At 45.5% G+C, this 115,343-nt stretch carries 107 protein-coding genes and 1 riboswitch (2 of these 108 running past the window's edge); of the genes, 52 read left to right on the top strand and 55 right to left on the bottom strand.

The features are described from left to right. The 4 genes from dinB to F8C67_RS01465 form a co-directional block, all read right to left on the bottom strand. Positions 1 to 1,023: the 5' portion of a DNA polymerase IV gene (gene dinB / locus F8C67_RS01480; RefSeq protein WP_151666013.1), read on the bottom strand. It extends 252 nt beyond the left edge of the window; the window shows 1,023 of its 1,275 coding nt (coding positions 1-1,023); its start codon is at positions 1,021 to 1,023; the stop codon falls past the left edge of the window. Further along, positions 1,023 to 1,820, bottom strand: a complete 798-nt coding sequence (locus F8C67_RS01475; RefSeq protein ID WP_151666012.1) for an XRE family transcriptional regulator — start codon at positions 1,818 to 1,820, stop codon at positions 1,023 to 1,025. The genes dinB and F8C67_RS01475 overlap by 1 nt, the downstream gene beginning before the upstream one ends. Before the next feature lie 116 nt (positions 1,821 to 1,936). Further along, a complete protein-coding gene (locus F8C67_RS01470; protein ID WP_151666011.1) occupies positions 1,937 to 3,169 on the bottom strand; it encodes a BaiN/RdsA family NAD(P)/FAD-dependent oxidoreductase in 1,233 nt (410 codons plus the stop codon). A 28-nt stretch (positions 3,170 to 3,197) separates the two neighbouring features. Further along, entirely contained in the window at positions 3,198 to 3,830 is a 633-nt protein-coding gene (locus F8C67_RS01465) for an NADPH-dependent F420 reductase (RefSeq protein ID WP_151666010.1), read from the bottom strand. A gap of 102 nt (positions 3,831 to 3,932) precedes the next feature. On the opposite strand from F8C67_RS01465, the gene F8C67_RS01460 reads away from it, so the two are divergent. Next, the gene (locus F8C67_RS01460) at positions 3,933 to 4,592 is read left to right on the top strand and encodes an aspartate kinase (RefSeq protein ID WP_151666009.1); all 660 of its coding nucleotides are present in this window, start codon (positions 3,933 to 3,935) and stop codon (positions 4,590 to 4,592) included. Here F8C67_RS01460 and F8C67_RS01455 read toward each other — a convergent pair. Further along, positions 4,589 to 4,942 (bottom strand): hypothetical protein, encoded by a 354-nt coding sequence (locus F8C67_RS01455; protein WP_151666008.1) that lies wholly within the window; start codon positions 4,940 to 4,942, stop codon positions 4,589 to 4,591. The genes F8C67_RS01460 and F8C67_RS01455 overlap by 4 nt on opposite strands. Positions 4,943 to 5,135: 193 nt before the next feature. Between F8C67_RS01455 and F8C67_RS01450 the strand changes: the two genes are divergently transcribed. Then, a complete protein-coding gene (locus F8C67_RS01450) occupies positions 5,136 to 5,489 on the top strand; it encodes a single-stranded DNA-binding protein (protein ID WP_151666007.1) in 354 nt (117 codons plus the stop codon). Here the strand turns inward: F8C67_RS01450 and F8C67_RS01445 are convergent. Beyond that, a complete protein-coding gene (locus tag F8C67_RS01445) occupies positions 5,486 to 6,574 on the bottom strand; it encodes a M14 family zinc carboxypeptidase (protein ID WP_151666006.1) in 1,089 nt (362 codons plus the stop codon). The two genes, F8C67_RS01450 and F8C67_RS01445, sit on opposite strands and share 4 nt — an antisense overlap. 165 nt (positions 6,575 to 6,739) lie before the next feature. Between F8C67_RS01445 and F8C67_RS01440 the strand changes: the two genes are divergently transcribed. Both F8C67_RS01440 and F8C67_RS01435 read left to right on the top strand, forming a co-directional pair. After that, on the top strand, positions 6,740 to 8,065 hold the full coding sequence (locus tag F8C67_RS01440; protein ID WP_151666005.1) for an alkaline phosphatase D family protein: 1,326 nt from the start codon (positions 6,740 to 6,742) through the stop codon (positions 8,063 to 8,065). 23 nt (positions 8,066 to 8,088) lie between these two features. Then, positions 8,089 to 8,457: a helix-turn-helix domain-containing protein gene (locus tag F8C67_RS01435; RefSeq protein ID WP_151666004.1), complete on the top strand. Its 369-nt coding sequence runs from the start codon at positions 8,089 to 8,091 to the stop codon at positions 8,455 to 8,457. Here F8C67_RS01435 and F8C67_RS01430 read toward each other — a convergent pair. Continuing rightward, positions 8,454 to 10,181, bottom strand: coding sequence for a M14 family zinc carboxypeptidase (locus F8C67_RS01430; protein WP_151666003.1), 1,728 nt, complete (start codon positions 10,179 to 10,181; stop codon positions 8,454 to 8,456). The two genes, F8C67_RS01435 and F8C67_RS01430, sit on opposite strands and share 4 nt — an antisense overlap. Positions 10,182 to 10,214: 33 nt before the next feature. Between F8C67_RS01430 and F8C67_RS01425 the strand changes: the two genes are divergently transcribed. The 7 genes from F8C67_RS01425 to F8C67_RS01395 are packed head-to-tail and all read left to right on the top strand — an operon-like array spanning position 10,215 to position 14,936. Next, positions 10,215 to 10,685, top strand: coding sequence for an SRPBCC family protein (locus F8C67_RS01425; RefSeq protein ID WP_151666002.1), 471 nt, complete (start codon positions 10,215 to 10,217; stop codon positions 10,683 to 10,685). A gap of 2 nt (positions 10,686 to 10,687) precedes the next feature. Then, positions 10,688 to 11,284 (top strand): DUF429 domain-containing protein, encoded by a 597-nt coding sequence (locus F8C67_RS01420; RefSeq protein WP_151666001.1) that lies wholly within the window; start codon positions 10,688 to 10,690, stop codon positions 11,282 to 11,284. Continuing rightward, the gene (locus tag F8C67_RS01415; RefSeq protein ID WP_151666000.1) at positions 11,281 to 11,721 is read left to right on the top strand and encodes a DUF2452 domain-containing protein; all 441 of its coding nucleotides are present in this window, start codon (positions 11,281 to 11,283) and stop codon (positions 11,719 to 11,721) included. The genes F8C67_RS01420 and F8C67_RS01415 overlap by 4 nt, the downstream gene beginning before the upstream one ends. Before the next feature lie 56 nt (positions 11,722 to 11,777). Next, on the top strand, positions 11,778 to 12,437 hold the full coding sequence (locus tag F8C67_RS01410) for a TetR family transcriptional regulator C-terminal domain-containing protein (RefSeq protein ID WP_151665999.1): 660 nt from the start codon (positions 11,778 to 11,780) through the stop codon (positions 12,435 to 12,437). Then, positions 12,434 to 13,732 carry an ABC1 kinase family protein gene (locus F8C67_RS01405; RefSeq protein WP_151665998.1) on the top strand — a complete coding sequence of 433 codons (1,299 nt, stop codon included), beginning with the start codon at positions 12,434 to 12,436 and terminating at the stop codon, positions 13,730 to 13,732. The genes F8C67_RS01410 and F8C67_RS01405 overlap by 4 nt, the downstream gene beginning before the upstream one ends. Then, complete coding sequence (locus F8C67_RS01400; RefSeq protein WP_151665997.1) at positions 13,729 to 14,262, top strand: NUDIX hydrolase; 534 nt, start codon at positions 13,729 to 13,731, stop codon at positions 14,260 to 14,262. The genes F8C67_RS01405 and F8C67_RS01400 overlap by 4 nt, the downstream gene beginning before the upstream one ends. Beyond that, the gene (locus tag F8C67_RS01395; RefSeq protein WP_151665996.1) at positions 14,259 to 14,936 is read left to right on the top strand and encodes an alpha/beta hydrolase; all 678 of its coding nucleotides are present in this window, start codon (positions 14,259 to 14,261) and stop codon (positions 14,934 to 14,936) included. Before F8C67_RS01400 ends, F8C67_RS01395 begins: the two co-directional genes overlap by 4 nt. Here the strand turns inward: F8C67_RS01395 and pnuC are convergent. After that, entirely contained in the window at positions 14,904 to 15,512 is a 609-nt protein-coding gene (gene pnuC / locus F8C67_RS01390) for a nicotinamide riboside transporter PnuC (protein ID WP_151665995.1), read from the bottom strand. The two genes, F8C67_RS01395 and pnuC, sit on opposite strands and share 33 nt — an antisense overlap. 265 nt (positions 15,513 to 15,777) lie before the next feature. Beyond that, positions 15,778 to 16,968 (bottom strand): ADP-forming succinate--CoA ligase subunit beta, encoded by a 1,191-nt coding sequence (gene sucC, locus F8C67_RS01385; RefSeq protein ID WP_151665994.1) that lies wholly within the window; start codon positions 16,966 to 16,968, stop codon positions 15,778 to 15,780. Between the two features lie 128 nt (positions 16,969 to 17,096). Here sucC and F8C67_RS01380 point away from each other — a divergent pair, with 128 nt between their 5' ends. Genes F8C67_RS01380 through F8C67_RS01365 form a run of 4 tightly spaced genes read left to right on the top strand, consistent with a single transcriptional unit; the run spans position 17,097 to position 21,530 of the window. Continuing rightward, positions 17,097 to 19,484, top strand: a complete 2,388-nt coding sequence (locus F8C67_RS01380; protein WP_151665993.1) for a DUF5916 domain-containing protein — start codon at positions 17,097 to 17,099, stop codon at positions 19,482 to 19,484. Between the two features lie 8 nt (positions 19,485 to 19,492). Continuing rightward, positions 19,493 to 20,143, top strand: coding sequence for an ABC transporter ATP-binding protein (locus tag F8C67_RS01375; protein WP_151666480.1), 651 nt, complete (start codon positions 19,493 to 19,495; stop codon positions 20,141 to 20,143). Continuing rightward, positions 20,143 to 20,913 (top strand): TIGR02757 family protein, encoded by a 771-nt coding sequence (locus F8C67_RS01370; protein WP_151665992.1) that lies wholly within the window; start codon positions 20,143 to 20,145, stop codon positions 20,911 to 20,913. Before F8C67_RS01375 ends, F8C67_RS01370 begins: the two co-directional genes overlap by 1 nt. Positions 20,914 to 20,930: 17 nt before the next feature. Beyond that, a complete protein-coding gene (locus tag F8C67_RS01365; RefSeq protein WP_151665991.1) occupies positions 20,931 to 21,530 on the top strand; it encodes a hypothetical protein in 600 nt (199 codons plus the stop codon). Here the strand turns inward: F8C67_RS01365 and F8C67_RS01360 are convergent. From F8C67_RS01360 to F8C67_RS01350, 3 genes are read right to left on the bottom strand one after another with little or no spacing between them, the layout of a single operon-like run. Then, positions 21,527 to 22,156 (bottom strand): NAD(P)H-binding protein, encoded by a 630-nt coding sequence (locus F8C67_RS01360; RefSeq protein WP_170266311.1) that lies wholly within the window; start codon positions 22,154 to 22,156, stop codon positions 21,527 to 21,529. The two genes, F8C67_RS01365 and F8C67_RS01360, sit on opposite strands and share 4 nt — an antisense overlap. Continuing rightward, positions 22,146 to 22,559, bottom strand: a complete 414-nt coding sequence (locus F8C67_RS01355; RefSeq protein ID WP_151665989.1) for a hypothetical protein — start codon at positions 22,557 to 22,559, stop codon at positions 22,146 to 22,148. The genes F8C67_RS01360 and F8C67_RS01355 overlap by 11 nt, the downstream gene beginning before the upstream one ends. Beyond that, entirely contained in the window at positions 22,534 to 23,310 is a 777-nt protein-coding gene (locus F8C67_RS01350) for a rhomboid family intramembrane serine protease (protein WP_170266310.1), read from the bottom strand. The genes F8C67_RS01355 and F8C67_RS01350 overlap by 26 nt, the downstream gene beginning before the upstream one ends. A gap of 121 nt (positions 23,311 to 23,431) precedes the next feature. On the opposite strand from F8C67_RS01350, the gene F8C67_RS01345 reads away from it, so the two are divergent. Beyond that, the gene (locus tag F8C67_RS01345; RefSeq protein WP_151665987.1) at positions 23,432 to 24,712 is read left to right on the top strand and encodes a replication-associated recombination protein A; all 1,281 of its coding nucleotides are present in this window, start codon (positions 23,432 to 23,434) and stop codon (positions 24,710 to 24,712) included. Between the two features lie 66 nt (positions 24,713 to 24,778). Here F8C67_RS01345 and F8C67_RS01340 read toward each other — a convergent pair whose 3' ends face one another. The 4 genes from F8C67_RS01340 to F8C67_RS01325 are packed head-to-tail and all read right to left on the bottom strand — an operon-like array spanning position 24,779 to position 30,527. After that, positions 24,779 to 25,627 (bottom strand): hypothetical protein, encoded by an 849-nt coding sequence (locus F8C67_RS01340; RefSeq protein ID WP_151665986.1) that lies wholly within the window; start codon positions 25,625 to 25,627, stop codon positions 24,779 to 24,781. Positions 25,628 to 25,655: 28 nt separating this feature from the next. Then, positions 25,656 to 27,068: a DUF5723 family protein gene (locus tag F8C67_RS01335; protein ID WP_151665985.1), complete on the bottom strand. Its 1,413-nt coding sequence runs from the start codon at positions 27,066 to 27,068 to the stop codon at positions 25,656 to 25,658. Further along, a complete protein-coding gene (locus F8C67_RS01330; protein WP_151665984.1) occupies positions 27,068 to 28,588 on the bottom strand; it encodes a hypothetical protein in 1,521 nt (506 codons plus the stop codon). The genes F8C67_RS01335 and F8C67_RS01330 overlap by 1 nt, the downstream gene beginning before the upstream one ends. Before the next feature lie 52 nt (positions 28,589 to 28,640). Beyond that, positions 28,641 to 30,527: an OmpA family protein gene (locus tag F8C67_RS01325; protein WP_151665983.1), complete on the bottom strand. Its 1,887-nt coding sequence runs from the start codon at positions 30,525 to 30,527 to the stop codon at positions 28,641 to 28,643. A 134-nt stretch (positions 30,528 to 30,661) separates the two neighbouring features. Here F8C67_RS01325 and F8C67_RS01320 point away from each other — a divergent pair, with 134 nt between their 5' ends. From F8C67_RS01320 to F8C67_RS01305, 4 genes are read left to right on the top strand one after another with little or no spacing between them, the layout of a single operon-like run. Beyond that, entirely contained in the window at positions 30,662 to 31,132 is a 471-nt protein-coding gene (locus F8C67_RS01320; RefSeq protein WP_151665982.1) for a Fur family transcriptional regulator, read from the top strand. Between the two features lie 12 nt (positions 31,133 to 31,144). Continuing rightward, on the top strand, positions 31,145 to 32,410 hold the full coding sequence (locus tag F8C67_RS01315; protein WP_151665981.1) for an adenylosuccinate synthase: 1,266 nt from the start codon (positions 31,145 to 31,147) through the stop codon (positions 32,408 to 32,410). Beyond that, positions 32,376 to 33,905, top strand: coding sequence for an OstA-like protein (locus F8C67_RS01310; RefSeq protein ID WP_170266309.1), 1,530 nt, complete (start codon positions 32,376 to 32,378; stop codon positions 33,903 to 33,905). Before F8C67_RS01315 ends, F8C67_RS01310 begins: the two co-directional genes overlap by 35 nt. Continuing rightward, positions 33,902 to 35,101 (top strand): hypothetical protein, encoded by a 1,200-nt coding sequence (locus F8C67_RS01305; RefSeq protein ID WP_151665979.1) that lies wholly within the window; start codon positions 33,902 to 33,904, stop codon positions 35,099 to 35,101. The genes F8C67_RS01310 and F8C67_RS01305 overlap by 4 nt, the downstream gene beginning before the upstream one ends. Here F8C67_RS01305 and F8C67_RS01300 read toward each other — a convergent pair. Further along, positions 35,098 to 35,490 carry a pyrophosphohydrolase domain-containing protein gene (locus tag F8C67_RS01300; protein WP_151665978.1) on the bottom strand — a complete coding sequence of 131 codons (393 nt, stop codon included), beginning with the start codon at positions 35,488 to 35,490 and terminating at the stop codon, positions 35,098 to 35,100. The genes F8C67_RS01305 and F8C67_RS01300 overlap by 4 nt on opposite strands. A gap of 269 nt (positions 35,491 to 35,759) precedes the next feature. Between F8C67_RS01300 and F8C67_RS01290 the strand changes: the two genes are divergently transcribed. Genes F8C67_RS01290 through F8C67_RS01280 form a run of 3 tightly spaced genes read left to right on the top strand, consistent with a single transcriptional unit; the run spans position 35,760 to position 38,774 of the window. Next, positions 35,760 to 37,031 carry an acetyl-CoA hydrolase/transferase family protein gene (locus F8C67_RS01290; RefSeq protein ID WP_151665976.1) on the top strand — a complete coding sequence of 424 codons (1,272 nt, stop codon included), beginning with the start codon at positions 35,760 to 35,762 and terminating at the stop codon, positions 37,029 to 37,031. Between the two features lie 51 nt (positions 37,032 to 37,082). Further along, positions 37,083 to 37,649, top strand: coding sequence for a DUF6580 family putative transport protein (locus F8C67_RS01285; RefSeq protein ID WP_151665975.1), 567 nt, complete (start codon positions 37,083 to 37,085; stop codon positions 37,647 to 37,649). Continuing rightward, positions 37,650 to 38,774, top strand: coding sequence for an NAD(P)/FAD-dependent oxidoreductase (locus F8C67_RS01280; protein WP_151665974.1), 1,125 nt, complete (start codon positions 37,650 to 37,652; stop codon positions 38,772 to 38,774). Here the strand turns inward: F8C67_RS01280 and F8C67_RS01275 are convergent. The 6 genes from F8C67_RS01275 to F8C67_RS01250 form a co-directional block, all read right to left on the bottom strand. After that, the gene (locus F8C67_RS01275) at positions 38,767 to 39,834 is read right to left on the bottom strand and encodes a DUF5074 domain-containing protein (RefSeq protein ID WP_151665973.1); all 1,068 of its coding nucleotides are present in this window, start codon (positions 39,832 to 39,834) and stop codon (positions 38,767 to 38,769) included. The two genes, F8C67_RS01280 and F8C67_RS01275, sit on opposite strands and share 8 nt — an antisense overlap. Beyond that, a complete protein-coding gene (locus tag F8C67_RS01270) occupies positions 39,824 to 41,692 on the bottom strand; it encodes a TonB-dependent receptor (RefSeq protein ID WP_151665972.1) in 1,869 nt (622 codons plus the stop codon). The genes F8C67_RS01275 and F8C67_RS01270 overlap by 11 nt, the downstream gene beginning before the upstream one ends. 28 nt (positions 41,693 to 41,720) lie before the next feature. Then, a riboswitch (cobalamin riboswitch) is annotated at positions 41,721 to 41,903 on the bottom strand. A gap of 16 nt (positions 41,904 to 41,919) precedes the next feature. Further along, positions 41,920 to 42,789 (bottom strand): hydroxymethylglutaryl-CoA lyase, encoded by an 870-nt coding sequence (locus F8C67_RS01265; RefSeq protein WP_151665971.1) that lies wholly within the window; start codon positions 42,787 to 42,789, stop codon positions 41,920 to 41,922. Positions 42,790 to 42,852: 63 nt separating this feature from the next. After that, positions 42,853 to 43,881, bottom strand: a complete 1,029-nt coding sequence (locus tag F8C67_RS01260) for a quinone-dependent dihydroorotate dehydrogenase (RefSeq protein ID WP_151665970.1) — start codon at positions 43,879 to 43,881, stop codon at positions 42,853 to 42,855. Positions 43,882 to 43,931: 50 nt separating this feature from the next. Then, on the bottom strand, positions 43,932 to 44,384 hold the full coding sequence (gene smpB, locus F8C67_RS01255) for an SsrA-binding protein SmpB (RefSeq protein ID WP_151665969.1): 453 nt from the start codon (positions 44,382 to 44,384) through the stop codon (positions 43,932 to 43,934). 23 nt (positions 44,385 to 44,407) lie between these two features. Then, positions 44,408 to 45,055, bottom strand: a complete 648-nt coding sequence (locus F8C67_RS01250) for a protein-L-isoaspartate(D-aspartate) O-methyltransferase (RefSeq protein ID WP_151665968.1) — start codon at positions 45,053 to 45,055, stop codon at positions 44,408 to 44,410. A 109-nt stretch (positions 45,056 to 45,164) separates the two neighbouring features. On the opposite strand from F8C67_RS01250, the gene F8C67_RS01245 reads away from it, so the two are divergent. From F8C67_RS01245 to F8C67_RS01225, 5 genes are all read left to right on the top strand, one after another. Continuing rightward, positions 45,165 to 46,154, top strand: coding sequence for a Gfo/Idh/MocA family protein (locus F8C67_RS01245; RefSeq protein ID WP_151665967.1), 990 nt, complete (start codon positions 45,165 to 45,167; stop codon positions 46,152 to 46,154). Between the two features lie 2 nt (positions 46,155 to 46,156). Then, complete coding sequence (locus tag F8C67_RS01240; RefSeq protein WP_151665966.1) at positions 46,157 to 47,053, top strand: hypothetical protein; 897 nt, start codon at positions 46,157 to 46,159, stop codon at positions 47,051 to 47,053. Continuing rightward, on the top strand, positions 47,053 to 48,468 hold the full coding sequence (locus F8C67_RS01235; protein WP_151665965.1) for a sugar transferase: 1,416 nt from the start codon (positions 47,053 to 47,055) through the stop codon (positions 48,466 to 48,468). The genes F8C67_RS01240 and F8C67_RS01235 overlap by 1 nt, the downstream gene beginning before the upstream one ends. Before the next feature lie 25 nt (positions 48,469 to 48,493). After that, complete coding sequence (locus F8C67_RS01230) at positions 48,494 to 49,381, top strand: 3-hydroxyacyl-CoA dehydrogenase family protein (protein WP_151665964.1); 888 nt, start codon at positions 48,494 to 48,496, stop codon at positions 49,379 to 49,381. Positions 49,382 to 49,517: 136 nt separating this feature from the next. After that, on the top strand, positions 49,518 to 50,696 hold the full coding sequence (locus F8C67_RS01225; protein ID WP_151665963.1) for a C1 family peptidase: 1,179 nt from the start codon (positions 49,518 to 49,520) through the stop codon (positions 50,694 to 50,696). Positions 50,697 to 50,753: 57 nt separating this feature from the next. Here F8C67_RS01225 and F8C67_RS01220 read toward each other — a convergent pair whose 3' ends face one another. Further along, positions 50,754 to 51,233, bottom strand: coding sequence for an Mpo1 family 2-hydroxy fatty acid dioxygenase (locus F8C67_RS01220; protein ID WP_151665962.1), 480 nt, complete (start codon positions 51,231 to 51,233; stop codon positions 50,754 to 50,756). Between the two features lie 66 nt (positions 51,234 to 51,299). Between F8C67_RS01220 and F8C67_RS01215 the strand changes: the two genes are divergently transcribed. Beyond that, on the top strand, positions 51,300 to 51,584 hold the full coding sequence (locus F8C67_RS01215; protein ID WP_151665961.1) for a DUF493 family protein: 285 nt from the start codon (positions 51,300 to 51,302) through the stop codon (positions 51,582 to 51,584). A gap of 9 nt (positions 51,585 to 51,593) precedes the next feature. Here the strand turns inward: F8C67_RS01215 and F8C67_RS01210 are convergent, their stop codons facing one another. After that, a complete protein-coding gene (locus F8C67_RS01210; RefSeq protein WP_151665960.1) occupies positions 51,594 to 52,331 on the bottom strand; it encodes an RDD family protein in 738 nt (245 codons plus the stop codon). A gap of 75 nt (positions 52,332 to 52,406) precedes the next feature. Between F8C67_RS01210 and F8C67_RS01205 the strand changes: the two genes are divergently transcribed. From F8C67_RS01205 to F8C67_RS01165, 9 genes are all read left to right on the top strand, one after another. Then, positions 52,407 to 54,302, top strand: coding sequence for a stage II sporulation protein M (locus F8C67_RS01205; protein WP_151665959.1), 1,896 nt, complete (start codon positions 52,407 to 52,409; stop codon positions 54,300 to 54,302). Then, positions 54,289 to 54,945 (top strand): DUF4129 domain-containing protein, encoded by a 657-nt coding sequence (locus F8C67_RS01200; RefSeq protein WP_170266308.1) that lies wholly within the window; start codon positions 54,289 to 54,291, stop codon positions 54,943 to 54,945. The genes F8C67_RS01205 and F8C67_RS01200 overlap by 14 nt, the downstream gene beginning before the upstream one ends. Continuing rightward, positions 54,935 to 56,254, top strand: a complete 1,320-nt coding sequence (locus tag F8C67_RS01195) for a hypothetical protein (RefSeq protein ID WP_151665957.1) — start codon at positions 54,935 to 54,937, stop codon at positions 56,252 to 56,254. The genes F8C67_RS01200 and F8C67_RS01195 overlap by 11 nt, the downstream gene beginning before the upstream one ends. Then, positions 56,247 to 57,365 (top strand): AAA family ATPase, encoded by a 1,119-nt coding sequence (locus F8C67_RS01190; protein WP_223277495.1) that lies wholly within the window; start codon positions 56,247 to 56,249, stop codon positions 57,363 to 57,365. Before F8C67_RS01195 ends, F8C67_RS01190 begins: the two co-directional genes overlap by 8 nt. A gap of 50 nt (positions 57,366 to 57,415) precedes the next feature. Next, positions 57,416 to 58,696: a DUF58 domain-containing protein gene (locus tag F8C67_RS01185; RefSeq protein ID WP_170266307.1), complete on the top strand. Its 1,281-nt coding sequence runs from the start codon at positions 57,416 to 57,418 to the stop codon at positions 58,694 to 58,696. Positions 58,697 to 58,709: 13 nt separating this feature from the next. Then, positions 58,710 to 59,240: an AAA family ATPase gene (locus F8C67_RS01180; RefSeq protein ID WP_151665955.1), complete on the top strand. Its 531-nt coding sequence runs from the start codon at positions 58,710 to 58,712 to the stop codon at positions 59,238 to 59,240. Next, a complete protein-coding gene (locus F8C67_RS01175; protein ID WP_151665954.1) occupies positions 59,233 to 61,137 on the top strand; it encodes a RecQ family ATP-dependent DNA helicase in 1,905 nt (634 codons plus the stop codon). The genes F8C67_RS01180 and F8C67_RS01175 overlap by 8 nt, the downstream gene beginning before the upstream one ends. Positions 61,138 to 61,146: 9 nt before the next feature. Continuing rightward, positions 61,147 to 62,097 carry a methionyl-tRNA formyltransferase gene (gene fmt, locus F8C67_RS01170; RefSeq protein ID WP_223277494.1) on the top strand — a complete coding sequence of 317 codons (951 nt, stop codon included), beginning with the start codon at positions 61,147 to 61,149 and terminating at the stop codon, positions 62,095 to 62,097. A 170-nt stretch (positions 62,098 to 62,267) separates the two neighbouring features. After that, a complete protein-coding gene (locus F8C67_RS01165; protein ID WP_151665953.1) occupies positions 62,268 to 62,540 on the top strand; it encodes an HU family DNA-binding protein in 273 nt (90 codons plus the stop codon). Between the two features lie 242 nt (positions 62,541 to 62,782). Here the strand turns inward: F8C67_RS01165 and F8C67_RS01160 are convergent, their stop codons facing one another. Genes F8C67_RS01160 through pdxH form a run of 6 tightly spaced genes read right to left on the bottom strand, consistent with a single transcriptional unit; the run spans position 62,783 to position 69,122 of the window. Beyond that, entirely contained in the window at positions 62,783 to 64,024 is a 1,242-nt protein-coding gene (locus F8C67_RS01160; protein ID WP_151665952.1) for a sulfate adenylyltransferase subunit 1, read from the bottom strand. A gap of 48 nt (positions 64,025 to 64,072) precedes the next feature. Continuing rightward, positions 64,073 to 64,978 carry a sulfate adenylyltransferase subunit CysD gene (cysD, locus tag F8C67_RS01155; RefSeq protein ID WP_151665951.1) on the bottom strand — a complete coding sequence of 302 codons (906 nt, stop codon included), beginning with the start codon at positions 64,976 to 64,978 and terminating at the stop codon, positions 64,073 to 64,075. A gap of 58 nt (positions 64,979 to 65,036) precedes the next feature. Further along, on the bottom strand, positions 65,037 to 65,627 hold the full coding sequence (gene cysC, locus F8C67_RS01150) for an adenylyl-sulfate kinase (protein ID WP_151665950.1): 591 nt from the start codon (positions 65,625 to 65,627) through the stop codon (positions 65,037 to 65,039). Positions 65,628 to 65,629: 2 nt separating this feature from the next. Beyond that, positions 65,630 to 67,405: an SLC13 family permease gene (locus F8C67_RS01145; RefSeq protein WP_151665949.1), complete on the bottom strand. Its 1,776-nt coding sequence runs from the start codon at positions 67,403 to 67,405 to the stop codon at positions 65,630 to 65,632. 8 nt (positions 67,406 to 67,413) lie between these two features. After that, a complete protein-coding gene (locus F8C67_RS01140) occupies positions 67,414 to 68,421 on the bottom strand; it encodes a Gfo/Idh/MocA family protein (protein WP_151665948.1) in 1,008 nt (335 codons plus the stop codon). Between the two features lie 56 nt (positions 68,422 to 68,477). Continuing rightward, complete coding sequence (pdxH, locus tag F8C67_RS01135; RefSeq protein ID WP_151665947.1) at positions 68,478 to 69,122, bottom strand: pyridoxamine 5'-phosphate oxidase; 645 nt, start codon at positions 69,120 to 69,122, stop codon at positions 68,478 to 68,480. A gap of 59 nt (positions 69,123 to 69,181) precedes the next feature. Between pdxH and F8C67_RS01130 the strand changes: the two genes are divergently transcribed. Then, positions 69,182 to 69,733, top strand: a complete 552-nt coding sequence (locus tag F8C67_RS01130; protein ID WP_223277493.1) for a YqgE/AlgH family protein — start codon at positions 69,182 to 69,184, stop codon at positions 69,731 to 69,733. Here the strand turns inward: F8C67_RS01130 and F8C67_RS01125 are convergent. The 4 genes from F8C67_RS01125 to F8C67_RS01110 all read right to left on the bottom strand — a co-directional run bounded on the left by F8C67_RS01125 (position 69,725) and on the right by F8C67_RS01110 (position 76,582). Next, complete coding sequence (locus F8C67_RS01125) at positions 69,725 to 70,561, bottom strand: aminotransferase class IV (RefSeq protein WP_170266306.1); 837 nt, start codon at positions 70,559 to 70,561, stop codon at positions 69,725 to 69,727. The two genes, F8C67_RS01130 and F8C67_RS01125, sit on opposite strands and share 9 nt — an antisense overlap. 79 nt (positions 70,562 to 70,640) lie before the next feature. Beyond that, positions 70,641 to 72,224 carry a T9SS type A sorting domain-containing protein gene (locus F8C67_RS01120; RefSeq protein ID WP_151665944.1) on the bottom strand — a complete coding sequence of 528 codons (1,584 nt, stop codon included), beginning with the start codon at positions 72,222 to 72,224 and terminating at the stop codon, positions 70,641 to 70,643. 48 nt (positions 72,225 to 72,272) lie between these two features. Further along, positions 72,273 to 75,026 carry a TonB-dependent receptor gene (locus F8C67_RS01115; RefSeq protein ID WP_151665943.1) on the bottom strand — a complete coding sequence of 918 codons (2,754 nt, stop codon included), beginning with the start codon at positions 75,024 to 75,026 and terminating at the stop codon, positions 72,273 to 72,275. 107 nt (positions 75,027 to 75,133) lie between these two features. Beyond that, on the bottom strand, positions 75,134 to 76,582 hold the full coding sequence (locus tag F8C67_RS01110) for a cation:proton antiporter (protein WP_151665942.1): 1,449 nt from the start codon (positions 76,580 to 76,582) through the stop codon (positions 75,134 to 75,136). A 154-nt stretch (positions 76,583 to 76,736) separates the two neighbouring features. On the opposite strand from F8C67_RS01110, the gene F8C67_RS01105 reads away from it, so the two are divergent. The 5 genes from F8C67_RS01105 to murQ all read left to right on the top strand — a co-directional run bounded on the left by F8C67_RS01105 (position 76,737) and on the right by murQ (position 84,679). Then, positions 76,737 to 77,252 (top strand): DUF2892 domain-containing protein, encoded by a 516-nt coding sequence (locus F8C67_RS01105; RefSeq protein WP_151665941.1) that lies wholly within the window; start codon positions 76,737 to 76,739, stop codon positions 77,250 to 77,252. Between the two features lie 24 nt (positions 77,253 to 77,276). After that, the gene (locus F8C67_RS01100) at positions 77,277 to 79,970 is read left to right on the top strand and encodes a gluzincin family metallopeptidase (protein WP_151665940.1); all 2,694 of its coding nucleotides are present in this window, start codon (positions 77,277 to 77,279) and stop codon (positions 79,968 to 79,970) included. A 77-nt stretch (positions 79,971 to 80,047) separates the two neighbouring features. Then, a complete protein-coding gene (locus F8C67_RS01095; protein ID WP_151665939.1) occupies positions 80,048 to 82,447 on the top strand; it encodes an alpha-ketoacid dehydrogenase subunit alpha/beta in 2,400 nt (799 codons plus the stop codon). Positions 82,448 to 82,652: 205 nt separating this feature from the next. Next, a complete protein-coding gene (locus F8C67_RS01090) occupies positions 82,653 to 83,855 on the top strand; it encodes an RsmB/NOP family class I SAM-dependent RNA methyltransferase (RefSeq protein WP_151665938.1) in 1,203 nt (400 codons plus the stop codon). 17 nt (positions 83,856 to 83,872) lie between these two features. Next, complete coding sequence (gene murQ / locus F8C67_RS01085; protein ID WP_151665937.1) at positions 83,873 to 84,679, top strand: N-acetylmuramic acid 6-phosphate etherase; 807 nt, start codon at positions 83,873 to 83,875, stop codon at positions 84,677 to 84,679. Here murQ and F8C67_RS01080 read toward each other — a convergent pair. After that, entirely contained in the window at positions 84,660 to 86,429 is a 1,770-nt protein-coding gene (locus F8C67_RS01080) for a PAS domain-containing sensor histidine kinase (protein WP_151665936.1), read from the bottom strand. The two genes, murQ and F8C67_RS01080, sit on opposite strands and share 20 nt — an antisense overlap. 101 nt (positions 86,430 to 86,530) lie before the next feature. On the opposite strand from F8C67_RS01080, the gene F8C67_RS01075 reads away from it, so the two are divergent. Beyond that, a complete protein-coding gene (locus F8C67_RS01075) occupies positions 86,531 to 87,580 on the top strand; it encodes a WD40/YVTN/BNR-like repeat-containing protein (RefSeq protein ID WP_151665935.1) in 1,050 nt (349 codons plus the stop codon). Between the two features lie 73 nt (positions 87,581 to 87,653). Here F8C67_RS01075 and F8C67_RS01070 read toward each other — a convergent pair whose 3' ends face one another. Next, a complete protein-coding gene (locus F8C67_RS01070; RefSeq protein WP_151665934.1) occupies positions 87,654 to 88,178 on the bottom strand; it encodes a hypothetical protein in 525 nt (174 codons plus the stop codon). A gap of 200 nt (positions 88,179 to 88,378) precedes the next feature. On the opposite strand from F8C67_RS01070, the gene F8C67_RS01065 reads away from it, so the two are divergent. Both F8C67_RS01065 and F8C67_RS01060 read left to right on the top strand, forming a co-directional pair. Next, complete coding sequence (locus F8C67_RS01065) at positions 88,379 to 89,581, top strand: NAD(P)/FAD-dependent oxidoreductase (protein ID WP_151665933.1); 1,203 nt, start codon at positions 88,379 to 88,381, stop codon at positions 89,579 to 89,581. Between the two features lie 131 nt (positions 89,582 to 89,712). Next, positions 89,713 to 90,909 (top strand): retropepsin-like aspartic protease, encoded by a 1,197-nt coding sequence (locus tag F8C67_RS01060; RefSeq protein ID WP_151665932.1) that lies wholly within the window; start codon positions 89,713 to 89,715, stop codon positions 90,907 to 90,909. A gap of 1 nt (position 90,910) precedes the next feature. Here the strand turns inward: F8C67_RS01060 and F8C67_RS01055 are convergent, their stop codons facing one another. Next, positions 90,911 to 91,465 (bottom strand): DUF2911 domain-containing protein, encoded by a 555-nt coding sequence (locus F8C67_RS01055; protein WP_151665931.1) that lies wholly within the window; start codon positions 91,463 to 91,465, stop codon positions 90,911 to 90,913. Between the two features lie 105 nt (positions 91,466 to 91,570). Here F8C67_RS01055 and F8C67_RS01050 point away from each other — a divergent pair, with 105 nt between their 5' ends. Both F8C67_RS01050 and F8C67_RS01045 read left to right on the top strand, forming a co-directional pair. Then, positions 91,571 to 93,778: a sensor histidine kinase gene (locus tag F8C67_RS01050; RefSeq protein WP_151665930.1), complete on the top strand. Its 2,208-nt coding sequence runs from the start codon at positions 91,571 to 91,573 to the stop codon at positions 93,776 to 93,778. Positions 93,779 to 93,788: 10 nt separating this feature from the next. Then, on the top strand, positions 93,789 to 94,190 hold the full coding sequence (locus F8C67_RS01045; RefSeq protein ID WP_151665929.1) for a response regulator: 402 nt from the start codon (positions 93,789 to 93,791) through the stop codon (positions 94,188 to 94,190). A gap of 18 nt (positions 94,191 to 94,208) precedes the next feature. Here the strand turns inward: F8C67_RS01045 and F8C67_RS01040 are convergent, their stop codons facing one another. From F8C67_RS01040 to F8C67_RS01020, 5 genes are all read right to left on the bottom strand, one after another. Beyond that, the gene (locus F8C67_RS01040) at positions 94,209 to 95,237 is read right to left on the bottom strand and encodes an MraY family glycosyltransferase (RefSeq protein WP_151665928.1); all 1,029 of its coding nucleotides are present in this window, start codon (positions 95,235 to 95,237) and stop codon (positions 94,209 to 94,211) included. Further along, complete coding sequence (locus F8C67_RS01035) at positions 95,234 to 96,373, bottom strand: glycosyltransferase family 4 protein (protein ID WP_151665927.1); 1,140 nt, start codon at positions 96,371 to 96,373, stop codon at positions 95,234 to 95,236. Before F8C67_RS01035 ends, F8C67_RS01040 begins: the two co-directional genes overlap by 4 nt. A 1-nt stretch (position 96,374) precedes the next feature. Beyond that, positions 96,375 to 96,905, bottom strand: a complete 531-nt coding sequence (locus F8C67_RS01030) for an acyltransferase (RefSeq protein ID WP_151665926.1) — start codon at positions 96,903 to 96,905, stop codon at positions 96,375 to 96,377. A gap of 96 nt (positions 96,906 to 97,001) precedes the next feature. After that, positions 97,002 to 98,099, bottom strand: a complete 1,098-nt coding sequence (locus tag F8C67_RS01025; protein ID WP_151665925.1) for a glycosyltransferase — start codon at positions 98,097 to 98,099, stop codon at positions 97,002 to 97,004. Beyond that, the gene (locus F8C67_RS01020) at positions 98,096 to 99,280 is read right to left on the bottom strand and encodes a glycosyltransferase family 4 protein (protein WP_151665924.1); all 1,185 of its coding nucleotides are present in this window, start codon (positions 99,278 to 99,280) and stop codon (positions 98,096 to 98,098) included. Before F8C67_RS01020 ends, F8C67_RS01025 begins: the two co-directional genes overlap by 4 nt. 74 nt (positions 99,281 to 99,354) lie before the next feature. On the opposite strand from F8C67_RS01020, the gene F8C67_RS01015 reads away from it, so the two are divergent. Further along, complete coding sequence (locus F8C67_RS01015; RefSeq protein ID WP_151665923.1) at positions 99,355 to 100,326, top strand: NAD-dependent epimerase/dehydratase family protein; 972 nt, start codon at positions 99,355 to 99,357, stop codon at positions 100,324 to 100,326. Here the strand turns inward: F8C67_RS01015 and F8C67_RS01010 are convergent. The 3 genes from F8C67_RS01010 to F8C67_RS01000 form a co-directional block, all read right to left on the bottom strand. Next, a complete protein-coding gene (locus F8C67_RS01010) occupies positions 100,323 to 101,552 on the bottom strand; it encodes a lipopolysaccharide biosynthesis protein (RefSeq protein ID WP_151665922.1) in 1,230 nt (409 codons plus the stop codon). The two genes, F8C67_RS01015 and F8C67_RS01010, sit on opposite strands and share 4 nt — an antisense overlap. 5 nt (positions 101,553 to 101,557) lie before the next feature. Beyond that, positions 101,558 to 103,489, bottom strand: coding sequence for a polysaccharide biosynthesis protein (locus tag F8C67_RS01005; RefSeq protein WP_151665921.1), 1,932 nt, complete (start codon positions 103,487 to 103,489; stop codon positions 101,558 to 101,560). Positions 103,490 to 103,592: 103 nt separating this feature from the next. Next, positions 103,593 to 104,528: an NYN domain-containing protein gene (locus tag F8C67_RS01000; protein ID WP_151665920.1), complete on the bottom strand. Its 936-nt coding sequence runs from the start codon at positions 104,526 to 104,528 to the stop codon at positions 103,593 to 103,595. Positions 104,529 to 104,603: 75 nt separating this feature from the next. Here F8C67_RS01000 and lhgO point away from each other — a divergent pair, with 75 nt between their 5' ends. Both lhgO and F8C67_RS00990 read left to right on the top strand, forming a co-directional pair. Continuing rightward, complete coding sequence (lhgO, locus tag F8C67_RS00995; RefSeq protein WP_223277492.1) at positions 104,604 to 105,851, top strand: L-2-hydroxyglutarate oxidase; 1,248 nt, start codon at positions 104,604 to 104,606, stop codon at positions 105,849 to 105,851. A 10-nt stretch (positions 105,852 to 105,861) separates the two neighbouring features. Beyond that, positions 105,862 to 107,313, top strand: coding sequence for a hypothetical protein (locus tag F8C67_RS00990; protein ID WP_151665919.1), 1,452 nt, complete (start codon positions 105,862 to 105,864; stop codon positions 107,311 to 107,313). Between the two features lie 42 nt (positions 107,314 to 107,355). Here F8C67_RS00990 and F8C67_RS00985 read toward each other — a convergent pair whose 3' ends face one another. The 9 genes from F8C67_RS00985 to F8C67_RS00945 form a co-directional block, all read right to left on the bottom strand. Further along, on the bottom strand, positions 107,356 to 108,375 hold the full coding sequence (locus F8C67_RS00985; RefSeq protein WP_151665918.1) for an SDR family oxidoreductase: 1,020 nt from the start codon (positions 108,373 to 108,375) through the stop codon (positions 107,356 to 107,358). Between the two features lie 86 nt (positions 108,376 to 108,461). Then, a complete protein-coding gene (locus tag F8C67_RS00980) occupies positions 108,462 to 109,616 on the bottom strand; it encodes a DegT/DnrJ/EryC1/StrS family aminotransferase (RefSeq protein ID WP_151665917.1) in 1,155 nt (384 codons plus the stop codon). Further along, positions 109,603 to 110,256, bottom strand: coding sequence for an acetyltransferase (locus tag F8C67_RS00975; protein ID WP_151665916.1), 654 nt, complete (start codon positions 110,254 to 110,256; stop codon positions 109,603 to 109,605). The genes F8C67_RS00980 and F8C67_RS00975 overlap by 14 nt, the downstream gene beginning before the upstream one ends. 6 nt (positions 110,257 to 110,262) lie before the next feature. Then, the gene (locus tag F8C67_RS00970; protein WP_151665915.1) at positions 110,263 to 110,871 is read right to left on the bottom strand and encodes a sugar transferase; all 609 of its coding nucleotides are present in this window, start codon (positions 110,869 to 110,871) and stop codon (positions 110,263 to 110,265) included. Next, a complete protein-coding gene (locus tag F8C67_RS00965; RefSeq protein ID WP_151666476.1) occupies positions 110,849 to 112,018 on the bottom strand; it encodes a glycosyltransferase family 4 protein in 1,170 nt (389 codons plus the stop codon). The genes F8C67_RS00970 and F8C67_RS00965 overlap by 23 nt, the downstream gene beginning before the upstream one ends. Before the next feature lie 139 nt (positions 112,019 to 112,157). After that, a complete protein-coding gene (locus tag F8C67_RS00960; protein ID WP_151665914.1) occupies positions 112,158 to 113,243 on the bottom strand; it encodes a glycosyltransferase in 1,086 nt (361 codons plus the stop codon). Then, complete coding sequence (locus F8C67_RS00955) at positions 113,236 to 114,357, bottom strand: hypothetical protein (protein WP_151665913.1); 1,122 nt, start codon at positions 114,355 to 114,357, stop codon at positions 113,236 to 113,238. The genes F8C67_RS00960 and F8C67_RS00955 overlap by 8 nt, the downstream gene beginning before the upstream one ends. Next, positions 114,354 to 115,232, bottom strand: a complete 879-nt coding sequence (locus F8C67_RS00950) for a hypothetical protein (RefSeq protein WP_151665912.1) — start codon at positions 115,230 to 115,232, stop codon at positions 114,354 to 114,356. The genes F8C67_RS00955 and F8C67_RS00950 overlap by 4 nt, the downstream gene beginning before the upstream one ends. Further along, positions 115,232 to 115,343: the final stretch of a hypothetical protein gene (locus tag F8C67_RS00945; RefSeq protein ID WP_151665911.1), read on the bottom strand. It continues 1,016 nt past the right edge of the window; 112 of the gene's 1,128 nt are visible here — the last part of the coding sequence; its start codon lies off the right edge, out of view — the gene reads right to left on this strand; the stop codon is at positions 115,232 to 115,234. The genes F8C67_RS00950 and F8C67_RS00945 overlap by 1 nt, the downstream gene beginning before the upstream one ends.

The raw sequence follows: 115,343 nt of genomic DNA, 5'->3' as shown, positions 1-115,343 counted from the left end.
CAGTCGTTTAAACAACTCCTTTGCTTTTGGGATGAGCACGTGATCTGCCGCAGTGTACGGGATTCGCGCTTGAAGCGTATGCGTGTTGAAGTCAGAATACCGCACTTTCACTGTAATACAGGCCGTTAGCTTCACTCCTCTACGCAACTGAAACGCTAGATTCTCTACCATAGCCATGAGGATGCTCTCAAGCTTAACCACATCGATAGTATCCTTGTCGAAGGTTCGTTCAGTAGAGATTGACTTCCTCTCTGAATACTGGATAATAGGCGTTGTATCCACTCCCCTAGCCTTCTCCCAAATGGACCTGCCGTGTTTTCCAAGCACTCTCTCCATCATTTCTACAGGCATGTCTTGCACAGTGTGAATGCGCTTAACGCCCAGATGACGCAGGGTTTGGTAAGTTTTCTCTCCCACCATTGGGATTTTGCGAACAGACAATGGAGCTAGAAACGGACGTTCACTTCCAAAGTCGATTTTCATTTGATTGTTAGGCTTCGCTTCTCCTGTAGCAACCTTTGAAACGGTTTTGTTTCCCGACAATCCGAATGAAATTGGCAGTCCCGTCTCCGTCATGATCTGCCGTCGGAGCTCCGAAGCAAACTGATAGCACCCAAAGAAACGGTCCATCCCAGTTAGATCAAGGTAAAACTCATCGATTGATGACTTCTCGTATGCCGGCACATTCTCCTTGATAACATCTGTAACAAGGTTCGAGTATTTTGTATAGTTCGCTGAATTACCGCGTATTACAACAGCTTCAGGACACATTTCTAACGCCATTTTCATAGGCATGGCAGAATGAACGCCAAACTTTCGAGCCTCATAGCTACATGAAGCTACAACCCCTCTGTCACTTGTGCCACCTATCAGAATGGGACGGTTGTTCAATCGACTATCCATTAAGCGCTCAACCGACACAAAGAACGTGTCGAGGTCCATGTGCGCAATCGATCGCTCTCCGGATGATCGGAGAGAAAATCGCTTGCGCGGTAATTGAGCTCTATGTGGAATCTCCTCCATTAATTCATCTTCCTTTTAATGTCTGTAACATCAGACTGAATGCGCTTTAACGACTCTGCTAACACCGAGAGGTCTGCATTGACCAGCCCTCCTTCCGGAATTTCGAACGACGTAAACCCTACGGCCTTCCAAACTTCAACCACGTCGTAAACAGGCACCTCATAAGTGTCGTACTCAGGGTTGTCCGACTTCAACTTGAACACGCCCTTGCTCAACTCGTTGATTATACGCTTATACACGACGCCTTCGCTCCTAGTCACCAGCACATAACATTCGTCGTTCCGCACATCGCTCCAGTCTTGGACATACGTACAGATGATGTATGAACCTGGAGGAACTGGAAGCATGCTATCTCCTTTAATTTGGAAAACGCGGTAGCTTCTGTCATTCGACAATTCGGGGAATGGAAGATCGAAGCGCGGCAATTGCTCGATGTAATCCACATCGCCGTATCCGTTTAAATATCCAGCTGAGGCCTTAACCGGCACGAGTGTGCTCATTTCTCGATCCGTTTCACGATCGATAGCAATAGGTAGAATGCGAAGTGAAGACCCCGTAGAGTCAGGCTTACCCGACTTTGCACCTCCTTCAGTCGAGATGTCTACCCGTACTAGAGTATCCACATCAACCTCAAAGAATTGAGAGAAGTGAAGAATGGTAGCGAGTTTAGGCTCACTCCTGCCTTCTTCGTATGCGCCAATCAACGAGCGCTTTAGTCCGACTTTCTCCGCAAGCTGAGCCTGTGTAAGCGACTTCAACTTGCGGAGGTGTTTTAGGTTTGATGCGAGGTAATGCATATATCTATCTTTATCACTTTGCTAAAATAATAAGAATGACAATATTTTTAGCAAAAGTCAAAAGAAGAAAACAAACCTTTCTTTTAATCCTCAGTAAATCAGTAAGATAAATTTTATCAGACCGGCTGATCTGCCATTGCGTGTCCGGCTATCCAACCACCTGTCCAGGCCGCTTGAAAGTTAAACCCACCCGTAATAGCGTCGATATCGAGTACCTCTCCAGCCAGGAATAGATTGTCGTGCAGCTTGCTTGAGAACGTTTTGAAATCAATCTGAGAGAGGTCTACCCCTCCTGCAGTGACGAACTCATCCTTAAAAGTGCTTTTGCCAGAAACCACGAATTCAGCTTGACTCAAATGCGTGACGAACTTCCGAAGAAGCGGTTTTGAAACGTCTGACCAAGTAGCGCGCTCTGGGATCTTTGCTGCGACACAAATGTTCTTCCAAAGTCGCAACGGCAGGCTGAATAAGGCATTGCTATGGATTCGCTTGCGTTGTTGATCTGGGTCTTTGCGGAAATCATTCATCACGTCTAGCAATGTTTCCTCATCTAACTGAGGCACGAAGTTTACGCGCAGAATGAATCGGTACGAGGTGTCGTGAAGCTCTCGAGCTCCCCAAGCGCTCAAACGCAGAATAGCTGGTCCGCTAAGTCCCCAATGCGTGACCAAAAGCGGCCCTTCAGCGGTCATGTCAAAAGCCGGAAGAGAAAGCTCCACATTCGGAACGCTTACTCCAGCTAGGCCGTTTATTCTAGGGTCTTTAATGTTGAATGTAAACAGCGAAGGAACGGGCTCCACGATCTTGTGTCCGAGTTTCTTAAGGCTGTCCCACATCTTCTTACTTCCTCCGGTGGCAATCAGCACTTTATCTGCTTTAACCACGTCCTTAGACTCCAATTTCACGAGCCATGAATCGCCTTCGCGTTCGATAGATTCAACCCCTGACTTGGTGCGAACAGATACGCCTGCGCGTTCTGCAAACTCGGTTAGGCAATCGATAATCGTTTGAGAATCATCTGTTACCGGAAAAACGCGGTTGTCATCTTCTACTTTGAGTTCAACGCCGTGGTCGCTAAACCACTCCATTGTATCGCCGGTAGAAAAACGGTTGAATGGTCCAAGGAGCTCTACTCTACCGCGAGGGTAGAATTCTACGAGGTCATCGGGGCTAAAGCAAGCGTGTGTGACGTTACAGCGACCTCCGCCAGAAATCTTCACCTTGCCCAAGACATTTGGTGTTTTCTCGAGGATGATCACTTTGCTAAACGGATCAGCCTCTGCGCACGCTATGGCCGCAAAGAATCCGGCAGCACCGCCACCAACTACAATGGATGTTTTTTCACGCATTCCGCAAAGGTAATGCAGAGAGAACGTACTATCTGCGTAGAAGTTTGAATCCGAAGTCTCTTCCGAGCTCCGATCTTGAAAGTCGAATCCAAACCATAGCGAGTTGCTCCATTAAAACGTACACTTCGCTCCCGCCGAGGTCGTAGCAATCGGTAAAGCCAATGTCCTTAGCAAGCTGACGTGCAACCTCTTTCGAGTACGAATCATTCCCCGCCATAAACATGTCGAGCGATTGGCGACCATAAGTTGGTCTCGCCATGTTATTCGCACCGGTAGTGTTAAAACATTTCACCACATTTTTGCAATTGGTCAGTTCTTCCAATGCATGAGTGGTTGTTTCAAACGGAGTTCGCTTATTCATGATGGAGTTCATGGCGTCTATGAGGACCTTGTTTTCGAGGTCACCCATGTGTTTCACCATTTCATTCAAACCTTCGGGCTTAAAGCAAGCGATTACAACATCTGAATCGTCAACCGCGTCGGCAACGCGCTCCACGGAAATTTGAGGATGATCTGCAATCCACTCTTTAGCAGAGTAATTCTCGAGATCTCGCACTCCAAAAGTGACTTTGTATCCAAAAGATGAGAATGCTGCGGCTAATGCTTTGCCCACATTTCCAGTACCTAGAATCGCAATACTGTTAGGTTTTTTCACTCGCATGGGTCGAAGGTACGTTTTGTAACAATAAATTCGAATAGAACACTTATTTTTGACGCCGAGTTTAAATTTGAACTGCCCAACCAACCACTTATATCTCTCCAAATGACTACGTTAAGAGACTACTTGCTCAAGTATTTCGATGAGCATCCATTCCTAGAAGAAGCCCTTCACGAGAATTTGTTGAATGTTTCTGCCCTTGCGCGTCAGCTTATGCCTGATTTAGAGGAGCACCTTGGAAAGGCTCTTAAAGAGGGAGCGGTAATCATGGCTATTCGTCGATTGGACCCTCCCGGATCGTATCGAGCGAAGCACAAATTAACGCAGTACATTAAGAGCTTAGGCGACATCGTAGTGCGCTCAGGTCTTGTGGACTACACATTTATAAACTCTCCTTCACTCGTTGAAGCTCAGGCGGTCTTTCTGCAAGAGCTCACTCAAATGGGTGATGTGTTCCACACCTTCTCTCGTGGTGTAGAAGAAACTACGGTGGTTGTTTCAGCGAAATTGGACTCCGTTGTGAAGAATTCCTTCAAGAAGGAGCGCATGGTTCAAAGCCGCTCACCGCTATCTTCTATTACGGTGAAGCTGCCGCAAACAAACACAGATGTACTTGGCTTGTATTACTACCTCTTCAAGCAGTTGGCGCAAAATGGCATCAACGTGATTGAGGTTATTTCTACCACAAACGAGTTCACTGTGATTGTGACCGAGAACGACTTGAACCGCGCCTTCCAGGTGATTCACGGTTTGAAGAGAGATTAGTACCCTTCGTATCCTGCATCGATGTGAATACAGCCTTCGTTATCAATTTCGAAGGTATACTCGTAGCACCTATACTTTACGGTTGATTCGTTGACAATAACTCCGGTGACGTATTCTGGAATGAATCCTTCACTGTGAAGTAATCCATAGGACACTTCGGTTGCTCCGTTGTTGTAGTAATGTGATAGAATCTTCCAATTTCGGCGCAATAGACGATGCGTAGACCTCATGGTCCTTGTCACGTCTCCATACTTATTGTTGTGATACGAACTTCTGCACGAATCGTCGCAGTACTTCTTATCCACTCTCCCGCGTATGACGGTTCCACAATTCTTGCAAATGCTGCTCATGTCGATTGATTTGGTTGTTTGGTTACATCAATAGTACTGCGCAAATCGCAGGCGGAGAAGCGATTTTGGTCGTAAAATGCGACCGCCTTGGTCGTACAATCGTACTTAAACGTTTACAAACGTTTGTATCCGTTTATCAACGGCTTGATGGTTTTGGATTGAGGATGTTTGCCTAAACCAAAATCAATAACAAATGAATTCATTGACAAACAGAGTAAGTCTCATTGGAGCAACCGGTAAGGATCCGGAAGTCAAAATCTTCGACAATGGCCAAAAGAAGGTCAGCATCAGGCTTGCAACTCACGAATACTACAAAAACAAGGATGGTGAACGCGTTGAGAAAACCGAATGGCACCAAGTGTCATTCCGGGGAGCGCAAGCAGAATTTGCAGAGAATTACATCAAGACCGGGCAGAAAATAGCCATAGAAGGAAAGCTTACATCAAGGTCCTATACGGATAAGGACGGAGTAGTGCGCTATTTCACTGAAGTTGTGGCGCATGAGGTAGTTCTGCTTTCACATAAGAAAGAAATGTCTGAAGACTAAAGCCTCACTCCATTTTCAAACTCGATTTCCTTCACTCCTCTGGTGAGCGTGAAAGTGGCCACCTCGTCGAGGCGCGGTGGTCGCTCACCTTGCTCAAACCAGGCTCCTTGTGCATCAATAGATTCTAATGCGCAATGATTCGACAAGTCGCCGATGTCTCCAATAACTCCACTAAACGTGAGTTTGCCGGTGCTTACATCGGGGAAGTAGTTGTACTTGATGCCGATATCAACTTTGGTTTGGGCGTCTGAGCCAATCTTTACGTCTTTGACGAGTACATCCCACTGCTTGTCGTCGTTGAGCGGAATTGACGTGTAATCAGACTTTGCGTATTGGTCAATCTCAAGGCCATCATAGGCAAGTGCGAGCAATGCTTGAAGAAGCAAGTAGAAGTTTAGCTTTCGCGCTTTGTTCCTGTTTGGATCGTTAGGGAACGCGCCAGATTCTATAAGGATAGTAGGTATTCCGAGTTTCTGAACGTTCTCACCGAATGCAGTTGGATAGAATTCATCAGTGTATCTACCTGCTCCAGGTGCATGAACCTCTTTTAGGGATTTCTGTAGGTGTGCTATCCAGTTCATCGCTTTGCGACGGGTTGGATTGATGGACCTTTCGTAATCTGCGGAGGGCGCTAGAAAGCTTATCACGGCTGAATCGGAAGTCTTTTCGAGGTGGAAGATATTGCGCTGATCATGCAGATTGAACGCCACCTCGGCGCCAGAACGCTTGATGCGGTCCATTAAGATTTGTGTCTCGACAGCTTGCAATGCTACAGCATCTCGATTAGGGTCTATGTTTAGAGCGGTTCGTCTCGACCATCTCTCAGCTCCGTCAGGGTTAACCATGGGTATCATCCGAAAATGTATGCGAGATTCGAGTTCCTTGACCCATGCTTCTTCTGTATACATTTGTAAATACAAAAGCAAATCGTGAATTGCAAATGTTGCAGTGGCTTCGTTGCCGTGCATCTGTGACCAAGCTATGAGACCCCTGCTGCCTTTGCCCCAGGTATACTCCTCTATACTGCGACCTTCGAGTGACGCACCTATGTCTTTACAATTGTAATTCACATTTGTAAATAACATTTGTTTACTCTTATGGGTAAGCCATCTGTCATCGTTAAATGACTGATTTTCCCACCAATTAAAGGCATGTTGTAGTACTTCTTTAGAAGACACGAGAGAAATAGTTTGATTATTCACTTTAGGTTTACACTATCCGATTACTTTCGAAAGCAAATACCTCTACAGATGACCAAGATACGCCAACTATTAGTACTCTGCCTCTTCCCTATCCTAGGAATGGCTCAATCAAATGACTACATCTTTACGATTGGCGAGGCGACGCACAGATCTATACATTATTCAATTACGCCTGTGAATCGCAATATTGAAACGATAGAGGCTCTTGTGGTTGAAGCGGCTACCAACGATACCCTGTACTTTGAATACGCTGAACCAGGCAATTCGCCGTATGATCGTGACGTGTTCAACTATGTATTTAGTGGATTGAAGGTGAATACAGAGTACGTGATCGTTGTAACCGCATTTGATTTGAACGGTGAGCAGAGGATTAGCAAATACCCGGTAACAACATTACAGGACTGGGTTCATGATGGTGCGTATCCGCAGATTTCATTTGTAACTGGTAGTTGCGCTTATATCAACGACCCAGAAACGGATCGTCCGGGTAACGGCTATGGAGGAGGTTATGAGATATATGATGCCATGCTCAATGAGGATGTGGATTTCAATCTCTGGTTAGGCGACAATCTCTATTATCGCCCCTCAGATGTAAGCGATGATTCTGGCCTATCCTATCGCTACAAAACATCGTTTTCACATGGCGGAAAGGCTAAACTTTTGGCCGATAGGCCAAATCTTGCGATTTGGGACGATCATGATGTTGGTCCCAATAACAGCACCTCGGCTTACATAGACCTTTCATCAACCATCGGAATCTTCCAATCGTTTTGGGCGCGAAGAAGATATGGAGCGCACTTTGACCATTCCCATAGTGTTGACAACCGCTGGGTTTCTCAATATGGAGATGTTGTGGTAATCGGACTAGACAATCGTACGTATCGTACTAGCGAGCATTCAAATGAGCCCCAAATCCTCGGTAAAGATCAAATCGACTGGTTCTTGAATACAATCGAGATGTACAAGCGCTCAAGCTTCATTATTGTAGCATTTGGTGGTCAAGTGCTCAACAGCGCTCAAGTATATGAGAATTACGCTCAATACCCTGAGGAGTTGAGCTATCTAATGGAAGGCATACAGAGAACGGGGTATTCAAACCTCGTATTCTTCACAGGTGACCGCCACCATTCGGAACTAAGTCGTGTTGACCTTGACAGTGTTCGAATACTCGATTTTACGGTATCACCACTCACTTCAGGAATATCAACCGTAGCGGAGGGCGAGCAGAATGACAACAGAGTTGGAGAAGCAATTATTCAACGAAACTATGCTGTGGTGGAAATCACAGGCGGACGTGGGGAGCGTACTTTAAAGGTGACTTACAAGGATGTCAACGGTGATGAGATTTCTTCACACGAATTTAAATCCATGTAACAATTGTTATTTACATTTGTGTCATGGAAGAAATTACAAAACGAATCAGTGAGATTATCGAAGAGCGTGGAATGACAAATGCAGCATTCGCAGATGCTATAGACATAAAGCGCCCCATCATCTCGCACATTCTATCTGGCCGAAATAAGCCCTCTCTTCACGTCGTTTTGCAGATTTTGAAATCCTTCGAAGACATCGATCCTTCCTGGCTATTGCTCGGAAAGCAGGCTCAGCCTCAGGTTGTGCCTAGAAAAGAGGCTGTTCAACCAACTGAGAATCGCGTAGAAGACATCATATCAATTCCCAGCCTGAAATCGGAGAAGGATCACATGCCTTCTACTCTACTCCTAATCGAAGGAGATGAGTTTCGAGTCATTCAGAAAAAGTCTTAATCCCAAGAGAGGTAATACGGCAAGTGCATGTGCTCAGGTTCATAGTACTCACTGTTCGTGTAAATGAAGTACAGCTGAGCATGTGGATTATTTGCAAAAGCTTGATCTGATTCGAGTTTCTCTTCGAATGCTTCCTTGAGATCTTCGTTTTCTTCTAGCAGTTTTTTGGCTGTGTCTTCAAAGACATACTCGCTATAGTGTTCTTTTTGTTGCAGATAGGCACTGAACATATTCCAATGCGCGAAACTCGATGGCGCCAGTGGATGTAACACTTCCTGTAAGTATCTCCCTTGCTCCTGCTTTGTTGAAATGCGCATGTACTTACCTGCAGGAAGCACTCTTCTTGTCAGGCTTACATCCAAGTTCTCTAATCTGACATGCCCTTCATACGGTCTCTCTGCCAGCGTGTAGCTGTCAACATGAAATTGCTTAACCGGTAAATTTGGATCTGCAACTGATGTAAACTCTTCCATTTCGATTCCAACCGCAGCAAACCTTTCTAGCATTTCCCACTGCCCTACCGGTATGTAGTAGTATTCAGGAACCACGATAGTTAATGCCGGCTTGAGTCGGTTGAAATATGGCACGCGAACTTCCTCAATCTCATTTTCGTACTTCAGACGGTCAAATCCGGTGACATCACTTACTTCAAAACCAGCTTCAAACACCATAAAGTCGAGCGTATCGGCTTGTTCTTCATCAATTTCCCAATCGATTACTTGACGATCTTTCCACTCCGCTCTGGCTTGCGCTCTTGTATCAGCAATTTCAAATTGAAACTGACCTCCCAATTCTAATGTAGCTTCTAGGAAATCGCGTGTTGTCCTCACTCGTACATCATAAGGTTTCAACATGTGGGCCTCTGTTACAAAGGCTACCGACCCATGTAAAGCGGCATAGCCTGTGGTGTACATCGCGCCTTCAACAAACATTGGGAAACCTTCATTAGGAGTCCTTCCAAATACATTTATATATGGAGAAATCAACGTACCGCGATCCGTAACATTCGTATACAGTGAATCTTCAAAACGCTGTACTACACTCTGCATTGGCTTGGGATACTTTTGCCACGGACTAGCGATTAGGGTCATCTCGTAGGGATAATCGGCTCCATTAGTGGAATGGGTGTCTACAAAAACCTCTGGGTCGAAACGCTTGAATAGTTCATAGAGGGCTAGTGTGTTTCTTGTATCCGCCTTCAGTAAATCCCTGTTCAGGTCATAATTCCTGGCGTTTCCTCGAAAACCTTGGGAGTTCGGGCCATCTTGATTGGCTCTCGTATGCGGACGTCTATTTAACGATCCTCCAATGTTATACATCGGCACAATCACAATCATTTCGTTGGAGAGATCATCAAAGGGCTTGGACAAATAGTCATTGATGAAATGCAGAGAAGCATCAACCCCGCAACTCTCGCCTGGATGTATACCGTTGTTAATCGCCAAAACCCATCGGGTTGCTCTAAGTTGATCAATATTCTCTTCCGAAACAGCTGCATTTGTTGCAATTAACGCATGAATTGGGAATCCGGCATCGGAAATTCCTAGTTCAATGAGCACACATCTTTCACTGGAGTCGGCCAAATTTTGATAGTGCCCAATAAGCTCTTCATATGTGAAAGTTTCATTTTCTAAGTGTTTTTGCGGGATGTTAAGAATCTGAGATTCAGCACAAATAGACATCAACACAAGTGCGCTAGAAACAAATACTTTGAACTTTGTCATGGTCCGTGGTGTTTTTAGAAGAAAACTAGTCGAATGTACACATTGAAGCGGACACAGCGTTTGCCTATTTCGATTGACGAGGCATGGAAATTCTTCTCCTCTCCATCGAATCTCCAAGAGATAACTCCAGAGGACATGGGGTTTGACATCATAAGTGAGGTTCCAAAGGAGATGTATGAAGGCCTCTTTATCCACTATAAAGTTTCACCCTTGTTGGGAATTAAGCTCAATTGGACAACAGAAATTACGCATATTCGCGACCGTCAATTTTTTGTAGACGAACAGCGCGTGGGGCCGTATAAAATTTGGCACCATGAGCATCATTTTAAGGAAATTGATGGTGGCGTTGAGATGACGGACATCGTTAGCTATCAGCTACCTATGGGTGTTTTAGGAAGAATGATGCACCCACTAATTGTGAAGAATCGACTGAATCAGATATTTGATTACCGATTCGAGATTATTGAAAAGAAGTTCGGAACTGTAAAGCCTGAAGCTAAGTAGGCATGGGTAAAATTCTCTTTGGGATAGACTTTGGAAGCAAGCTTGCTGGGACCACTGTGGTTTCCATTTTCAAGCAGAATAAGATCTACTTCATGGAAGTGGAAGAAGGTGTCGATGCCGATAGTTTCATCATGAATGCTGCGCGACACTTCAAGCCTGATATTGTTTTCATTGATGCCCCACTCTCACTACCTGGGCGTTACAATTCTGTTCCAGGGTGCGACGATTACATGTTTAGAAAAGCCGATATCGAAGTGAAGGCCATGAGCCCGATGTTTCTGGGTGGTTTGACAGCTCGCGCGATTCGACTCAAGGACGAGTTAGAAGCGGAAGAAATTGAAGTACGCGAGACGTATCCTAAGATTCTTGCCCATAAATACGATCTCAACAATTTGGGATACAAGGGAAAGACACATCATATTAACGTTTGTCGATCTAAGCTCCAAGAGGCTTTGAATCCCAGAATTTTTATGGATTGCCAGGATATTAAAACCTGGCATCACCTCGATTCATTGCTCGCACTTATGTCAGCTATGAATTATGACATGGGTTCTTCCGTAACTTACGGGGATGAAAACGAAGGAAGCATAGTGGTATGAGCGAGAAAGATATCAATCCAATCGACCCAGATAAAATCACCGAGAATCCATCTACTCTCCCCTACGCACACACGGTTGGCGGTGCCAAAATAACCGTACCCGACTTAAACCGAAATCGTAGTCGCGCGCTCGAAGCGATGGATCACCAAACAGATCAACAGCTCGACCAGATTCGTGAACAGATTGAACTTCTTGCCGAACAGGCAAAGAAAATCCAACAGCGCAAGGAGTTGAGTGAAATTATCTACGCTGCGCAAATGGGCTTCAAGCCTGAAATCAATCACATCTACCATCTCTATCTAAAAGAGGATCAATCCTACGTACTCTCGATGATTGGCCCCGATGAATGGCCGGGTGGAATGAAGTATGAATCCTTTGTATACACACTAAGGCTTTTGGCCGATCACACCTGGGATATCGTCGAAACGTCAAATTAGTGTGAAGGTGCAACAATGCACCCTAGTCAGCGGTTATCTCTTCAAACTCAATAACCATGGCTACGTCAGCACAATCCAAAAAGAAAAAAGTAACGCAAGAGTCTCTTCGTGATGCATACGTTCGTCACTACTGCCTAGAAGGGGCCAGACCAAACTCCGTATTCGCATTCTGCGATAATCAGGGCATTACAGAGAAAGACTTTTACGACCATTTCACCTCCTTTCAACAAATTGAATCTTCCATTTGGAAAGATGCATTTGACAGAGCTTTCGAGCAGGTTTCAGATGATGAATCGCTCAAAGAGCTAAGTGTAAGAGACCGTTTCTTGACTTTTAGTTTTGCTTGGGTTGAAGTTCTAAAGGAGAACCGCTCATTCTTTCAGTTAAACTTTAAAGATCAATGGTCACCATTACCAGGTGAAACCCTCCGCAACCTGCGTTCGCATGTCAAGCACAGCCTAAAAACATGGGTTATTGAAGGCACTTCAAACGGCGAAATTGAACGTCGATTCAAAATGAGTGACCATTACGATGAAGCCCTTTGGATACTCACACTCTTCATAACAGGATTCTGGCTCAAGGATGAAAGTGCTGGGTTTGAAAAGACCGATGCAGCCATCGAGAAGAGTGTCAATCTCGCTTTTGATTTATTGAGTAAAGGAAGTCTTGATTCTGCACTCGATCTTGGCAAGTTCCTATTTCAAAATTTCCGATGAAAGAACAAGAAAAGATACCTACCAGTAGAGGAGCACGCACAGGTAGATTTATTAAAACCGGTGCTCAAATAGGTGGGAACTACCTGAAGCATTATGCCAAAAGGCTTGTAAATTCTAACACGAGCAAAGAAGAACTACACGAGGCGAATGCGGAAGACATCTATGACACACTGAGTGAGCTTAAGGGGTCTGCATTGAAAGTTGCCCAAATGATGAGCATGGATAAGGGAATACTGCCCGATGCCTATGCGAATCGCTTTTCTCTTGCCCAGTATAGCGCTCCACCTCTTTCCTACCCTTTAGTTCTGCAAAGTTTCAGAAAGGCAGTTGGAAAATCTCCAACAGATGTGTTCGACACATTCACAAACAAGGCGGTTAGTGCGGCTAGTATGGGACAGGTTCACAAGGCAACCATTGGTGAGCACGTTTACGCTGTCAAAATTCAATATCCAGGTGTTAAGGACAGTTTAGATAGCGACTTGAAGATGGTAAAGCCGATGGCTGCAACGCTATTTCAATTAAACTCAGGTGATATCGAGCATTATGTGAACGAGGTTGCGACAAGAATGAAGGAAGAATGCGACTACGAGCTCGAATTGCAGCGAGGTTCTGATATCGCAAAAGCATGTGCACATCTGGAGAATATTGAATTTCCCAAGTACTATGCGGATTGGTCGAACGACCGTGTACTTACCATGGATTGGATGAGAGGAAAACACCTCAAAGAGTTTTTGGAGACCAATCCTTCAAAAGAGACGAAGCAAAAAATTGGACAGGCCATCTGGGACTTCTACAACTTTCAGATTCATGAGTTGAAGGAGCTTCACGCGGATCCACATCCAGGCAATTTCTTGTTACGAGAAGATGGAACTGTTGGAGTGATTGACTTTGGGTGCGTGAAAGTGCTTCCAGAGGACTTTTACAACAGTTTCTTTAAGCTGACTACTGATGAGGTGCTACAGAATCCGGATCAACTAAAAGCCGTCTTGGTTGAGTTGGAATTCTTCAGTGAGAATGACCCGGAAGATATCGTGGAGTTCATTACTTCTACGATGACCGAGTTTCTTACGTTGTTGGCGAGACCGTTCAGGGAAGATACATTCGACTTTGGAGATGATTCTTATATCCGTGAGGTATTCGAAATGGGGAATCGCTATGGAAAGGACAGCAAGATTCGTAAACTTGGTGCTGGACGTGGTCCGGCGGATGCGATCTATTTGAATCGAACTTACTTTGGGCTTTACACCCTTCTCAATAAATTAGGTGTTGAAGTACGAACGAACACCACAGCATGAATTACTGCCCAAATTGCGGCTCAGATCGATTAAAGCGGCTCATCCCTGAAGGCGACCATAGACTTCGAGAGGTGTGTGAGAATTGTGGGACTATCCACTACTCCAATCCCCTGATGGTAGTAGGTTGCCTTGTAACTCTTGACGGCAAGGTCCTGTTGGCAAAGAGAGGCATAGAGCCGCGTAAGGGATATTGGAACCTGCCTTGTGGTTTTATGGAGAACAAGGAAACTGCTGAGGTAGGCGCTTTGCGGGAGGTTGAAGAGGAAACGGGATTATTCGTCACTATTGAGCGTCTCCATTCAGTTTTTAGCGTAGTTCATGCGAATCAGGTTTACTTAATTTTCAAGGCAGAAGCTGCGGGTGATGATTTCACCCTGACGCCAGAAAGTACTGAAATTGAATTCTTTGAGCCAGACGAGATTCCATGGGGAGAGATTGCATTTTCGAGTAATGAACACGCATTGAGAAGTTACCTTGACTCGCCCACTTCATCCACCGTACATTTGGGGTCTTACATCCGAAATATATGAGCGATTCGCTTCCACTCCATTACGTAGACCTCAAGCCCAAGAACCTTCCAGAGTCCGGCAAAGCGCCTGTTATATTAATGCTGCACGGGTATGGAAGTCATGAAAATGATTTGTTCGCCTTTGCCCAGGATTTAAACGATAGACATCATGTAATTTCTCTTCGCGCTCCGCTTCGGTTGGGCTTTGGCGGATTTGCTTGGTATGAAATCAATTGGAATGCGAGTGGTGATAAGTGGACGGACGTAGATGCTGGTTTGAAGAGCATTGAAACCTTAACCTCGTTCATCGATAGTTTGGAAGAGAACTTCGATGTTGACGCCAGCGACATAACACTAATGGGGTTCTCTCAAGGGGCAATTATGAGTTACGCTTATTCGTTTCGGCACCCTGAAAAACTCAAGGCTGTAGTGGCAATGAGTGGTTACATTGTGAGCGAATTAATGCCTGCAAAAGCTCCGTTGGGAATGGTGCAAAAGCTACCCTACTTCATCACGCATGGTACTCAAGACGGGGTGATACCGGTGAGTTGGGCTCAACAAGGTGCAGATTACCTTGAGAAGCTACAGATACCACACACCTTCAGAACATACGCTATGGCCCATGGAATCAATCCACAGGCCTACGCGGATGTCAAAGCTTGGTTAGTCGAGAATGTTGGGATCGGCGCTGAGTGATTTCCCCTTCTGATAGATTTTCTGCCATTGGTAGTAGCCGACAAAGCTCATTACCGTGTATACGACTGAAAGGAGTCCATATAGCTCGAGCCCTCGGTCGTAGTACAACCACACGCTGAATCCATTCAGGATAATCCAATAAATCCATCCGGAGAGAACTTGTTGTGCTTCCAGGAAGGATGCTACAAAGGCGAAACCCGTAGAGAACGCATCGAGCATTGGGCGCTCAGCGTCTGTGTACGTTTGAAAAAAATGTCCAAGTCCAAAGGTTGCAGCAATGCCAATAGCAATGGCAACGAGGTGCTTCTGTAGGGGCCAAAGGATAGGTTGAACTAAATCATTCTCATCGGCATTCCTACTCCATTTTATCCAGCCATAGACACCAATGAGGACGTAGAATCCGTAAAGTATGGCTTCGGAATACAGTTTACTTTCAATAAAGAGATAAATGCTTAGGCCGGAACCTAGGATTCCAAACGGCCAGCACCAAATTGACCTGCGGATGAGTAGAACCAGGTACAGTACGTTTAGCACTACTCCGGCCCATTCCCAAATGCTTATTCCCAACCATTCCATGCGGCAAAGAAAGCAGTAATAATGGGCTTTTACATGGATAGGGGTAAAAAAAATGAGGCTCCTATCGAGAGATAGAAGCCTCACCAACCAAACTAACCTAACCAATCAACCTATGAAAACTACCCTAGATTGATATCCTTTCGGATACCTAACTAACGCAATTGAGGGGCAATTGGTTTTCTTCTACAGGTGAAAAATGTGTTAAAACACCTACCTGTTATTTATGATAACGGAAATCCTCTGACTTCCTTACAGTTCTAAAGGATTACCCTACAAGCTCTTGCACCAATGCTGCAGCCTCTTTGAGCTGGATCGCCGAGTGAACTTTAAGTCCGCTTTCGTCGATCAACTTCTTCGCTTCTTCAGCATTTGTTCCTTGAAGACGAACGATGATAGGCACAGGAATATCGCCGATGTTCTTGTAAGCATCTACAATACCTTGAGCTACACGGTCACAACGAACGATACCACCAAAGATGTTTACCAAGATAGCTTTCACACCTTGGTCACGAAGAATGATACGGAATGCTTTCTCAACACGAGCAGCATCGGCAGTACCACCTACGTCCAAGAAGTTAGCCGGGTTACCCCCTGCCATCTTAATGATGTCCATGGTTGCCATAGCAAGACCTGCACCGTTAACCATACAACCTACGTTACCGTCGAGCTTTACGAAGTTCAAACCAACTTCACCCGCTTCAACTTCAGTAGGGTCTTCTTCGCGAAGGTCACGCATCTCTGCGATGTCCTTGTGACGGAAAAGTGAGTTATCGTCGATAGTCACCTTTGAGTCAACTGCCAAGATCTTATCGTCAGACGTCTTAAGAACAGGGTTGATTTCGAAAAGTGAAGCGTCGATTCCTTCGTAGGCCGTGTAAAGAGACTTTACGAACTTCACCATTTCCTTGAAGGCCATGCCGCTTGTACCTAGGTTGAAGGCGATACGACGTGCTTGGAAATCTTGAAGACCTACAGATGGATCAACTTCTTCGGTAAAGATCAAGTGAGGTGTCTTTTCAGCAACTTCCTCGATGTCCATACCACCCTCGGTAGAATACATAATCATGTTGCGACCTTTTTGACGGTCGAGCAAAACAGACATGTAATACTCTTCAGGTTCGCTATCGCCAGGATAATAAACGTCCTCTGCGATTAGCACTTGGTGAACCTTCTTACCCTCTGCAGAAGTCTGCGGAGTAACGAGGTTCATTCCAATAATATCATTAGCTCTGTCACGAACTTCATCCAATGACTTGGCAAGCTTTACACCACCGCCTTTACCGCGGCCACCTGCGTGTACCTGAGCTTTAACAACCCACCAAGATGTTCCGGTATCTTCAGATAGCTTCTGTGCTTGAGCAACAGCCTCTTCTGACGTTGTAGCTACCAATCCACGCTGAACGCGTACACCGTAACCAGCTAGAATTTCTTTCCCTTGATATTCGTGAAGATTCATATTGAGATTTCGCTTTAGGTTGGCGCAAAAATAGGCCACACCCACTCAATATCCTAACCGAATTGACCTTAATCAATGTAGTGTTAAATAATCCGACAGAATAGCCGTACGTCCTATATTTGCAGGCAATGACAACAAGAGCTATCCTTTTGGGGATTGGTTTGATAGGCACTCACCTTCTTGCTGGTCAAACGGACCCCAAAGTATATACCATACAAAAGACTTCTACCCCTCCTATTATCGATGGACTCGGTGATGACGCGGTATGGAATGATGCCGAAATCGGAACGGATTTCCGAATGCTTGAGCCCGAAAATGGACCTCTAGAACCGCTCGACAGAAAAACCGAAGTAAAGCTGGCGTATGACGATGAGGCGATTTACGTATTCGCCCGGATGCATGACCCGCAGCCGGATTCCATTCTCAGGCAACTTTCTGCACGGGACAATTACAACGTGAATACCGATTGGTTCGCGCTGTTCATCAACCCCTTTAATGATGGTTTGAACGATTTCAGTTTCCACATCACTGCCGCAGGCGTCCAAACCGATGGACGAAATACGGATGACGGAAATGACCGGAGCTGGAATACAGTTTGGGAGTCTGAGGTAAATATTGACGAATACGGATGGACGGTAGAGCTTCGCATCCCCTATCAGTGTTTGAGGTTTCCTGAGAAGCAAGGGAATGACTGGGGTCTAAATGTAGTTCGATACGTCCGCAGAACCCGCCAAATGTATACCTGGAACTTTATCGACAGGTCTACTTCTACCTATGAATTGCAAGCGGGGTTGTTAAGAGGGATGGTGGATATCGACCCTCCAGTAAGGCTCAGCTTCATGCCGTATTTATCTGGTTATCAGAATATGTACCCAGATGGACAGAGTCAGTCGGCCAACGTTGGAATGGACCTAAAGTATGGCATTAGTGAGAGTTTTACTTTGGACGCTACGCTCATCCCCGACTTTGGACAAGTGGCTTTCGATCAGCAATTTCTAAACATCGGTCCATTTGAGAATCAGTTTCAAGAAAACCGACAATTCTTTGTTGAGGGAACCGAGTTGTTTTCCAAGGGTGACATGTTTTATTCTCGCAGAATTGGTGGAAACCCAAAGAACTTAACCAATGCGGATGCTTCATCGCTCGACAATCTAACACAGGATTATACGCGATTGCTCAACGCCACCAAGGTCAGCGGCAGAACAAGTGGAAACCTTGGCATTGGTGTATTGAATGCCATCACCGACAATAACTATTTGGAAGGACAGGATTCACTCGGAAATGAAGTTCGAATTCTCACTGAACCTCTTACGAATTACAACGTGTTCGTGCTCGACCAACGAATCAATCGAAATAGATCGATTAGCGTGGTGAATACGAATGTGCTTCGAGAAGGAAACGCACGAGATGCCAACGTTACGGCTCTCATCGCAAACTTGAACAACGACGCCAACTCCTACAATTTTTACGCTCAGGGAAACATGAGCGCCATTTTTCAAGGCGATTCAAACATTACCGACTTTTCTACAGCTATTCAAATTTCAAAGATTGATGGCAATTGGCGTTGGGGACTAAGTCAAGAGTATGTAGGTGACGAGTTTGACAAGAACGACTTGGGTTTTCAAGCGAGAAATAATCTAGTTCAGCACTATTTAGAGGGTAGCTATCAGGTGTTCCAACCGGTGGGCCACTTCAATAGATATCGTATTACGTTGGGAATGGGACACCGTATGTTAGCGTCGAACGGGGCCTTTGAAAATTTCGTCTTTGAAAGTGATTTCTTCGCCGTTACACGGAACTTCTTTGCGTTTGGAGGTGGTTTTTCAATCAGACCTGTGGAGTCGCAAGACTACTTTGAACCAAGGAGAGAGGGCTATCGTTTCACCTCCCCTAGGAGCGCATTCTTTACGGGATGGATTTCTTCAGATTACAGAAAGCCCTTCGCTATTGACTCGAGAATCAGCTATGAGGCTTGGGATGAATATGGCTATAGGTTCTATTTGATTGGAATAAAGCCAATTGTTCGAGCTAGTGATCGATGGACGTTTTTCTACGACTTCGTTCCTCGCGTTGGATTTAACAACGTAGGCTGGGCCACGAGTACAACGGATTCTGTAATCTTTGGTCGACGTGACATAACCACTGTAGAGCAAACCTTTGGATCTACATTTACCTTCACTCCTACCATGTCGCTGTCGTTAAACTTCCGCCATTACTGGAGAGCTCTGGAATACAAGGAGTATTACAATTTGAACCCTGACGGAACGCTGGATCCGCTTACAGATGATTATGGCAGAGACTTGAACTTCAACACTTTGAATGTTGACCTCAAGTTTTCATGGTGGTTTGCCCCAGGAAGTGAGGTCGTTTTACTTTATCGCAACAGCTTGATTTCTAACGAAGAAATAGATGGAAGGTATTTGGAGAACTTCCGAGAGTCACTCGAAACTCCTAGCACGCATATCTTTTCAATTAGGTTGACCTATTTCTTGGACTACGCTACCTTAGCCAGATGAGTAAAGCCATCGTTTCTGCCACCAACATCCACAAGAGCTTTGGAGATGTTGAAGTCCTCAAGGGCGTTGACCTAGAAGTTCATGCCGGTGAAATCGTGAGTATTCGTGGTACTTCGGGAGCGGGCAAGACTACCCTTCTTCAGGTTTTGGGCACGTTAGACCGCATGGACAAAGGCGAATTGCGCTATGGAGAAACGCGTTTGGACGCCATGAAGGACAAAGAGCTCAGTCAGTTTAGAAACCTTCACATCGGCTTTGTATTCCAGTTTCATCATCTCTTACCAGAGTTCACGGCGCTCGAGAATGTGTGTATGCCCGGTTTCATTGCCGGTAGACCAGATGCCGAGGTTCGAAAAAGAGCGGCTGAACTTCTAGAAATCCTAAATATTCAACATCGTGCGGACCATAAACCCAGCCAGATGTCGGGTGGTGAGCAGCAGCGGGTGGCCGTTGCCCGAGCTTTGATCAACAATCCCGATTTGGTTTTTGCCGATGAACCAACCGGAAACCTGGATAGTGTTCACGCCGCGGAAATGCATCAACTCTTCTTAAGACTTAGAGATGAGTTCAATCAGAGCTTTGTTATCGTAACGCATAATCTTGAACTCGCACAGCTTGCAGACAGGAAGCTTGAGATGAAGGATGGAAAGATGTTGTAGTGACTCGGGCTGAACTCAAAGATTATCTCGACGATTGCGTTGATCGGTACAACAGACCTGAATTCATTCAGGATGATCCGATTCAGATTCCTCATTTATTCACAAACCCGAGAGATATTGAAGTAGCGGGGTATCTAGTGGCTACTATTGCTTGGGGGCAGCGGAAAACAATTCTCAACAATGGACATCGATTGATGGATATAATGGGACATGAACCCTACAGTTTTGTGATGAATGCCACTGCGGCTGAGCTTGAGGAACTGTCTTTTATCCATCGAACATTCAACTCAGAAGACCTTCGCTTTCTAATTGAAGGATTAAGGGGAATCTACTTGAATGACAAGACTTTAGAAACGTCTTTTTTGCCGAAGAGCAACGAGTATAACCTCTTCCCTGCGATAAGTCGATTTAGAAGTGAATTAATTGGCAAGCGTGAGGTAGGAAGAAGCGGCAAACACATTGCAAACCCTGAAAAGGGCGCAGCCTCTAAGCGAATTCACATGTTTTTGAGATGGATGGTCAGAAATGATCAACGCGGGGTTGATTTTGGCATTTGGACAAATTTGTCTCCTTCTCTACTCTCTTGTCCGCTAGATGTTCACACCGGAAATACTGCTCGTTCATTGAAATTGCTTCGACGTAAGCAGAATGACAGGCGCGCAGTTGAGGAATTGGATGCTCAACTCAGAAAATTCGATGCTGCAGATCCCGTGAAATATGATTTTGCACTTTTTGGGGTTGGTGTAGATCCTTTGGTTAAATTTGAGTAGAATCAAACAACTTACCCATGTTCAAGCAATTTGCACGCTATTGGTGGCTCTTGACCGTATTCGGAGCGCTACTTATTGGATTAGGAGGAATGATGCTCGTAAACGATGAATTCGGCTTGGCTGAACTTCTTCGTTATTTGGCATTTGTCTTAGTTGGCATGGGAGTCTTCACCGCCTTGGTGAATGTGGCTTTGGCGAAAACAAACTCTTCTGACTGGAGGTGGTATGCAGTAGCTGCGGCTGAATTGATTATGGGTATTGTTATCCTTATGAATGGTGAATGGGCCGAGGCAAAATTCATCATGATGATTGCCATTTGGTCACTGATCATGGGGCTTTACCTACTTTACGTTGGATTGAAAGAAAGCTCGAGATCCGTTGTGGTATTACTCTCTGGCGTGGTATCCGTAATATTTGCAGGCCTTATTCTTTTTGACTCAGTGGATGACAGCCAACTGCACTTGTTAGTAGGTCTTTACGCCATTCTGTTGGGTGTATACCTAGGTAACGGAAGCTTGAAAATCCGCGGATATAATCAAAAAGTGCAAGCTGAAGCACCATCAAAGCCCGCTGAACAAAGCGATAATGCACAAGTAAGCACTGAGAAAGACGCTTAGAACTTGTTCAGCATATCATCATTCTCCCAAATCTTCTTGTTGGGAACCTGACGGCAATTGTCAATGATAGTACGTGCGATTTTCCTTGGGTAAATTCCGCGGTATTTACGTGGTAATATGGTGTTTATCAAGCTGAAGAATCCTTTTGCGATCGACTCCCCTATTCGCATCTCATCCCTGTCGCCCATAATTAAGGATGGACGATAGAAATAGGCCTCTGGAAATACTTCTTTGACGTCTCTTTCCATCTTGCCTTTGGTGGCATTGTAAAAGATTCTACTCTCGGGATCAGCTCCCATGGCTGAAATCACATGTACCGTTCTCGCGCCTGAGTCCTTTGCTTGAGCAGCGATGTGCACTGGCATATCATGATCAATCTGATAGTACTTTTCTTTGTCAGGTGTTTTTGCCTTCGTTGTTCCCAGTGCAATAAGCACATTGGCATCCTCAAGTTCCGTCGACAATGGAGAGATGTCCAATAAATCCGTGTGAACGATCTCCCGAACGCCGTCAATTGCAGAACCTTTTCTGCGAACCACGGCCAAGGTGTTCGCCTCTCGTAAGAGCTCCTGCAGTTCGGTCCCTATTACTCCTGTGGCTCCAAAAATGATGTACTTACTCTCCAAGTCTTTGAAAATCTATCGTTTCCCACTCCCATCCATCTTTGGAGTAGTGTGTTTCTCTGCTAAAGTAGTCCCAGATATAACTGGTAGCAAAGAGACCAACAGCCCACCAGATGTTATGTTCTTCTAAATCGGGACGATATCCGCTCAGTAGGTTATTGGTGACATTCAAGCCAATTACCCCAGCGGCAGCAATTCTCTGAGCTACGCCAAAGGTTCTGAAGAACGGCTTGTAGATGCGGATTGCCTCAATTTCACTGAGGTAGATGAGATTACCGTCGACATAAATAGAAGAATCGCCTACGCTAGTCAGGTAACCGCGATATACTTCATCTTCGCCATAAATGAGGACTCCTATTTCGCGCTGGGTCTGAATCTTGTCAACTTCTCCCTTTTGGTTGCTCATCATCAGGTATTGCTGGGCCTGAATCGTCATTGGGAGAAGTGCCAGAAGGGCTATCAGTGTTGCTTTCTGTATCATCCTTATAAATGTAGCGAACATCTACTTGATAATTGGTTTTCCACAAATCACCAATTCTATCTACGATTTCGTCCTCTTCCATCTCAAATTCCGGTGTCGGCTCTTGAACCTCCGGATTTATAGGTGCATAGATGAAAATTAGTGCTGAAACGAAACCTGTAATTGCCCCAGCGAAGTGACCTTCATAGGAGATACGCTCTTCGATTGGAAACACCCCCCACCATAGACCTCCATAGAGAAAGGCAATCAATAAACTCAAGCCGAGCAAGTAGCGGTTTAATCTCAAGATTCCGCTGATGAATAAGAAAACAGCGAGCGCATAAACTGCACCACTCGCCCCAATATGTGTTGATCCAGCTCTACCAATAAAGAAAGTGAGAATAGCCGGGACAATGATGCTGATAAGCATCACCTTTATGAAGTGCGTTGGGAAGAAATATCGGAGAAGCGAAAGAAGCACGAACAGGGCAACGGCGTTATTGAAAAAGTGCTCAAATGAGCCATGCAGAAAGAAAAAAGTAAAAATGCCGTACCAGTATTTCGGTTCTTGAGGATGAAGCCCAAAACGTGACCATTCTAATTCAAACCCCTCGTTGATAGCGAAAATCAGAAAGAGTATTAGGACAACGAAAGCAGGGATTATGGTATATGTCCAAAGAGGTTTTCTAGGGCTCATGGTGTTCATTGTGGAAAGCTAATAATTCGACGTGAAGTGCGTGTGATTCCTGACACACAATTGCGATTTTCTTCCACTCTCCTGCATCATTTCTGCTACTTTTGATTCAAATTTCGAAGGTATGTCAACCCACACCCCACTAGCGGAACGCATGCGACCTAAAACGATTGAATCGTACATAGGTCAGAAACACTTAGTTGGAAACGGAGGAGCATTAGTTCCTGCTTTGGAACGAAAGGTTCTTCCTAGTATGATTCTGTGGGGACCTCCAGGGGTTGGCAAGACTACACTGGCCTTTCTGCTTGCAAGTGCGGCAGATGTAGGCTTTCACACGCTTAGCGCTGTGAGTTCGGGCGTAAAGGAAGTACGCGAAGTGATTGCCAAAGCTGAGAGTGGCGGTATGTTCCGCACAACACCACCTGTTCTGTTTATCGATGAAATCCATCGCTTCAGCAAATCGCAACAAGATGCGCTTCTGGGAGCTGTCGAAAGGGGAATCATCACGCTGATTGGCGCGACTACCGAAAACCCAAGTTTTGAGGTGATACCCGCGCTTCTCTCTCGAACACAGCTATACGTACTCAACTCATTGTCAGAAGAAGAGCTAGTAGAGATTATTCAGCAAGCGTTAGACGTTGACCCGGAATTGAAGAAGTACAACGTTCACTTGGATAGCACAAAGGCGCTTCTAAGGTACTCTGGAGGTGATGCTCGTAAACTTCTGAATCAATTGGAATGGCTTGTTCAGCGCTCTTCCGAGACTGAATTGCACATCACTGATGAGTATGTTGAGCAAACACTTCAGCAACGCGGCGCGCGCTACGACAAGGCCGGTGAACAGCACTATGACATCATTTCAGCTTTTATAAAGTCAATTAGAGGTAGTGACCCTAATGGCGCTGTGTACTGGTTGGCCAGAATGATAGAAGGCGGCGAGGATCCTAAGTTTATTGCCAGAAGGCTACTTATAAGCGCTTCGGAAGATATTGGTTTAGCTAACCCTACAGCTTTGGTGATTGCCACAAACACCTTCATGGCAGTAGAGCGTATCGGCATGCCGGAGGGACGCATACCGCTCTCACAATGCGCGATATACTTGGCGACTAGTCCGAAAAGCAACGCTTCTTACATGGCGATAAACAAAGCCATGAGCGAGGTGCGCAAGTCTGGTGACCTCCCTGTTCCACTTCATCTCAGAAACGCGCCGACAAAGATGATGAAAGACATGGGGTACGGTGCCAATTATCAGTACTCTCACGATTATGCGAACAACTTTGTAGACCAGGCCTATTTGCCTGATGACTTGGATGGTACCGCATTCTTTCAGCCAGGAAATAGTGAGCGTGAGAAATCGTTGAAATCATTCTTGGAGAACCGCTGGAAGAAGCGGTACGACTATTGAAAATGAGAAACCCTCCAAGCTTTTGAGGCTTGAAGGGTTTCTTCGATTTGTGTATATGTGTGTCGGTTAGAATCCGTCGAAGTTCTGCGGGAAACTAATGTTTGTTCCGTCACAGCTAGCGTTGAGCATCAACACGTTGTTGCAGCCATCGCTATCGAGGAAGTCTACGTTTACTGAAGCTACTTCAGCCTCACCAGATGTAAGGCTTACATCTACACTACCTTCGGTTACCAAATAAGTACAAGAACGGTCAAATACCATTGGTGATGGGAAAGATGTTGCAAAGCTGATGAGCTGGATATTGTCATCTCCGTTCGCCGTTCCGAAAATTTTGAAACGGTCATCGGCAGTGCTGTCGATTGTTTCGTAGCCCGCCTCCCACTGCATAGTGAGGTTTGCGCTGTAATCGTACTGGTTGCCGATAGAGAAGTTTGTACTGGATAGATTGATGTCCCAAGGATCTTGGCCACCGTTGTTACCATTGTTTACAAGTGAAATACTACCTGCAATCAATGAGTCGTTCACGTGATAGTTTTCCAAAGAGAGGTTGATAGAACCGTTAGCTTGGAAGTAATCACCTGAGATATATCCGCGGATAACACCACGACGAGTTTTGCCGTCGTTCGTTACCACGTTGTTTGATCCGAAATCGATTGTGATTGAATCGTTAGTGCGCGTTACAGTTGCGCCGTCAATTGTAGTAGAACCGTTTACTTGAAGGTTCTCATTACGCATTGCTTCGTCAGTACGTCCAACGACGTTCATGAAGTAAGAGGTGGTTTCTACGAACGCATCACCCATACTTAGGTCTTCTTCAGTGAGTCCACAGAGGGATAGGTCCTCACAAGCTGTAAATGATCCTAGTGCAGCTACGGCTACCATTGATCGGATTAGGAAACTTTTCGTGTAATTCATAGTCACGTTTTTAATGGTCTTTGGTCGGTTAATCGTTGTTTTCTTGGCTTTCTGAATTGTCGGAATTTTCTTGCACCGGTGGCGAAGCTACTTCAACTTCTTCAATTTCAAGGTCATATCCGCGTAAATCTTTACGATACAGTGCGATATTCATTCCAAAACGGAAGTTCGCATGGTTCAAATTCTCGCCAGTTGCGAGATAGATATCGTCCGTCATAATGTACAATTGGATAGGTCCAAGGTTTGCCGAGAACCCTACTCCAATGTTCGTATTATCCCCTTCAATTAGCGCATAGCTAGCATAGAAGCTAAACCACTTGCTCCAGTTACCTATGTAGGAAACACCGAAGTTTTGATACGTTCTTCCTCTCCATTGGTTCATTTGGTAGGTGCCCGCGAAACCGTGCTTACGGGTAATATCATATCGAACCCCAATGGTGTAGTTGCTAGGCAATGAAGTGGTAAACGTTTCGCCTGTAGTTTCTTGAAATTCCAGAGCTTCAATGATATCATTCAGCAATGAATCGCCATTGATACCGCCACCTTCTGAGCCGTAGTTATAATCGGCACCGTCCCAGGTAAACTCGCCTTTACTGCGATATGTAGTGGTGTTCGACTTCCAAGTAATCGAGCCGATATCGGTTGCTGCAGCACTAATTTCCAGGCGAGGTAGGATTTCATAACTCACCCCTAGGTCGAATGCCCAGCCTCTATTATCGCCAAAGAGTACCCCCATTGGATCTAAGCCAGCACCCGTGTTCTGGTAGTCAATGGCCGCACCTATATTCGCTTCAATATCAGTATTGAAAGTCCACTCGTCAGAGTTTAACGTCGCATCAAGATCAGATTTAGCCAAGGATGCATGCCCAACCCCCTGCAGCCACTTAAAACGACCACCTACGCGAAGCCTCCCATCCATCAATTCGTGCTGATAGCCGAGATGGTAATTGATATAAGAATTTACCTCTGTGAAGTTGTCTTTCATATTCAGGGTGCCTCCTACTTGATCTGAAGCAGATCCGTAAACGGCTAATTCGATGAAATCAATGGGGTACTCAAAATTCACATAGGTCTTTGATTGTACGCCGAGTGACCAGAATCCGTTGCCGGTTCTGAATCCCACATACATCAAATCAATACTTTGACCAATAAGGAGTCTGTCACCTTGTTGTATGTTGTCTAGGATGTAATCCACCGATTCTTGACCGTCAAGGTCTGGCCCTAGAGCAACATTTAAATCGAAAGATGGATTGTGTACGGTTGTAGCAAGAGCGGATATTCCTGGAACTCCAACTACTGCTCTGTACGGTTGGTATGCTGCTGGGTTTGCGAGCATGAAGTTTCCAACACGATCAAAGTTGTACTGTGTGATATTCGATTGAGCCACAGCTCCTGCTGCAACGATAATCGACAATGCGGAGGTGTATACTAACTTCTTCATTACAGATCGTAATTGAGTTTAGCATCTACTCCTAACTGAACCAGGATGTCGTAGTCCTCGTATAGTTTTACTGTTGTATTGCCATTGTTGGTGGTATTCAACGTAATGGTCATCACCAAGCGATCTGCTTGGAGAAGTCTATTGATCTTATCGCCAGAGAGCACTTCGTCCTCATCTGTAATCTGATATCCTGTGCTTCTTCCGTTTCCATCAACTGGGGCGGCATCGAATAAATCGAGAAGCACGCTGTCAGTAAGTACATCGTTCTGGTAGAACTGCAGTTTCATATCTGCATCGAAAGGAAACTCGTTTTCAACGTGGAACTTCAAGGTCAATTCCTCAACTGCATCCGTTTGCTCGGTAAGACCGCCGAAGTCTAGGTTCCCAATCTCTTGTTGGAAAATGAGGTTTTGCGTTCTCAAGGCAAGAGGAAGGTCGATTCGAAGACCAACCTGCATTTCACCGTCGGCAGTGATAAAGTTGTCCGTTCCGGTTTCACCTTGCGGATTCATAATTCCTGCACCACTATATAGAATGGTATTGGGAACGTTTGCAATAAAATCAACAATGTTACTCGTGGTACGGTCGATCAGAATATTGGTTGTGTCGTAATTACCAATGACAGATGGCCCTGTAATATTGATGGCTGCGAGACCAAGAGATTCAAGTTGGCCTGCGGTACTTACGCCATCCAAATCTAAATCGAGTTGAAGAGGAAGTCCAACATTTGAAGAAACAACCAGCTCAATGGTCGGATCTGCCAGGTAGAGTCCATTCAGGAAGTTTTCGAAGGCCTCAACTCCAAGTTGGAAGTTGCCAGAAGGAACGGCTACTGTACGTTGACCAAAATATCCAACTGCTCTACCTACAAGTAACTCTTCGTACGTGAGTGCTAGGTCAACAGTTTGACCCGCCGTAGCGCCACCGTTGCTGAGAATATCAATCTCAAATGAGAGGTAATTCTCGGTTAACCCATTGTTGGAAAGGTCGATATCCAACCCAGCTACGTCAACGGTTTGCGAGGAAATACCTGGCGTTGCAGTCAGGTTTATGGAAAACGTTTGTCCCGAAATATCCGCGTTGTTGATCGTTACAGATAGATCAACTGAATTGGCTGTTGGGTTATCAACCTCAAGCTTTAGGGATCCTTCTCGAATTCTCAACTGCTTGAACTTCGCACCGCCAATGGTGCCTAGTGAAGTGCTGACATTAAGAGAAGGAACGTCTAGAGGAACGGTTGTTTCTAATGGGTCCTGACCAGGAATGGCGGCGAAATCGTCAATCGCGAACCCGAAAACACTGTCGCTTTCATAAATGAGTCGCAACCCGCCATCAGGGTCGATTGTGAATAAGGTGTCTTCTGCTAAGACATCCTGAAGGCTAACGCGAGAGTTAACCAGCGGAATCCCCCATTCCCCACGGTAGGTGTAATTTGTAAACTTATCGGTATCAATTTCAGGCATACACGATAAGAGCACCGCCGCGGAAAGTAAGGTAGTTAGGTAGGTCGTTACTTTCATGAGACATGGTTAGTGGTGTCCACGAAAATAAGTAAAAACTGAAAGAAAATACTTACAAATTCAAGATTGTCAGTTCCGTTCTGCGGTTTTTAGCACGCCCCTCCTCGGTAGAGTTGTCGGCAATTGGACGCGAATCGCCGTATCCACGGGACTCCAAACGCCCCTCGTCTATACCATTAGCTATCAGGTAGTCAACTATAGATTGTGCGCGTTGCTTGCTCAATTCTTTATTATATGCTGCTCCTCCGATGTTATCGGTGTGTCCGTCAATCGACAATTTAACACTTGGATTCTCATTCAAGAACTGAACGAGTTTCTCTAGTTCTGTGGTGGAATTATCCGTGAGCTCGTATGAGTCGTATTCGTAGAAGATATTGCTCAACACCGCAGCGTCGCCCACCTTCAACTTTCTCAATTGAACCAATAATGACTCGGCTGTTGCTTCGGTTTGATCTTCGAGAGAGAAGTTTTCAGAATAAAACATGTATCCCTTTCCATTCACATTCAAGGCATAAGAAGAATGGCTTGGAAGACTTACTTGAAACTGTCCTCGTCGGTTCGAAACATCGGAAAGTATGACTTCGCCGGTCGATAAATCCACGAATTCAAGCTTAGCTTGCACGGGGCGATTCGTTTCATCGTCTACCACTACTCCACTAATCCAAGCTACCGGGGTGGCTCTAACCTCCTCTGGAAGTTCGAACATATAGAGGTGTTGTCGATCTTCCATTCTCCCTCTATCGGACGAATAGAACGCCGTTTTACCGTCTGGCGCAACAACTAATGCTATCTCTCCTTTGTATGTATTGATGGGATATCCGAGATTCTTCACATCTCCCCAGGTTCCATCTGGTTGGAGGGTTGCCATGAACAAATCGCTTTGTCCCATGCCTAGGTGCCCCTCGCTCGCAAAGTACATGGTTCTCCCATCGAAGTGAATGAAAGGAGACTCTTCCTTCGCTGGAGTATTGACCTCGCCTTCAACCTTCTTAGCCTCTGTCCAGCCCTCTTCCGTGAAATTTGAATAGTAAATATCCATCGTCCCTCCACGGCTATTGCTACCGCGGACGAAGAAGAGCGTTTTTCCGTCAGGTGAAAGTGCCGGTTGCGATTCCCAGTACCTGGTATTAATAGCTTCGCCGAGGTTTCTTCCTTCGCTATATGTACCGTCTTCTTCTCTAAAACTTATGTAGATATCGCATGATCCAAAGCCACCTTCGCGGTCACAGCCCGTGTAGAAGATGTATTCTCCATCCGCTGACAAGCACATGGCGCCTTCGTTTCCGCGTGTGTTTAGTCTTCCTGGAAGCGGTTGGGCTTCCGACCAATTTCCCAAACTATCCCTCTGAGTGAAGTAAAAGTCTTCGTCAGACGGCATTTCATTGAGGTTCCGTGCCGTAAACATGAGCGTATTTCCATCTGCTGTAATCGCAGGGAAATACTGCATATGCAGCTTATTCACATGTTCACCCATGTATTGCGGGTCGAACTCAACCGGATTTCTCACCCTTTCTGCTGCCCATGCAGCTCTATCGCGTAGACCATTAGCTTGTGAAACGTAGCGGGGGTTTGCTTGAGGTGAATTGATATATGCGGTTAGAACGCTGTCGGCCACAGCATACTGACCGTATTCTAGGGTTGCACTACCCCATCTAAATAGAACAGCAGCATTGCCACTGTTGGCGTAGGCCTTTTTATAGGATTGAATCGCTTTATCGCCCTCCCGAAGCATCATATGTAAATCAGCCTTTAATAACCAAGCTTCGGCATATTCGGGAGAAGATCTGAGGGCACTTTCTAGATCATCCATCGCTTCTTGGTAATCTCTGTTTCTGATACTCTGCTGAGCATCCGTAAAATAGTTTCTTGCACGTCGCGACTGCGCCTGAACCGTGCACTGGCAAAGAATAAGAAGGGATAGAGATAAGAGTATGCGCATCTGAAAATTGCTGATTCAAATTAAAGCGGACACCGAAGATAGGCTCATTATTTCTGATTGTTGATAATGAACGCTTGTAAAACGGTTTCCTTCGATATGAATTGCTATTTTTGTGCCTTTGTTCTCATAAGTATATGGACGATACAGCTTTCGAGCAGGTAAAACAGGTTTTCACCGACTATCTAGAGGCGAACGGTCAACGTAAAACGCCTGAGCGTTACGCCATATTAAAGGAGATCTACGCGAGCGATGATCACTTTGATATTGAATCGCTGTACATTTCAATGAAGAACAAGAATTACCGTGTGAGTAGAGCTACGCTTTACAATACTATTGAACTCCTTCTTCAGTGTGGTTTGGTGCGTAAGCATCAGTTTGGGCAAAACCAGGCACACTACGAGAAGTCGTATTTCAACCGTCAGCATGATCACGTTATCTGCACCGACACAGGAGAAGTAATCGAGTTCTGCGATCCACGCATTCAACAAATCAAGGCAACTATTGAAGAGGTTTTCGGAGTTGAGGTAGATGGGCATTCCCTCTATTTCTTTGCGCGCAAAAACGCGTCGAAACCCGAAGATGTCAATTCAAACCCCACCGAATAAGTTCCACGCTTTATGGCAGTAGATATCCTCTTAGGTCTCCAATGGGGAGATGAGGGAAAAGGAAAAATTGTTGACGTTCTCACTCGTCAGTACGACATCATCGCTCGTTTCCAAGGCGGCCCAAATGCTGGCCACACACTTGAGTTCGACGGTATCAAACACGTTCTTCACACCATCCCTTCCGGGATTTTCCACCCAGAAGCGATGAATATCGTAGGTAACGGCGTTGTTATCGACCCTGTGATTTTCAAGAGAGAAATGGACGATCTCAAGAAGTTCGAAGGCGACTTCACTCAGAAGCTGCTCATTTCAAGAAAAGCACACCTTATCCTTCCCTCTCATCGCATGCTCGATGCTGCCTCTGAAGCTGCAAAGGGCAAGAAGAAAATCGGAAGTACACTCAAGGGTATCGGGCCGACGTACATGGATAAAACAGGTAGAAACGGTTTGCGCGTAGGCGATATCGAGCTGCCAGACTTCAAAGAGCGCTATGACAACCTAGTTGCGAAGCACAAGGACTTAATCGCACTCTATGATTACGAGTGTGATCTTGATAGCATGGAAGCTGAGTGGTTTGAAGCGGTTGATTTCCTCCGTTCACTCAAGCTTGTAGACAGCGAGCCATACGTGCACGATGCCATGCGTGCCAACAAGAAGATCTTGGCCGAAGGAGCGCAAGGAACGTTACTAGACATCGACTTTGGAACGTATCCGTTTGTAACCTCTTCAAATACAACTGCCGCAGGTGCATGTACCGGTCTTGGTGTTGCACCTAACCAAATTGGCGAAGTATTCGGGATTTTCAAGGCATACTGCACACGTGTTGGTAGCGGCCCATTCCCTACCGAACTTGAAGATGCCACTGGCGAAGAGCTTCGTGCAAAGGGCCACGAGTTTGGCGCTACCACTGGTCGTCCACGTCGTTGTGGATGGCTCGACCTCCCAGCATTGAAGTACGCGATTGACATCAACGGTGTCACTCAACTCTTTATGATGAAGGCTGACGTGCTCAGCGGATTCGAGACCATCAAAGTATGTACGAAGTACAAATACCGCGGCGAAGAGGTTGAGCATTTGCCTTACAAAATCGAAGATCATCTTGTTGAAGCGATTTACGAAGAACTTCCTGGCTGGAGTGAAGATTTGACTTCTGTACGCACAGAAGACGAAATGCCGGAGAACTTGCGTTCATACATCCGTTACATCGAGGAAAAAACAGGAGTTCCTGTTAAAGTTGTTTCGGTTGGACCAGATAGAACGCAGACTATTCATCGATAAATCTTTCGTGAAACTCACGTACACATTCTTCTTTCTGTTTTTGTCGACCTTCATTTTTGGGCAGGCAAAACAGATTGAGATTCTCAATACCCGAACTTTAAAGAAGTCACGTGGCCAAACCAAAGAGTTTGTCCGTTTGATTGGTGATGTTCGAATGTCGCATGAAGGGGCGTTGATGTTCTGCGATTCCGCGCATTTCTTCCCGAAGTCGAATTCCATCATAGCGTATCAGAACGTACACATCAACCAGGGTGACACACTTCATTTGTATGGAGATAAGCTGAATTACAACGGCAACACGAAGCAAATCGACATTCGAGGAAATGTACGCCTCAGAGACCCAGATTTAGAACTGACAGCTCCTTCGCTGCAATTTGACAGAAACACGAATCTGGGCTATTACACAAATGGGGCGAACATTATTGGTCCGTCTCAAAAGCTCTGGAGCCAGCGTGGCCTTTATAATAGTAACAACGACATGCTTCAATTCAAGGATAGTGTCGTTTTAGTAACCGACAACTACACGGTTCGCTCGGATACTATGTTGTATCATTCTGAATCTGAACAAACCTGGTTTTACGGTCGAACTGTAATCTCAGGAAAGAACGGCGACATCTACTGTAAGAAAGGCTATTTCAATGCCCTGAGAGAAACGAGTTGGTTTGTGGATAGCGTTTTCATCTACAACGAATCGCAACTCATTCGAGGGGATTCCATTTTCTATGATCAAAAGAGAGAATTTGGAAAAGTATACGACAACGTACTTCTCAGGGATACTGCGGAAGGTTACGAAGTTACCGGCGCCTTCGCGCATTACAAGGAATCTAGTAGCTATGCATTCGTTACTGGAAATCCTATCTACAGTCTGAATGTTGATGGCGATACGTTGCACTTGAACGGTGACACCCTTCTCACCTATCGGAACAATGACACAGCGGAACGGTTTTTGAAAGTTTACTACAACGTGAAAATTTTCAAATCAGACTTCCAAGGCCGATGTGACTCTCTATTCTATTCAGAGATAGACTCGACATTCCATTTGTATGAGTCCCCTATTCTATGGACTGGCACCAACCAGATGACCTCAGACAATATGGATCTGAAGTTGCGCAATGGCAACATGGATAGCTTATTCATGACCGGAAACGCTTTCTTGATGTCTGAAACCGAAGAAGTTCTATACGATCAGATCAAGGGAAAGAACATGTATGGGAAGTTCGTTGAGAATGAGCTACAGCGCATATTTGTTTCCGGAAATGGTCAGACCGTGTACAATGCCTACGACGAAAATGAAGTACTGCTAGGAATCAACCGAGCAGATTGCAGTGATTTGGAAATTCGCGTTCAAGATAACAAGATTGACCGCATCATTTTCCTTGTAAAGCCTGATGCTACGCTCTATCCGGTGGAAGATATTCCTGAAGGAGAAAAGCGACTTAAAGGTTTTAGACCAAGGTATGATGAGCGACCAACTCGAAGCGACATCTTCCAATGAAAAAACTACTCCTAACTCTCGCCATCCTCTTTTCATTTGCTGGCACGGCTAAGCCAGACTTCATCTATGTTACCTCTCTAACACAGTGGGAAGAAGTTTTAGCACTCGCCGAGGCTAACCGCAAGATGATTTATGTCTATTACACTAGTTCCGACGACTGTGAGCCTTGCGACTTTATGGAGAGTTCAACCTTGGGGAGAGACGTAGTTGAAGACTACTTGAATGAGAATTACTTGAGCATTTACATCCGAGAGGGAACTTCATTTGCCAGGAGCTTTGCGGCTGGCTTTGATATTGGGAGTGTGCCTTCTTCCCTTTGGATGACGGGATCTGAATTCGTTTGGAAAATGGAAGCTGGCGTCATGGAGCATGAGAAATTTATGCGTGCATGTGACAAAGTTGGGTTTCTTACGCAGAACTACGGATCTATCATGCCGTATGCCATGCGCGGTGGTGACACCCTTTCCGTGGAAGAATGGTTCGATCTCTTTTATATCGCTGGTGCGAACCAACCTCAATATGAAACGAGATTAGTGAGTGCATTTCGCAACTCTTTGAACCTTGATTCCTTGAAATCGGATCGATACTGGCCGTACATCATGACGTACGTGAGCGACCTCACCTCTCCCCTCTATCAATACATCAAAATTGATTGGGAACAAACGCTTGGCGAAGAGTTCCCATGGCAAGCGTACTATGATAGACTTTACAATTTCAATTTAGAGATCGCCGTAAGCACGATGGATAGTAGCATGGTTGAAAACATGGAGCTACAACTTCTGCCAACCGTTGTTCGCGATTCTGCTGATCCGGAGAACTTGCTCGCCTACAATAAACTCTTGCTTTGGCAAGACTATTACCTGGGCCTCAACGATTTTGAGAACTACATTCGGGTCACCGATGAGCAGATCATCAAATTGGAGCCAACGGACGAGCAAATGGTTGAAATCATCCGAACGCACACTTCACTTTCCAGATCTGATTACTCCTTAGACAAGGCAACGGAGTGGTTAAATGCGTGCATCAAGATGAAGCCGAGCGTTCAGTTGTACATCATGAAAGCCGATGTGCTCATCGTTCGAAATAAAAGGACTGAGGCACTGCAAACCCTAGGTGATGCACAGGAGATGAGTCCGACGGAAGAAGAGCAAGAACTCATCGACTTGCTCTTGTATGTGATTCATTCGACCTACTAAACGTGCTTGTCTAGTATCTCTTTGAGATTAGGCTTGAAATAGTTTGGCCCCTTCATCACCTTACCATCCTCGCGGTAGATCGGCTGTCCATCTTCACCAAGCTTGGACATATTGCTTCTTTGGATTTCGTCGAAAACTTCTTCGATTACGTTTTGCATACCATGACTGAGAATGGTACCACACAGGATGTAGAGCATGTCGCCTAAAGCATCTGCGATTTCCACGATATCGTTGTTCTGAGCGGCTTCTAAGTATTCTTCATTCTCTTCTCTCATCAATTTATAGCGCAGCAAATACTGATCAGTAGGGATTTCACCCACAGGCGCTTCGTTTTGAGGAATCTTGTAGGTTTCGTGAAAATGGTGGACTGCAGAAAGCTGTTTTTTCATAAAAGTTTGAAATAGGCTGATCTTTATCAGCAATTGGATGTTCTTGGCAATGTACCTTTGAACCCAAGGTAATAAGAGATGGAAAATATCACTACAGGACATTGGATTTTTGCAGCCATTTTCGCGGTTGCTTTTGTTTTCTTTTTGATTTGGTCGTACCGCAAGGACTCGAAAACGCACGACAAGTTCGGGATCGGGGGAAGTCGCGTACTTCTAGGAATCCTCATGGTGCTCATCCTAATCTTCATATTTAAAAGGGTCTTCTTCTAATGGCACTCTTTGTTTCTGCAACCGATGCGTTGCAACACGTTAAGCCAGAACAAAACATATACATCCACACTGCAGCCGCTGCCCCTCAGGCTCTGGTTCATGCATTAGCCGAACGGGGTAGTCAGCTTTACGGTAATAAGATCTATCACCTTCACACGGATGGCGACGCTCCTTATGCCGAACCGGAGTTTGCAGGTATTTTCGATGTGTATTGCCTCTTTATCGGCGCCAATGTTCGCAAGGCCATTTGGAATGGCCGAGCACAGTTCGTTCCGTCCTTTTTGAGTGAGGTTCCGGGAATGTTCAGGAAGGGAATCATACCATTGGATGTAGCCTTGATTCAGGTGTCGCCTCCAGATGCGCACGGATTCTGTTCATTGGGAGTGTCAATTGATGCCACCAACGCGGCTTGGAGAATGTCGAAGCTTGTCATTGCCCAGATTAATCCCAAAATGCCCAGATCTCACGGAGATGGCCTCATTCACCTGAATGACATTGACTATGCGGTAGAACACGAGCAAGACCTTCCAGAGCATGCTCCAGGCGTAATATCAGCAGAAGAAGCGCTCATAGGCGAGAACATCGCTGGAATGATTGAGAATGGCTCTACGCTGCAAATGGGCATTGGGTCAATCCCCAACGCCGTTTTAGCCAAATTGGGCAACCATAAAGATTTGGGAATCCATACCGAGATGTTCAGCGATGGTATAATACCACTTGTTGAGTCTGGCGTTATCAACAACAGCCAAAAGCGCATTCATCCGGGCAAAATTGTGAGTGGTTTCGCTTTCGGAACTCGGAAATTATACGACTTCATTCACGATAACCCGATGGTGAATATGTTGGACATCGCATACGTCAACGATGTATCCGTGATTCGTAAGAATCCAAGAGTAGTTGCAATTAACAGTGCCATTGAAGTGGATGTAACGGGTCAAGTTTGCGCCGACAGTATTGGCACTCGATTCTACTCTGGCGTGGGCGGACAAATGGATTTCATACGAGGCGCATCACTTTCCGAAGGTGGTAAGCCGATCATCGCCCTGGGAAGTCAAACCAATAAAGGCTTGTCGAAGATTGTGCCTCAACTCAAGCCTGGCGCGGGCGTTGTGACCACACGTGCCCACGTGCATTATGTTGTTACCGAATACGGCGTGGCAGATTTGTATGGTAAATCTATTCGCGAACGAGTGGATGCGATGATTAAAATTGCGCACCCTGAGCATCGCGAGCAACTCGAAAGAGAAGCCTATGAGCTCTATCACGCCTAGATTTTGTGCAAACACACCATCTGCTTACCTTTGCTTTAAATATTGAATTTTATGAGCCGTCGTCAGAACCTTATTCTCGTAGCCGTTCTACTTCTAGCCGCTGCTTTTACTCGCTTGATTCCACACCTAGGCAACTTTACTGCCGTATTCGCTGTAGCACTGCTCGGTGGAGCTTGGCTCAAGCGTGCTGAACTTGCCATTCTAGTTCCACTTGTGGCTGTTTTTGCAAGCGATGTTGTGCTAAACAACACGGTTCACGCTGCATATAACGACGGATTCACACTGTTCTACCCAGGCATGGGATTCACCTATGGATCTTACATCGCAATCGCAATCTTAGGTCGTTATGGGATGAAAAGTGCTAAACTCAACAAAATTGGAAGCTTTATCGGTTACGGTGTAGGTTCAGCTTTTCTCTTCTTCTTGGTTACAAACTTCGGAGCTTGGATGGGTAATCCTGCACTTTATACCCAAGACTTTACTGGCTTGATGACGTCATACGCCGCAGGTATTCCATTCTTGAAGGGCTCAATCTTAGGAACGTTGGCATACGGAACCATTATGATTGCTGCCAAAGAAGCAATTACAGCACGTATTACTTCAGCACAAACAGCGTAAATGCTTAGCTATTGGGAGAAATCAACCGTAGCATCGCATTGCGACATTATGATAATAGGAGGAGGTCTAACAGGCCTCCTTTCTGCTTTTCATGCTTCTCGTAAATTTCCAAAAAGACGAATACGCATCATAGAGCGTGGTCCGTTCCCTTTTGGAGCATCCACAAGAAATGCGGGTTTTGCTTGCTTTGGGTCACCCTCCGAAATCTACGAAGACCTTCAGGTTGATGGCGAAGAACTCACCCTGCAAAGAGTCGAACAACGTTATCGAGGACTGCAATTCTACCTTCAGAATTTCGCTCCAAAAAGCTTTGACTTTAGAATGACTGGCGGATGGGAAATCTTTCAAAGTTCAGAGACAGAAGTCTTTGATAATCTGAATGATAAGCTCGAATACCTCAATCACATTCTCAACCCAATAGTTGGCGACTCTACCTATCAAACGGATTCAAGCACCTCGCGATTTGGAATGGACGTACTCCCCCATTCCTTCTTGAATAAGCACGAAGGGCAACTCCACCCTGCCAAGCTTTGTATTCTGATAGAAAAAGCGCTCAGAGAGCGCGGCGTAGAGTTCATAAATGGTATTGAAATTACAGCTATCGAAACGGTTCCTCATGTTGTGGCAATCGATACATCTGGCGTTAAATGGACTGCAGAAGCATGTATCGTTGCAACGAATGGTCTGACCAAGCAATTATTACCGGAAGAGAACATCTACCCGGCGCGAGGCCAAGTTCTAATGACGAGTGAAATACCCAACTTGAAGCTGGAAGGCACCTTCCATCTCGATCGCGGGTATTGGTATTTCAGAAATGTTGGAAAACGAGTTCTACTCGGGGGTGGCCGTCACCTCGATGTAATGGGAGAACGAACATCAGACCGTGTGACTAGCGAGAAGATTCAGAGTGAACTGGAGCATATACTTCGGTCTACCCTCCTACCAGATTCCTCTTTTGATATAGATTACAGATGGGCCGGAACAATGGCCTTTGGTGCCGAAAATGAGAAAACGCCCCGTATAGAGGCGCTTTCTGATAATCTTATCCTAGCTGCCAGGCTAGGCGGAATGGGCGTCGCCATGGCTCCAATAGTAGCCGAAATGGCGATAGAAAAGCTTAGTTGAACTCGAAGTTACCAGGAATAATCCCCACGTTCAAGGTGTCGAGCATAGCTCCGGAAACAACATCCATTCTATACACCTTACCCTGGCTTGCATAGTCTACTGGATCGGCGATGTAGAGGTCTAGATTACGTGGATCCAACCCAATGGCGTAACCGTTTGCTCCAGTAACCATCGGAGTAGATGGTAATTCAGTGGCCGTGTAGCTCATTCGGTATGGATTTCCACCATAGCCATTGTCCAAGAAGTACATCTCCTGCTGAACAGGACCTGTGCATAGTCCGGTTGGACGTGGAGCATCGCCAAATTGGAAGGTGTCTTGCACTGCGCCAGTAGTTGCATTCAAGCGGTACAGTGAACCAGGAAGGTTGTTAGATGGGTCACCCCAATCTGTATATCCTCCGCAGAGTACCCAAAGCGCTCCGTTGGCGTCGATAATCATAGAATTCGGATTGTAACCCACATAGAAGGTGTCTACCGCCGCATTTGAGGTGATGTCTATCAGCACTACAGTGGAATCAAGGCCGAAACCGCCACTGTTGGCAACGTATAGTGTATTGCCATTGAGCAACATTCTTTCGGGTCCGTTTCCAGTGCTAATGCTCGCAACGCCTGAGGAGTTCGAAGCATTAATAATCTCCACCGTATTAGTTCCCCAATCTGTAATTGCTACAATGTCCTCTGAAATGCCTTGCGCATAACGAGGGTTGGTCAAGCCAGTGATGGTCATTTCATGTTCCATCTCATCAGCTTCTACCACTTCTACTACACCACTGTTATTTACAACGATGTACAAGTATTCATCGAATACGTGAACGCTGTGTACAACGTTTCCAAGAGGTCTACCTACTTCACTTAGAAACAAATCGTTTGTTACACTCTTGTCTGACAAATCATACCAACTCAAGGTGCCATTTCCTCCTTGGAATGGGCCTTCATTACTGATGAACACCCCGTTGTTGTACTTATCGTCTGAACCAGAATCATCGTCGTCATCGTCGTCATTTGAACAAGACAACAACATTGGACTTAGCCCGATAAGGAGCCATAGTTTAATTCTCATTTGATTGAAATTGAATGGTTAAAGAAAATGTGCCTTGGATTCCAGGCATGGGATAAAATCTTTGAAAGTATACTTCACTATTGGTCACATTGCGGCAACCAACACGAGCTATAGCTGAGAATTTCTTGTATTCGAATCGTTTGCCGATTCCTGCATCTACATTGACAAAAGGATCTATGGCCAATACTTCTTGATTATCCGAAGTGGTGTGAACCTCTCCGTAGTATTGCGCGTCTGCATAGAAACTCCACGACGCGAAATTCAGCTTTAGTCCTGACGTAGCCTTGTGCTGAGGGGTGTAGATCAGCTGGTTTCCTATTGCCGGGTCACCGGTCCGTTCACTTTCTAACACGGTGGCTCGTGTAAAACTGTAATTACTAGTGAAGCTCATCGTAACCGCTTGTATGGGTAGGGACAATTCAAATCCCGCAGAAGCTCCATTGCTAGCCACTCGACGAACATTTTGGGGTTCAAAAAATCCTCCTGTAGGCACCCATTGAATGTAATTATCGATCTGTGCGGTGAAGGCAGAAGCCTTTAATTCAAGTTGGGTACGATTGTAGTTTAATCGTTTTGCCAGCAATAACTCCGTTGTTCGACCGAACTCTGGCTTCAAATTCGGATTGCCTCCCGGCGTCCAGAATAGATCATTCAATGTTGGGAACCTGAAGTGGCTCCTGTAGTCTACTTGCGCAGACCAGCCGTATTTGCTCCATTTAGCCTCAACTGTTGGAATAAAAGGCGTGGTCGTATTTTGATGATCGACACGTCCGCCTCCACTGAATGTCCAGTCTTTGTGCGGGTTGTAAACGAGTATTGCTGCACCTCCAATTCTGTTAATATTACTAGGATTCTTGCTTGTACCTTTCACATATTGATAGGCGTAATCCAGGCTAGAAATCAACTTTAACTCGTCAGAAAAGTACCAAGTGAAATCCGTTTGTGCATAGGAAGCCACGGCGATATTGGTATCAGAGATTACGGTTGACGTGTACCGTTGGTCTTCGTAGTACCCGCTAAGTCTAACTTTCAGGTCCCAACGATCTCCACGCTGGTTCCATTTGATAAAGGCACGGGCATTCTCATCTGTTTGCCGAGCCCCTTCCGTGTATGACTCGCTTATGCTTCTAGGAATACCTCGATCCATATCAGAAACCCAAACACCCCATGAAACAAGGCCCCCGCTGTAAGTATACTGACCATAATACTCGGCATGTAGAAGAGATTGATCTGCTCCCAGTCGACTTCTTTCCACTCCGTATAAGTCGGTATACAAATAGTCCTGCGGGCCCCTAGTATTGGATATCACGGCTCGGTGTCGAAACTTCTCACCTTTATGACTTGCGGTGAAACGTTGATTATACAAGCCTGAGGTTCTGTAATCGAAGTGTTCTTCTATCCTCCAACCCATGGGAACGCTAGGGTTCTCGAGATGTATGCCACCTCCCATGTATCCAGAGCCGAATAGTGTTCCTCCTGCTCCACCGTCTAGAAGAACAGCGGAAGAAGAAGGTATGGTCGATAAATCCGTGAGCCCGAGGGCTGGTGAATTTAAGGGCACTCCGTACCAATATACCATGGATTGTGAGGGACTAAATCCATGTCGACTTACCGTTGAAGCCAGGCCTGGCCCATAAGAACGTACGTAAATAGACGACTCGGAACGAATAGACTCACTGAGGTTGACGTCGGCATATGGACGAATTTCCAATGAATCGACGCGCATATCCTCGTTAAAGAGGGCGTGTTGTAGCCTAGAAGAAATAATGGTAACTGTCTCTAGCTCATTTTGAGCTAACAGCGATGTTGTGCAGAGCAATGCACACGAGATGATATGTAACTTGCGATTACCTTTCATACCACTACTCTTTCTTCCCGAAGAGACATGTGTCCTATGGTTCTCGGCAGGTCTTCTGACTCATCCTTTTGAAAACGCCTTCCCGGAATATCCAGTGGCTAGAGCTGTTTTCAAGAATTTACGGATTTACAGCTGCGGGTACAGTTTCGGATTCTCACCGAATTCCCTTTTCATCCCGAATAGTCGGGACACCGTGAACGCTGCGAAGGTATAACTAAATTCCCGGTTCAGGGAAATGTTTTTAAGGCTTCGTTGTAGGCGGTTTCGAATGCTAGGCCGTTTACGCCGGTTTCAATCTTATTCTGCGCGGCGTAATTCAGAAGCTTTTCGGTAGGCATGTTGCCCACGAGGTCATCGGCGGCCATTGGGCATCCTCCAAAACCTTTGATTGCTCCATCAAACCTTCTACAACCAGCCTTCCACGCGGTGTCTACTTTTTCATGCCATGTGTCGGGTGTGGTATGTAAATGTGCGCCAAAGGTCACTTTAGGAAAACGCGGAATCAAGGCACTGAACAAATACTCAATGCTATCTGGATTTGAGGTTCCAATCGTGTCACTCAAAGAAAGGACTTCTACTCCTTCTGAAACCATCTTCTCAGCCCATTCCTCAACGATATCCACATTCCATGGCTCGTTGTAAGGATTTCCAAACCCCATGCTGAGATAGACAACCAGGCGCTTGTCATGCTTTCTAGTCAGTTCACCGATTTCTTTCACAATGTCGAATGCTTCCGACATCGATCGGTTTGTGTTGCGTTGCTGAAACGTTTCAGAAAGTGAAAAAGGAAAGCCCAAATCGTCGATTTGCTCATTTGCACAGGCCAACTCTGCTCCTCTCACGTTCGCAACGATGCTGAGAAGTCTAGTGTCTACGCCATCTAAATCGAGCTTGTCGAGCACCTCTTGTGTATCTCTGAGTTGAGGAATCGCTTTTGGAGAAACGAAAGAACCGAAGTCTAAGGTGTTAAATCCAACCTTGAGCAGACTATTGATGTAGTCAACCTTGCGCTGAGTGGGGATAAACGGATGTATGCCTTGCATGGCATCACGCGGACATTCAACGATGTCCATGTGCGAATCGTGCGATTTTTTCATGGGTAAGCCTTGAGCCTTTGGCCGCACGAAGATACCAAATCGCCAATCGAATTAAAAGCGTTGTTACTTCACCAAGCCTTTGAGAATTCGCTTTACCATGGCCGGACCTTCGTAGATGAATCCTGTATATACTTGTACCAAACTAGCACCGGCTTCGAGCTTTTCCTTCGCGTCTTCCGCAGTGTAAACTCCGCCTACCGCGATAATAGGAAATGCGCCTTTTGACAATTCACTGAGTCGACGAATTACAGCTGTACTCTTCTCTCTCACGGGCTTGCCGCTCAGTCCTCCTGCTCCGATCGACTCTACAATTTCAGAAGACGTTGTAAGGCCCGAACGATCTATGGTCGTATTGGTTGCAATTACGCCGTCGATGCCAGAGTCTTTCACAATTTCCACGATGTCTACCAATTGGCCATCAGTGACATCGGGTGCGATTTTTAATAGAATTGGCTTGCGTGCAGCCTTCTTGGCATTTCGCTGTTCTAGCGTGTTTAGCAGTTGAGTGAGTGGCTCTTTGTCTTGAAGTTCGCGGAGGTTAGGTGTGTTGGGAGAACTTACGTTTACCACAAAGTAATCTACGTAGTCAAAAAGTGCCTCAAAGCACTTCACGTAATCGTCGGTTGCATTTTCGTTTGGCGTGACCTTATTCTTACCGATGTTTCCGCCAATGACCAATCCGGGTTGTCTCTTCTTAAGTCGGGCCACGGCCGCCTCTACTCCTTCGTTGTTAAAGCCCATACGGTTGATGAGGCCTCCGTCCTGTGGTAATCGGAACATTCTCGGCTTGGGATTTCCGGGCTGTCCAACCGGCGTGAGTGTTCCTATCTCAATAAAGCCGAAACCGTACTTTGAAAGCGGCCCAAACAACTTGGCATCCTTGTCAAACCCAGCGGCTAGTCCGACAGGATTAGGAAATTTTATACCGAAAACCTCCGTCTCCAACTTCGGATTAGAATACTTGAAGCTAGATCCAACAATTGCGTTTACCCCAGGAATTGCGTGCAAAAACTTCAACGAATTAAAGGTGAAGTGGTGCGCACTTTCAGGATTGAGAGAAAATAAAAGGGGACGAATGATGGACTTGTACATGTCGGCTAATTTGAGCGCAAAAATACATCACTCAACACCGGCGAGCAAGGTTATTTATAGGCCTTTGCTCTATCAATATCGCGCTTCATTTGCTTCTCCTTGAGCGTATCGCGCTTATCGTGTGTTTTCTTACCCTTAGCCAAGGCGATATCGAGTTTTGCCCAACCTCTATCGCTTAAATACATGCGCAAGGTGACTATTGTAAGTCCCTGATCTTTCAGCTTTTTGGAGAGTTTGTCTAACTCTCTTCTTGAAAGAAGAAGCTTGCGGTCGCGCAGTGGGTCATGATTGAAAATGTTCCCGTGGTCGTACTCCGCGATGTGCATGCCTTTTACGTAAAGCTCACCCTCACTGAAATAGCAATAGCTATCCACCAGATTGGCTTTACCCTGTCGGATCGATTTGATTTCGGTTCCGACGAGTTTTAAACCAGCTGTGTAGGTTTCAAGAAGCTCGTAATCGTGTCGAGCCTTTCTATTCTTAATGAGGACATCATTTTTCATGCGGACGCAAAGGTAGTCAATGGTTATTCCTTATCCGAGAGCATAGGAACAAACCTGAAATCACCGTGTACGGCACGTGAGAATGACTTCTCGTCCTTGCGCGTAATGCAATACATCCTTTGCACCTCTCCTACTTCACCTACTGGAATTACCAGTCTGCCACCTACTTTCAATTGAGCGAGTAACGCATTGGGCACATTTGGAGCTGCGGCGGTGACAACAATTGCATCAAAAGGTGCGTAAGTTGGCATTCCTTTATACCCATCGCCAAACTTAAGTGTAGGCCGGTAGCCCAACTGTTGAAGCAGCTCTCGAGTATGATCGAAGAGCTCTTTCTGCCTTTCAATACTGTAAACTTTCACTCCCATTTCGCAAAGTACGGCGGCCTGATACCCTGAGCCTGTGCCGATTTCAAGAACCTTATCACCTTCGCCAACACCTAACAAATCCGACTGGAAGGCAACGGTATACGGTTGAGAGATGGTTTGATTGGCACGAATTGGAAATGCTTGATCCTTGTACGCAAACTGCTCAAATGAACTGTCTACATACAAATGACGTGGCACTTTGCCGACTGCCTCCAGCACTGCTTCATTCTCAATCCCTTTCTCTTTCAGGATTGAAACCAGTTGGTTGCGGAGACCTTGATGTTTGGGAGTATCTTTTCTCATGGTAGTTTCGCAGGCACGAAATTAACAAACAGCCGTTCAAATCACATTCAGAATTTCTGCCATTCGCTCTGCCAATTTGCCTTACCTTTGGCAGCAAACACCTCGAATTATGCCCTTGAAGATAGGCGTCCTCGGTGCAGGACATCTTGGAAAGATTCACATCAAATGTATCGGATTATTACCCGAAACCTACGAGATGGTTGGTTTCTATGATCCGAATGACGAGGCAGCTGCCGCTGTGGAAGCTACCGGCCTGAAGCGCTTTCCCACTATCGAGGATCTTGTTGATGCAGTGGATGTAGTTGATATCGTCACTCCCACTCTATCCCATTTCGATTGTGCAGTTAAGGCCATTCGAAAATCTCGACACGTATTCGTTGAGAAACCGATTACCCATACGTTGGAAGAAGCTCGACAGCTTATTAAGCTTTCAGAAGAGGCCGGAATCAAGGCCCAGGTGGGACATGTTGAACGGTATAACCCAGCCTTTGTGGCGGCCAGACCGTTTATACAATCACCAATGTTCATAGAAAATCACCGTTTGGCGGAGTTCAATCCTAGAGGCACTGACGTGTCCGTAGTGATGGATTTGATGATTCACGACATCGATAGCGTGCTATCTGTGGTGAAGTCTAATGTCCGCAGAATTTCAGCGAGCGGTGCTGCAGTGGTAAGTGACACCCCAGATATTGCAAACGCGCGTATTGAATTCGACAATGGCTGCGTAGCCAATTTGACTGCCTCTCGCATCAGCATGAAAACCATGCGCAAAACGAGAATGTTCCAAAAGGACGCCTACATTACGGTAGACTACTTCGAGAAAACGGCTGAGATTGTCCGAATGAAGACCTTCGACGAAAGCGAAGAGAATCCGTACGCCATGGTGCTCGACCTGCCTGATGGCGGCAAGAAGCAGATATACTTCGAGAATCCAAAGATTTCCGAAAGCAATGCGATAAAGGACGAGTTGAAGTCACTTGCTGATTCTATCCTTCAAAAACGACCTACAGAAGTTCCGCTAGAGGACGGCTATAGAGCATTGGAAGTTGCTCATCAGATTTCTGAGCAATTAGAGAATGCACTAAACGTTATCAGCTAAGTATGAAGAATTTCGTGATGTTCGTTGCCCTTGCGGGCCTCCTCGCCTCTTGCGATCGTGAACCAGCCATCGTGCCCTCTTATCTGCACATCGACGAGATGATTGTAGAATCAAATTACCAGGTTCATGGCTCAGCGTCCTCAAAAATCACAACCGTTTGGGTTGAGGTGGATGGCGAATTCATTGGTGTATATGAATTACCCGCCGTTGTGCCAGTCGCAAAATCGGGGGTTCACGACGTTAGATTGCACCCAGGCATTAACTTGAATGGAATTCAAAGTCTGCGCAACATCTACGACTTCTACGACGAATACCAAGAGCAAATCAACTTCGTAACAGATGGCGATGTTTGGCCCAATCAATCTGGAGACAGTATTGCACGCGTTTCGTACAGCAACGCTTCCTTCATAACCTACAAGCCTATCGAAGACTTTGAGGGAACTACCCTGGCATTTGAGCGCGCTCAAAGAGCTGATACAGGTTTGATTCGCACTTCGGACCCTGACCTTATTTTCAACGACCCAAGTCTGAATGAAAACAGCACACAGAGTGGGTATGCGTTTCTTCCTGACGAAGATTTTCTGTTCGAAGTAATCACAACAGAGGAGTATACTGACCTTCCAAAGGGTGGAGCGAACGTATATCTAGAGATGAACTACAGAACAGACGCTGTAATAACCGTTGGGGTTTACCGCCGCATACCTGGTGGTCAGGTAGATCAAGTGCCGGTCGTTAGCCTCTTTCCTTCCGAGGAGTGGAATAAAATCTACATCAACCTAGTGACGGAAGTCAGTGCTGTTCCAAATGCCGAAGGATTCCGCCTATTCATCGGAGGCATCAACGTTGAAGGAAACGGAGAAATGGAAGTTCTCTTCGACAACATCAAGCTCATTTATTAATGAAGAAGAATACGCGTAAGCAGGTTGCACTCTATCTGCTGTTCGATGCGATTTCCGCATTGACCGCTTACGCCGTACTCTACACTTTTCGAAAGGAATATATTGAACCTGAAGTGTTTAGTGTAAATAGTTTAGAGTGGGACAACATGTTCTACATCGGACTATTCACCACTACTCTCTACTGGCTTCTGATTTACATCTTGCTTGGTTTTTACCGCGACATTTGGAGGAGATCACGACTAAAAGAGATCTTCCAGACCTTAGGATCCAACGTGCTCGGTTCAATCGTGATTTTCTTTGCGCTCATTTTAAATGACATCGTAGAGAATTATCAACAGTACTACGAGTCATTCGGTGTTTACCTGAGCGCCCTATTCATCCCCACGGTCACATTTCGTTTCATCTTATCAACCCGCACCAATAGAAGGATACAGGCTAGAAAGATTTGGTTTAACACCCTGCTCGTAGGATCTAACGAAAAGGCGGTAAAGCTGTACAATGAGATCCGCAAACAGCGGAATACAACAGGACACCATTTTGTAGGATTTGTATCCGTACGAGAGCGAATTGAATTTCTGGTTGAAAAAGATCTCCCCCTACTCGGCAACTACAAAGAGCTTACGCGAATCATCGATGAATACGAGGTAGAAGAAGTACTCATCGCCATTGAATCCAAGGAACACGAGAAACTCGAGGCCATTATAAATATACTTGAGGACCACGATGTACGCGTGAAGTCTATTCCCGATACGTACGACATTATTGTGGGTAAGGTTCGACTCGAATCCTATGGGATTCCACTGATTGAAGTGAAGCACGAGATTATGCCTTTGTGGCAACGGATTGCAAAGCGAGCTTTTGACATATTGATTTCCCTTCTACTACTTTCAATCTTCTCGCCCATCATGCTCTTTACGGCGATAATGGTTCGCCAGAGTTCGAAGGGCCCCATCTTTTACCGTCAGCAGCGGATTGGCTTACACGGACACCCTTTCCACATTATCAAGTTTCGAAGCATGTATCAAGATGCTGAGAAACACGGCCCACAACTATCTAGCGATGAGGATGATAGAATTACACCTTGGGGGAAGGTTATGCGCAAGTATCGCTTAGATGAACTTCCGCAGTTCTTGAATGTTCTTATCGGTGAAATGAGTATTGTGGGACCTCGTCCTGAACGTCAGTATTACATCGACAAGATCAAGTCGAAAGCACCACACTACAAGCACGTGCACAAAGTAAAACCCGGCATTACGTCATGGGGAATGGTGAAGTTCGGATATGCTTCAACCGTAGATGAGATGATTGATCGACTAAAGTTCGACCTCATTTACATTGAAAACGTCAGCTTCTTCAATGATTTGAAGATTCTCTTCTACACCATTTTGATAGTTTTGCAAGGCCGCGGAAAATAAGATTGACCTATTTTAAATTAGAGAGATGAAGAATATTACAGTGATTGGAGCAGGAACCATGGGTAATGGTATTGCACACGTTTTCGCTCAACACGGTTACAACGTTCGACTTTTCGATATCAAACAAGACAGCCTAGATCGCGCGCTTGCCACAATTGGCAAGAACATGGACCGTCAAGTATCCAAAGAACTCATTTCAGAAGACGACAAAAATGCCGCTCTGGGAAGACTCACCACTTCTACGGAATTGAAGCCTTCTGTTGAGAACGCTGACTTGGTTGTTGAAGCAGCTACAGAGCGTATCGACATCAAACTCGACTTGTTTCGTCAATTAGATGAGCTAACACCTGCCGCTTGTATCCTCGCTACAAACACTTCTTCCATTTCCATCACTAAGATTGCGGCCGCAACGAAGCGCCCTGACAAGGTTATTGGAATGCACTTCATGAACCCAGTACCAGTCATGAAGCTGATTGAAATTATCCGCGGATACAGCACTTCTGATGAAACCACGGACATCATTGTTGATCTTTCAAAGAAGTTGAACAAGATTCCAGTACCGTGTAATGACTACCCAGGATTCGTTGCAAATAGAATCTTGATGCCAATGATCAACGAAGCAATCATCTCACTCCATGAAGGGGTTGCTGGTGTAAGCGAAATTGATTCTATCATGAAGCTCGGGATGGCTCATCCAATGGGACCTCTACAGTTGGCCGACTTTATCGGACTCGACGTGTGCTTGAGTATCCTGAACGTTCTGCACGAAGGCTTTGGAAATCCGAAGTATGCTCCGTGCCCATTACTCGTAAATATGGTTACCGCTGGTAAACTCGGCGTTAAATCCGGAGAAGGATTTTACGACTACAGCGAAGGTCCGAAGAACGCGAAAGTGTCTTCACAGTTCGCTTAATCGACATAAAACAAAATTTAAAAGCTGCCTTCGGGCGGCTTTTTTTATGGAATTAGACGAATTGGCAACTGTGAACAAGTCGTATTTCGCTTCGATGTTTATCTTGCACGACTTCTAAACGAAAAACTCCGCAAACATGAAGAAAATGCTTATCCCAGTGTTGGGATTCATTAGTTTGACTGCCTTTGGTCAAGACAACTTGGTTAACCAAGCAAACCAAGGAAATGCCGCTGAGGGGCCAGGGTATGAATTCGAAACCATCATCGACCTTGACGCCACTGCCGTAAAGAACCAAGCGAGCTCAGGCACCTGCTGGAGTTACGCTACAAGCTCTTTCGTTGAATCAGAAATGATCCGCATGGGTAAAGACCCAATCGACCTTTCTGAAATGTTCACGGTTCGTCAGGTGTATATCGACAAAGCTGAAAAGTACGTTCGCCTTCACGGTCACCTGAACTTCGCACAAGGCGGCGCATTGCCTGATGTGATGTATGTCCTTGACAAATACGGTGCTGTTCCACAAGACGCATACCGAGGTTTGAACTACGGTACTGAAATGAATGAGCATGGTGAGCTAGAATCAGCGCTAAAAGGCATCCTTGATGCGGTCATCGAAAATCACAACCGTTCAGGTGTTACTCCTGTTTGGAAGGCGGCATTCACTGCCTATCTAGACGCCTATTTGGGAGAATTCCCTGCGGAATTCGAGTACGACGGTAAAAAGTACACTCCGCGTTCATTCGCCGATGAGGTGGTTGGCGTAAACCCGGCTGACTATGTACAGTTGACATCTTGGACCCACTACCCTTTCGAAACGGAAGTACAAATTCAGGTTCCTGACAACTGGACTTGGGGAAGTTCCATTAACGTAGAGCTTGATGAGATGATGTCGAACATCGACAACGCCCTGGAAGAAGGATATACAGTTGCCTGGGCTGCAGATATCGAGCGCGGCTGGTTTAGTCTGCGTTCTGGCCTAGCACTAGCGCCTGACAATTGGGACATGCTCACCGACGAGGAGAAAGCTGCTTGCTTTGAGGCTCCGTGTCCACAGATGGAAGTAACACAGGAAATTCGTCAGGCTGCATACGACAACTACGAAACTACGGATGACCACGCCATGCAAATCACCGGTAAGGTTAAAGACCAGAATGGCGACATCTATTACATTGTAAAGAACAGCTGGGGAATTCGCGATAACGATTATCGTCCTGGATACCTCTATGTTTCAGAGGCGTACGTTCGCTATAAAACTATTTCTGTGATGATGCACAAGGAAGCGGTGACATCTCACGTTGAAGACTTGATGGATTAATATAATACATCAGCCTTGTTATGGGAGGGAGCCGAAAGGTTCCCTCTTTTTTTTTGGTCAATACCGAATTCCTGCGCTCTTAAAGATGAATCCCATCAACCAAGCCGGTCCTATGAGCAGAAACTGGAGATCTTTTAAAAAGCTAGGCTTCTTCCCTTCCACTTGATGGCCATAAAACTGTCCGATCCAAGCCGCAACAAAAATAATTAGCGCTGTCGCCCACATTGGAAATGGCAACACTCGAAGCGCTTCCACACCAATGATGCACAGTATGGAGAATGCGGTCATCGCGATTCCCATTGGAACGGAATGGCGGTAATAGAATATCAATACAAAGATTAGGATGAGTGTGCCCCAATTTGCGAACCATGCCATGGACTCTGGCGCTAGGTTTTGTAAGGTTTGGGCGGGTATAGACGACACTAATGCTAGAATCGAAAAGAATATGCTCGGAACACAAATCCAATGGATGAGTTTATTCAAAGGATTCTGATGACTTTCAGAATATTCGGCGAACCATGAATCGAGTGTTCTCATAACGAAGTTTTTAGGGAAGTTCGAGCATTCTTCAGACATTTGCAATCTCAAAATAAGGAGGAAACAATGAGTGCAGATCGCGAAGCGAAGTACGAAAAGCTGAGACAACAGCTCAGCGACTTGGAAAAATGGCCATCGGTGTACATGTTTAAGTTCATCGTGCCGGCCGATAATCAGAAGGTGGCTCAGGTAGAAGCCCTCTTTAACACTAAGGAGTCGCAAGTTTCTATGCGTACAAGCAAGAATGGAAACTTTGTGGCTATCACTGCCAAGGAGATGATGATGTCACCGGAATCGGTTATCGAGAGATACCGAGATGCAGAGGGCATTGAAGGCCTTATGTCGCTATAATGCAAAGCCTTAGCGAGTAAGGACGATATAATCTTTTAAGAGAGTGCGGAGGAAATCAGTATGTTTTTTCTCCGCCTTTTTTATTTCTAGCACTTCCACTAGCTTGTTAGAAAGCTCAACAATGGCCTTTTGATGTCCTTCATTTGGACGAGATTCGTAGCGTACCAATGTACGTTTTAGGAGAAGAGCTTCGTCTTCCGAAAGCAGGCGCGCTCTTGGATACACAGGTTCATAACTGTCCTTTGTATCGAGCTTCATCACATGCGAGAGTGTTACCGATTGTTGCGCATTTCGCTCGCGAACAACGATAGTTCCTCCTAACACATCCCCAAAACGCTGGCGATAGCGACTTGTAGAAACCATGAGCAAGGCGAGGCTGCCCGCGCTCATTAGGATATCAACGAGTCGCATAAACCAGCGCGACAGAACCTCGTCGACACCAACCGGCTCGCCATCCATCCGCATTACGCGAATTCCCAAGAGCTTCTTTCCTATCGTTTGTCCATTCCAAATCAACTCCATAATCATCGAATAAAAGATGATGAATGGCAAGAAGATGAAGTAGATGAAAATCTCGTAGGTAGTTGAATTATAACTGAATAACTCACCTATGGTGTAGGTGATGAGAAACAGTAGGACCAGAAAAAACACTTGATCGAGAGCGAAGGCCGCAATTCGTATTCCTGCTGGGGCCAACTGCAATTCCAGCTTTACGTTTTGCGGGGTGAGAACATCAATAGTTTTCATAAGGGGTGAAAATAGAAAACCTCTTTCATTTAATGTTGACTCAACGAAACGAATTTCTATTTTAGCCTGACCTCTATGAAAGAAAGTCAATTCGTAAAAGAAAACTCCGCCCGCTGGGCTCCTCTCGAAAAGTCTGTTGAAGCTCTCAAAAAATCTCGCAGAAAAAAAGGACTAAACTCCTCACTCGGTGAAGATTACATCCAACTAACGGATGATTTAGGGCATGCGCAGACATTCTACAGAAGGAGGTCTATTCGCTTATATCTCAATAATTTAACATCTGACATCTACCGACTCATTCACAAAAATCGTGAATCGAAGAAGAATCCGATAAGTCAGTTTTGGTTGAGAGAGATTCCAAGCATCATGTACCATGGTAGAAAGCAGTTTTTACTCGCCTTTGCCATCTTCGCGATAGCCATCGTTATCGGTGCATTTTCACTGGAGCAAGATTCCGCCTTTGCTAACGAAATCTTGAGCGAAGGCTATGTGCAGATGACAGAAGAGAACATCGCGAATGATGATCCTATGGCGGTGTACAAGAAGGCGGACAGTTTCGACATGTTCACGCGAATCGCCCTAAACAACCTGTGGGTTCTCATCTTCTGCTTTGTCATGGGGCTTTTCTTCGGAATTGGTTCCATTGGTGCCTTGATGACCAATGGAATCATGGTAGGAGTATTTCAGTATTACTTCATCCAGAAAGGATTATTCATTCCTAGCTTCCTCACCATATTTCAACACGGTACCGTGGAGCTATCGAGCATCATACTCGGCGGCGGTGCAGGACTGCTACTAGGTTCCGGATATCTATTCCCAGGAAATTACAGCCGATTACTATCCTTACGACTGCAGTTCTATCGGGGCATGAAGGTGATCTTAGCCCTTGTTCCCTTTATCATCTTCGCCGCTTGGGTGGAAGCCTATGTCACGCGACATGACGATATCCCAAACATTTACAGGCTGTTGTTCATATTGACGAACTTGTTCATCATGGTAGGCTACTTCGTTTATCTGCCTTGGAGATATGGCCGCAAATTGCAGCGAGTTGAGGATAGGCCTACAGATCAGGGCATTATTGCTAGCAAGCCGATTGACGAGAATGACATTATGAATGTGGGTGAAATATTCCAGGTTTCAATCCACTACTTCTCAAAATGGCTGTCCAAGTTTATTTGGATTCCAACGCTACTTGCGGCGGGGACAATAGCCTACAGTTATCTCACAGAGGAGCTCTGGGAGAATGTAATATTGGAAACTTCGAATGCATACATCATCATCACGGCTTCCATCATTGAAGCTGTGATTTATGGAGTTGAGAACACGATCGAGATTTTCTTCTTATCCTCTGGGAATCCAATACTTAGCTCGATTTTCTTCGTTACATCCGTCTCCATTGTCCAAACCATGGTGCTGAGTTGGAAGTACAAAGGAACTAAGAAGTGGCATCAATCTGCATTACTTTGCCTGGCCAACGCGATTGTTCTTCTCGCCATTAGCAGCTTGTTAAGTGTGCACGGTGCATGGATTGTTGTGGTGTTGTCTGTTGGCTACCCCCTATTAACATTGACTATGGCTAGGGCGTACATTGGCAATCTTGGTTATTTACAGGCCTTAGGTAAGGCTTTGGGAAGCTTCCTTGAAAACTTCGGTAAGGTATTCGGTTGGGTGATGATTAGTGGATTGTCGCTCGTTCTCGCAATCATTCTAATTCAAAGCGCCCTAGCCAGTGTCCTACTCTACTTTTTGAATTCTTTCACTGCATGGAATCAAGGCGAATCGCTGATTTCTCTGGGTGTTCTTGCATTTCTAGCGTTCTTAACTGTTTTGCTCGTTTTGGCAAGTGCGCAATTCGGTGGAGCGTTATTGACTGAAACGTTGGATGAACAAATTACTGCCAAGAAATTGAGAGAAAATATCGCAAGTATTCCACCACGTAAAAAGAGATATGGTATCGATGAGGCTGTATAAGTATCTCTTTATATTCTTAGCGGTAATCGCTTGTAATCCAAACTCTTTTGCTCAAGAAGGACTCAGTAAAGAGGCCTACGATGAATTGCGCGAAGACTACGACTACTCGGATATCGAGCCAAAGCCTGAACGTGAAGAGCGTCAGCGGCCGATTGAAGAGCTGGAAGTGGATCCACCTACATCGAGCTGGTTTACTAGGAATGCTTGGCTGAGTACTGCGTTAGCCGTATTGGTCATACTTGTTGTAGTTTACTTGATTTGGCTTTATCAGCAGCGAATGGATAATGCCAAGGTTAGTGAATTGAAAGCAGCTACTTCGGTCGAGCATGCTGAACAAGACCTTCTTAATGTCAGTCTCGATGAACTACTCGAAGAAGCAAGCGCAGAACAAGACTTGAGGATGCTAGTTCACTTGAACTTCCTGGAGTTACTCAGATCCCTGCACAATCAGAACCACATAAGCTGGGAACCATATAAGACAAATGGCCAGTATCTGTTGGAGATAGTGAATGATACGGTTCGTCAAGGTTACGCTGAAACCGTTGTCGTTTTCGATCGTGTGTGGTACGGACACAAACCCATAAACTCTGTTGGATTTGACCAATGGATGAACCGCGTAAAATCATTGCAGAATGAAAAATAATGCGGTCATATACGTAGTTCTCGCCCTTGCAGTGGCAGTCATAGCTTACTTCTTGTTGCGAAGTGAAGACCATTGGTACTATGGGTTAGACAAAGAAGGTGAAACGCCGTACGACTTGGGAATGTATCACGAGCTGATTGAGGCAAGAAATGGTACAGATATCGAGATGCAGATTGGTCCGATTGAGGATTGGAACTGGGATATGGATTCAAATAAGCTCGGTACAATCGCCTTTGTGAACCGTCAGCCCTTCTTCGACTCTATTCATGAATTCGTTTTGGATAGTATGGTTACGGCTGGACATGTTGTGGTGATGTATGAGTCGACGTATTCTGTACGAATCCACAAACTCATCACTACGGGGTCTTCGTTTGATAAACGTGATACTGCCGTTGTTGACAGCTTTACAGTGGAGAGTAACCTCTTCCAACCAGTTCAAGCCTTGAACTTCTTGCCATTGTCCGTTTTGGAGAATACAGGAGAAATCCATGCAGTGAATGCCAAGACCAAGTCAGCCTCAACGTTTAATCACGCACAATCCAACGATACAATTGATGAGTTGCCTCAAGCATTGGTGCGCTATTCAGTTCACAAGAACATTCTAGACACGCTTTACCCAGAGTATGAAGTGATTACACATGTATCCGATTTTGAAGATGAAATCATCGGATGGAAAGTTCCAAGAGGAAACGGGTATTACATCATTCTACTGGCAGCCCCGCACTTGACAAATTACTGCTTGAGTAATCCGGATAATTTCCAATATGCATCGGACTTCACAATGGAGTTGCCGAGTGGATTCTATTGGTTTGACGCCTACAGGCCTAAGTATGATAAGGATAGGAATCCGAACAGCTCTGATCAACGTTCGCCAATTACATTCCTTCTATCCTATCGATCACTCCGTTGGGCGTGGTTCGTACTTGTGGGATCGTTAGTCGCCTTCTTGATCTTCAGAACTCAGCGAAGACAACGTGTGATCCCTATCATCAACCGACCGAAAAATCAAACGTTAGAATTTGCCAAGAGCTTGGGAATTCTTCAATCAAAGTCAGCAAACAATCACGCCTCACTTGCGCTCGAAATCAAGCTTCAATTTGCCCAATGGTGCAAAACGAGAATGCGCAGAAATGGCAAGATTGACAATCAGCTTCGGGACACGTTGAAGGTGATGCTGCCTGAGCACAGTGGTGAGATTGAAAGCCTGTTCTATCTTTTCAACAAGGCAGAACTTCACCCAGAAGATTTCAATGCTCACGAGTTGAATAAAGTCTATTCCGTAACCAGATACATTTACAATCATGTCTGAAAACGAAACCAACCCAAACGAGGGGTATAAACCAGATGAGCGTCAGAACGCGCCAAATATCCCCGGATCTGACAGCAGTGAACCAACTTCATCTGCAGCCGAGGAAGCGAACACGGCCTCCACTAGCCATACGAGTTCTTATTCTGTTTCAGAACTAGAAAGGAACTTGGTTACGATGAACAACCGGTTGAATTCGGTACGAAACGAGATTCACAAGCTCGTCATTGGTCAATCCGAATACATAGACCTACTACTTGTTGCTATGCTTAGCAATGGGCATGCCTTAGTGGAAGGTGTTCCGGGAATCGCAAAGACGCTTACATCGAAGTTACTTGCCAAGGCTACGAGTCTCGACTTTTCGCGTATTCAATTTACGCCAGACCTCATGCCTACTGACGTAGTGGGCACGAACGTATTCGTCATGAAAGATTCGAGCTTCACGTTTAAGCAAGGACCAATTTTCTCACAATTTGTATTGATTGATGAGATAAACCGTGCCCCGGCGAAGACACAGTCTGCCTTATTTGAGGTAATGGAAGAATATCAGGTAACGATTGACGGGAACACCTACCCAATGACGGAGCCCTTCATCGTATTGGCTACTCAGAACCCGATTGAGCAAGAGGGAACATACAAGCTTCCAGAAGCTCAAATGGACCGTTTCCTTTTCCGTGTTCTGATGGAATACCCTAGCGAAGTTGAGGAAATTGAAATGCTTGATCGTTTCTCTGGAACTAAGAATGCACGAGACTTAACAGAGGTACAAGCCGTAATCTCGGGCTCAGATATCGCACAGTTTAGAAGCTGGGTGGAGCAAATCAAGATTGATGCACCTTTGAGAAAGTACATCGCTCAAATTGTGCAGCTAACCCGTAATCACCCAGACCTTTACTTGGGTGCTAGTCCGCGTGCATCTCTTGCCATCATGCGCACATCTAAGGCAGTTGCCGCAATGAAGGGACGTGATTTTGTTTCTCCAGACGACATTCAAGCGGTCCTCTACCCTGTGCTAAACCACAGACTATCTCTTACGCCGGAACGTGAAATGGAAGGTGTAACGCTGAAGGATGTTCTTCAGGATATCATTGAGAAAACAGAAACTCCAAGATGAGGAAGTTGAGTATCCGTAGTTATTCCCTTCATCCTAAAACCTTCTGGTTCATGGGAGGAGTCATTGCACTCTTCATCGTGAGCTTCATGGTGGATTGGTTTTTCAATGTAGCAGCCGGCGCATTCCTAGCCGTGTGCTTACTCTTGATATGGGATAGCTTACGACTGTACTCAATAGGTAAAATAACGGCCGAAAGAAAAGCGGCGAAGATCTTGAGTTTGGGAGATCGAAATCGGATTGCACTCAAGATTCACAATAGCACACCAAGAGTGATTCGCATGAACATCATCGATGAACTCCCTTTTCAACTGCAAGAGCGAAACTTTTCAATCAAAGGAACCGTCGATTCAAACGACAACTTTGTTGCGACGTATGAAATAGAGCCAAAGACTCGAGGATTGTATGAATTCGGCAACACGCTCATCTATGTCCAGAGCCCATTGGGGTTTGCGGAAAGAAGGTGTACGTGCGAAACGAGTCAAGATATACGCGTCTATCCTTCTATCATACAAATGAAACGTTACCAGCTCGCTTCCATAGAGAAGTTGCAGCAGTACCACGGTGCGATTAAGACGAGAAGAATAGGCCATAATTACGAGTTCGAGCAAATCAAAGCCTACGTGGAGGGTGATGATTACCGAAGTATCAATTGGAAGGCCACAAGCCGTCTAAATGAGCTAATGGTCAATCAGTATACCGATGAGCAAGCGCAACCCGTATACTGCTTGATAGACAAATCAAGGCAAATGAACCTGCCGTTTAACGGGATGACTTTGCTAGACTATGCGGTAAACTCATCGCTCGTTATATCAAATGTTACGCTTCAAAAGCGTGATAGAATTGGTCTTGTGACCTTTGGTGAGAAAATAGACACCATGATGAAGGCGTCGAACAACCCTAGACAACTTCCTCAGATTCTAGAATCGTTGTACGCCGAGCAGCCGAATGAATACGACGCGAACTATCCGCTGTTGTACAAGGTGATGAACAGTTTGGCGAGAACCCGCTCCCTACTCTTCCTCTTTACAAATATTGAAAGCAAGCATCACTTAAACCGATTACTTCCGCAGCTCTTGCGCCTTCACAAGCGACACTTGTTGGTCGTTATCTTCTTTAGAAATGATGAATTGGAAGAATATGCAGGGGAATCCGCCGAAGACACTATTGACATCTATAAGCGCACTGCGGCGGCAAAACTCATCGCGGAGAAGCAGGTATTGATTCAATCACTTCAGCAGCATGGCATACACGCTATGTTGAGCCGTCCGGATGAATTGACTATTGACACCTTAAACAAGTATCTTGAATTGAAGGCCAGAGGCCTGATTTAGGTATTTTTGCGCCATGTCGATCAAACGCATAGCACTTAGTGGAGGTCCCGGAACTGGGAAGACTAGCCTCATTCATGAGTTAGAGAAAAGAGGGTACCCTTGTTCCCACGAATATTCTCGGCACATCATTCAACAATCCTTAGATACGGGATCTCGAGTGTTGCCGTGGGATGATCTAGACACTTTTAGCGAGGTAGTAATGCAGGGCCGCATTGAGCAATACGAATCAGCTCAGGGCCAGCTTCACTTTTTCGACAGAACGATTATCGACACAATTGCCTACCAGGAAGCTGATAAGCTTGTGGTAAGGGAAGAATGGAAAAAGGCAGCAGAAGAGTATCGCTATTTTGAAACGGCATTCATCACTCCACCTTGGAAAGAAATATACCACGCAGACGAACAAAGGCGTGAATCGTTTGAAAAGCTAGAGCGACTCCATGAATTTGTTGTTAAAACGTATTCTGAGTTTGGCTACAACGTTGTAGAAATTCCGAAATTCAACGTTGAAGAACGCGCTAATTGGCTTTTGAAGACGATTGAATAACTCGAGCAACATACACAACACACTCAAAGAACATTTCGGTTACGATAAATTTCGACCAGGTCAGGAAGAAATCATATCCGAGGTGATGCAGGGTAATGATGTTATTGCACTTCTGCCCACAGGCGGAGGCAAGAGTATTTGTTATCAGGTACCGGCTCTAGCCAAAAACGGCGTGTGTATCGTTGTTTCGCCGCTCATCGCCTTGATGAAAGACCAAGTCCAACACCTTAAAAGGCGTGGCATTTCTGCGGAGGCTCTCGTAAGTGGAATGCCACATGCAAGCTTAGATCGTGTGCTAGATAATGTTGTTTACGGCGACATAAAGTTCCTCTACCTCTCTCCTGAACGACTCAAAAGCGAATTGGTCAGAGAGCGAATGAAGAAGATGAACGTCAATCTCGTAGCCATTGATGAGGCGCATTGTGTTTCCCAGTGGGGGTATGACTTCAGACCACCCTATCTAGAAATCGCTGAGATTCGGGAATGGTTGCCGGGCGTGCCATTTATGGCGCTTACGGCATCGGCAACTCCAAAAGTGATTCTCGACCTAGAGGAGAAGCTTCAACTCGACAAACCAAAGGTTCATCAGAAGAGCTTCTACCGCCCGAACTTATCGCTCAACGTTGTGTGGACCTCGCATCAAGAGCAAGAGATTCTGAATCAGTTGAGCGCCCATCCAGGGACAGCAATCGTTTACATTCGAAGCAGGAAGCAAACTACCCAGATAGCTACACGCCTATCAGCGATGGGTATTTCGGCCATATCATATCATGCTGGACTAACGCGTGAGGAGCGTGATAGTCGGCAAGCCATGTGGATGGCAGGTGATGTTCGCGTGATGGTTGCTACCAATGCCTTTGGGATGGGAATCGACAAGCCCGACGTGCGGTTAGTCATTCACCTCGAACTCCCCGATAGTCCAGAAGCTTATTATCAGGAAGCTGGACGCGGCGGAAGAGATGGAGAACCAGCTACTGCAACCATGATACTGCTTCCCAACGCAAGTGAGCGGTTGGGAGAGCGAACCCGCAGCATGATTCCAGACCTTGAGTTCACCAAACGCGTTTATACTGCTTTGGCCAACCACCTTCAAATACCCATTGGCAGTGGAGAAGGCGTATTTACTGGACTAGACATTCAGGAGTTTGCTCAGAAGTATGACATGGATGTGCGTCAGGTCTTCTCCTCTCTTCTATTGTTAGAACGATATGGCATGATTCGTTTGAGTGAAGGATTCAAGCCGAGAAGCATCGTTCACATCACCATGAACTCTAGGGCTTTGTATGAATTTGAGGTTCAGAATCCGAGATTCGAGCCACTGCTCAAACAAATGCTGAGATGGTATGGCGGAATATTAACCGGGCCTACAGCTGTTGTAGAGCGAGATTTGGCCGCTGCGATTCAATTGCCGGGCAGCTCGGTATCCAAGCAACTTAAGGCGCTCGAAGCTATGAATGTACTTGAATACCGCCCAGCGGTGGGTGGGCAAGGCTTAGAATGGACGATGCCGCGGATGGAGAGCAAATATCTCCCTATTAACCGCAAGGAATTGCTGAAACTCCAAGAGGAGTCTATCCGCCGAATGAATGCAATGATCTACTTCGCAGAACACAGAACGGAGTGCCGTTTTGCCTTGATGCTCCATTACTTCGGTGAAGATGGACTTGAATGCGGAAAATGCGACACCTGTACACAACGCGGCAAGGTTGCTACGAGTGGTAACCCGATCACTGCAATTAAAACTGCCCTACGAAGCCGGTCGTACACACTTTCAGAGTTGGAGTCGGAGCTTTCGAGTTACAAGGCCCAAGACATTAGAAAAGTACTTGCCCTACTCTTGGACGAAAAGATTGTTTTGCGCGATGAGATTGGACGTTATTCAATTCGCAGCCGCTAACTTTGCGGTATGAGCGCACGAATAGTATACATGGGTACGCCGGAATTCGCGGTAGCACCTCTTGAGGCCTTGATTGATTCTGATCACGATGTTGTTGCAGTAGTGACGGTTCCAGATAAACCAGCTGGGAGGGGAAGAAACTTGAAAGCCAGCGCGGTTAAGGAGGCTGCGTTGAGGCATGAAATCCCGGTTCTTCAACCAGAAAAGCTCCGTGATGAAGACTTTCAGAACGAACTGCGCTCATTAAACGCTGATATTTTCGTTGTAGTAGCCTTCAGGATGTTGCCAAAATCCGTTTGGTCGATGCCACCTAAAGGCACTTTCAACCTACATGCCTCGCTTCTCCCGAACTACAGAGGTGCTGCCCCTATTCATTGGGCGGTAATTAATGGTGAGGAAGAATCTGGGGTAACTACCTTTTTGATTGACGAAGAAATTGATACTGGCAACATCCTACTCCAATCTAAAGCTGAGATTGGACCAAATGAAACCACAGGTGAATTGTACAATCGATTAATGCACTTAGGAGCGCCCTTGGTTGTACAAACGGTGGATGGTCTCATGCAGGGTAGTTTAGAACCTATCCCTCAGGATGAAGAGGCCGCCATGAAGCCGGCTCCGAAGTTATTCAGGGAACACCAGTATTTGGACTTATCTAGAACAGCTCGTGAATTGCACAATCAGATTCGTGGACTCACCCCCTTTCCTAGTCCGCTTTTAAAGCTGCAGTTTGGTGAGAATCACATCGAAGCAAAGGTGGCAGAATCTGGTGTTGAAATGGAGACCATCGGAGAATTGGGTGAACTGGTTTGGGACGATACTCAGTTGAAAATACAAACGTCAGAAGGAGTATTGACCATTGCCAAAATCCAATGGCCAGGAAAGCGACAAATGTCGGTTCGTGACTTCAAAAATGGATTCGCGGAATGGAAGTCTATCGGAATCGTCGGGAAGCCTTGATTTTACTGGGACGGCCTTTTTGCAAGAAAATTCAGTCAGGTTTTTCAACAATTTCTCGGTTTTATCAACAAAATGGTGCTTTAATCGCTCTGAATCTTGCATGGGCTCTGCATTCGTCTATATTTGTAAGGCATTCAAGCGATATATGTTTAACCTAAATTAGATTCGCCATGAACAAAGCTGAATTGATCGACGCGATGGCCTCAGACGCAGGCATTTCAAAAGCACAAGCAAAAAAGGCTCTTGACTCATTCACTTCTAACGTTGCAGATTCACTCGGAAAGGGTGGCCGTGTATCTCTAGTAGGATTCGGTTCTTTCTCTGTATCTAAGCGTCAAGCACGTGAAGGTCGTAACCCACAGACTGGTGCTCCGATCAAAATTGCTGCTAAAAATGTAGCGAAGTTTAAGCCAGGTGCAGAGCTCAACGACAAGTTGAACTAAGCCTAAGCTTACAAGAAAAAATTAGTCCCGCTTCGGCGGGACTTTTTTTTTGCATCTATTGTCGTTTCTCGCTACATCGCAAAAGGCAAAAAGCTAAAGTGCGTTTGTACTGCTGAGTCTGGTTGTTCTTTCAAAAGCTAAAAGAAGCATGCGCTTCAAAACAGACTACTCACATTCTTAAAACGCCCTAGTTTACAACAGTTTGCGTTTTTGCTTTTTGCGATTTAGCGAGGAACAAATAATCAAATAATCATTCCAGCTGCTACCGTTTCAAACGTCGTTTCATCAATGAGGATGATTGACCCAGTGTGACGGTTTCTTCTGTATGAATCTGCGAAAAGTGGACGTGTTGAACGAACCTTTGCTCTCACAATGTCATTCATCTTCACGTCTTTGTCTTCTTCATTTCTGTGCAACGTGTTGATATCCACCTTGTAAACAATGTCGGTGATCATTGCACGTGCTTCATTAGAAGTGTGACGCAGTATGTACTTCGCGCGTGGACGAGGTCCATTTGGATTCAACCAGCAGAGCATTACATCTAGATCTTGCGTATTCTCCGGTTGGTTATTCGGACGTACAATCATGTCGCCGCGACTCACATCAATATCATCCTCGAGATTGATAGTCACGCTCATTGGAGGAAATGCCTCAGCAATTTCCCCTTCAAGTGTCATGATACTCGAAATCTTAGAAGTTAACCCGCTTGGAAGCACCATTACTTCGTCACCCGGCTTGAACACACCGCCCGCAACGCGACCAGCATAGCCACGGTAATCGTGATACTCATCAGAATGCGGACGAATAACCGTCTGAACCGGGAATCGGCAGTCGATATGATTCTCGTCACTTCCGATGTGAATGGTTTCCAAAGTGTGTAGCAATGTTCCGCCTTCGTACCAATTCATATTCTCTCCGCGATTCACAACGTTATCGCCATGAAGCGCTGAAATTGGAATGAAGCGTACATCTTTCACATCAAGTTTGGCCGCAAATTCTTCATATTGCTGCACGATTTCCTCGAATCGCTCCTCGCTGTAATCGGCAAGGTCCATCTTATTCACACACACAATAATGTGCGGGATTTGAAGAAGTGATGCGATGAAAGAGTGACGTTTCGTTTGCTCTAGGACACCGTTACGTGCATCCACAAGGATGAGGGCAACATTTGCAGTAGAAGCACCGGTAACCATGTTACGCGTATACTGAATGTGTCCCGGAGTATCGGCAATGATGAACTTGCGCTTCGGAGTAGCGAAGTATCTGTATGCCACATCAATAGTAATCCCTTGCTCACGTTCATCTTTAAGACCATCGGTAAATAAACTGAGGTCGACGTGATCGAGCCCCTTCTTGGTGCTCGACTTCTCAACCGCTTCTATTTGATCTTCAAAAATGCTCTTGGAATCGTAAAGCAAGCGACCAATTAGGGTTGATTTTCCATCATCTACGCTACCTGCAGTAGTGAAGCGTAGCAATTCCATATCTAGATAATTCGAAGTTTCCACTTGTAATTTCTTTTGAAGATTGATTTAGAAGTACCCTTGACGCTTGCGGTCTTCCATACTTGTTTCACTGCGCTTGTCGTCTTCACGATTACCACGTTCGGTCATTCTAGTAGAAGCAACCTCTTGGATAATCTTAGGAAGGTCATCGGCTTCAGACTCGATACCACCGGTAATCGTAATATCACCGAGTGTTCTAAATCGAATCATCTTCTTCTGCGGAGTTTCGGTATCGCGAACTGTGATGTATTCAGAAACAGGTAACCAGGAGTTGTTTCTCCAGATTACTTCGCGCTCCTTGGCATAATACAGCTCCGGAATCTCGATATTCTCTAGCATGATGTACTGCCAAACATCCATCTCGGTCCAGTTCGATATAGGGAATACTCGGAAGTGCTCCCCCATTCTCTTTTTACCATTAAAGATGTTCCAAAGCTCAGGGCGCTGGTTCTTTGGATCCCACTGACCAAAGTCGTCACGGTGTGAGAAGAAGCGCTCCTTTGCACGTGCCTTCTCTTCGTCTCTGCGCGCTCCACCCATGGCCGCATCGAAGTTGTTGTCTTCGATTGTATCGAGAAGCGTAGTCGTTTGAAGGGCATTTCTGCTTGCATTCGCTCCAGTTTCCTCAAGAACGCGTCCGTCGTCGATTGACTTCTGAACTGAACCAACAACGAGATTCACGCCCAACTTCTTGATGAGCTCATCGCGGAAAGCGATGGTCTCAGGGAAGTTGTGTCCGGTGTCAATATGCACCAATGGGAACGGAATTTTTGCTGGGAAGAAGGCTTTCTTGGCCAAGTGGGTAATCACAATTGAATCCTTACCACCCGAAAAAAGGATAGCAGGGTTGTCGAACTGTGCATACACCTCGCGAATCACGTAGATCGCCTCGGCTTCCAGCTCCCTCAAGTGTGTTAAGTGATAGTTGCTCATTTTCAATCGATTTCGTCGGCAAAGATGCAAAATCTTGCCTGTTCTAATTCGTCTATTCTTAGTTTGATTTATTCAAATAGTTCAATACGTCTGTGACGCTTTCCTCAAGCGATTGCACGTCTGTATGCAGGTGTATCTCAGGATTCTCTGGAGCTTCAAAAGGAGAAGTAATCCCAGTGAAATCGGGAATTTCCCCAGCTCGAGCCTTCTTGTACAGACCTTTTACGTCTCTTTGTTCACATACTTCGAGCGGACAGTCAACAAAGACTTCTATGAAGTTCTCAGTACCCACCGTCTTTCTCACCTTATCTCTATCGGACTTGAAGGGCGACACAAATGCTGTGAGAACGATTAGACCCGCATCAACCATCAAGTTCGCCACTTCTCCTATTCTGCGAATATTCTCTTCTCTTCCGCTTGCAGAAAAGTCGAGATCATTGTTTAATCCGCGACGAACATTGTCTCCATCTAGAATGTAGGTGCGTAAACCACGGGCGTGAAGTACCTTCTCAACCGCATTAGCCACCGTGCTTTTTCCTGAACCCGAAAGCCCAGTAAACCACAGCACCTTGGCTTTGTGACCGTTGAGCTTCTCTCGCATTTCACGGTCGATATCGTGAACTTGGGGTATTACAATTACTTTCGACATACTCAAAGAATTTGGTATCGAGTGGAGAGGTAAGCCAATATGCCCACCAAGTAGATTAGGGTCAAAGGGGCTCCTACTCTCATGAAATCACTGCTTTTATATCCGCCTGGTCCGTAGACCATCAGGTTCGTTTGATAGCTCACAGGAGTTAGGAATGAGGCAGATGCGCCATATGCCAATGCTAAGTAGAATGGAGTGCCGTCAAATCCAGATTCTGACACTATAGCCGCAACGATTGGAAATGCTACAGCAACAGCCGCAACGTTTGTCACAAAGCTCGTGAGAACAACGGTCAGTAGCATAATGGCGATTAATATGGCTAGAGGGCTAGCTCCATTTAATAAGCCAATCATATTCTCACTAATCCAAGCAGCTGTTCCCGTATGAATAAGGGTGGTGCCAAGCGCTACAGCGGAAACGAGTATGACAAGCAAGTCGGAGTTTATATCCTTCCGAAGGTCTTGAGCGCTGAAGAATCCGAAGCTGGCAAGTAAGACCAGTACAACAAGGAGAAAGCTGAATAAATCGAGTAGACCTGTAGCCATTCCGATGACTCCGAGCAAAGCTCCTAATCCAACGAATACCTTTCCTGGTTTGCCATTTCCCTCGATCTTCTCCATGAAGGATACAGTGTAGAGGTTTTTGCTGGATTGTATTTCGGTCTTAAAACGAGAACCAGTGGTTAGAAGGAGTAAATCTCCATATTCAAGTTCCACATCACCTATTCTCCCTCCTAGTCGGCGTCCATCTCTGTGAATTGCAACGATGGCCGCATCATATCTCTCTCGGAAATTGGTATCGCGTACCTTCTTACCAGCCAAGTCACTCGTGATAGGAATGAGCACCTCCACTACTTCCAAAATATCGGTCGTGGCGAACTTTTCCCGCTTAGCGATTTCAAAACCATTCTCCCCCTTGAGCAATTCAACGATTTCGTCAACCTCCCCGGCGAAGTAAAGCATATCGCCTGCTTCCAAGATCTCCTCTGGTGTTACAGGTGAAATAAGTTTTCCATGGCGATAAATTTCCACCAAGAAGACACCATCGAGATTTCTCAACCCCGCATTGGCAACAGATTTACCAACCTTGTCGCTATTGGCATGAAGAACAGTTTCTACGATGTATTCTCGTTTGTTCGATTTAAAATCTTGAAGCACATCCTTGCGATCTGCTAGCAAACGGTGCCCAAATACCGACAAATAGAGCACACCCAAACCTGTAACGATTAAACCAGGGATTAGGAAATCGCCAAAGCCCAGCTTCGGAAGATTGTTAGCCTCGAGAAGTCCATTTAACACAAGGTTCGTTGACGTACCGATAACGGTAATCGTCCCACCTAATGTGGCCGCATAGCTCAATGGAATCAAGAAACGCGAAGGAGAAAGGCTTCTCTTTCTAGACCAATCGTACACATATGGAATCATGAGTGCGACAATTGGTGTATTGTTCACTACGGAAGAGAGTGCGGCAACAGCGCTAGTCATTGCCACGAGGAACCTTCGGGGTGAGGAAATCGTTCTAAACAATTGATCCATCAAACCGAGCAAGTTGAAGTGCTTGCGCAGTGCTGATGTGATGAAAATAAGAAGAAAGATCGTGAGTAAACTCTTGTTACTCAGTGAGCTCAGGAGAATATCCATGGGCATGATGCCGAGCACAATGAGCAGAAGGGTTGTCCACCCAAACACCAATGTTGGCTTAAATCGCTGAACGAATAAGCTGATGGTGATGACTAGAAGCGCACCAAGAAGGATGTAATTATCTAATGTCGCCTCCAATTTCTATTCTATCTATCGCCTGAATTATAGATCCGTTCAATGATATCGACCACCTTCATCCCTTCGAGCACATTTGTGGTGATGGAGGTGTTTCCAGCGAGCGTATCGATCACGTTCTCAAACACATATCCATGATTTGCGGCAGACCCTTTGTATGGACCATAGTCATTTGGTGGATTGCTCGGAGCTAGTTCGGGCATTTCGTAATCCTCAATGTGGCAGTGTACTACTTCGTTCATGTATTGTCCAGCAACTTTAACGCTGCCCTTCTCAGCTATGATGGTGAGCGAGCTTTCGAGGTTTGCGTCCCAAACACTCGTGCTGTATTCCAATGATCCTTTTCCTCCTTTGACAAAATCGAATTGAACGATTCCGCTATCCTCAAAGTCAATCGAATGACTGTGATTGTAATTTGAGAATCTCGATGTGATATTCTTAATATCGCCAAACAGCCAGTACATGATATCCACAAAATGACTGAACTGAGTGAAGAGCGTTCCACCATCTAGCTCCTTAGTCCCGTGCCAGTTATCGCTCTTGTAATAGCGGTCATCACGATTCCAGAAACAGTTGATGGAAACCATATAAATTTCTCCGAGCACGCCGCTAGACACAATTTCCTTGAGCCATTGAGAAGGTGGAGAATATCTGTTCTGCATTACTCCAAAAACCAACTTGTTCTTGGAGAGTGCGGTATGAGTCAGTTCTTCGGCTTCATGCGTATTAAGCGCTATCGGCTTCTCAACTATAGTATGAGCTCCCAAATTAATCGCTTCAATAGCCTGCTTTGCATGCAATCCATTCGGTGTGGCAATGCTAACCACATCAATATTTCCAACAGCTTCAAACGCCTCTGCTAATGACTCGAAATGCGGAACACCTTCAATTCTACTATCGGGATTGACATCCACAGTCGCCACCAGGTTTGCGTTCTCTGTGCCTTGAATAATTCTAGCATGACGTTGACCGATACGGCCTACCCCACACACTAAAAAGTTAACTACTGACTTACTCATCTGACTTATATCGTGACAAATGTATTAAAATCTATTAAATCTATAGGGTTTTAGATTCAAGGAGCTAACCTCTCTATTTTCCAACCACTTACGGATTTTGAAAAGCGCAACCTATCATGCAATCTACTCGATCTCCCCTGCCAAAATTCGATTTCTTCAGGGACAAGCGAATATCCACCCCAGAACTCCGGACAATCAGGCCCCTCCTCACCATACTTGGCCAAATTAGCCTGCACCGTGCTTTCCAGAGATGAACGTCCATCTAGAACTCTAGACTGTGGTGAACTCAAGGCACCAACTTGACTTCCTACGGGTCTTTCCTTAAAGTATTTGGAATTTCGCTCGTAAGACAACTTGGTAACGCGTCCAACCACTCGAACTTGACGTTCAACTTCGGGCCAGAAAAACAAGAGATGTGCAATCGGTTGATGCTCGAGATCTTGCCCCTTCTTACTTTGATAATTCGTAAAGAACTCAAACCCTCCGTTCTCAATGCCCTTAAGTAGCACAATGCGTGCATCAGGTCTTCCATCTAAGCCTACGGTCGACAACGTCATGGCCGTTGCGTCTGGCCTACCCGTTTCACTCCGGTCTGCAAACCAATCTTGAAACAAATCGAATGGGTTGCCGGGCACTTCGGATTCTAACAATTCGCCTTTTGTATAATCTCTTCGGTCTTTTCTGAGATGTGAATCTTTCATCTTGTAAAATTCGTCGATTTCAGTTGTTTTTCAATACTATGCACCCTAATTTGGATAACATGGAAAAACCGATGTCCGGAAGCATATTGATTGCCGAACCCTTCTTGGGAGACCCCAACTTCGATAGAAGCGTGGTTCTCCTAACCGAACACGGTGATGAAGGTACGGTAGGATACGTACTTAACCGACCGCTAGACGTGAAAATTGAGGGGTTATTGCCAGATTTTCCGGAATTCCAATCGAGGATTTACAATGGAGGTCCGGTAGAGCAATCTAACCTCTACTTCTTGCACAATCGTCCCGATTTGTTCGAAGGGGCCATCAAGGTTTCAGAGAATATTTATTGGGGTGGCGATTTCGACAGGTTGCGGGAAGTCGTGAGTCTCGGCCTATTGGGTCAAGATGAAATCCGCTTCTTTCTCGGCTATTCCGGTTGGGGCCGAGGTCAGCTTGAGTCTGAATTAGAAGAGCAATCTTGGATGGTCTTATCCCCTAGCGCTTTGGACATTTTCCATGCAAACCCGGAGGAGATGTGGAAGGAAGTAATCGCTCAGCAAGGTGGCGACTATCAACTATGGGCCAATGCCCCATCCGATCCGCTATTAAACTGATTCGTTCAGTTTAGCAATAATCTCTTTGGCAACTGTATTCGTGTAGGACTTCTTCCGATATGACCCCACCCACTGTATTCCGCGCATTGAGTTCGTCATCCAAACCTCGTCAGCTCGTTGCAAATCAAAAGGACTAAATCCTTTCTCTACCACTTCAAAACCCCACGATTGTGCGTTTCTGATAATGTGCTTACGCATTACCCCGCGAAGCGCTCCCGATTCAAGCGGCGGTGTTTGAAGTACACCGTTCGTAAGCATAAATACGTTGCTCGATATTCCTTCCACAATATGCTTATCCGAATTGATAAGAAGCACATCGTCGAGATCATTCTCTCTTGCGAAAATACCGGCTAGTGTATAGAGCAGTGAATTGGTAGTTTTCAAATTGCTCAACATACTTTTAGGGACCTCGTGATCCTTGTAGACATCAATTGAGAGACCGTTTTTGTTGAGTTCGAAATCGGCATCAGGCCAAGCCTCAGCTTGAATGATGTACCCCATGGTCACATTTTGGTCGGGGGTATACTTCCCTTCAGCATCGCGGTAGATTGTCAATCTGATGCGAGCAGCGCCATGTTCTAGATGGCTCGCCTTTAGCGTTTCGAGCATCTGCTCTTCAATAAACTCAGGTGACCAATCCATGGGGATTTCCATTCTCAAGATGCGCATGGAAGCCATGGCGCGGAAATAGTGATCCTCCCAGTTGACGAACGTCGTTCCGTTGTATTTCACGGTTTCAAACAGTGCATCTCCGTATTGAATGGGTCTAAAATCGGCGCGAAATGGAACCGCATCGATGTCGAGAATTTCTCCGTTGTGATTGATCATGGCGCAAAGGTACATTTAGCGCATAAAAAAACCGCCTCTCGCGTGAGCAAGAGACGGTCTTTCATAGGCTGGTTGTATATCAATATACGGTTAGGCGAGATGTGCCGGTGAGGCTTCCACTCTTCACTTGGATGATATAAACGCCAGGATTCCAACCTTCTGTGGAAATTCTGAAGTCGTCTTCATCCGGGTTTTGAAGCTCGATTACGCGACCTGCGATATCGAGAATTCTGATTTCTTCAATCACATTGTCACTCTTCACACGGAAGTCGCCATTTGTAGGGTTCGGGTACATTTCGAAATCTACAGTTACAGGCTCAGCAATGCTGATGTCATTTGCATCCATCACTGCTTTCATTCCTGGAATGATGAAGTTCATAACCGTATCAATGTACGCAAGACTCTGTGCCTTGTTATTAGGGTTTGTTTCGTTCGCTCCTAGCGGATCACTTGGATCCCAGAAATCCCAAGGGTTTGCGTTTACAGCGAAAGGCAAGTTCGGATCAGCCGGCTCGATACCGATTGGGTAGATACCGCTATATCCTCCAGGGTTAGCCGCGTGGCTGCGAGAAATCTGCCATTCTACAGAACCGCTGAACGACTCTCTCTGGAACACATAGTTGTTGAAGTTCTCGTTTGCCATTTTGATAGCGCGGAAGCTACCTGCAACTGGAACCACATCCCAGAACTGACCGTTCACTGGTACGCGTACCATACCTGAATCATACGGCGCGTAGAAGTCATTCACGCAGTGTACGCTCAACATTGGAATTTCTCCTGGCTCAAGCCAGTTCTCATCACCAAGGGCACCGCCTAAGTTGATTACGAGATTTACATTATCAGGCACACCTGCAATGTTCTCGATGTTTCTTCCTGGATCATTAAAGTCAATCGTTGGAAGTCCGTTCGGATTCGTACCTGTGATGGTCGCTGCTCCGCCAAATCCATTCCAGTCACCAACAACGGCAGTATCAACATACGGATCACCGATGTTCACTTTACCACCAAAAATTCCAATAGTATCTTGATACTGGAATTTAGCTGGAGCTGCAACCTCGGCGTAATTGTCTAGTGTAGCGTACGCAAAAGTGATATAACCACCAGAACCTTGACCCAAGAGCATGATCATCTCTGTGTCAATCTGGAATGGATCACCTTGCAATGCTGATGCACGCATGTATCGAACTGAGTTCTTCGCATCCTGTACTGCATTGTAAACTGCAAGAAGGTTTGAACCGCGACGAAGGTCAAGATTTGACGTGTTGTCTGGCTGCCATCCTAAACGATACGTCGCCGAAACAGCCACATAGCCTTTCTTCGCAAGTCGCTTGCAAATCTCTACAGCTGCACTATCCGTTCTGGCACCCATCGGTGAAACAAGTCCTTTTGGAAGGAAGGAACCTGTGTGATAGTACATTACAACTGGACGATCCTGCTCGGTATCTACAGACGGATCCGGCATGTAAACGTCCAAATAAAGTGGGATTACCTGCGGCCCACCGAGGGACTGCGGTACGTAAGCGCTAAAGTTCACCCCGTACACGATGTCGGATTGAACCACAATATCAGCGTCCGTAAATACGTCATCGACGTATCGCGTCTGGGCTTGGACACTGAATGCGCCGGCCATAAAGAGACCGGCAAGGAGTAGTGACTTTTTCATATGCAAATGCAGTTTTAAACTTCAGTTAATATAGCGAAAAATTGGTCTTTATCTGTTTGGTCCCCAACTATAGAGCAAGGAGATGTAAGCAAGTCTACCCACACGTGGACCACCATACACCTGGAATACTTGATTGTTGAGGATGTTACTCGCGCCGAGCTTGGTTGTCAAGTTCCAACCCGGAATAATGTAAGTGACTTGAGCATCGAGCAAAGCGTAGTCGTCGATGAATCCGGTAAACTGTGGAGAGCCCTCAAACAGGAACCCTTGAACCCACTTGTACGTCACATTGAATCCGAACTTGTGGTCTTTGTATTTCACAGGAATCTCACTTCCTGAAAAGCTGACGTTGTACTTGTGTTCTGGGGTGTTAAAAGCTGGGATGATCGGATCATCCGTAGCCGTATTCAATACGTTCCATGTGTAATTCCCAGCTAAGCTGTAATTGTCCCAGAAGTAGTAATTCAAACCGATTGAGAATCCTTGCGTGGTTACCAAATCGCGCGCATTCGTGGCAATTCGGTATACGTCTATATCCGTCACATTTGGAATTTGATCTTCGTTGATATCGAGTGCAATCTGATATCCGATGAAGTCTTCGTAGAAGCTGTAGTAGTAGTTTGCATCCACGTAAAGTGATTTCCACAACGTGGTTCTGTAGCCAAGTTCTACGGTGCGAACGCGCTCAGGTCGAATTGGGTCGATTGTAAAGTAGTCGAATTCGTAATTGGTTCTGGATGGATCTCCTGGAGGAGCAATGGAAGGTAGCGATAGGTAATCCTGAAAATCGTCTGCTGTGATGAGAGAGTCATACCCGTTGAGGTTACCTATGAGTCTAGCAGGACCTACATTATAATAGAGGTATTGATCTTGAAGCGTTGGATTGCGAATGGCGGAAGACACACTAAATCGAATGATGTTGCGCTCATCCGCGTTATAGACCGCTGAAACGGCTGGAGAGAAGAGGTAATCGAAGTTCTGGTTTTTATCCATTCTCAAGGTGGCACTCACCTTCCACTGCTCTCCGTTGAAGTTTCTTTGCCATCCGCCATAAAGACCATACTCCCAGTTTGAAATCACTCTGCCCGCCGTATCGCTGAAAATAGTTCCGTTAGAATTCGGTCGGTATAACCTCCCATTTCCACCAAGCGTAAACTGGCCAATATCATTGGGGTCAAACTTATACTCAGTTTGAGCATGGTAAAGCGACGATCGGTCTTCAAACATACTCCCTCCTTCAGCAAAGGAAGTTGTAGTGATATAGTTGAACAACTCGTCAAATGCCGCCGTTCCCGGTGTAGCTCCTTCGGATTGTAGGCTGTTGCTCAGACTGTTATGCCAATCCGTAATCTGTCCGCGGTTCATATCAACGAAATCGATCATTGCGGCATCATACTCATCCTGCGGCAGGTTCTCATCAGGGTAACCAGGTAGACCTCTCACTTGATCGGCGTATACCGCACGCCATGCGCCGGCATACTGACTACTCCAAGCGAGCCCGCTTCTCAAACTGTCCTGCATCCGTAATGCCGTAAAATATGCGTCATAACTATTGCCGGCATCCTCATTCGTAGAGTAAAGTCGCACGAACCACTTATTCTTGTCTCGCACCTCTATTCTATTCTGGAAGAAAAGGATATCCTTAAGACTATATCGGTTATCCCCTTGGTATACCGTAGTTCCCGTACCAAAATTGAAGGCATAAATGAGCTCAACATCTTTCGTCGGCTTATAGTGCAAGCTCGTTCCTAGCTTGAGATTTCGGGTGTTGTAGTCTACCAAGTGAATCTCCTCAATACCTTCTCTATGGTAGGTGCCTAAGGCCGGGTAATCTTTAGAGCTACCTGGAGCTACGTAACCGCGTTCATCGCCATAGCGGTTCACGGCGTCGTATCCTCCAGGGTTATTTTCTGCAGAAGGCGATTCGTCAGTTGCGTCATAATTGGTGGCCTCCCAATCGTCTGCAGACAAGTAATACATATTGATTTTGTAGGCAAACACGGGCTCACCGTCTCTATCTCCGAAGGCATCTGCCCAGCGGAGTGCGTATTCGTTTAATCTTCTCTCCCCTACTTTAATGCTGAAATCCAATCCTTGGAAAATGAATGGATCCTTGGTAGTCATAGCAATCACACCGTTAAAGGCGTTGGGACCATAAAATGCCGAGCTAGCACCTGCTACAATATCAACGTTCATTACATCCAGCTCGGAGGCACCGAGGAAGTTGCCAAGGCTGAAATTGAGTCCTGGAGCTTGGTTATCTACATTGTCAATCAACTGAAGGGAACGAACAGGTGAGGTAGAGTTGAATCCACGTGTATTGATCACCTTAAAACCAATACTCGCAGAGGTAAGGTCTACCCCTTTAAGGTTGCCAAGGCCGTCATAAAAACTGGCACTTGGAGTTTCCTGGATGGCTTTGAGGTCGAGTGCCTCAACTGTTAACGCCGACTCTGCTTGTCTTTCGCTTAGTCTCCGCTCAACTACGCTCACTTCGCTGATCATTTGTTGATCGATTTCCATTCGAATGCGCAATGGAGCATCAGCAGAAGAAACAGAAATAGTTTGCTTCTTGTACCCTAGCGCCTCTATGACAATCTGGGTTGGGAGGTTCACCAATCGAAGCGTGAACTCACCATCGAAATTCGTCACAGCCGGACTCGTTTGCCCAACTTCGAGGACTGCAATAGATGGAATAGGCTGATTATCAGAATCATCGATAACAACACCAGTAAGCACTTGCGCTTGAATTCCAGCTGTGAAACTAAGTGCGAAACAAAGAAGGAGTAGTCTTTTTGCCATAGGGGTCTTTCAAATCGGTTAGAAAGCTAGTCAAAAATTTCATCTGAAACTAGTTCTAGCGAAATGAAATATCCACTAATTCATTATGCATGAATGGGACACCCCCCTTAATCTGCTGATGTTCCCATGATTTTTTTCAAACGGGTGTTCAGAAGTGGCGGTGTTACTAAGGTGGTGAGAATCACCACGATAATAACAACGGCAAAGAGTTCATCATTCAGTACTCCCACTGCTTTACCGATACTCGCGAAGATCAAACCGACTTCTCCCCTTGGCACGAGGCCAATCCCAACCATTAATCTGTCGTACTCTTTTGACAAGAATATGCCCGCAAGGAGCTTACCGATGATGGCGACAACAGTTAATAGCAGACCAGCCCAGAGCACATCTAGATCGCCGAAAGCCATAATATCTACTTGGAATCCCATCAATACGAAGAACACCGGGGCGAAGATTCCCTCGAGTGGGCCGATAAGGTGTTCAAGAGTAAGACCTTCTCTGTTGTACTTCTTGAATAACTCATCGCGTAAAACCAATCCTGCGCAGAATGCTCCCACAATCGGAGCCAAACCAATAGCGCTGGCTAGCCACGCAAACAATAGTAGTAAGGTGAATGGAAACAATAGGAATGTGTTCTTACCTGCAAACACGGCGAAGTATCGCACAACGTGCTTGAGAATGTACCGTTCGGCCATGAACACGAATACTAAGAAGCCAATAGCTTTTGCAACAATAACTACCACCTCTGTAAAGTCGATATGACCTGAAGTCACCAGTCCGCTTACTACGGCGAGGAGTATCAAGCCCATGATGTCATCAATCACCGCTGCACCGAGAACGAGCTTGCTTTCCTTGAGATTCAAACTGTTTGTATCCTTAAATACTCGAGCAGTAATACCAATCGATGTGGCTGCAAGGGTTGCACCTATAAATATGGCCACATTCTGACTCTCTACCGATGGAATCATGTATTCGGCGACGAGATACCCCAAGACGAATGGGAAAACTACACCTAGGGTGGCGACGGAGAAACTGACACTACCCATTTTGAGCATTTCGGAGGTGCTGACCTCTAATCCAACCATAAATAGAAGGAGCAGAACGCCTAGACTCGAGAAAAGCAGGGTATAATTTGCGTTGAGGAAGCTATTCAGGAAATTGTCGGCTGTCATTGCCTCAATAATTCTTTCCTGGACATCTGGATCAAGATCCGTTTCGTTGTGCACGTAATTCACCACAGCATCATCGAATTCAGCTTCGCGGGTTGAGGTCTCTTGAATAATCTCCCGCATTTCATTCTGATAACGGATGGTGGTTACCAATCGATTGTTCATACTAAACAACAACGCTCCTACGGCTATGCCGATGATCAGTTCACCTAGTACCTCACTCTGCTTGAATTTACGCGCAATGAATCGACCCGTAACGGCCGCAATGAGGATGAAAAACATGGCGAGAAATTCCCGACTGAATGGGTCGTCGTGCCCTCCGCCGTCTTCAGATGCCATTGCTAATGTTGAAACGAAGAGGGAAAGGAAGAAAATTCTGGTTCTCATGTACAGTTTGTCAGTTTCACAGTTTGCGTTAAGATAAGAATCCAACAAGAGAGGGCAAAGAGTGTTTAAAAATTCAAAGATGATTGTCCTTTACCCCTACTGATTCGATTGCGATGCCTTAAATTTGTGGCCCTGTTCAAAAAATGATCACCTCATGCTTAGCAAAGTCATTCGTCTAGTTCTTACTGCTGCACTCTTCGCATATGCCGTTTACGAGTTTATTGAAGGGCACATTGGGAATGGTATCATGCTTACTCTTCTTGCTGGATTGGTACTCTTCACCTATTTCCGCCACGAGCGCATGCTACTTGCACTTTGGTATATGAGAAAGCAAGATATGGAGAAGGCCCAGAAGCAGGTGGATAGCATCAAGACTCCAGAACAGTCGTTGACGAAAGGTCAGCAAGCTTATTGGTACTATCTAAAGGGACTCATGGAGGCTCAAACCAATATGAACAAGTCGGAAAGCTACTTGAGAAAAGCCTTGAGCAAGGGACTTCGCATGGATCAAGACAAAGCCTTGGTTAAACTACAGCTTGCCGGAATCGCAATGTCACGCCGACGTAAACGTGAAGCGCAAACCCTACTCACTGAAGCCAAGAAGTTGGATAAGCGGGGTATGCTTGACGATCAAATCAAGATGTTCAAGCAGCAGATGAAGCGTATCTAATTGCGCGCATTATCTTTATCGGATATGCGAAAGGCGCTATCCCTTTTTGTTCTCGCTCTCTTGTCAAGCTCGACCTTCGGTCAGCATCTGACTGAGGATATCACCGTTCGCGTTGAGCAACAAGCCTCTTTATTCGCAGTACTACACCGTGTGATTGGTGACAGCGTAAACGACTTACAATACTTTGATGATCTCAATGCCTGGCGGGATGAATCAAGCATTCTTCGTCAAGAGTTGATTCACGAGCAGAATCTCGATTTACATTTTGCCAGAAAAGACGAACTCGGTTCTTTTTTGTTCCTTTCCGATTCTACCCTTGGAAGTTCGCGAACCCTCACCTATGCCTTTACCCCACCAAAGTGGGGATTGGCAGAACAAGGACGTAGTCAGACCTTCTTCGGAATGAACCGCCCTTTTCATCGGTTCTATCAAAATGTGAATTCAGACCCAGCGCCCGCAAACACATATGGATATCATGCTTGGAATGATAACCCTACACATCTCATTATCCAGAATCCCGAGGGGCTCCACTTCGTCGTTCCAGGTCTGCCTGGTGTTCAAAGGGACTCGCTGATCGAATCAAAAGACGCCAGAACCTTCTTCATTGGCCTTCACCTATCCGAAATTGAGCAAGACCTAGGTGGTCGAAAAGCTCATTGGATTTTCGAGGATGACTTTCCCATCCTTGCACAATCGGATGTGCTGGAAAAGGCCGAAAACTACTTTCAGAAGTTCTACGAATATTCGCTACCTGAAGACCTTAACATCTTAGTATTGGATGAGCCGGGTAACTTGAGATCCACCGGGAACATCGTTATCCTAGAATGGACTCTGGACCCCATGGAAATGGAGCTCGATTTAATTCAACAGTTAGTTGAATTATTCTACACTAACGAGCTAAATGTCAATGAGTACAGAGACCCTTGGCTTTCAGAAGGCGTGGCGCATTATCATCGGTATGATTATCAATCGATTCACTACCCAAACAGCAAATTGTTCGGGGCCTACGCGAGTACATATGCAGCGCGTTTTTTAGACGTTGACGAACTCAAGCCAACCTACCTACACACCTGGTTGTATTTATATATGGCTCGCCAGGGGTTGGATCAAGCCATCTCCGATTCAGCATTGGCTTTTGCTCCCTTTAATCGTGAAGCTGTCGTTAAAGGCAAAACTGCGCTTATCATTGGGACATTACGTGGCTATGTGGGGGAACGGGCTTTCATAAGAGGTTTGCATAGAATGACGAGTCCGGACCAGATTCCCGAGAACGGGCTGACACCGGAAGATTTTATCGCGCCTATCGCCTACTATTCAAACAGAGACACCGATTGGTTTTTAGGTGACATATATCGGACGAGCAAAAGCGTTGATTACAGCTTAGACGATGTAGACCAATGCAGTTACATTGCTACTGCAGAAATCACAAACTCTGGCGAAGTAGCTATTCCTTATTCCACATTAGGGTATGATGAAAATGGAGAACCAGTTATAGAAGAGTGGTACGATGGTCACCTTGGAACCGACACGATACAGCTTCATCTTGAGCAATATAGCGTTGTTACACTCGACCCAAATCAAACCATCCCGGACCTGAACAATAAGAACCAATGGAGGAAACCAACGGGCCTATTCCAGCGAATTGCTCCAGTTCGCCTCCAGTTCTACACAGGGCTGGATCAGGCCAATAAAACCCAGATTTATTGGATGCCTACGGTTAAATTCAATGCATACGATGGGGTTTTAGCTGGTATTACGTTCTACAACAAGAACATCATGCCCAAGCGTTGGGAATACAAGATTGGTCCCGAATACAGCTTTAGAACAGGCCAACTTACAGGTACGGCATCGCTACGCTATTATCGACCATTCTCATCGGGGTGGCTTCACGCCTTGGAGGCTGGAGTATATGGTCGTTATTTCCATTACGATGAAAACCTTGGGTACGGAAGAATAAGTCCAGGTGTGAACTTCCACTTGCGAAAGAGCCATCCTCGGGCGACGGTACAGCAGACCATAAAGTTACGTGGTGTTGGAGTGGATAGAGAGCTTAGACCAGAAGATCAGGAACTCTCCAAATACATTACGAATGCTCGATACTGGGTGACTGATTTGCGCTACATCCGAGAGCAACAGCACATTTTGCACCCTTCGTTGCTGGAAATTGACCTTCAGGTAAGCGATAGATTCTCGAGAGTTGGCGTCTCCTATCGACAGCGTTTCATGCTCCCAAACCGCCAATGGCTGGGCATTCGCGGATTTGCTGGTGCCTTCTTGCACAATAACCAGCCAGCTGGACAACCGTTCTTCAGTTTCGGTTTAAGTGGCACACAAGACTACCTCTTTGATTACAGCTTTATCGGGAGATCCGACTCATCTGGAATTTGGAGTCAGCAGTTTTTCGTGACCGACGGTGGATTTAAATCGGCCACAAACGTATACTCCAGCACGTGGATGACCTCATTGAGTCTCAACGTTCCAATTTGGAAAGGCATAGGTGTCTTTGGCGACGTAGGCTACTCGGGGTATCAAGACCAAGTATATTGGGATTATGGCATTCGATTGGCCATTGTACCTGACTTTTTGGAAATCTACTTCCCGCTACAGAGTAGCCTTACGAATCATGTCGAGTCATTCAATTATCCTACACAGATTCGCTTCATATTGAATGTGAATCAAACCGATATCATTCAGCGCCTTAGGCGAGGTTGGTACTGAGAATCAGGCCAATAGTCGCCATGCGGAAACGAGGCCAAGATTACGTATCTTTGCACTCCTTGCATAAATACGTTCTTATGTCGGATACCATCCAAAAAGCATCCCAAGAAACTCAATACAAAGAGTTAGTTCTAGACGACTTCAAACTTGCTATTCTCAGCAGAGAGGCCAGTTTGATTGGTCGACGTGAAGTGCTCACCGGAAAGGCCAAGTTTGGCATATTTGGCGACGGAAAAGAGCTCGCTCAAATAGCTTGGGCTAAGGCATTCAAAAACGGAGATTTCAGAAGTGGTTACTATCGCGATCAAACATTCATGATGGCGATTGGTCAGCTTACTGTTCGTGAATTCTTTGCTAGCCTTTACGCCAACACGGATTTGGAACTTGAGCCTGCTTCAGGGGGACGACAAATGAACGGTCACTTCTCTACGCGCAGCCTAGACGAGAACGGCGAATGGAAGAACCTCACAGAACAGAAAAATAGTTCTGCTGATATCAGTCCTACTGCGGGCCAAATGCCACGACTTCTCGGTTTGGCGCAAGCCAGTAAAGTCTACCGCAATGTTGAGGAGCTAGCCGGCGCTGAAAAATTCAGCATCAAAGGGAATGAAGTAGCATGGGGAACGATAGGGAACGCTTCGACAAGTGAAGGTTTGTTCTTCGAAACCATCAACGCGGCGGGTGTTCTTCAAGTGCCTATGGTCATCAACATTTGGGATGATGAATACGGCATCTCTGTTCATGCAAAGCATCAAACTACAAAGCAAAGTATCTCCGAAATCCTCAAAGGCTTCCAGCGCGACGAGAAAGGAGACGGATATGAAATATTGAAGGTGAACGGTTGGGACTACCCTGCCCTAGTTGAAACCTTTGAAAAAGCGGGCAAAATTGCACGTGAAGAGCACGTACCAGTAATGGTTCACGTGGTAGAGATGACCCAACCTCAAGGTCACTCTACAAGCGGTAGCCACGAGCGCTACAAGAGCCCAGAGCGCTTGCAATGGGAGAAAGAGCACGATTGCATTGTGAAATTCCGCCAGTTTATTGAGGAAAGTGGTATTGGCACGAGTGAAGAGCTCGATCAAATTGAGAAGGAAGCCAAGAAGCAAGCTCGCGAAGAAAAAGCGGCAGCTTGGAAAGACTTCACTTCTACCATCAAGAATGAAATGGCAGAAGCGATTGAATTGCTCCATAGCGTGGAATCTCTTCATTCAGGAATTGAAGGGATTATCAGTAACCTCAAAGGTTTGATGGACCCGCTTCACAAAGATGGTGTAAGCGCAGTCCGACGCGCATTGTGGTTGTTGCGCAATTCGGATAGCGATGAAAAAATGAAACTCGTTCGCTGGTTAAATGGCCAAGAAGCCATCAACCGCGACAGATATAGCACACACCTCTACAGTGAATCTAGCAGCAAAGCGCTTGACGTGAGTGAGGTAGCGCCTGAATACGGAGAAGGCGCTGAAGAAGTGGATGCCCGAATCATTCTACGAGAGAACTTCGACCATATCCTTGCTAACCGTCCAGAAGTGCTCATCTTCGGAGAGGACAGTGGAAAGATTGGTGATGTAAACCAAGGCTTGGAAGGTTTGCAAGACAAACACGGTGAGATTCGCGTAAGCGATACCGGTATCCGCGAAGCCACTATTCTCGGCCAAGGTATCGGCATGGCCATGCGTGGCTTGCGTCCGATTGCGGAGATCCAGTACCTGGATTACCTACTCTATGCCCTCCAAATCATGAGTGATGACCTTGCTACCGTTCAATACAGAACGAAAGGTGGTCAGAAGGCACCTGTAATTGTTCGCACACGCGGACACCGTCTAGAGGGTATTTGGCACAGTGGGTCTCCGATGGGTACCATTATCAATAGTCTACGCGGTATCAACATTTGCGTACCTCGCAACATGACTAAAGCAGCTGGCTTCTACAACACCCTATTGGAGAGCGATGAGCCTGCATTGATTGTAGAATGTTTGAATGGGTACCGATTAAAAGAGACTCTACCTAGCAATATAGGTGAGTTCAAAACTCCTTTGGGAATCCCAGAGGTAATTCGCGAAGGAAGCGACGTTACCCTAGTAACCTATGGCTCTAATTGCCGAATTGCTATGGATGCTGCTGAGCAGCTAAGCGATATGGACATTGAGGTTGAGGTGATCGATATTCAAACACTTCTGCCGTTTGACATAAACCATTCTATTGTTGAGAGACTTGCGAATACGAACCAATTAGTGGTTCTTGACGAAGACGTAAATGGAGGAGCAAGTGCCTTCATTCTTCAACAGATTCTAGAGGAGCAAGGTGGGTACAAATTGCTTGATGCTAAGCCTAAAACCCTTACCGCAAAGGACCACCGTCCGGCATATGGAACAGATGGTGATTATTTCTCTAAGCCTTCTGTTGACGACGTTGTAGAGGCTATTTACTCTATGATGAGCGACTTACGTCCTGCGGATTATCCGAGCATTAGATAATCGTAAAATTCACTCGAAAAAATATTTGCCAATCCCTTTGACGAGTTATGGAAATGGCGTAATATTGTTGAAGAGAGAGAGATTAAACTTTTATTTGCGTCCTGAGAGAGAGAGCGAAGCACGCAGAGAGTGGAAAGACCCCCGCCCGGGGGTCTTTCTTTTTTGGTACCTACCACATTCCCCTACCTTTAGCTAAATTCGCAGCATGCGCATGTTTCCAAATACCGTGGCCGGTGTAATTGAGGCCCTTGAAACCAGTTTCGGCATGGACATTTACGCCGACAAAGTGGTAGAACGCTTACTTCGGCGAAATAAAAAATGGGGCTCTCGAGATCGATCTTTCGTGGCCGAGCACACCTATGAAATCGTTCGAAATTGGCGCTTGCTTTGGTGGTTGCTCGATGAAGAACCCTCTACAAAAAGAAAGACGCTTTGGAAGCTTGTGGGTGTATACTTCATGTGGCGTGGAATTGAACTACCAGACTGGCCTAAGTTTGATTCAATCCGCGATTTCAACATTGCGGACCGACTTGCCTCCCTCCCATCCGATGTCGGAATCATAGAGAGTTTTCCAGAGTGGTTTGATGAAATGTCCACCGCCCAATTGGGAGATCAGTGGCCGGCAATTGCACACGAGCTCAACAGTCCTGCCTCGGTTATCCTCCGTGTCAATACCGCTAAATCAAACCGTAAAGAGGTGTTGAGTATCCTGGAACAATCAAACATTTCGGCTAAGGCACTAGACAATAGCGAGATAGCTATTGCGCTAGAAGGTCGACCTCGACTGAACCACATTGAAGCCTTTCAAAATGGGTTATTTGAGGTTCAGGACGCCGGCTCGCAAGAAATTGGTCCTTATGTGGAAGTTGAACCCGGCATGAACGTCATTGATGCTTGTGCAGGCGCTGGAGGTAAAACACTGCATATGGCAAACCTCATGAACAACCATGGATCTATCGTTTCCATGGATATAGAGGATAGAAAGCTGGGTGAGCTGCTTAAAAGAGCAGAAAGAGCAGGGATTGATATCGTAGAAACAGATCCGATTTCCGATCGTCGAATTATTGATAAATACGAGAATTGGGCAGACAGATTGCTACTGGACGTACCCTGCAGCGGTACAGGCGTGATTAAACGAGATCCCGATACAAAGTGGAAGCTCAAACCCGAGCATCTCGAAAGAACCATTGAGATTCAACGTGACATCGTTGATCGATATGAGAAAATGCTCAAGCCAGGCGGCAAACTGATTTATGCGACTTGTAGCATTCTCAAGTCAGAGAACGAAGATCAGGTGAGGGAATTCCTCAGCCATCACCCCGAATACGAGCTTGAAGACGAGCAGCGTGTTAATCCATCGGAATTCTCGGACGGATTCTACATGGCGCGAATGATCAAGAAAGGCTAATCAACAAACCTAGAGCCATGTTTAAGCGAATTACTGAACAACCTTCGCATTACAACGACCTGGAGCAGCAGAGCACACGTGACCTACTCACGTGGATCAACCAGGAGGACCGTAAAGTTCCAGAAGCCATAGAACCTATCATTCCGCAGATTTCTGAGTTTGTGGACGAAGTGCATCTGCGTATGATGAAAGGCGGACGACTATTCTATATTGGTGCGGGAACATCCGGACGATTAGGAGTGGTTGACGCTTCTGAATGTCCACCAACATTCGGCGTACCTCATGGATGGGTGGTTGGATTAATTGCTGGAGGCGACGGTGCCATGCGCAAGGCGGTGGAATTCGCCGAAGACAGCGAGAATCAAGCCTGGAAGGACCTTTCTGAACACGAGATTGGCGAAAATGACACGTTGGTCGGAATAGCCGCAAGCGGAACCACGCCGTATGTTATAGGTGGATTGCAGAAAGCTAGAGAGAAGAACATCCTCACTGCGTGCATCACATGTAACCCTGGAGCTCCAGTTACCGAAGTCTGTGATCACCCACTAGTTGCAGTAACAGGACCCGAGTTTGTTACGGGTTCTACCCGAATGAAGGCAGGAACGGCTCAAAAGCTCATTTTGAACATGATATCTACCTCAGTAATGATAAAATTGGGAAGAGTTGCGGGCAACAGAATGGTTGATATGCAATTGAGCAACAATAAATTGGTTGACAGAGGTACGCGCATGGTAATGGAAAGTACCCACGTAGATTATGAAACAGCGAATGCAGCACTTCAAAAGCACGGCAGCGTAAGAAGTGCTATTGAGGCGCTTTCATAGGTAGATAGAAGGAAAAGCTAGACCCCTTACCCTCTTGCGATTTCACTTGTAGGGTTGATTGATGGTAGTCGACAAAGTCTTTAACCAAGAATAGTCCTAAGCCAGTACCCGACTCATTCTCAGTACCATCAGACTGAAGATAGGTGGAAGCTTGGAAGAGTTCATCAATTTGATTTTGACTCATCCCTACTCCATCGTCGCTTACTTCTACGAGAACTTTATCCCCATCTGATTTGAAGCTCAAGCGAATTTCACCTCCTCGGGAGGTAAACTTAATTGCGTTCGTGAGAAGATTAAGAATGATGCTCTTGAGCATGTGAGAATCGGCCCAAACAAAATCGCCTTCGTTGACACTAACCTTTAACTGAAGACCTTTCTGATGGATCCCAATCTTCACGATTTGACTAATCGAATCCGCGAAGCTCTTGAGGTCGACTTGAACGGGTTCAAAAGGCATTACACCTTGATGTGTTCTACTCCAATCGAGCATATTCAGCAAAAGGTCATGCATATTGTGCATGCTCAGCTCCATAAGCTCAACCAATTCTTTGGCTTCGGCGGCGTCATTTCGCTTCAGACTCTCTTTGGTCAACTCAATCAATCCCATAACTGCATTGATTGGGTTCTTCAAATCGTGACTAAGTACAGAAAGGAACTTATCCTTCAAATCACTCAAGCTCTTCATTCTAGCCTCGCTCTCCTTGGCATTTTGAATGTTTTGAATGATAGAAATGAAGTTACTTGGCTTATCCTTTCCATCCCAAACGGCGGATACGATCACATCACACCAAATTGCTTCGCCAGACCTGGTTAAATAGCGTTTCTCGATTCTGTAATGACTTCCCTTAGTCGCAATGAGATGATCAAAGAGTTCCTTTTCAGCTAGTCTATCTTCTTCGAGTGTGATGAGTGGCATGTATTCCCCCCGAATCTCCGACTCTTCCGCGTACTCCAACATTTCGCAAAATGCTGAATTTGAAGCCACTATCCTTAAATCAGAATTACAAAGTACAAGTCCGCCTTGTGCGTTGTAGAAGATAGAACGCAGTCTAGATTCGCTCTTCTTGAGGCGTGTGGCAACGGATTGCTCCTCCTCTACGGGCATAACCACACCTAGGTAATGATATGGGGTTGAATCTTTTACTGTGGCAAGTGACACCTTCAACCACTTGATTTGGCCAGAGCTCACTTGCCGTCTGAATACGTATTCGTGTGTTCCTGATTTTCCTGACAGGAACTCCTCATGCGCCTTTACCGTAAACTCTTTATCGTCCGGATGCACAAAGTCCTTCGGGCGCTTGCCGATGAGTTCAGAAGCAGAATTGTAACCCAATAGATCTGCCAGTGCACGGTTAGCGTATTGAGTGACGAACTTATCTGTGGTGGCGATTACTCCCATCGGGAGATCGTCAAACTTCTGCCAATCGGTATCGAATGAAATATCTCTGGTTTGAAACTCACAGAAGACCTTTCCAACTACAAAGGAAACAGTGCCGGCAACGTGCATGGCTCCGTCGATCCAATCAATGGATTCTGCTTTATTAGAATTCCTAACGCGGATAATACTCGACTGAACGGCCGCTGGAAGGTCAGCAATGGTAAGGGAATCGCCGGATGACGTACGAAAGAGTTTTGAATCTTCGGGGTACAAGGACAACGTGTCGTCTGGATCAACAGACAACCAAATCGCGGAGCGAGAGGACCAATACAATCTGGATAGGTCAGATCCGATTTCTGGTGGTGTATTCAACGTTGCTTAACTTTCCTTGCGCAAAGACTCGAAAGTACGAGGATATTCGGACATATACTATTGAATTTTTGCTCAACCTTATTCAACCTCAATTCATTACGATGAAACTAACGGCTCTAACCTACGTCCTTGGCTCAATTATACTCCTCTCTTCTTGTACTGATTCATCGACAAGTAGACCCGATCAATTCAGTATTCGCGCACTTGATGTGGTGGGAGATTCAACACTTTGGATTGCATCTTCGAATGGATTCTGGGCGAAAAGTGTTAACGGCGGAACCACATGGGATTCTGGGTTTATTGCTGGATTTGATGGAGAATTAAGAGACATTCACGCATTTGATGACAAACGAGCAATCGCCATGGGCATCGCTAGTCCGGGCATTATTTGGAAAACTGAAGATGGAGGAAACACTTGGTCAAGCGTTTTTAGATATGATCATCCGAGCAACTTCTTCGACCAATTGGAGATCAATGAGCAAGGCCAGGGAATCATAGTGGGCGATCCTATAGACGGCAAATGGACCATTGTTGGCACAAATGACTTTGGCGAGCATTGGGTTTTATGGGACGAACAACATCGATATCCAGCTGATTCAGGAGAGGTTTCCTTTGCCGCTTCAGGCAGTGCGCTCATCGTGGAAAAGAGAAGCTTTGCATTTTTCACCGGAGGTTATGGAGCACGAATGCTTCATTCATCGCGAGAGAAATCATTCAGATTGTATGAGGATACAAGTGCTACAGCGGGAATTTATTCAGCCACTCGATTCAATGACAGTACCGTCGTTTTTGTGGGCGGCGACTATAGGTTCGAGGAAAGCACCAAACACAGTGCGGGCACAATCTATTTCACCAACTCAGGACCGAAATTACGCTGGCCAGACCATACTGTAAACGGTTATAGGAGTTGCGTGAAGCGCATGGAAAGTGGACTTTTAGTGGCATGTGGACCTACGGGGATAGATGCTTCATGGGATGGATTGAATTGGACTCTGGTGTCGGATGAAGGATTCCACGTACTTGCCGTAAATAATAAAGGTAACCGAATCTGGGCCGCAGGCGCTTTGGGAACTGTTAGGGAAGTAACTGGCCTGCTACCGTCAGATTCGGCAACCACAAGGGACAACACAAACGTAATTGGTTTGGAATGATGCCCAGTTTTAAGAATTGAGAAGTGGTGCCCTATGTAGGACACCACTTCCACCCCTAAAGAGTGTAGTTGGATTATCGTGCAAATGCTCCAACTACGAGATAAGTTGTAAGATCCGTAGTGCTGATTTGCTGCGTTGGATCGTGTACTACAAAGAATGCTTCGTAAGAAGAAGTGATCTCTTCGTAAGACATGTTCGCAGTCTGACTTACAGTTACGTCTCCGCCGTTTCCTGCTGCCATCTGTACAAATACATCGGCATTTGGAGATTCGTTGTACGGAGTATTATTCGGCGTGGTGTTTGGATCCGCTGCATCGTGAGCATGAATCATATACGTTTCACCGTCCAAAGTATTCATCAACGTAACCGTGATCTTGCAAGAAGAGTTATCAATCTCTTCAACCTCCATCATAGCAGAAAAATCATTTGGATGTGTTCCGCTGTAGCTGCTGCTAAATGCGTAGTTGTAAGACATTGTCATTGGATCGTCGTCCATCATGTCGTCGTCATCTTCACTACAAGCTGTGAATGTAAAGGCAGCAACCATTGCTAGTGTTACTTTACCGAAATTCTTAAAGAGTTGTGTTGTGGTAATCATAATGTGTTATTTAAAAACCGTTATGTCTCATCTACGCACTAGGCATGTCTTTGGATTTTACAATTCTGAAATTATTTTTCAAATCGCTGATAATCAGAGGACTTAAAACCTGACTTTTATCATGTCGCATGGTGACCATCATCACCATTAGAGCCAAAAGATGGGGGTACATTTATCCTGATAAACAAAACGAATGTGCCATGAAAAAGACAGTGATCATCGGAGGCAACTTTGCCGGGTTCACCGCCGCTTTGGAGTTGAAGCGCAAAGGTGGGCAACAACATGAGGTTCTAGTAATTGACAAGAGTCCCCTGTTCACATTCATTCCTTCTTTAATATGGGTTCCGTTCAAAAGACGTGACATGAAGGACATTACCATCCGCAAGGATGAGATCTTTAAAAAGAAAGGAGTCGGCTTTATGCTTGCCACAGCGCTTGAGGTTGACCCAGACAATAACTTGGTAAAAACCAACAAGGGCGATGTGTACTACGATGAGTTGGTCATCGCTACTGGTCCGAAAGTGAAATACGACGTTGCTCCTGGTGTTAGAGAGCATGCCCATTATGTGGGAACGCCGAACGGCGCCATGAAAATCCGTAAAACGCTTGAGGAATTTGCCAAAAACCCAGGTCCGGTAGTAATTGGCGCTACGCAGAGCGCCGGATGTATGGGTGCTGCGTACGAGTTCCTTTTCAACTTCGAGCAGTGGCTACGTGAGAAGAAGATTCGTAAGAAGGTAGATCTACACTGGGTAACACCGGAGACCTTCCTCGGACACTTTGGAATTGACGGAATGACCGGTGCCAAGACGATGCTCGAGACGTTCATGAAGATGTTCAACATTCACTTCCATACCGAAGTGGCTGTGGACAAAATGGATAGCGAAAAGGTGTATCTGAGCGACGGTACCGAACTTCCGTACAAATTCAGCATGATGATGCCTCCGTTCGTAGGGGTCGACTTCGTAACGAATAGTCCTAAGCTTCAAGCCACTGCTGCTGGATACCTTCCGGTAGGTGAAGACTATCGTCACCCTGCCTATCCTAATGTGTGGGCCGCAGGCATTGCAGTTGACGTGCCCCTTCCCTTCACTCCCGGTAAAGTTCCATTCGGTAGCCCGAAAACGGGTTATCCGAGTGATGAAACCGGAAAGATTGTAGCAGAGAATATCGTTCGTGTTCACAAGGGAAAAACAGAGCTCAAGAAAAAAGCTTGGGGTAAGATTCCTGGATTATGTGTCATGGACGCAGGTAAGAAAGAGGTTTGGATCATCAGTAACCACCTTTTTAAACCACGCAGCTTTGCCATTATGGTTCCAAACGTGATATATGATTTCGGTAAAGTGCTCTTTGAAAAGTACTTTATGTGGAAGACGAAGCATGGTTACTCTTATTTACCGTAGGGGATTGAGAGAGTTGGTTTGTTTATCATGTGTTCAGGCCTCCGTCCACGCGGAGGCCTTTTTCTTTTTCGCAACTTTGAACAAACACCACAGTTCAGAATCTCTATCTTGAATAGCCATATACCTATAGCATGAACGTCAAGAACCTACTCCTACTCTTCTGCAGTACTGCCCTCCTATCATCCTGCGGATTGTTTTCTTCAAGCTCCCTCATTCGCAAAGCTGAATTGGTGAATGAACCAGTGAACGATACCATTCACGCCAAAAACATCATGGGCCTGTACATCGTGTATGTCAAGATTGATGACCACGAGGAACCCTTAGAGTTCATTTTTGACACAGGAGCTAACCTGACAGTAATCAACAAAAAAACGGCGGACAGACTTGGTTTAGAGGTTTCGGGCGATTTGAATCTAGGCGATAGCCAGGGGCAGAGAAATCGAATTCCTCTGACGATGATTAATCAATTGAAACTTGGCGAAGGCGTCTATGAAAACGTGATCGCTGCGGTTATTCAGTTTCCCGAAAACAGTACAGTGGAATGTATCGCGACAGATGGAATTCTCGGCTATCACGTGATTCGACAAATGCAGTGGGCGATTCATCCGGGTGACACTTTGCTTGTAGGCTCTACAGAAAGCTTGCTTGGTGACAGAACATACGATGCCATTCCCATGGCTGGCTGGAAAGCTCCGCTCCTTCAAGTAAACTTCAAGGGTATTGGATACAGGAATGTACTATTTGATAGTGGCTCAACCGGGGGATTAGATATTGAACAGAAGTATTTGTCCAAGATATCAGACTCCATTCCGGTGGTCGTCGAAATCGACGGAACCTCGCAAGGTGTGTTTGGGAATAACATTGACACAGTAGTTACGGTAAGAAATACCGCTATAGAAATTGGCAACTCCTCTGTACCGAGCGATGTCGACTTTTCGCAAACCAATAGCCGGAAGGTCGGCATGCGCACCATGGGATCCTATCACATGATTATTGACGGCCAAGCGGAGAAATTGTACTTAGGTGAAATGGAAACTGAAAACAGTCGAACTCGCTCCTTCGGACTGATACCAGGTATATCAGATTCAACACTTTACGTATCAAGCCTTGAAATAGATGGACAGGCGGCAGATAAAGGGATACAGTTCCTTCAAGCGCTGGAATCGGTAAATGGTGTAACGGCAGCGGACATCAATAGTATGGAATGCGGCTATCTAAACTTCATTCTAGAAGTTGTTCGGAATGCGGAACAGATTGAGCTTGTAACGAAGAACGGTGACCGCATCACTCTCGAGCGGGAAGAATCTGAAGCGAAAATGCTAGACTAGTCTACTCCATCGAATTACCCGGCTTCACGACGAGTTCAACCTTCGTATTCGACCAAATCATGGACATAATTCCATTGTCGATGTCGATAGTAAAAGTATCGGTATGCATCACTTCTAAAGGTGTCGCTTTGGCGCGAACAACGTCATACTGCTCTTCCCTAGCCGCTTCTCCGGTCATATCTACGCCCCAGAAATAGTCCTTGGAGTTCCAAATGACGGTCCATTCATCCTGATTGGGGATAGTCCAGATGGTGTACTCTCCCGCTGGGAGATTGTTTCCGTTTACAACGATATCAGACGCCGTACTGAACTTGGTAGGTTCGTTCGCTCCAGTTCGCCAAACAGATCCGTATGGAACCAATCCTCCAAAGATTAAGCGCCCACGCACTTGCGGACGCGAATATTCAATTTCAATATCCAACCCATTCTCCTCGTATGAAACGATGTCTAAGGGACTCGCCTGCGTCGTTTGATTCAGCATAAAGAAATACAAACCAACCATTAGGACTGCAACAGAGGCAACTACTAACACAATGATTCTAGCGGCTCGTTTCATAATTCACAATTGAAAATTGATTCTGCAATTTATCAAAAAGCCCATCTAGTTGGTATTAAATATTGAACATGAATTGATAACTTGACAACTGAAACCGACCCTCTCATGCGAAAGCATTTTCTTCGTGTATTTCTGTTGACCTCAGTTATTGTCCTGACCGTCACCTCCTTTGTATACCGTTCTCACTACACACGGAAGAAAGATCACCTAGCCGAAAGAATACGTCACGATATTGAAATTGCCGGAAACGAGATTGCCGACAATGTCTTTCAGTCGGGTCGTGGTTTGTTGAGGATATCGAGGCAAATCCACAGTGACCCTGATTTTATTCCCTCTCTCCTAGAACGTTCTATGCGGGGCTTCATCGATTCTCGTCAAGAAATCAGGAGCATCCGTTTTTTGAATCCGGAAGGAGTTGAACAGATACGATTTAACAGGATTGATGATCAAATCATAAGCACTCCTGTCGATCAACTTCAGGATAAATCGCATCGCCCCTACTTTCAGGAGAGTTTAGACCTGCAGTATGGCGAAATGTCGCTTTCCGAAATAAGCTTGAATAGGGAGTTTGGTGAGCTTGAAACGCCATACAGACTTGTAACTCGCTTTGTGACACCGATCTTTTGTGGAAAAGGGATTCTGAGAGGTTACATCGTTGCGAATATTGATTTCAACTCGCTGGCATACAGAATCAATCAACGCTTTGGAATCCAAGAAGGGGTTTACATTGTACGCTCTCGGGATAGTGCATTGTATTTTAAAGATGCCGTCTACATTAATGAGCAAGCAGATTCCATTACTGCTCGAATTGGGCTCGGTAGTACTCCGCAAAACGAGGTTACAGAAATTAATGAAGGTCTGATTGTAAGCCGCACCGCACTCGTTCAAAAAGAAGCATTCCAGGGTCGGATTGTACAGCTCGGCATACAACGGCTACAATCCAATATTACGGACACGGAGATGTTCATCTGGATACCTTCTGAATCGTACTTCGGAAGTGTGCATGAGAACATCATGTACATCCTGCTCCTTCAGACCTTCTTCGTACTCACAGCGGCCTTCTTTGCCTACAGATGGGCGAAATTTAGGGTGACGGAGGAGATTACATTTAGTGAACTCTTCAAAGCAAACCGATTATTGAAAGAATCGGAAGACAAGCTCGCGGAAGCCAATGAAGAGCTTTCCAAACGCCTAGCCTCTCAGGAAGAGGAAATTGAAGACGTGCAACGGCTACTCACCGCGATGTTCGACTCAAGCATGCATTTCGCCGGTATCATGCGTCCCGACGGAACAATCATCAACGTGAATAAAAAAACACTCGACACCCTGGGAGTTAAAAAATCTGACGCCGTAGGCAAGAAGGTTTGGGAATTCGAAGTGTTTGGTGATAAGGACATTGTGAAAGAAGCTATGACTTACGCCATTGCGAAAGTGAAGAGTGGTGAAACAGTGGCTTTCGAGACCGTAATGTTTAGTAGAACAGGTGATAAACACCGAGTAGCGTTCAGTTTGAGTCCGCTTTACAACGATGACGGCGAGATTACACACCTGATTCCCGAGGGGTCAGATATCACCGCTCTTCGCGAAAAAGACAAACAATTGCGAGGTGTGGTAGAGCAATTGGAGAATCGCAATAAGCAGCTCAAGGAATTTAGTCACATCGTTTCGCACAACGTGCGCAGTCCAATTGGCAATCTCAACCTTCTTCTCGACATATACGACGATGCAGAATCACATGAGGAGCGCGCCGAAATCATGGAGAAGCTCAAGCAAGTTAACTCCAGCTTGAACGAACTACTAGAGGAGCTCTTGGAAACCGTGAAAATATTGGATCACGACGAGATCGAGAGTGACATGAACAGCGTTGGCGATGCGATACATCAAGCACAGAAGCTATTGAGCCGACAAATAGAAGATGCTGAAGTTCAATTTGAAGTGAACATTGAGCACCCATCAGAAGTGTATTATCCAAAGGTATATCTGAGCAGCTTGCTTCTTAACTTAATGAGCAATGCTATCAAATATCGCTCGGATGAGCGCCGTTTGAAAATTGAAATATCCACCAGAATAAATGAGGCGGGAGAATGTGAACTAAGATTCGCCGACAACGGTTCTGGAATTGATATGAAACGCTACGGACACAAAGTGTTTGGATTGCACAAGACGTTCCATCGCAATAAACCTGGAAAAGGATTGGGGTTATTCATGACCAAAACTCAGGTAGAATCCAGTGGAGGATCCATAAAGGTGTCGAGTAAAGTTGAGGAAGGCACCACCTTTATTGTTACCTTTCAAAGACCAGTAAATATCTAAGCTCTCCTGTATGACTGATTCAAAAAAGAAAGAAATCATTTGCCTGATAGACGACGACAAAGTTTATCAATACACCGCCAGTAAGTCCATCGAAGCTTCTAGTGTTGTTAAGCGAGTTCTTGTTTTTGATGATGGAGAGCAGGCTTATACCTATTTGGTAGACAACCTGACATTGAGAGAGAATCTTCCCGATATCATTTTCTTGGATATCAACATGCCATATATGGACGGATGGGAATTCATGGAAGAGTTCGTAAAACTCAAACCAAAGCTCTCAAAAACGATCACAATTTACATGGTGAGCTCTTCTCTACAGGAAGATGACATAAACAAGGCAAAGTCGCTTGAAAGCATCAGTGAATACATCATCAAGCCCATCTCAAAGGAGCGTTTCAAAGAGCTTCTTACCTAGCCTTCTTATCGAGCCTTCTTATCGAGCCTTCTTCCGAGCTAAAGAAATCTTTTCGTGCTGTTCAGGCCATAATGAGCCCTTCACTTTGGCCTTTTTTCTCAGGTATGATTTCAGGGTCCAATACAAGATTGACAATACTACCATCAAGACTATTCCCCAAACATTGGTGTAGTTGGCCGGAATGATGATGTAATACACCAAGAGGTTTATTACCAGCTGAATACCTGCATACAAGCTACTCACAGCGAGGTGCGGCCATCCCACTTCATTTACGAGCATGTGGAACAAAAACGTTCGATGAGGTTTAAGCGGATTGAATCCATGGAAAACGCGGTGTAGGACGGAATATCCGGCATCTACAACGTAAACGCTCAGGAAGAGCAAATACTGCCACTGACCGGTCTTCAGGATTAATGCAGCCATTGCAAAAGCCGTGGCATAAGCCATGGTAATACTTCCTACATCTCCGGCGAATACCAAGGCTCGGATTCTAAAGTTGTATATCCCAAATACAATTACGGATAGCATTAAGAACACGAGAAGTCGCATCTCAATGAAGCGAAGATCATAATTGATAAGCACAAGCGTCCCTAAGTTCAACGCTGCATTGATGGCCGTAATCCCATTGATGCCATCCATAAAGTTGAAGGCATTAATCCACCCAACGGCCACAAAGAACATCAAGAACAAGGCAGCCCACCCATAGCCACCTGTATTGAGGTCGTAGATCATCAACCCAACCGCAACAAACTGAACCAACAATCGATGGAAGGCCTTCACATTGCCTAAGTCATCCCAAAACGAAACGACGGCAAGTAAGAGCGTTCCTAGAAAGAACTGTGGATGAAGGGGACCGTTGATCAGAAAGAATACGAGAATCGCAACTGGAAATAAGATTCCTCCCCCCCTGAGAACTGTAACGCTGTGGTTGCTTCGATATCCGGGTTCATCAACAATATCGTACCTGCGAGCCAATCGAATGTAAAGCTGCATCACTAGGATGAGCAGAAGAAAAACGCCTGGATAAATGAGGTATTCTGTCTTCATTTCCCAGATACTTTGTGGTAAAGCTCTTCTTGTCCCTTCCAAATCACCTCTTGGGCGAATTGTTCTTTAACGCGCTTTAGTCCAGAGGTTCCGTGTCGCTCACACAATTCGGGACTTTCCATATAGCTTCGAATAGCCGCTGAAAGCGCTTGCGGATTCCTGCCTTCGATGACACGCCCAGATAGATTGTCGGCCGTTGTATCCCTCAATCCAGGAATATCAGCCACAACAACAGGTTTGCCCATGGCGGAGGCCTGTAATACTACATTGCCAAACCCTTCTCGATATGAATAAAGAACGTGCAGGTCTGATGCCGCAAACACAGGCTGTATGGGATCCATTTGTCCGAGAAAGTGAATTCTTGGGTTGATCTTCATGGCAGAGAGAATGTCCGCATCAATTGGATCACTTTCCTCTGCTGGTCCTGCAACCAGCCAATGCAATCTCGGATCATCAATCGTTGTAACTGCACGATACACTTCCTCTATCCCTTTATCCTTGGTGACCCTACCCACAGTAGATAATACAAAGTCATTCTGGTGAATACCAAACTTCGCTCTGAGCTCGTCGCCCTGCTTTTGGTTGTGTTCATCGAGTTTAAAGGAATGGGTATCCACGCCATTGCTGCTGCCACTCCCAAGAACATGTGCCTTGCTTTGCTTCAATATTCCAACACTTACGGCGTGTTCTCTTAAACTTGGACTAATCACAATTACTTCGTCTGCCATTGTACACGACAGTCTCTCCGTGAACTTAACCACTCGCTTCTTCAATCCGGTCAGCGTATCCGAGCGAATGCCTCTGAGCGTAAAAATTACGGGCAACTTTGGACGTAGAATCTTCGCCAAGGCGAAAAGAAAACCTGTCTTGGGCGATCCGACATTAATCACGTCAGGTTTTTCCCGTTTCAGAATTCGTAGAAGCTGAAATAGGGACTGTAGGTCGGCAAAAGGATTTATTTCGCGTGCGAGTTGTATGGGAACAACGCGTCCTCCCTCCTCTTCAGCTAGTTTGTCCACCAAGGGTCCAGGGGTGGACAAAATGAGGACATCCCATCCTTTCTCGGAAAAATGGCGAACCGCACCGCGTAAATGAAAGGCGGAGAACTCGTTATTGATGACGAGCATCAGCTTCATTCTACCCGTTATTATCTGAATTGTGAGAAAGGACGCCTACGTAGGTGTCACCTTCGCCATCGACATTCTCTTTAATCGGTTTGGCAGGAACACCGGCCATTATCATCCCCTTTGGAGTATCTTTTACCACGCTAGAGTTACTGGCCACAAGGCAACCTTCGCCAATTCTAACTCCGCATTTAACAGTAACATTGGCTGCGAGCCAAGATCCAGATCCTATAGACACTGGGGCAAAGATGTTGTGTCCCGTATTGAAAGCACCGTCTTTGTAAACGTGCTGCGCCGTGCTAATCACGACATTCGGCCCGAACAATACATTATCGCCTATTTGTATTCCCGCCTTGGCATTGAGCCAAGTACCGCGTGCAAAGTACACGTTGTCACCAAGTTCCAGACCTTGTGGTCCGTTAATCGTCACTCCACCTGCGAGCGTGAAATTTTTGCCGGCTTTCTTGATGAATGGCGAAACAAGCAGACCTCTTACACGAATAGTGAATTTATTATCAGGCAACCATGCGGTGATAAGTTGCATAAACCACAGCGGCAGAACGTAACGTATTTGAATGAAAAGCGTTCGGATGGCTACTTGAATTGAGGTTGTTCGCTAGAATATGAGGTAAAGATAAGACTACTGCACGGTCATTCCATAAAGCTCGAATAATCGTTTGTCCATGTAGTCGACAGTAAATGGTGACCTGGCCAGTTGATTGCGAATTTGATCCATTGATATTGGTTTGCGATCAAAGGATTCGATGGCTTCCGTCCACACTTTGACACCCTCATTTATTGGCAACAAATGCACATTATCAAAGTAGGGTGCAATTTCACGATGAGGCGCGATATCGCTTACGAAACAAATGCATCCGAGTGAAGCGGCCTCAATGATCACCCCACCTAAACCTTCGTACAGACTCGGAAATAGGAGGATGTCAGAGTTTAACATCCTCGAACGTACATCCTCACAGTTACCAGGAAGCGATAGAATTTCAGAAACTTCATTCGCACTCCATTTTACGCGTATCTCTTCTAAGGTCTGAGCCTCTGGAAGGCATTCTACATAATCGTGTCGTCCACAAGCCAGCAAATGAAAAGGTACATTTAGGCTTCTTGCAATTTCCCATAAGAATGCATGATTCTTTTGAGGATGAAACCTGCCCACATGTAGGAGTTGAAGAGGACCTTCTATATTCACCCTTTCTTCAGGTAAAAGATTGTAGCCGTTGTAAACCACACTCGTTTTCTCGCGGAGTGCCGTGTTAGACAACGACTTACGCACTCCATCAGATACAGCAAAACCTGGAGTACCATATTTAGCAATCATCTTTTGGAGATGAAGGACCATCCTCTTCTTTAAGGGATTGGACGGCAGGTGCTGCATATTGTGCCAACTGGCGAGGCGACATTTGACACCTACCTTTTGAGCAATTCTTAAATATACACCCGATGGGTATCCAATATGTGAGTGTACTATATCAATATTTTCACGACGTAAGAATACTCGAAATGCCTTAAACCCATTGATAGACTTAGGGTGATGATGAACAACTATTCCGACGGATTTCGCTTGTTGTACCATGGATACTTCCCCAATGGTGTCCCCAACAAGCCAAAAATACATTTGCCCAAAACGGTTTTTGTTACGTTGCATGGACAACATAGCCACACGCTCAATTCCTCCTGTATTGAGGCGACTTATGATGTGAACGATGTTCGGTTTCTCGCTCATTCTGTATGCTTTCGCAATTGTTGGTACACTTTCTTTCTCCGGGGCACAAGAATCGATTGACCAAATTCTGCAGCCTTTTTGGTGTTTCTCTCACCAATAGTTGGCCAATCCTCTTTCATGGGAATGAGTCGAGCTATGACATCCGCAGCAGCTTTTGGCTTGCCAATGGGGAATCTGAACTCGTCTTCAATCAGTTCATCGATGCCCCCAATATCAGTCCCAACGCATACTAGGCCGCGAGCCATGGCTTCAATCATCGAGCGCGGGACGCCTTCTGAATAAGACGGCAAGCAAAAGATATCACAGCCATCAAGGAGCTTCACCACATTGTCAAAGCCCGTTATTTGATTGTGGAAAATGATGTCGTCAAAAACGCCTTTTTCCCGAGCATGAGCCTTGGCATCCGCTTGCAGAGGTCCCGTGCCGACAAAGTGAACTTCGGCCTCTATTCCTCTATTTCCGAGCTCTCGAAGAATATCAATCAAATAGGTTTGGTTCTTTTGGCGAACAAAGCTGGCCACCTGGATAATCTTGAGCTTCGACCCTACGCGATGTGGCTTGGGTTCCGATCTCAGGTATTCTTCATTCAATCTAATAGAGGATATCGCCTCTGTTTCAACCCCCGCAGGTGGAGGAAACTTCTTTTGTAAGTGGTATTGACTCACATAACTTCCTGAAACGGCTGAATCGCTGATGGCCTTCATACGACGCATGTGAACCTTGCCCACTTGTGTCATTGTGAATCGTTTTGCTGCGCTATCCGTCACCGAAAACAGCGCATCCATCGGATCTCCTATAAATTCGAACATATGCGGTTTCGGCGCTTCCAGACCTTGATTCAACACGTGAACATTCCATGCGGCTGTTGCGGGAATACGGTAACAAATCGCATCGGTGGATTTAATCAGCTCGATGTGCTTCTTGAAATACTTCTTTGAATCGAGGAACCACCTCATTCCATGAATGTCTGGTGTGCCGTGAAAACTCACTCCTTCGCCCGAAGACTTGACCAAACCTTTAGCCGATTCTACACTTACCATGCGGCAGAGCACGTCGACGTGGTCAAACACCTGCAAGTAGGACGTGAAGAAATCGTACGTGAAACCAAAGTTATCGAAGTACTCTCCTTTGTATTCGAAGTATACGTGATCGGTGACGAGAAGAAGCTTTTTATCTGGCATTCCGCGAAGATAGCGGATTCGGTTAAAGTTGAATTCTAGCTATTCGATACATTTGTTTTCAAATATTCCATCGAATGTCAATTCTTGTAACCGGTTCAGCCGGATTTATCGGTCATCATGTAACACAAAAGCTCCTCAACCAAGGTCACCATGTGGTGGCGATTGACAGCTTGAATTCTTACTACGACCCACAGTTGAAGTTCGATAGAAACAAGGCTCTTGATACTTCTCAGGGGCAATACGAATTTTTGCAAGTCGATTTAGCCGATCGGATTACGCTTCGAAAGATTTTCGAGAAGCATCGATTTGATTTTGTCATCCACCTTGCTGCCCAAGCAGGCGTGCGCTATAGCATAGAGAATCCACAAGCCTATATGCACTCTAACATGGATGGCTTCTTCTCCATTCTTGATTTGGCCAAAGAGCATAAGCCGAAGCACTTCATTTACGCAAGTAGTTCATCCGTGTACGGTATGGATTCTAAGCAACCGTTTAATGAAGATGAAGCTTGTGACAACCCAGTGAGCTTTTACGCCGCCACCAAACGCAGTAACGAATTGATGGCAGCAGCCTACTCCAATCTTTATGGGATGGTGACTACAGCCCTTAGGTTTTTCACGGTGTATGGACCATGGGGGCGTCCTGACATGGCTCCTATCCTTTTCGCGAATGCGGCCATGAAGGGCGAGGGAATCAAGGTCTTTAACAATGGGGATCAAAAAAGGGATTTCACGTACATCGATGATATCGTAGAGAATGTCGTCCGCATAATGGACAATGAGAAGAGAATTGCGGAGGGCGGACATCAGATAATGAACATTGGCAACGGTTCTCCAGTAAATCTCATGGACTTTATTGGTCTGATTGAGAAAAGCTACGACATCGAGTTAAACAAGGAGTACCTACCTGCGCAACAGGGAGATGTGAAGGTAACTTATGCCGATACAACGAAGTTGGAGAGCTATACTGAATTCAAGCCAAGCACTTCATTAGAGACTGGAATTGCCCGTTTTGTTGAATGGCACAAGTCGTATTACGGAGGTTAAACCGCAGCATCTCTTTTCGCTCCTTTTAGAAAGGAAAAGAGATAGCCTACGAACAGGACAGCTTCAGAAAGCACTACCGCTTGAAGCACTTCCACCACGCTTTCATGTCGGAAGTAAATCGTGAGAAACAACACCGCGAAAGCCAAAGCTTGAGATGGGATCTTAAATCGATGATTCCTGAGTGCGTTCATTCCGCCACCAAAGAAAGTATACCCGAAAGAAAGTGTACTTCCCGCAAGTATCCAGAGAAGTAGGTCAACATACTCGGAATATTGATCGCTGAATAGAATTGGCAAAACCCAACGACCGGTGAGCGCGAAAAAGCCCATCAAGACTAGGCCAATACCAAGCCCCCCTACAACTCCTTTAAATACCAGCACAACTACATCTGACCTGCGATTCTGTTTCAATAGTTCGCCATACCTGCCCTGAAAAGAGGTTGAGAGTGCAACAATGACTTGGCTTCCCATCATTCTCAAATAGAAAAGTGTACCCACTACTCCAATCACTTCCAATCCAAAGTACTCCTCCACCATGAGTCGGGGGTAGTTGATGTAGTACTTCTCTAGAATGGCGATGAAGAACATCGGAATGGTCAGTACAATCAGTTCTTTGTAGCTCAGGGGGACGCGTTCAAGCTTTTTACGCAAGGGAAGCGACCATCTGTAATCAAACAACAAAAAGACAAGGACGCCTGTAGTTACATAAACGATTATCAGATGGAAGAACTCAGGCTCGAAAAGGAGAACAGTGACTATGACCGCTGCAAAGCTCAATCCAGATCTTAACCACCGTGAGATAGCCACTTTCTTCAAGCCTTCTGTCCTGTGATACAGTCCATAAACCAGATTCGTTTGGTTCTCAATTACCTTGAGAAATCCAAGAGCCATAATGAACCAAAACAACTCCGATTTCACGAGATAGGCGGCTATGGCCACAACGGCAATGGATATCGCGTTCAAGTACCTTCGATAACTCCAATATGATTCAAAATTACCTGTTTCTGAACCTGTTACAAACAAACTCCTCAACTGAAGGTCGAATGCTAGGGTTAGCGGAATGACGAATGCATTTGAATAGTGGTATATCCCTACCTCGGCATCTGAATAGAATTTGACAAATACTGCCAAGGTGAGGTACTGGAAAACGACATATCCCGTATTTCCTAGTAGGGCAAAAAAGAAATTGGAACGTAGGCCTGACTTCGGTGAGGAGGTATCAGACATTTTGACTACTTATCGCCAAGATTAGCATCCAAACTTTCGTAAACCGAATTGTTTGATTTGAACTCGGGTACCATAGATTTCATGATGCTAACGAGTTCCATTGGATTGGCATCAACCAAGGCTTCTGAAAGTGAATCGAGTTGGGCAACCACGTTGTTGTAATCGTGCTTTCTAACGCGGGCTTTCAAGATCTTTGCGTGGTGCGTGCCAAGTGTATTCTCGTTTGTAGCAAGAAGTTCCTCGTAGAGCTTCTCGCCTGGACGAAGCCCAGTTTCAACGATTTCAATATCTCTACCAAGGCGGAGTCCGGATAGGGCCACCATCTTCTTAGCGAGGTCGTAAATCTTCACACTTTCACCCATATCGAAGACGAAGATCTCTCCCCCTTCACCCATTGCGCCTGCCTCGAGAACGAGATTACAAGCCTCGGGTATCGTCATGAAATAGCGTGTGATATCCTTGTGGGTTACTGTAATTGGGCCACCGTGCTCAATCTGCTTTCTAAAGATTGGAATAACCGATCCGTTCGAACCTAGTACGTTTCCAAAGCGAGTTGTTACAAACTGTGTTTTACAGTTTCCGCTATTGGCGAGCGCTTGGGTATAAATTTCGGCGATACGCTTGCTAGAACCCATTACGTTCGTTGGGTTCACGGCCTTATCGGTACTGACCATCACGAACTTGTTTACTCCAAACTCGCATGAGAGGTCAGCCATAATCTTAGTACCAAACACGTTAACCATTAACGCCTCGTATGGGTTATCCTCCATGAGAGGTACGTGTTTATAGGCTGCGGCGTGGAATACAACTTCTGGGGTGTACTTCTTAAAGAGGGCTTCCATTCTCATGAAATCCTTCACATTCCCAACAATGAACTCACATTTCGCGAATGATTCTGAGTAATTGGTCTTGATATCGAACTCGAGTTCATACAACGCAGATTCAGCCTGATCAAGATAAATGACTTGCTTCGGACCATAGTACAAAATCTGACGTGCGATTTCAGCACCGATGGACCCAGCGGCTCCTGTTACGAGAACTACTCTATTGCGAATTTCACGTTCGATATTCGTGTTGTCCAGTTGAATAGGCTCTCGTTCGAGCAGGTCTTCAATACGAACCTGACGAAGCTGGCGTGCAGAAAGCTCTCCGTTGATCCACTTTTCAGCAGGTGGAACAATTTTTACTTGAAGTCCAAGCTTTACCGCTCTATCCGAAATTTCACGTAGCTTAACTTTAGATAGACCTTGAATCGAGATAACGATTTCGCTGATGTCGCGTTGCTCGATAAACTTCACTTTCAGCACCTTATCGGGGTGTAGTACAGGAATTCCTTCAAGCGACTTCTTCACCTTGCTTGGGTTCTCATCCATGAAGGCAACCACATTCACATTGCTGATAGGGTCAGATAATAGTGCGTTACGCGTAATCATACCTGAAGCACCGGCTCCGAAAATGACAATATTTCTATTGGTCATACGGGCGCGCTTAATGGCGGTAAGGTAGATACCTTTGATAAAGAATCGGCTTCCGATCAGGAAGAATAGTACGAGAAGGAATTGAATGATGATTACACTTCGTGAGAAGTTAAATACACCGGAATAGTCAGAGTGAAAGTAAGAGAAGTATGCGGTGATAAAAAGAATACCACCACTGGCAATCATGGCGCCTTCAACTAAGCGCACAGCATCGTTCACACCTGTGTGTCGGATGATACCTGAATAACTCTGTGTGAGAAGGAAACCGATGAAATAAGCCATCGCCGCAATGATGGTTTGGGCAGGGATATCCTGCTCACCCATTGCTGTAAAATCGAAATTGTGGCGCAACATAGTAGCTACTACGAAAGCCACGGCCACCATGAAAATATCGAAAGCGAGTACGACCCATCGCGAGAGGAACCGGTCGCTGTAATTACTGAGGAGTTTCCTTAGCATGTCGGTTATTTGGTCGTTCCAAATGTACATAATTTCTTCTAGTGCCTTTGGAATTATGTACGAATCAACCCACTAACCGGATTTCTTCAGATGGGAGAACGACCTATTCCATCAGTTCAACTCCTTTTGCAACGAGCTCACCTTTTTCATTTTCTTCTACTGTAAAGCTTACTCTATCACCCTCAAACAAATCGTTGAAATCGACATTGTTCAAGTTACTGTGATGGAAGAACAAGTTATTGGGCTCAAACTCTATGAAACCATAGCCAGTCTTCAAACTGAGGATGTTTCCTTCATGTGATTCACCAGGTAGTGCATCCGAATTCTCCACGGAGGTTGATTCATACGTACGTGCTTCACTTTTCTTCGGAGTTTCTCGCTCTTCAACGGGTGGCAAAACGAAGATACCTTGAACCATAGAGTCATTATCTTCTATCCCCTCCTCCACTAAGTCGTGCATTGCCAACGGATATGCCGACTCCTTTATAAGGTCCTGAGCTGTGCGAGTGGTGAGTGTTTTACCTTCGTCATTCGTGAACTCGAAATCCCAGCTGACTAGCACTACTCTCGTCCCCAGCGTATGTAACTTCTTTACGAGAGGAACGTAATCACCATCGGCGCCCACGAGAACTAGGACATCCAACTTTTTTTGAAGTGCTATCTCGTATGCTTCCAGCGCAAGCATGAGGTTTAACCCTTTGTCGGCCGTCCTGGTATTAACATTCCCTCGAATCGGAGAGTAGTGTGAGGTTACCCCTTCGTAAGCCAACACATCTTCAAACACCCGGTCGAAATAAAGCTGATTGCCCTTCTCATTGGCCTCACCAGCTGTGAGTCGGCCTTTAAAGAAATGAGCGTCTACAATCTTGCACAACTCGAATTCCGACGATTCGGACAGGGCTATACGTCCTTTGAAAAACTCGTGAAGTCCGCCTATGCTGAGTCTGCTCTTCCGGCTGTGCACATAGTTGTAATAATTGCTTACGTGTGTAAAGTAATTGCCGTCGTAGAAGACCCCAATACGAGTTAATTTGGACATGGTAACTTATGTTCTTTGTGGAATGATACAAAGTTAACTCGTTCAAAAGGACATTGTTTCTTTCTCAGAGAGTGAATGAAGGCTATTTTTGAGGAAGTGAATCAATTAATCGGCATGCAGCATTTTGACCTTATTGTGATTGGTGGTGGGGTGGTTGGCCTTGCAACAGCCTATAAGTGGCAAATGGCTAACCCGAACAAGACAGTTGTTGTACTCGAGAAGGAGCGCAAGCTCGCCCAGCATCAAACGGGTAGAAATAGTGGCGTGATTCATAGTGGGATATACTACAAGCCAGGTTCATTGAAGGCTAGCACGTGTTTCGACGGTTACGCTCAAATCGTGGAGTTCGCTAAGAAGTACGACATACCACATGACCTTTGCGGTAAGTTGATTGTGGCCACAAGTGAAGAGGAACTCCCACAGATCGATAGAATATTAGCAAGAGGAAAAGAGAATGGACTAAGTGGATTGAAAGTCATTGGTCCGGATGAAATCAAAGAGATAGAACCCTTTGTAAATGGACTAAAGGCGATTCGAGTTCCGCAGACGGGAATCATAGATTACGTCGCCTTTACCAACAAGCTTGGTGAGCTTATCACGCAAATGAACCCCAACAGTGAAGTCCTAAAAAATCAGCGGGTTATTCGCATCAGAAAGGACGCTAGGGATATCTCTGTGGTGAAAACGACAGATAAGACATTCACCGCGAACCAGGTAGTTGCATGTGGAGGATTGGAAGCGGATAGACTTGCCAAATTGGATGGACTAAGTCCATGCATGCGAATCGTTCCATTTAGAGGTGACTATTACGACTTGACTCCATCGGGAGAGCACAAGGTGAAGCATCTCATTTATCCTGTGCCCAATCCAGAGTTTCCATTTCTTGGGGTTCACTTTACTAGAATGATAGCGGGTGGGGTCGAATGCGGGCCTAATGCCGTTTTCTCATTTAAGCGTGAAGGATATGGTAGAACTTCATTTGATTTAAAGGACACGTTATCTGCTTTGAGCTTTGGTGGTACGTGGAAACTATTCAAAACACACTGGCGCTACGGTTTGGGAGAGTACGAACGTGCTTTTTCGAAAGCCAAATTTTTACAAGCCCTTCAAAAACTGATACCGAGCTTGACAGATTCTGATATCGTCCCAGCGCGAGCGGGTGTCCGCGCCCAGGCGTTGTCACCTGATGGTAAGCTGGTTGACGATTTTGTAATTGAAAAGGGAAATGCTGCCATACACGTCTTGAACGCACCTAGCCCAGCAGCGACGGCAAGTTTGGCGATTGGGGATGAGATCATGAAGAGATTAAAAGGACAACCCTGATTATGCTTCTATGATAGCATTGCTTTTCGCATTCTCGATTTTGAGTATTCGTCGGTTTTCCGACTTGAATCATGAGATCCTATTCTGGCTTGCGCTCGTTGTGACAAGTCAGATTTTGGGATTTGGGTTTGGTGTTGGTCCGATTCTTTCCGGGGTAATGCTCTCAGCATTCTTCATCGTGCGCATCGTTCGAGGCTCTTGGGCGACAGGGAGAGAATTTATCGTTCAGTTGTTCATGGCCCTTCCGTTCCTTTTGGTGGCGACCATGCCCACACGGTTTCTAGACGCTGGAAGGTACTACAACCAGACAGTAAGGTGGTTTATTGAAGGCATACCTCTGGGCTTGGCTAATTTCGATCTGTATCTTATCCAAGCTTCTGGTGCGCATAGTATGGAGGCGATGCTCACCTCAATCACCATTACTGGCTATGATGTACTCGTTCCGTTAGTATCCACACTTTTGATTGTTAGGAGCGCTAGTTCTTGGGACCATAAGATTCCTCGCCTGATTGCCTTGTTCATCATATATGCCATTCTCGTGCAATTCGCACAGACATCTTCACCAGATTTATTGGGGATTGCGCTGATCATAGCTCTATCAGCCAACGGAAACCAGCGGATCGCGAATAGCACATTGGCCATAGGTGCTGCCGTTCTGCCAGTAATAAAGCTGGCATTCGTCCCTGTCTCGTTATTATGGCTAATTCTCTTCCTCCTCAAGAATCAATACAAATGCGCTTTGATCATCACAGCGGGCGGCATATTCTGCGCAATGAAGATCTTTTGGGTAAGCGGATGGTTACCACTTCTAGGAATCATGGAGGTTCCCTGGCATATACAGATGTCGGACCTTGAAATACTATCGGAGGCCACCAGCGGGGATGTATCAGGTAACAGGGGAAGCTACATCATCTCCGGAATGCGTTGGAGGTATCTAGATGCCGCTGTCATTGCTGGATACCTTGCGATTGTTTTGGTGAACCGCAAGAATCTTGCTCGCTATGATTTCATTGCGCTTCTTTTGACAGGTATCGTAGCGCTAGTTTTCATACCGCAGGCAAGATTCATTTTGCCTCTAGTGCTGCTGACGTTACTTAAAGTTAGTGGAAACAGCATACCAAATATCCACAGCTACAAACATGCAATGTTCGCACTATTTATAGGCATGATTGCCATCTTACCCCACTATCCCACTTGGATCAATGATGAACGTGTATCCCACTTTCTGGACTTTAGCGGGTACAAGAATATTCGCTGGTTAGTTCCTAGTTCAAATTGGAGGATTGAAACGTTAGAAATGGAGAGCGCGGACGGTTCATTTCAATACCATAAACCGGCTAATGATTTCCAGTGCTTTGACGGAGACTTTCCGTGTACGACATATTCTCCCGACCGAGAAAATGCAGAGTTGTCTTACAATGAAGCGTCAAGAATGTTCTTCTGGAAGCTCCGAAATGAATAGTTAAACGTCTGGATAGGAGTTCTTTAGCCTCTGAGATTCAACTTAGAAACTCTTATAAGCCTCTTTAAACCACTCGAAAGTGATTTCTATCCCCTCGTCTATCCTAAACTTTGGATCGTATCCGAAGAGGTTTTGAGCCTTTTCAATAGATGCGAGACTATGTGGCACATCTCCAGGTCGAACTGGTCCAAAATCAGGATCAATATCTACCTCAGCGGCATTGCGAACTGCCGTCCACAAATCAAGAACGGTAGTTCTATCTCCAACCGCAATGTTGCAAACCTCGTGATTTGCCAAATCTGGGGTATGCAACAGCGCCCTTACATTGGCTTGAACGGCGTTTTCGATAAACGTGAAATCTCGGGAATACGTTCCATCGCCATTGATTCTTGGAGACTCGCCAGCAACGGCACTCTTCATAAATAATGGTATGACCGCTGCATATGGATTGAGTGGATTCTGCTTAGGTCCGAAAATATTGAAGTATCTCAAACCGATGCAATGAAAGCCGTAAACCTTACTGAATACATCTGCGTAGAGTTCGTTAACCCATTTGGTAACGGCATAAGGAGACAATGGCTTTCCTTCTTCTCCTTCTACTTTAGGAAGTTTGGTACTATCTCCAAAACTGGAAGAGCTAGCAGCATACACCATTCGTTTGAGGGTAGATGATTCCTTTGCGGCAATCATCATATTTAAGTGTCCGCCAATATTCACCTCATTGGAAGTAGCAGGATCAGACACTGACCTCGGCACTGAGCCAAGTGCAGCTTGATGGCTTAAGTAATCAATTCCTTCGAGGGCCTTTTTACAAGTTTCGATATCTCTAATATCTCCCTCGACAAACTCGAAGTTTGGCAGTTCCAAGAACTTCTCGATGTTTGAGTAATAACCATTGGATAGGTTATCAAGAACCCGAACTTTCTTGGCTCCGGCTCGCAACAAGTACTCGGCAATATTAGATCCTACAAAGCCTGCTCCACCCGTAACTAAGAAGGATAAATCTTCAATACGATCAGAATCGTTGTGATAAGCATGGTTGAAAAGCAGGTTGTTGTACATAGGTTCTTGATGTTAGGTTCGCAAAGATAAACACCATGAGGAGCTACCGCCTACGAGTTCGGGAATTTTCGGAATTCTAATTTGACTTATCCCTCAAAAACTTGATCTAGGACAGCAACGATGCGATCCCAATCAGAATCCGTCATGCTCGAACAAGACGGCAAGCACAAACCATGTGCAAAGAGATCTTCTGCTACACGATCGCCAAAAAACTCAGAATTTGAATAAACAGGCTGCAAATGCATCGGCTTCCACAGGGGTCTCGCCTCGATATTCTCTTGTTCAAAAGCGAGTCTTAGGGTCTCCCTATCTATGCCCTTGTTTTTAGCAGGGTCAATTAGGATTGCAGACAACCAGCGGTTGGCAAACACCCCTGCTGGTTCTACCTGAAACTCTATGGAGTAGCCTTTATCAGTGAGGTTCTCAAAGTAAGTCACATATTTAGAAAACACAGAGCGACGTTGTTTAATTCGTTCGTTGAGCACTTTCATTTGCCCTCGCCCGATACCAGCCAGAATATTGGATAATCTGTAGTTGTATCCTACCTCAACATGTTCATAATGTGGTGCGGGTTCTCTAGCTTGGGTGGCCAAATATCGAGCCTTTGCGATATGCGCTTCATTATTCGAAACGAGTGCTCCTCCTCCACTCGTTGTTATAATCTTGTTCCCGTTGAACGAGTAAACTCCAAGCTCTCCGAACGTTCCCGTGTATTTACCGTTGTACGTTGAACCGAGCGATTCTGCCGCATCTTCAAGGATTGGAATCGAGTATTCTTCAGAGATAGCTTTCAGTTCATTTAGCTTAGCCGGCATACCATATAAGTGTACTGGTAGGATGGCTTTCACTTTGTGAAGTTCTCCTCTATTCTGAATGGCTTCAATGGCTTTTCTGAGATTAACTGGACACATATTCCATGTATCCGGTTCAGAGTCGATAAATACGGGCGTAGCCTCAGAATACATCACAGGATGCGCGGAAGCGCAGAAAGTAAAGGATTGAACCAAAACTAGGTCACCTCTTCCAACACCAAGTAGCTTTAGCCCTAAATGCAATGCAGCTGTACCGGACGACAATGCTGCAGCATGACCCACCCCGTTGTATGATTGTAAATCTTCCTCGAAGCCTGTAACATTGGGACCCAAGGGTGCAATCCAATTTGTGTCAAACGCCTCAGCTATGAAAGACTGTTCTTCTCCGCCCATGTGGGGAGCTGAAAGCCAGATTTTAGTTTTGCTCATGGAATTTTATTGGTTTTGCTGGAATGCCTACAGCCGTGCAATTGCTCGGGATAGTCTTGGTTACGACAGACCCCGCTCCGATTAAGGTGTTGTCGCCTATATCAACAAGGTTAATGATTTTGGTTCCCGTACCCACAAATACGCCACTGCCTACATTTACCTCTCCAGAGATATTTGTTGAAGGCATGAAAGATGAATAATCTCCAATTGTAGCATCATGCCCAACGGTGCAGCTCAAATTGAGAATGACGTGGTTTCCAATAACTGTATTCACTGTAATTATACAGCCAGCGCACACGATTGAACCTTCGCCAATTTTGTTTTCGAATTCTCCTCTCAATATGGCGGACGGATGAATGAGCGTTGGGTATGATACGTTCGAATTGGTAATCTTTTCATGGATTATCTTCTTTGTCTTGCAGTCCCCAATGGCTAGAACAAGTCCGACATTACCCTCGTGGGAATTGAGTTCTGCCATTCCCCCCAATACAGGATGACCATTTACAAGCGTGCCTTTTTCAACGCCATCATCAAAATAGCCAATGAAATTGAAGGTATCAGACTTTTGGTTGATGTCATCAATCAATAGAGCAACCTCTCGTCCGAATCCTCCTGCACCAAAAATTGCAATGTCTTTCATAATCAATTATTCTTTTCCTGTGAATGGAGCCATAGTGGTTGTGGCGTCACTATTAACACCCTTTCGGTTGAGAACCTTCACAATGGTGAGTAGCAGAATTTTCAAATCTAGTAGAAACCCGATGTTATCCACATAATACACATCCAATTCAAATTTCTTGGTCCAAGAAAGGGCATTTCTGCCATTCACTTGAGCCCATCCCGTGATACCCGGACGAACTTCGTGTCTTCTACTCTGTTCAGGGCTGTACAATTCTAAGTATCGTACAAGTAAGGGGCGTGGTCCTACAAGGCTCATCTCGCCCTTGATTACATTAATCAACTGCGGTAACTCATCTAGCGATAGACTGCGAATTATGCTTCCTAATCTGGTGACCCGCTCATGATCGGGCAATAAATCGCCATTTGCATCTACCGTGTCTCGCATTGTCTTAAGCTTAATCAACTTAAAAACCACCCCATTCTTGCCCGGCCTGCTTTGGGTGAAAAACGGCTTCCCGTCATTCAAAACATACAAGGCTCCGATTATCAAAATCAGAAAAGGTGATGCAAGTAGCAGTACGATTGTAGCTACGACAAAATCACAGAACCGCTTAAACAGTAGGTATGCCTGCATTCTTTAGATGTTTTCGATACTCAGCGAGCAGCCCATTCCAAATTACCTTTTGATCATATCTATCCTCAATCATAGGTCTTGAATTTGATGCCATGTCTCGTAATAGCTCATCATTTTGCAATAAAAGTTGCATTGAATCATGTAGCGCATCCGCACTTTTAGCAGGAATGATTAATCCATTCTTTTCATGTTCAATAATTTCATTGCATCCATTGATATTAGATACAATCGAGGGCAAACCCATCGCCCCTGCCTGCATAGGCACATTCGGAAAGCCTTCGCGATAGGATGGAAATGCGAGGAACTCGCTGACAGCCATGTACGGCCTTACGTCATTCACAAAGCCGCTAGTGAGGATGTTGGAATCATTCTGAATCAAATCCATGGCCCAATCCGACAGTGGGTCACGATCAAACTCGTACGACCCTACCAATAGTAACTTGATTTTATGATGCTCCACAAGCTTGAGGTAAGACTCCAGCAATTCCTCGATTCCTTTGTCCTTCACAAGCCGTCCTACGAAGACTATGACACGGTATCCCTCTAGCTTATATTTCTCGCTCAGTTCTGCACTCGCTTTCATAACCTCGGGAAGTCGATCGAATCGACTCACATCAATTCCATTGCTACTTCCATTGGCAATCACACTTACTTTTTCTGGTTTAGCCAGCTTATTATCGAGGATAAATGCGCGCATTTCGTGTGAATTAGAATACACGTGCGTTGCGAGGCTGTAAGTCAATTTTTCAACGAACTTCAACACTTTTCTCTTCGCACCAGTAGACTCCATCCAAGGAATTCCGGCTACGGTGTGTAGTCGAATAGGTGTGCGAAGAAAATAGGATGCTGCCATACCGATAAGTCCGGCTTTTGGCGTGTGCGTATGAACAATGTGCGGTTGAATCCTCTTGAGAACCCCTCTCATCGCGAAAAGAGATTTCAAGTCGTTTATTGGAGCCGGTTCCCGTTTCATATCCACTCCATGAACGGTCGCCAATTCCTCATTAGCTACGCGTTCAAGCTCTTTATCCTTTGATGAAACGGCATGCACCTGAAAGAACTCCCCCATGAACTTGAGTTGTCCACGCAACAATCCTATAAATGAAATTGGAATGGTGGTAATTCTAACAAGTATAGGTTTGTCCATGAAAATTGTATTTCCTTTCGTAGTGCTCATTACCAGATGCTCCATTTGGGGATTCTGAGAGCCACCGTTCAGCAGTACAATATTAGGTCAATTGGTAAGTATCAACAAGCGATGTAGGGTGGCAATTCGGAAATCGCAATCATTTACCCTCTGGACTTACGGTCAAGTACTCCATAATCTGCTCCATGAACTTGCCAGGTCCTCTCGATTGAAGCTCTCTTTCAACTTCTTCTGCATTAAGGGGTGGACCGAGGAGGGCCTGATTCATTTGATTTAGCAATCCATCAACATCATCGGTAGGAGCTACCCCGTGCAAGGGCAATTCATCAACGCCACCTGCACAGTTTGTAGACATCACATGCGGGTTCAAGGCCAACATTTGAAGAAGAACGTTTGGATACCCTTCAATTCGCGAAGACATGACACACAATCGGGCGGCTTTCATGTAAGGGAATGGATTGGCAACGTGACCTAGAAAGTGAAGACGCTCGGCAATACCTAAGGATTCTCCTAATTCCATCAATTCCTCTTTCAAGTTGCCGTCTCCGAGAATAACGTAATGCAAATCAGGATGCGTTTTCGTCAAGGTTGCAAATGCCTTGATGGCTATATCGTACCCTTTAGCGTGAATGAGGCGGCCAACACCAAGTATGAATTGGAAGTTAGGAAGGTCTGCGGGGTGATCTGCCAATTCACGAACCTCAACTAAATCAATAGGATTTGGGATAACCTGATGATTGAGGTTGCTCAGCTCTGGTAATGAATCCTTCAATTGAGTGAGCATCCGTTTAGATTGATGAATGACCAAATCTGAATTCCTATACCCTAGCTTGTAGAAGGTGGTAAAACTCATACGCTTGAGTCCCTTTGGATATCGCAGAAAAACGGAGGTTGACTCCCTGAGGATTAAGTACTTGGTTTTGAGTACGCCCAACTTTCGGAGTAAGCCAAGGGCCCCGTTCACATATACCTGACTTGAGAAAACAAGGTCGAATGTTCCGCCAAAACGATACGTGAGAAGAAGTAGCAGTCCCACGTAAACGCTACCGGTATTGAGATAGGAGATTCGCTCTCCGAAAGAACTCCAAGCATTTGTTCTTGCTCGAGTAAGAATTAAAACACGCACATCATGACCTTCCTTGATGAGGTGTTTTGCGAGAGACTGCTGAACTCCCTCTGCCCCCCCCATATCATCTGATGGCAATACAAACAGGAATTTACGCATGAGCGAAATCTATTTGCTGTGCTTCGTTTCTCTTCTTATTCGTTATAAAGAAGATGGCGAAATAAAGTGACCCCATTAAGAATCCGTCGGAGATTAAGATGGTGTCTGTGAAGGATCGAAGTAAAATGGGAAGCAGTAATACCAATCCAAGTTTGTAGTACTTATATGAACGTCGAATTAGTTTAGCCGTCATCACGAAAAACACGATGGCAACGATCCCGAATCTCGAATGCATTGACAAGTAGGAGTTGTGAATGGTTAGATTCTGTTCTTCATAAAGCCTGTTATAGTTAACCCCAAAGAACAACGACCGCCATTCTCCAATATCTGTAAGAAACTGGCTAAAGACAATAAGTCGACCTTCTTCCGTGAAGCCTTGCTCCTGGAACTTTTCGGAATAATCAAGAATTACATCAAGCAAGTATGCATTGATTAGATAGAGAGCAATGGCAATGATGACTACCGCTCGAGCACCACGTTTTGGAGAAATGTAGTCGTGCAAATAAGCAAGGGCGAGCAAGAGCCCAGAAGACAGAATTGCCGAACGTCCTGTGGATACAAGACAGAACACGACGGTCAACCCAGCTGGAACTAATCCAATGGATTTGTCATCCTTTGAGCGGTCTTTCTCGATATAATACATCGATACAAGGAACAAGGTCACTACGGAAATGTGATTGTAACTACCGTTCAGCCAAACCTTGATGCTCACTCCATTTACGATGAGAATGACAAAGTAAAAGGATAGGATATAAAAGAGACGCTTGAAGAATACTTTCCTCCTAAAGAAATATGCTGTGTAGATTCCAAACCCAATGAAGCCTAAGACGTTGAATATCACAAGAAAGTTCAACGTTTGCCCCTTGAATACCCCTGCCAGAAGCGAACCTAAGAATGCGAAAAAGACGCCTAGATTGATGTTGCGAACGGCTCGCTTGGACAAGAACCCAAGCAGCCTATTGTAACGCATCAATCCTACGAATAGAAGGAGTCCAATTATCTGCGTCCCTCTGTTAAAGACAATCTCACTTATCCCCAAAGGAAGCTGTTTGCCAACTACGAGAGCGACAAACATAAAATAGAGCCATACAACAGCTTTTGACAGCTTTATCATTCAAACGAAAATATAGGCATGAACTCTCTGAGCAATGATTTCACAGACCCAGCATACACTGTAACTCCCTTATTTTCTTGAAGGAATTCAGATTGAATCTTTAATATTTGGGCAATGCTCATCTCTGAGGCAGATTCCCTTTGAATGAGAAGTGTACCGGATTCTTGGCCCGTTTCTACATCCTCATTAGTTTCTTCGTAAAAGTACGGTCCTTGCAAGTCAATACCTAACAACACAACCTTCCTGTACCCTAGTCTGGCTGCGATATCAATCATCATGGAAATGGATGCCTTGCTTTGAACGAGCACATCCATGTCACGTTCAACCTTACCGCGGTTATATAATTGATGAAGCCCCTTTCTCAATGCGGCTTCGCTGGTGGAAGGTAGGGCTGATTCCATAATAACTTTGGCGCCCACCTCTCGAGTCAATGTTTTGATTTTATCCTTGGCCCAGTCGAGTTTAGATGAGGATATCAAACCTTTAATTGCGACAGGGACGTTTTGATAAGTTTCCTTGCGTTCTATAAGTTTAGAGGCTAACCCCCTATCGTCTTTAGCCAGCTCGATGAAGTATAAATCTGGCACGTGCTCCATCAGAAAGGAAAAGTTGAATCCGATTGAGAAATTAGAGGAAATCATCTCCCATTCACTCTTGTCCAAATCGTTCACACTTGCTCCTGACCCCAAGATGAAGCAAGTATCTCCTTTCATTGGAAGAGTTTTTAATGAAAGTACATCTTCAGCAATTTGAGATGCCTTTAGCTCCTCGAGAATAGACGCATTCGTTCTCTTCTTACCGTTGTATAGGACGCGTGCATATAGTCCTGGAAAGATGTCTAGCACTCGATGCAAGAGAACCTTTAATCTGTACATTATCTAGAGAGTTTTTTGGCTAGTTCATCCATTCCTTCATCACCAGGCAATGAATTGTATCTTCTTGAGAGAGCATCAAAGTCGAATTCACCATTCATCTTTGGCGACAAT

This window comes from Phaeocystidibacter luteus, from assembly GCF_008933115.1.
GTDB lineage: Bacteria > Bacteroidota > Bacteroidia > Flavobacteriales > Schleiferiaceae > Phaeocystidibacter > Phaeocystidibacter luteus.
This window is presented reverse-complemented; position numbering and strand designations above follow the sequence as displayed.

Bases quoted from the DNA above. Each gene is read 5' to 3' on its own strand.
- F8C67_RS01475 (WP_151666012.1), bottom strand. From the start codon at position 1,820: ATGCATTACCTCGCATCAAACCTAAAACACCTCCGCAAGTTGAAGTCG.
- F8C67_RS01470 (WP_151666011.1), bottom strand. From the start codon at position 3,169: ATGCGTGAAAAAACATCCATTGTAGTTGGTGGCGGTGCTGCCGGATTC.
- F8C67_RS01465 (WP_151666010.1), bottom strand. From the start codon at position 3,830: ATGCGAGTGAAAAAACCTAACAGTATTGCGATTCTAGGTACTGGAAAT.
- F8C67_RS01460 (WP_151666009.1), top strand. From the start codon at position 3,933: ATGACTACGTTAAGAGACTACTTGCTCAAGTATTTCGATGAGCATCCA.
- F8C67_RS01455 (WP_151666008.1), bottom strand. From the start codon at position 4,942: ATGAGCAGCATTTGCAAGAATTGTGGAACCGTCATACGCGGGAGAGTG.
- F8C67_RS01450 (WP_151666007.1), top strand. From the start codon at position 5,136: ATGAATTCATTGACAAACAGAGTAAGTCTCATTGGAGCAACCGGTAAG.
- F8C67_RS01445 (WP_151666006.1), bottom strand. From the start codon at position 6,574: ATGTTATTTACAAATGTGAATTACAATTGTAAAGACATAGGTGCGTCA.
- F8C67_RS01440 (WP_151666005.1), top strand. From the start codon at position 6,740: ATGACCAAGATACGCCAACTATTAGTACTCTGCCTCTTCCCTATCCTA.
- F8C67_RS01435 (WP_151666004.1), top strand. From the start codon at position 8,089: ATGGAAGAAATTACAAAACGAATCAGTGAGATTATCGAAGAGCGTGGA.
- F8C67_RS01430 (WP_151666003.1), bottom strand. From the start codon at position 10,181: ATGACAAAGTTCAAAGTATTTGTTTCTAGCGCACTTGTGTTGATGTCT.
- F8C67_RS01425 (WP_151666002.1), top strand. From the start codon at position 10,215: ATGTACACATTGAAGCGGACACAGCGTTTGCCTATTTCGATTGACGAG.
- F8C67_RS01420 (WP_151666001.1), top strand. From the start codon at position 10,688: ATGGGTAAAATTCTCTTTGGGATAGACTTTGGAAGCAAGCTTGCTGGG.
- F8C67_RS01415 (WP_151666000.1), top strand. From the start codon at position 11,281: ATGAGCGAGAAAGATATCAATCCAATCGACCCAGATAAAATCACCGAG.
- F8C67_RS01410 (WP_151665999.1), top strand. From the start codon at position 11,778: ATGGCTACGTCAGCACAATCCAAAAAGAAAAAAGTAACGCAAGAGTCT.
- F8C67_RS01405 (WP_151665998.1), top strand. From the start codon at position 12,434: ATGAAAGAACAAGAAAAGATACCTACCAGTAGAGGAGCACGCACAGGT.
- F8C67_RS01400 (WP_151665997.1), top strand. From the start codon at position 13,729: ATGAATTACTGCCCAAATTGCGGCTCAGATCGATTAAAGCGGCTCATC.
- F8C67_RS01395 (WP_151665996.1), top strand. From the start codon at position 14,259: ATGAGCGATTCGCTTCCACTCCATTACGTAGACCTCAAGCCCAAGAAC.
- pnuC (WP_151665995.1), bottom strand. From the start codon at position 15,512: ATGGAATGGTTGGGAATAAGCATTTGGGAATGGGCCGGAGTAGTGCTA.
- sucC (WP_151665994.1), bottom strand. From the start codon at position 16,968: ATGAATCTTCACGAATATCAAGGGAAAGAAATTCTAGCTGGTTACGGT.
- F8C67_RS01380 (WP_151665993.1), top strand. From the start codon at position 17,097: ATGACAACAAGAGCTATCCTTTTGGGGATTGGTTTGATAGGCACTCAC.
- F8C67_RS01365 (WP_151665991.1), top strand. From the start codon at position 20,931: ATGTTCAAGCAATTTGCACGCTATTGGTGGCTCTTGACCGTATTCGGA.
- F8C67_RS01355 (WP_151665989.1), bottom strand. From the start codon at position 22,559: ATGAGCAACCAAAAGGGAGAAGTTGACAAGATTCAGACCCAGCGCGAA.
- F8C67_RS01350 (WP_170266310.1), bottom strand. From the start codon at position 23,310: ATGAGCCCTAGAAAACCTCTTTGGACATATACCATAATCCCTGCTTTC.
- F8C67_RS01345 (WP_151665987.1), top strand. From the start codon at position 23,432: ATGTCAACCCACACCCCACTAGCGGAACGCATGCGACCTAAAACGATT.
- F8C67_RS01340 (WP_151665986.1), bottom strand. From the start codon at position 25,627: ATGAATTACACGAAAAGTTTCCTAATCCGATCAATGGTAGCCGTAGCT.
- F8C67_RS01335 (WP_151665985.1), bottom strand. From the start codon at position 27,068: ATGAAGAAGTTAGTATACACCTCCGCATTGTCGATTATCGTTGCAGCA.
- F8C67_RS01330 (WP_151665984.1), bottom strand. From the start codon at position 28,588: ATGAAAGTAACGACCTACCTAACTACCTTACTTTCCGCGGCGGTGCTC.
- F8C67_RS01325 (WP_151665983.1), bottom strand. From the start codon at position 30,527: ATGCGCATACTCTTATCTCTATCCCTTCTTATTCTTTGCCAGTGCACG.
- F8C67_RS01320 (WP_151665982.1), top strand. From the start codon at position 30,662: ATGGACGATACAGCTTTCGAGCAGGTAAAACAGGTTTTCACCGACTAT.
- F8C67_RS01315 (WP_151665981.1), top strand. From the start codon at position 31,145: ATGGCAGTAGATATCCTCTTAGGTCTCCAATGGGGAGATGAGGGAAAA.
- F8C67_RS01305 (WP_151665979.1), top strand. From the start codon at position 33,902: ATGAAAAAACTACTCCTAACTCTCGCCATCCTCTTTTCATTTGCTGGC.
- F8C67_RS01300 (WP_151665978.1), bottom strand. From the start codon at position 35,490: ATGAAAAAACAGCTTTCTGCAGTCCACCATTTTCACGAAACCTACAAG.
- F8C67_RS01290 (WP_151665976.1), top strand. From the start codon at position 35,760: ATGGCACTCTTTGTTTCTGCAACCGATGCGTTGCAACACGTTAAGCCA.
- F8C67_RS01285 (WP_151665975.1), top strand. From the start codon at position 37,083: ATGAGCCGTCGTCAGAACCTTATTCTCGTAGCCGTTCTACTTCTAGCC.
- F8C67_RS01280 (WP_151665974.1), top strand. From the start codon at position 37,650: ATGCTTAGCTATTGGGAGAAATCAACCGTAGCATCGCATTGCGACATT.
- F8C67_RS01275 (WP_151665973.1), bottom strand. From the start codon at position 39,834: ATGAGAATTAAACTATGGCTCCTTATCGGGCTAAGTCCAATGTTGTTG.
- F8C67_RS01270 (WP_151665972.1), bottom strand. From the start codon at position 41,692: ATGAAAGGTAATCGCAAGTTACATATCATCTCGTGTGCATTGCTCTGC.
- F8C67_RS01265 (WP_151665971.1), bottom strand. From the start codon at position 42,789: ATGAAAAAATCGCACGATTCGCACATGGACATCGTTGAATGTCCGCGT.
- F8C67_RS01260 (WP_151665970.1), bottom strand. From the start codon at position 43,881: ATGTACAAGTCCATCATTCGTCCCCTTTTATTTTCTCTCAATCCTGAA.
- smpB (WP_151665969.1), bottom strand. From the start codon at position 44,384: ATGAAAAATGATGTCCTCATTAAGAATAGAAAGGCTCGACACGATTAC.
- F8C67_RS01250 (WP_151665968.1), bottom strand. From the start codon at position 45,055: ATGAGAAAAGATACTCCCAAACATCAAGGTCTCCGCAACCAACTGGTT.
- F8C67_RS01245 (WP_151665967.1), top strand. From the start codon at position 45,165: ATGCCCTTGAAGATAGGCGTCCTCGGTGCAGGACATCTTGGAAAGATT.
- F8C67_RS01240 (WP_151665966.1), top strand. From the start codon at position 46,157: ATGAAGAATTTCGTGATGTTCGTTGCCCTTGCGGGCCTCCTCGCCTCT.
- F8C67_RS01235 (WP_151665965.1), top strand. From the start codon at position 47,053: ATGAAGAAGAATACGCGTAAGCAGGTTGCACTCTATCTGCTGTTCGAT.
- F8C67_RS01230 (WP_151665964.1), top strand. From the start codon at position 48,494: ATGAAGAATATTACAGTGATTGGAGCAGGAACCATGGGTAATGGTATT.
- F8C67_RS01225 (WP_151665963.1), top strand. From the start codon at position 49,518: ATGAAGAAAATGCTTATCCCAGTGTTGGGATTCATTAGTTTGACTGCC.
- F8C67_RS01220 (WP_151665962.1), bottom strand. From the start codon at position 51,233: ATGAGAACACTCGATTCATGGTTCGCCGAATATTCTGAAAGTCATCAG.
- F8C67_RS01215 (WP_151665961.1), top strand. From the start codon at position 51,300: ATGAGTGCAGATCGCGAAGCGAAGTACGAAAAGCTGAGACAACAGCTC.
- F8C67_RS01210 (WP_151665960.1), bottom strand. From the start codon at position 52,331: ATGAAAACTATTGATGTTCTCACCCCGCAAAACGTAAAGCTGGAATTG.
- F8C67_RS01205 (WP_151665959.1), top strand. From the start codon at position 52,407: ATGAAAGAAAGTCAATTCGTAAAAGAAAACTCCGCCCGCTGGGCTCCT.
- F8C67_RS01200 (WP_170266308.1), top strand. From the start codon at position 54,289: ATGAGGCTGTATAAGTATCTCTTTATATTCTTAGCGGTAATCGCTTGT.
- F8C67_RS01195 (WP_151665957.1), top strand. From the start codon at position 54,935: ATGAAAAATAATGCGGTCATATACGTAGTTCTCGCCCTTGCAGTGGCA.
- F8C67_RS01190 (WP_223277495.1), top strand. From the start codon at position 56,247: ATGTCTGAAAACGAAACCAACCCAAACGAGGGGTATAAACCAGATGAG.
- F8C67_RS01185 (WP_170266307.1), top strand. From the start codon at position 57,416: ATGGGAGGAGTCATTGCACTCTTCATCGTGAGCTTCATGGTGGATTGG.
- F8C67_RS01180 (WP_151665955.1), top strand. From the start codon at position 58,710: ATGTCGATCAAACGCATAGCACTTAGTGGAGGTCCCGGAACTGGGAAG.
- fmt (WP_223277494.1), top strand. From the start codon at position 61,147: ATGAGCGCACGAATAGTATACATGGGTACGCCGGAATTCGCGGTAGCA.
- F8C67_RS01165 (WP_151665953.1), top strand. From the start codon at position 62,268: ATGAACAAAGCTGAATTGATCGACGCGATGGCCTCAGACGCAGGCATT.
- F8C67_RS01160 (WP_151665952.1), bottom strand. From the start codon at position 64,024: ATGGAATTGCTACGCTTCACTACTGCAGGTAGCGTAGATGATGGAAAA.
- cysD (WP_151665951.1), bottom strand. From the start codon at position 64,978: ATGAGCAACTATCACTTAACACACTTGAGGGAGCTGGAAGCCGAGGCG.
- cysC (WP_151665950.1), bottom strand. From the start codon at position 65,627: ATGTCGAAAGTAATTGTAATACCCCAAGTTCACGATATCGACCGTGAA.
- F8C67_RS01140 (WP_151665948.1), bottom strand. From the start codon at position 68,421: ATGAGTAAGTCAGTAGTTAACTTTTTAGTGTGTGGGGTAGGCCGTATC.
- pdxH (WP_151665947.1), bottom strand. From the start codon at position 69,122: ATGAAAGATTCACATCTCAGAAAAGACCGAAGAGATTATACAAAAGGC.
- F8C67_RS01130 (WP_223277493.1), top strand. From the start codon at position 69,182: ATGGAAAAACCGATGTCCGGAAGCATATTGATTGCCGAACCCTTCTTG.
- F8C67_RS01125 (WP_170266306.1), bottom strand. From the start codon at position 70,561: ATGATCAATCACAACGGAGAAATTCTCGACATCGATGCGGTTCCATTT.
- F8C67_RS01120 (WP_151665944.1), bottom strand. From the start codon at position 72,224: ATGAAAAAGTCACTACTCCTTGCCGGTCTCTTTATGGCCGGCGCATTC.
- F8C67_RS01115 (WP_151665943.1), bottom strand. From the start codon at position 75,026: ATGGCAAAAAGACTACTCCTTCTTTGTTTCGCACTTAGTTTCACAGCT.
- F8C67_RS01110 (WP_151665942.1), bottom strand. From the start codon at position 76,582: ATGAGAACCAGAATTTTCTTCCTTTCCCTCTTCGTTTCAACATTAGCA.
- F8C67_RS01105 (WP_151665941.1), top strand. From the start codon at position 76,737: ATGCTTAGCAAAGTCATTCGTCTAGTTCTTACTGCTGCACTCTTCGCA.
- F8C67_RS01100 (WP_151665940.1), top strand. From the start codon at position 77,277: ATGCGAAAGGCGCTATCCCTTTTTGTTCTCGCTCTCTTGTCAAGCTCG.
- F8C67_RS01095 (WP_151665939.1), top strand. From the start codon at position 80,048: ATGTCGGATACCATCCAAAAAGCATCCCAAGAAACTCAATACAAAGAG.
- F8C67_RS01090 (WP_151665938.1), top strand. From the start codon at position 82,653: ATGCGCATGTTTCCAAATACCGTGGCCGGTGTAATTGAGGCCCTTGAA.
- murQ (WP_151665937.1), top strand. From the start codon at position 83,873: ATGTTTAAGCGAATTACTGAACAACCTTCGCATTACAACGACCTGGAG.
- F8C67_RS01075 (WP_151665935.1), top strand. From the start codon at position 86,531: ATGAAACTAACGGCTCTAACCTACGTCCTTGGCTCAATTATACTCCTC.
- F8C67_RS01070 (WP_151665934.1), bottom strand. From the start codon at position 88,178: ATGATTACCACAACACAACTCTTTAAGAATTTCGGTAAAGTAACACTA.
- F8C67_RS01065 (WP_151665933.1), top strand. From the start codon at position 88,379: ATGAAAAAGACAGTGATCATCGGAGGCAACTTTGCCGGGTTCACCGCC.
- F8C67_RS01060 (WP_151665932.1), top strand. From the start codon at position 89,713: ATGAACGTCAAGAACCTACTCCTACTCTTCTGCAGTACTGCCCTCCTA.
- F8C67_RS01055 (WP_151665931.1), bottom strand. From the start codon at position 91,465: ATGAAACGAGCCGCTAGAATCATTGTGTTAGTAGTTGCCTCTGTTGCA.
- F8C67_RS01050 (WP_151665930.1), top strand. From the start codon at position 91,571: ATGCGAAAGCATTTTCTTCGTGTATTTCTGTTGACCTCAGTTATTGTC.
- F8C67_RS01045 (WP_151665929.1), top strand. From the start codon at position 93,789: ATGACTGATTCAAAAAAGAAAGAAATCATTTGCCTGATAGACGACGAC.
- F8C67_RS01040 (WP_151665928.1), bottom strand. From the start codon at position 95,237: ATGAAGACAGAATACCTCATTTATCCAGGCGTTTTTCTTCTGCTCATC.
- F8C67_RS01035 (WP_151665927.1), bottom strand. From the start codon at position 96,373: ATGAAGCTGATGCTCGTCATCAATAACGAGTTCTCCGCCTTTCATTTA.
- F8C67_RS01030 (WP_151665926.1), bottom strand. From the start codon at position 96,905: ATGCAACTTATCACCGCATGGTTGCCTGATAATAAATTCACTATTCGT.
- F8C67_RS01025 (WP_151665925.1), bottom strand. From the start codon at position 98,099: ATGAGCGAGAAACCGAACATCGTTCACATCATAAGTCGCCTCAATACA.
- F8C67_RS01020 (WP_151665924.1), bottom strand. From the start codon at position 99,280: ATGCCAGATAAAAAGCTTCTTCTCGTCACCGATCACGTATACTTCGAA.
- F8C67_RS01015 (WP_151665923.1), top strand. From the start codon at position 99,355: ATGTCAATTCTTGTAACCGGTTCAGCCGGATTTATCGGTCATCATGTA.
- F8C67_RS01010 (WP_151665922.1), bottom strand. From the start codon at position 101,552: ATGTCTGATACCTCCTCACCGAAGTCAGGCCTACGTTCCAATTTCTTT.
- F8C67_RS01005 (WP_151665921.1), bottom strand. From the start codon at position 103,489: ATGCTAAGGAAACTCCTCAGTAATTACAGCGACCGGTTCCTCTCGCGA.
- F8C67_RS01000 (WP_151665920.1), bottom strand. From the start codon at position 104,528: ATGTCCAAATTAACTCGTATTGGGGTCTTCTACGACGGCAATTACTTT.
- lhgO (WP_223277492.1), top strand. From the start codon at position 104,604: ATGAAGGCTATTTTTGAGGAAGTGAATCAATTAATCGGCATGCAGCAT.
- F8C67_RS00990 (WP_151665919.1), top strand. From the start codon at position 105,862: ATGATAGCATTGCTTTTCGCATTCTCGATTTTGAGTATTCGTCGGTTT.
- F8C67_RS00985 (WP_151665918.1), bottom strand. From the start codon at position 108,375: ATGTACAACAACCTGCTTTTCAACCATGCTTATCACAACGATTCTGAT.
- F8C67_RS00980 (WP_151665917.1), bottom strand. From the start codon at position 109,616: ATGAGCAAAACTAAAATCTGGCTTTCAGCTCCCCACATGGGCGGAGAA.
- F8C67_RS00975 (WP_151665916.1), bottom strand. From the start codon at position 110,256: ATGAAAGACATTGCAATTTTTGGTGCAGGAGGATTCGGACGAGAGGTT.
- F8C67_RS00970 (WP_151665915.1), bottom strand. From the start codon at position 110,871: ATGCAGGCATACCTACTGTTTAAGCGGTTCTGTGATTTTGTCGTAGCT.
- F8C67_RS00965 (WP_151666476.1), bottom strand. From the start codon at position 112,018: ATGGACAAACCTATACTTGTTAGAATTACCACCATTCCAATTTCATTT.
- F8C67_RS00960 (WP_151665914.1), bottom strand. From the start codon at position 113,243: ATGCGTAAATTCCTGTTTGTATTGCCATCAGATGATATGGGGGGGGCA.
- F8C67_RS00955 (WP_151665913.1), bottom strand. From the start codon at position 114,357: ATGATAAAGCTGTCAAAAGCTGTTGTATGGCTCTATTTTATGTTTGTC.
- F8C67_RS00950 (WP_151665912.1), bottom strand. From the start codon at position 115,232: ATGTACAGATTAAAGGTTCTCTTGCATCGAGTGCTAGACATCTTTCCA.